The following is an 86,144-nucleotide window of genomic DNA, read 5'->3' on the forward strand; positions in this document are numbered from 1 at the left end:
CGAGCAGGCTCGCGGGATGGAGGCCAACGTCGCGGCGAACGCGCAGGCCGAAGGGCTCGGCTACCGTGTCGAGGGGCGCGACCACGGCAGCACCTTCGACATCCACCGGCTGCTGCACCTCGCCAAGGCCAGGGGGCGCCAGGACGAGCTGCTGACCCGCGTCTACCGGGCGAACTTCGCCGAGGAGCGCTCGGTCTTCGACGACGCGGTACTGGCCGACCTGGCCGTCGAGGCGGGACTCGACGGTGACGAGGCGCGTGCGGTGCTGGCCGACCCGGAGGCGTACGCCGACGACGTACGCGCCGACGAGCGCGAGGCCGCCGAGTTCGGCGCCAACGCCGTGCCGTTCTTCGTGCTCGACCGGCGGTACGGGATCTCCGGCGGCCAGCCCGCGGAGGTCTTCGCCCAGGCGCTGGAGCAGGCATGGAAGGACCGCGAGGTGCCCGGTCTCACCCAGGTCGGCGGGGACGCCGCGGCCTGCGATGCGGACGGAGCCTGCGAGGTGCCGCAGCAGAAGGCGTCTGACCAGCGCGTATAAGGCTGCCTAGGGCGTGCCGCTCATATCTGCGCGATTGACGTGAGGTTGGGCGGCCGTCAGGCTGTGGCGCATGGAGACTTCTGCGATCGACCAGGTGAGGGCCGCCGAATTCGCACCTGAGACCACCTATCTCAACACCTCCACCTGCGGGTTGCTGCCCCGCCGCACCGTCGAGGCCGTCACGGCACTGGCCGGCGAGAACGCCGCGGGCACCCGGGCCGGCGCGGGCAGCTTCGAGCGGGTGGACGCCGCCCGGGCGGGCTTCGCCCGGATCGCCGGGGTCGGCGCCGACCGGGTGGCCATCGGCGGCTCCGTCGCCGCCCATGTGGGGCTCGTGGCCGCCTCCCTCCCCGCCGGGGCCGAAGTCGTCGCTCCCGAGGGTGAGTTCAGCTCCGTCGTCAGCCCTTTCGCCGTGCGTGGCGACCTGAAGATGCGTTACGTCCCGCTGGCCGGGCTGGCGGACGCCGTGCGGCCCGGGACCTCGCTCGTCGCCTTCTCGGCCGTCCAGTCCGCCGACGGCCGGGTCGCCGACCTGGAGGCGATCCGCGCGGCCGCCGCCGAGCACGGGGCCCGCACCCTGCTCGACGCCAGCCAGTCGGCCGGCTGGCTTCCGCTGGACGCGGGGGCCTACGACTACACCGTCACCGGCGGCTTCAAGTTCCTGCTGTGCCCGCGGGGCACCTCGTTCCTCACGGTGACCGAGGAGGCGCAGGCGACCCTGCCCGTCCTGTACGCCGGCTGGGTCTCGGCGGAGGACCCCTGGAACAGTACGTACGGCCCGGTGGAGCAACTGGCCGTCACCGCCCGGCGGTTCGACGAGCCGGTCGCCTTCCTCGCCTATCACGGCGCCGAACGGTCGCTGGAGCTCCTGGCCGGGATCGGCCCCGACGCGCTGTACTCCCATGCCACCGGGCTCGCCGCCCGCCTCCGGGAAGGGCTGGCGTCGATCGGGCACGAGACGGTGCCCGGCACCTCCGCGATCGTCGCCCTGCCCGGACTCGGCGGCCTGGAGCCGGAGCTGGCGGCGGCCGGGGTGATGGTCTCGGCCCGGGCGGGGAACCTGAGGGCGGCCTTCCACCTGTACAACACCGAGGCGGACGCCGACCGTGTGCTGGACGTGCTGTCGGGCTGAGCCGGCTACCCCCGGGGCGGTCGCCCCCCCCGGCTACCGCCCGGGGCAGTCGCCGGTCTCCCGGCAGAGGTTCTCCTCCACCTTGGCGAGCAGCCTGATCAGCTCGGTGCGCTCGGCCGGTTCCAGTCCCGCGAGGGTGTGCTCCTCCAGGCTCGACCAGGCATCGCACACGTCGGTGCGCAGGGCGCAGCTCTCCACGGTCGCCTCGACCAGCACGGCCCGCCGGTCGTCAGGGTCGGGGCGGCGGCGTACGTGCCCGGTCTGTTCGAGGCGCTGGAGCATCTTGGTGACGGTGGAGGGGTCGAGATCCATGGCCTTGATCAGTTCGCCCTGGCGGACCGCTCCCGTGTCCCACAGGTGCATCAGCAGGAACTCCTGCCCGGGATAGAGGCCGAGCCCCCGGAGCAGCTTGCCCGCCGCGTTCCTGTGCAGCCTGGCGACCCGGGAGACGGCATGGCTGGCCGGGCCGCCCATGGCCGCGCTCGGCAGTCCGGCGGCACACGCGGGATCGGCGGAAGTGGTGCTGTCGATCTGCATCGTGACTCCTCCGGGCGGTGTCTCTGCCCGGTCCGCAGCCGGGTTCATGACGTCCTCGTGAACTTTACCTTGGTCGGCCAATTAATAGGTTACAGTGACCGGCAGCTGATTACTTGGCCGACCATGTAAATTCGACGGAGGCTTTCATGACCACCGTGTTCGACCCCATCGACCTCTCCGGCACCCAGCTCGCCAACCGCATCGCCCTCGCGCCCATGACCCGCAGCAGGGCCGGCGAAGGAGGCACGGCGACCGACCTCACCGTCGAGTACTACACCCAGCGGGCCTCGGCCGGTCTGATCGTCACCGAGGGCATCCAGCCGTCCGTGGTGGGCCAGGGCTATCCCTCCACCCCCGGCCTGCACAGTGCCGAGCAGGTCGCCTCCTGGCGCGAGGTCACCGACTCCGTACACGCGGCGGGCGGCCGGATCTTCGCCCAGATCATGCACGCCGGCCGGATCGGCCACCCCGTCCTGCTGCCGGACGGGCTGACGCCGGTCGGCCCCTCCCCGGTGACGGCGCCCGGCCAGGTCTACACCCATGTGGGGCCGAAGGACTTCGTGGAGCCCCATGAGCTCACCGACGCGGAGATACGCGCGACGATCGCCGACTTCGCCGGCGCCGCGCGCAACGCGGTCGAGGCGGGCTTCGACGGAGTCGAGCTGCACGGCGCCAACGGTTATCTGATCCACCAGTTCCTGGCCCCCAACACCAACCTGCGCACGGACGGATGGGGAGGCTCCGACCAGGCGCGCATCCGCTTCGCCGTCGAGGTGACCAAGGCGGTCGTCGCCGAGATCGGCGCCGCACGCACGGGACTGCGCATCTCGCCCGGAAACCCCTACAACGGCATCGAGGAGCCCGAGCCCGACGCCGTCTACCACGCGCTCGTCGCTGAGCTCGAACCGCTCGGGCTCGCCTACCTGCACGTGCTGGAGCAGGCCGACGGCCGTGAACTGACGCTCGCGCTGCGCAAGAAGTTCACCGGAACGCTCGTCCTCAACGTGTTCTCCGACGGGCCGACCGGCCCCGAGCACCACACGGTGATCGACGACGGCATCGCCGACGTCATCTCCTACGGTGCGCTCTTCCTCGCCAACCCGGACCTGCCCGCCCGCCTGAAGGCCGGCGGGCCCTTCAACACCCCGGACCCGGCGACCTTCTTCGGTGGAGGAGCGAAGGGCTACACCGACTATCCGGCGCTGACGGACTGACGCCGGGGCCCTGGCCACCGGGCCCGCAGGGCCTACGCCGAATCCCGGCGTACCAGTTCGGTGGGGAGTATGACCGCCGCCGGGTCCTCCCCGCCGATCTGCGCCAGCAGCACCCGGACCATCTCCGCGCTGATCCGGTCCCACGGCTGACGGACCGTCGTCAGCTCCGGGCGTGCCGCGAGCGCCGCGGGGGAGTCGTCGAAACCGCCCACAGCGATGTCCTGCGGCACCCGCCGGCCCGCCCGTTCCAGGGTGCTCAGCACCCCCTGTGCCATCAGGTCGGACGCCACGAACACCGCGTCCACGTCCGGCGCCCGCTCCAGCAGCAGCGCCGCCGCGGCCTCACCGCCCGCCCTGCTGTAGTCGCCCGGCACGATCAGCGACTCGTCCGCCGGCAGCCCGCACTCGGTGAGCGTCTCGCGGTAGCCCGCCAGCCGGTCCACACCGCCCGGAGTGTCCAGCGGGCCGGTGACCGTGGCGATCCGGCGGCGCCCGGACTCGTACAGGAAGCGCACCATGTCCCGGGCGCCGTTGCGGTCGTCCGCCGCCACGTAGCTGACCCGCGACCCCTGGCCGAGCGGCTTCCCGCACGCCACGAGCGGTACGCCGGCCTCGTACAGCTGGGCCGCCACGGGATCGCCGGAGTGATTGGAGACCAGCAGCACCCCGTCCACGTGCCCGGCGATGTAGCGCATGTTGCGGCGCCGCTCCGCCTCGGTCCCCGCGATCATCAGCAGGAGCGGGATGTCGTGCGCGGCGAGCGCGGTGGTGCAGCCGCGCAGCAGCACGTTGAAGTTCGGGTCCTCGAAGAAGCGTTCCTGGGGCTCGGTCAGCAGGAACGCCACCGAGTCGGAACGCCCGGTGATCAGCGACCGGGCATGCCGGTTGACGGTGTAGCCGGTCCGCCGGATGGCGGACCGAACCGCTTCGGACGCGGCCGGGCTGACGTTGTGACCACCGTTGAGCACCCGGGAGACCGTGCCCCGGGAGACCCCGGCCTCCCGGGCGACGTCATGGATCGTCGGCGGCCTGCGGCGTCCCGCGCCGTTCTGTTCTGTGCGGCTCATGGTGCTCGATCTTTCATGAAGGGGTGCCCTGTTGAGGAGCTGTCAGGACTTTACGGCGCCGGAGAGCAGGTCGAGACTCCAGAACCGCTGGATGACCAGGAACAGGGCGATCAGCGGGATGATCGCCAGCAGCGCTCCCGTGATGACCAGTGTGTAGAGCGCCGGGGTGTTCGAACCCTGCTGGAGCAGCGTGTAGAGCCCCAGGGTGACCGGGAACTTCTCGTCGTCGCCGAGCATGATGTACGGCAGCAGGAAGTTGTTCCAGACCGCCACGAACTGGAACAGGAACACCGTCACGAGCCCCGGCAGCATCATCGGCAGCGCGATCGTCCGGAAGATCCGCCACTCGCCGCCGCCGTCCATCCGTCCGGCCTCGATCACGTCGGCCGGCACGGCCGCCGCCGCGTAGATCCGGGCGAGGTAGACGCCGTACGGCGAGAGGATCAGCGGCAGCAGCACCGAGAGGTAGGAGTCGGTCATGTCCGCCTCGGCCAGCAGCAGGTACTGCGGCACGGCCAGGATCACCGGCGGCATCAGCACCCCGGCGAGCAGGATGTTGAAGACCGTCTCCTTGCCCCGGAAGCGGTACACGGCCAGCGCGTACCCGGAGACGGCGGACACCGCGGTGGAGAGCAGGGCGCCCGCCCCCGCGTAGAAGGCCGAGTTGGCCATCCACTTCCAGTACACCCCGTCGCGGTACTCCGTGAGGTCGGCGACGTTCTGCGTGAATCCGGAGCCCGGCAGGAAGGTGAAGGTGGAGAACAGCTCGCTGCCGGACTTCGTCGAGGCGACCAGGACCCAGGCGACGGGCAGCAGGCAGTACAGCGCGCCGAGCAGCAGCGCGGCGGTCGGCACGAGCGGGAGGCGACGGCGGCCGGGGGAGGGGAGTGGCTGGGTGCTCATCGGGAGTCTCCCTGCTTCGTACGGGAGTTGGCCGCCTTGAGGAAGCCGAACGACAGGGCGAGGGTGGCCAGGGCGATGATGACCGCCTGGGCGGCGGCCGCATGGATGTCGTTGTTGACGAAGGCGTCCTGGTAGACCTTCATCAGCGGACTCCAGGTGGTGGAGAGCGAGTTGGTCAGCGGCTTCAGCGTGGTGGGTTCGCTGAAGACCTGGAGCGTCGCGATGATCGAGAAGAAGAAGGTCAGGATCAGGGACGGCGCCACCATCGGGATCTTGATGCGCAGCGCGATCTGGAGCTGCGAGCAGCCGTCGAGCCGGGCGGCCTCGAAGATCTCGGCGGGGATCGCCCGCAGCGAGGTGTAGATCACGATCATGTTGAAGCCGGTGCCGCCCCAGACCGCGATGTTCGCCAGCGAGGCGTACAGCGGACCGCCGTCCAGCAGGTCGCGCTGTGGGAGCCCCACGGCGTCGAGCACGTAAAGGAAGGGGCTGACGTCGGGCAGGTACAGGAAGCCCCACATCAGTGCGGCGATGACGCCCGGGATCGCGTACGGCAGGAAGATCGCCAGCCTGCTGAAGCCCCGCATGCGGAGTCCGTCCGTGTCCAGCAGCAGGGCGAAGAGCAGGGCGAGACCGAGCATCACCGGGACGACGATCGCGCCGTAGCCCAGGATGCGCAGTGCGCCGTGCAGCAGCTCCGAGTCGGAGAGCGCGTCCGTGTAGTTGGCGAGGCCGGCCCAGATCTCCTCCCGTGCGCCTTTGCCGAGGCCCAGTCCCTTGACCTCGGTCCTGCGGAAGCTGAGGTACACGGCGTAGCCGATGGGCAGGGCGAAGAAGAGCAGGAACAGCAGGGTCGCGGGGATCAGGAAGACGTACGGGGCGCTCCTGACCCCGTACGCCTTCCCGCGGGGTGCGCGTGTCACTCCGAGACCCCGAAGCCCTGCTTCTTCAGGTCCGCGACGGTGGCGTCCTGCATGGCGGTCAGCGCGGAGCCGAAGTCCGACTTGTTCTTCGCGGCGGCGGCGAAGTTGTCCTTGAAGGCGCTGTACGCGACGTTGACGTTCGGGCCCCACGCGGCCGGGGCGGTGCCCTGGGCGATCTCGGCGGCCTCGGTGTAGAAGGCGGGCTGGTTGGAGAAGTAGTCCGGGGCCTTCGCCAGGGCCCCGCCGGTCTGGGCGGCCGTGGCGGCGGGGTAGATGCCGCTCTCCTTCACCAGTGCGGCGAGGGCCGCCGGGTCGGTGTTCAGCCACTTCGCGAAGGTGGCGGCGGCCTTCTTGTTCCTGGAGTCGTTGGTGACGGCGGTGGAGGAACCGCCCCAGCTTCCGGTGACGTTCTCACCGGCGGTCCACTGGGGGAGCGGGGCCATGGCCCACTTGCCCTTGGTGTCGGGCGCCGCGGTGGTCAGCGTTCCCGGTGCCCAGACCGCGCTGACCCAGGCGACCTGCTTGCCGGTGTTCAGCGCCTTGTTCCAGGCGGGGGTGTACATCGGCTGGTTGTCGATGGCGCCCTCCTTCACCAGGCCGCCCCAGAAGTCGGCGACCTTCTGCGTCGCGGGGTCGTCGATCGCGACCTTCCACTTGTCGCCGCCCGTGGTCCACCACTTCGCGCCCGCCTGCTGGGCGAGACCCGCGAAGAGACCCGAGTCGTTGGAGGAGAAGGTGGTGAGGTCCTTGTCCGGCGCCTTCTTCTTCAGCGCGCGGGCGGTCTCGGCGAACTCGTCCCAGGTGGTGGGCACGGTCAGGCCGTACTGCTCGAAGAGGTCCTGGCGGTAGTAGAACATCAGCGGACCGGAGTCCTGCGGCAGTGCGTACAGGGCGTCCGAGCCGAGCGTCGCCTGCTGCCAGATCCCGTCGGCGAACTCGCCCTTCGCGTCGCCCGCCTCCTCGGATATGTCCGCGAGGACGTCGTTGGAGACCAGGGTGGGGAGCGCCTGGTACTCGGCCTGGACCAGGTCAGGGGCCTTGTGGGCCTTGGCCGCCGTGATGATCTTGGTGACCAGGTCGTCACCCGAGGCCTGCTTCTTCACCGTGACGGTGATGCCGGCCTCCTTGCCGGGGCCCTTGTTCCAGATGTCGGCGACCTTGTCCAGGCCGGGGGCCCACGCCCAGTACGTCAGCGAGGCGGGCCCGGAAGCGGCCGGCTCGTCGCCGCCGTCGTCCGAGCCGCACCCCGAGAGCAGGGCGGTGGCGGCGAGAGCGGCGGCGGTGGACACCGCGACGGTGCGGTATTTCATGGTTTCTCCCCTGACGAGACGAACAGACGCTTCGGCGGACTGGCCGGAAAGGCGCTGTGAGCGTTCACAGTAGAGAAACCAAACCGACACTTGTCAATGGTTGTTGCTGTGCGGTTATGTTGGCCCTGCGCCGCCGAGAGTGTGTGTGCACGTTCCCAGAAGTTGTCCCGAAGAGCCAGGAGCTGTCCATGCCCCACTCAGAATCCGCTCCCTACCCGGCAGGCCTGCGCAAGCTGGCCTTCGGCGGCGACTACAACCCCGAACAGTGGCCCGAAGAGGTCTGGCACGAGGACGTACGCCTGATGCGGGAAGCGGGCGTGAGCATGGTCAGCGTCGGGATCTTCTCCTGGGCACTCCTGGAACCCGAGCCGGGTGTGTACGACTTCGGATGGCTCGACCGCCTCCTGGACCTGCTGCACGTCAACGGCATCCGCGCCGACCTCGGCACCCCCACCGTCGCCCCGCCCGCCTGGTTCTACCGCGCCCACCCCGAGGCCCTGCCCGTCAGCAGGGACGGCGTCCGCTACGCCTTCGGGTCGCGCGGCGCCATCTGTCACAGCTCGGCTCCCTACCGCGCCGCCGCGGCGAACATCACCGAACAGCTCGCCCGCCGCTACGCGAAGCACCCCGCCCTCGCGCTCTGGCACGTCCACAACGAGTACGGCGTCCCGGTCAGCGCCTGCTACTGCGACAGCTGCGCCGCGCACTTCCGCCGCTGGCTCGCCGCCCGGCACGGCACGGCCGAGGCGGTCAACGAGGCCTGGGGCACCGCGTTCTGGGGCCAGCGCTACCGCAGCCTCGACGACATCGACCCGCCCCGCACCACCCCCACGGTCGGCAACCCGGCGCAGCAGCTGGACTACGCCCGCTTCGCCGACGCCACCATGCGCGAGAACTTCACCGCCGAACGCGACATCCTGCACCGGCTCGCCCCCGGCATCCCGGTCACCACCAACTTCATGACCGCCCTCAGCCAGTGCGAGTCCGTCGACTACTGGGCCTGGGGCCGTGAGGTCGACCTCGTCACCAACGACCACTACCTGATCACCGACGGGCGCCGCACCCACGTCAACCTCGCCATGGCCGCCGACCTCACCCGCTCGGTCGCGGGCGGCGCCCCCTGGCTCCTGCTGGAGCACTCCACCAGCGGCGTCAACTGGCAGCCCCGCAACCCCGCCAAGCGCCCCGGCGAGATGGCCCGCAACAGCCTCGCCCACGTCGCCCGGGGCTCCGAGGGCGCGATGTTCTTCCAGTGGCGGCAGTCCCGGCGCGGCGCCGAGAAGTTCCACTCCGCGATGGTCCCGCACGCCGGCACCGACTCACGGGTGTGGCGCGAGGTGAGCGCGCTGGGCGCGGGTCTGGGCCGGCTGGAGGGTATCCGGGGCTCCCGCACCGTCGCCGATGTGGCGATGCTCTGGGACTGGGAGTCCTGGTGGGCGCAGCGCCTGGAATGGCGCCCCAGCGAGGAGCACGACGCCCGCGAGCGCGCCGACACCTTCTACGCCTCGCTCTACGACCGCCACCTCACCGTCGACTTCGCCCACCCGGACTCCGACCTCTCCAGCTACCCCCTGGTCGTCGTCCCGGCCCTCTACCTCGCCACCGAGGAGACCGGCCGCAATCTGCGCCGGTACGTCGAGCGGGGCGGCACCCTCGTCGTGTCGTACTTCTCCGGCATCGTCGACACCGACGACGCGGTCCACCCCGGGGCCTACCCGGGCGCGCTCCGGGACGTACTCGGCCTGACGGTCGAGGAGTTCTCCCCGCTCGGGGAGGGCGGTACCGTCCGGCTGATCACGCCCGAGGGTGCTCCGGAAGGCCCCGAGCTGACCGGCGACCTCTGGTCGGACGTGGTGATCCCGCGCGGTGCCGAGACCGCCTGGTCGTACGCCGACGGCATCCCGGCAGGCCGCCCCGCCGTCACCCGCAACCGGCTCGGCGAGGGCACCGCCTGGTACATCTCCACCCGGCTCTCCGGCCCGGACCTGGACGCCGTCCTGGACCGCGCGGCCACCGACGCCGGTCTCGAACCGCGCACCGGCCTCCCGTACGACGTCGAGGTCGTGCGCCGCACCGGTGACAGCGGCACCTTCCTCTTCGCGATCAACCACACCGACGCCGACGCGGGGGTACCGCTGGACGCCCCCGGCACCGAACTCCTCACCGGTGAGCCCGCCGTGGACAAGCTCGCCGTTCCGGCGGGCTCGGTCCGCGTCGTACGGCTCGACGGCTGAGGCGCCCGCACGTTCACCCGCACAACTGTCGAAGGGACATCGACGATGTACGGAACGACGCACATCCGCGCGAGAGCGGCCGGAGCGGTGGCCGCGCTCTCCGGCCTCCTGTTCGCCGCACTTCCCGCCCAGACCGCCCACGCGGCCACCACCCCCGTCAACACCGGCTTCGAATCCGGTGCGACGGGCTGGTCGACGTACTCGGCCGGGGGCCAGAACACCGCCTCGTTCACCGAGGCGGGCGGCCACGGCGGCAGCACCCGGCTCAGCCACTGGTCGGCCTCGGCGTACAAGGTCGAGACCTACCAGTACCTGAGCGGCCTCACCGACGGTACGTACACCCTCAGTGCCTGGGTCCGCTCCGGCGGCGGTCAGAACTCCGCCTACATCGCTCTGCGCAACTGCGGCAGCGCCGAGCAGCGCACCGACCTGCCGCCGACCGCGAACGGCGCCTGGATCAGGCTCGTCACCTCCGTCAAGGTGACCGGAGGATCCTGCACGATCAGCCTCAACTCCGACGCGCACGCGGGGGAGTGGGCCAACTTCGACGACATCACCTTCACCCCGGGCAGTACGGGGCTGAGCGTCAGGGGCGGTGACCTCTCCACTCTCCCGAAGAACGAGGCGTACGGAGCCACGTACCGCAACGCGAGCGGCGCGGCGGGGGACGCCATGAGCATCCTCAAGAGCTCAGGGATGAACTACGTACGCCTCAAGGTGTGGGTGAACCCGGCCGACGGCTACAACAACAAGGCCCGCGTCCTCGCCATGGCCAAGCGCGCCAAGGCCCTCGGCATGAAGACCCTCGTCGACTTCCACTACTCCGATGCCTGGGCCGACCCCGGCAAGCAGAACAAGCCCGCCGCCTGGGCGGGCCACAGCTACGCGCAGCTCCGTACGGACGTCCACAACCACACCTACGACGTGCTGAACGCCCTGAAGGCCCAGGGCACCACCGCCGACATGGTGCAGATAGGCAACGAGATCAACGGCGGGATGCTCTGGCCGGAGGGCTCGACCGACAACTGGTCCCAGCTGGCGGGCCTGATCACCTCCGGGGCGAACGCGGCCAAGGCGGTCTCCTCCGGCACGAAGGTGGCGCTGCACCTCGCCGAGGGCGGCGACAACGCGGGCACCCGCTGGTGGTTCGACAACGCCGTGGCACAGAAGGTGCCCTTCGACGTCATCGCCCTCTCCTACTACGGCTACTGGCACGGCTCGCTGTCCGAGCTCCAGACCAACCTCGATGACGCGGCCTCCCGCTACGGGAAGCCCGTCCTCGTCGCCGAGACCGCCTACGCCCACACGCTCGCGAACGACGACGGCCTGGAGAACAACGTCGCCACCGCCGGCCAGCTGGTCTCCGGATACCCGGCGACCCCGGCGGGCCAGGCGGCGAACCTCCGGGACGTCATGAACGTCGTCGAAGCCGTCCCCGGCGGGCGGGGACTCGGTGCCGTCTACTGGGAGCCGGCCTGGACCGCCGTCACCGGCAGCGGCTGGGACCCGGCCGACCCCTCCTCAGGCAACGCCTGGGAGAACCAAGCGGTGTTCGACTACAACGGCAGGCTGCTCCCGGCAGCCGCCTGGTTCTCGCACAGGTAGCCGCTACAGCGGCGCACCGTGCCACTTCCACGAGGTGACACGGTCGCGGCCCGGCAGATCGGCACGGCCGGTGGACCACAGCAGTACGGTCCACCGGTCGTCGTCGTCCGGCGCGTCGGGGAAGAGCCGGGCCAGCGCCCGGTCGCAGAGGTCCCGGGGCGGGGCCCAGTCGAGCGACAGCCCGGCGGCGACGTCGTGGGTGTGTACCAGGGTCTCGACGACGCCCATCGCGGCGAAGCCCTCCGGGTCGGAGAGTCCGAACACGTGGTGGGAGCGCACGTCCGCAGGCGTCGTCCGCACCATCGCGGCCAGCAGGGCTCCGCTCGCCTCCAGAGTCTGGAGCAGTCCGGCGGTCCCCGCCTCCGGGTTCGCGAAGATCGAGTTCGCGGGGCCTCCCTCGCGCTCGGACGCGTACCGGTACGGCACCTCACGCCCCTGCGGCGGCCTGCGCGGGCCGAGCTGGACCGCGTACGCGAAGAGGTCGTCGCTCAGATGTTCCACGGTCTCCCAGCAGTCCCACGTCAACGACCCCGCCGGGACGCGCCAGTCTTCCGCCGGGGACTGTGCGAGGGTGTCGACCGAGAGCCGCACCGCCAGCGTGACGTCGTCGGCGGTGACGGGCAGCCGTGCGCCGGTCAGCGCGGCGCGTTCCGCGGCGCCGCACTCGACGCAGAACTCGTTGCCCTCGGGATCGGCCAGGGTCGCCCAGCCCCGGCCGTTCGGCTTGCGGTGGTCGGCGACCAGCGTGGCGCCCAGGGCCAGCAGCCGTTCGACCTCCTCGTCGCGGGTCCGTTCCTGGGGACGCACGTCCAGATGGACGCGGTTCTTGCCGCTCTTGGCCTCGGGCACCGTGACGAAGAGCAGGGCCGCCCCCGGGGCCTCGACGAGTGCCTCGGGATCGCCGGGCGCGTCGTCGTCGGACAGAGGTGCGCCGAGCACCTCGGCCCAGAACAGGGCCAGTTCGTAGGCGTCGGCGCAGTCGATGGTGATGTGCTGTACGAGCGAAGTCATGGGCGCCACTGTCTCCGCTGACCGGTGCCGAGGTCCAGCGGATTGCGCGGCTCCAGGTCGTTGGGAATTCGAGGACAGAATGCGGGGCGATTTGACCGATTCGAGCGTCCGTATCTCACCACCGGGTTGCGCATGACCCAGACCAGGGCGACCTGGGCCGGGGACAGACCCCGCTTGCCCGCGATCTCGTGGACGCGGTCGGCCACTGCATGGTCCCCGTCGCGGTAGAGGATCTTGCCGCCCTCGTCGGTCTCGGCACGCGTCGTGGCGGTGTCGCGGACCCGCGTCAGCCTGCCCCGCGCCAGCGGGCTCCACGGGATCACGCGCTGGTCGGCGCAGAGCGGGAGCATCTCCCGCTCTGCTTCCCGGTGGATGAGGTTGTAGTGGTCCTGCATCGACACGAACCTGGTATCGGGGTGTCGTAGTCCCAGCGGTGGATCTGGTACAGGTCGATGTAGTCGGTCCCCAGTCGCTTCAGGGAGGCGTCGAGCTCGGCGAAGATCGCCTTGCGGGACAGGCCGGCGCCGTTCGGGCCGGGGCGCATCCGCATCCAGACCTTGGTGGAGAGAACGGCTCATGCAGCCGAGGGTGATGGCGGAGCAAGACGTGTCGGTCCGGACTCCGGAGACGTGAGGCGTGCGCGCCCTGCCCCGTCAGTCTTCAGGGCTCCTGTGCCCGCACCAGTGCGTCGCCGAGGACCGAGCGGTCGTAGAGCACGGACCGTCCCGCGCGGCGACGGCCGACCAGCCCGGCTTCCAGGAGCACCTTGAGGTGGCGGCCCACCGAACCGAGGCCCTGGCCCGTCACCGCCACCAGGTGGGTGGTGCTCATGGGGCTGTCCAGGAGTACCAGTACGCTCGCCCGCCCGGCACCGAGCAGCCTGGCCAGAGCCTCCGGAGCGGCCGCACGCTCAGGTTCCGCCAGTGTGCCGGAGCACGGGTACACCACCGCGTTGCGGTGCACTGCCCCGTGGGAGTCCGGGCGGTCGATGGAGATCCACCCCTTGCGCGGGGTGACCGGCACGAGCAGCAACTCTGATCCCGTCAGGTGCCGAGGCGGGAAATCGCGGTTGTTGATACGCAGCCGGTTGCCGCCCAGCCACCGCATCTCCGGATGTATGTCGTCCAGCGCCGCTGCCCAGCCCGTCCGGCTCAACCGGCCCGTACGAGCGATCACATCGGCCTCGATGACGCGTCGCCGCCGGGGCCAGTCGGGCGCCACGATCTCCCGCCACACCCACTCCAGCAGATCGGCGATGCGCTCCGGCAGACCGGGGCCCAGCAGCGGACCTGGAAGCGGTCCGCGGTGAGAGATTTCGAGGTCGGCGCGGGCGGTGCCGGCGGGTGTCTCGCGGATGCGTGCCAGTTCGCCGTGGAACTCCGCGCCGCCCGGTGCCTCGCCCTCGCGGGACGGCACCGGCGTGAGGAAGTCGGCGATCCATCGGTGTCGGCCCAGCGCGACGGGCACCAGCAGGGCGGTGACCGGATCGGCGGCCAGCCGCTCCCGGTAGGCGGGCCCGTGGCTGTCCAGCCAGCGGCGCTCGGCCGGATGCGCGGGCGCGTTCCTCTCCAGAACCATCAGGGTTGCCGTCGTCTCGCAGAGGGGCGATACGACGAACCGGCTGTTCGCGAGCGTGTCCGCGTTGACTTCCCACCAGCCCAATGGTTTCGCCTCCCCGCGAAACATTACCGTCGCCTGCGGCCACCTGCCGAAACTGCGGCCATGCGCACGTACCAGGAGCTTTTCAGGACCCCGGAGTTCACCCCGTTGTTCGCGGCCTTCGCCTCTCACGTGGCGGCCCAGACGGTGAGCAGAATGGCCGTGGGGACGCTTGTCTACGGCGCGACCGGATCGCCGCTCCTGGCCGCCCTCAGCATGTTCGGCCCGTTGGTGATGCAGATGATCGGCGCGAGCATTCTGCTGTCGGCGGTGGACCGCCTGCCGCCGCGCGCCGCGACGGTCGGCCTGGCGCTCTTCTTCGCCGGGGCCACCGCTGTTCTGGCTCTTCCCGGCCTGCCCGTCGGCGCGCTCTTCGTGATTCTGTCGGTGCAGGGCATGCTCGGCTCGGTCGGCGGCGGCGTGCGCTACGGACTGCTCACCCAGATCCTTCCGTCGGAGGGCTATCTGCTCGGCCGTTCGGTGCTCAACATGTGCGCGGGGAGCCTGCAGATCTGCGGTTACGCCGTCGGCGGCGTACTCGTCAACGTCCTGGCGCCGCGCGGGGCGCTGCTCTCCGGAGCCGTCCTCTTCCTGGTCTCCGCTGCCGTCGCCCGCATCGGGCTCGCGGGGCGGCCTCCCCGCGCACAGGGCCGCCCGTCCGTGCGCGAGACCTGGCGGACCAACGCGCGCCTGTGGGGTGCGAGACCACGGCGCCGTGTGTACCTCGCCCTGTGGGTGCCGAACGGACTCGTCGTCGGCTGCGAATCCCTCTTCGTCTCCTACGCACCCCACCACGCTGGGCTCCTGTTCGCGGCCGGGCAGTGGGGATGCTGGCAGGGGACACCCTGACCGGTCGCTTCCTGCCCCGGCAGTGGCGCGACAGACTCGGTGCGCCGCCCCTGCTCCTGTTGCTCGCCGCCCCCTATCTGATCTTCTTCCTGCACCCGGCGCTGCCCATGGCACTCGCCGCCGTGGCCGTCGCGTCAGTCGGCTTCTCCGCCAACCTGCTGCTCCAGGAACGCCTGATATCCCTGGCCCCGAGCGAGCTGAGGGGGCACGCGTTCGGCCTGCACCACTCGGGGATGTTCACCATGCAGGGCGTCGCCGCAGCTCTCGCCGGCGGCATCGCGCAGTTCACCTCACCCGCGACCGCCATGACCGTGATGGCCTCCGCCTCAGCCGTGGTCACCCTCGTCCTGACACCTGGTCTCCGACGCCTGGGGATTGTGCGGACCGGAGGCGGCTTCGAGCGCGAAACGCCCTCCAGGGCAAAGGGGTTGAGCGCCTGAGCAGATGGCACGCAGGGGGACCTCCTGGCATCTGGAGTGGCCCGGTGATCGCTACCACCAGCCCCGTAGAACTGCTCATCCTGGTGCCCTTGGTCCTCCTCATGCTCTGCGTGCCGCCGTTCATCGCCTATCGCAGGGGGGTGGAGCGCCTGACCGGCGGCCTGATGGCCAAGGTCAACATCAGCCTCGACGCCGAACTGGTGGTGGAAGTGATGGTCCTGGCAGGGGTCGGCTCACCCCAGGATGCCGTAGAGGCGGTCGTGCGCGACTACATCGCCCGGGGGCACCGCACCGAGGCACGCACCGAGCGCACGGACCAGAGCCTGCGCGAGGTCGAGGTCAAGCCACAGGAACCTCAGGCCTGACTGGTGAGCCCGTGCGCTGCCTGAGGCGGCACTAGCCGGTGGCGTCGCTCATGTCCAGCACCTCGGCTGCATCGGGCGGCTGGATGTCCAGCGGCTTGTCGAAGTCACCGAAGGACGTGGTGGTGACCTGCTTCCCGCTCTTGTACACGGCCTTCAGCAGATGCGGCTCGCCCTCGGTGGCGACATAGAAGGTGTACGTGCCTTCCTTGTCCGACGGATCGGTCACCTTCAGCCCGAGCGCCTCCCGGCCCTCGACGCGGGTGGCCTCCCCCTTGGTCGCCGTGCCGAACGACTCGAACGGCCTCGTGCACTGGGACAGCCCGCCGCCCGGCTTCGACTCGGCGACGGGCACCTTCGCCCAAACGCCCGGCTCGGCGTCGCCGAGGTCGTTGCCGCTCCACGTCTCCAGGTACGCCTTGTCCGGGCGGACGTAGTCCGTCTCGCCGATCCGGATCTGCTCCAGGGTGCCGCTCCTGGAGAAGGTGTTCCTCACCTGGCAACGGCTTTTGAGGTCCGTGGTCATCCGCCAGGTCACACGGTCGTCGCCGACCGTGTTGCTGATCTCTATGGTGAGGGAACTGAGCTTCTCCATACGGGCGTTGGCCTCGTCGAGCATCTCTGACGCCGACTTCTGCGCCGTCCCCCCGCCGTCGCCCCCGCACCCGGCGAGTGCGGCACCGGCCAGCAGAGACGTCAGCGTCACCGCCATCGTCCTGTGAACCGTTCGCATGGGTCGCCACCTCTCCGACGGGCGCACGATCACAACCATGATCGGCGGTGGCAGCCTAACAACGGCCGCCCGGCCGGCGGCCTGCCGGGGCAGCGGCCGGTACGGAAACAGCCGGCACGGAAAGCCCTTGCCTCAACGGACGGGGCGGGACGCGCGATGCGCCCCGCCCCGTCCGGTCGTCGTACGTGACTACTTCACCGGGGTGAAGTCGCGCGCCCCGATGAACTCGGGTCGGCGGACCGGAGCCGCGAACGGCTCTTGCGCCGTGTTCTCGACGCTGTTGAAGACGATGAACACGTTGCTGCGCGCGTACGGGGTGATGTTGTCCCCGGACCCGTGCATCGCGTTGCAGTCGAACCAGGTCGCCGAACCGGCCTTGCCCGTGAAGAGCTTGATGCCGTGGCGGTCGGCCATCTTCGTCAGCGCTTCGTCGGACGGGGTGCCGGCGTCCTGCATCTGCAGGGACTTCTTGTAGTTGTCCTTCGGCGTCTCACCCGCGCAGCCGAGGAACGACTTGTGCGAACCGGGCATGATCATCAGCCCGCCGTTGGTGTCGTAGTTCTCGGTCAGCGCGATCGAGACGGACACGGTCCGCATGTTCGGCAGGCCGTCCTCGGCGTGCCAGGTCTCGAAGTCCGAGTGCCAGTAGAAGCCCGAGGCGCCGAAGCCGGGCTTCACGTTGATCCGGGACTGGTGGACGTACACGTCCGAGCCCAGGATCTGGCGGGCCCGGCCCACCACACGCTCGTCACGGACCAGGTTCGCGAAGATCTCGCTGATCTTGTGGACCTCGAAGACGGACCGCACGCTCTGGGACTGCGGCTCGATGATCGAGCGCTCGTCGGCACGGATCCGCGGGTCGGCGATCAGCCGGTCCAGCTCCGCCCGGTAGACGGCCACCTCGTCCGGAGTGACGAGCTGGTCGACGGTGAGGAAGCCGTTCTCCTCGAACCCCTGGAGGTCCTTCGCGGTGACCGGCCCCGGCGCGCCCGGCGCGGACCAGATGACCGGGTCCTGGCGGGGAGTGGTCATCTCGGCGGCGCCGCGCGAGGGGTACAGGTCGGCGCGTACATCGGTGGTCATGGTTCAGCCCTCCTCTGTCAGCAGCGGGTAGACACCGTTCTCGTCGTGGTCCTCCCGTCCGGTGACGGGAGGATTGAAGACGCACACGCAGCGGAAGTCGGTCTTCGGCCGCAGGGTGTGGTGCTCGTGTCCGTTCAGCAGGTACATCGTCCCGGGGGAGATCCAGTGCTTCTCGCCGGTCTCGTCGTTGGTGAGCTCGGCCTCGCCCTCGGTGCACAGAACGGCCTCGATGTGGTTCGCGTACCACATCGACGTCTCCGTGCCCGCGTACAGCACGGTCTCGTGGAGCGAGAAGCCCACCTTCTCCTTGGCGAGCACGATGCGCTTGCTCTCCCAGGTGCCTGAAGCGGACCTGATGTGCCGGTCGGTGTTCTCGATGTCACTGAAAGATCGGACGATCACGTGGGATGGTGCCTTTCTCTTCTGTCCTGCTCTTGGTGCCTGTGCCGGGTCGCAGCCCCGGTCAGGCGGTCTCGCGGACGGACCGGGCCAGCGTGCGCAGGCCCTCGTCCAGCTCGTCGGGGGTGATGGTCAGCGGCGGGAGCAGCTTCACGACCTCGGACTGCGGGCCGGAGGTCTCCAGCAGCAGGCCCAGCTCGAAGGCGCGCGCGCAGATGGCGGAGGCGCGTGCCGGGTCGGTGAACTCCAGGCCCCAGACCAGACCGCGGCCACGGAAGTGCGCGGTCTCGTCCTCGCCGCAGATCGCCAGCAGCGTCTGCTCGACCTGCTCGCCGCGGGCGAGGGTCTGCTTCTCCATCTGGCCGTCGGCCCAGTAGGCGTCCAGTGCCGCGGCGGCGGTCACGAAGGCCGGGTTGTTGCCGCGGAAGGTGCCGTTGTGCTCGCCGGGCTCCCAGATGTCCAGCTCGCCCTTGAAGAGGCAGAGCGACATCGGCAGGCCGTAGCCGCTGATCGACTTGGACAGCGTCACGATGTCCGGGACGATGCCGGCCTCCTCGAAGGAGAAGAAGCCGCCGGTCCGGCCGCAGCCCATCTGGATGTCGTCGACGATCAGGAGCATGTCCTGGCGGTGGCAGAGGTCCTGGAGCGCGCGGAGCCACTCCGCACGGGCGACGTTGATGCCGCCCTCGCCCTGCACGGTCTCCACGATCACGGCCGCGGGCTTGTTGAGCCCGGAACCCTGGTCCTCCAGGAGCCGCTCGAACCAGAGGAAGTCAGGGACCTTGCCGTCGAAGTAGTTGTCGAACGGCATCGGGGTGCCGTGCACCAGCGGGATGCCGGCGCCGGCGCGCTTGAAGGCGTTGCCGGTCACGGCGAGCGAGCCGAGCGACATGCCGTGGAAGGCGTTGGTGAACGAGACGACGGACTCGCGCCCCTTGACCTTACGGGCGAGCTTCAGCGCCGACTCGACCGCGTTGGTGCCGGTCGGGCCGGGGAACATCACCTTGTAGGGGAGGTCACGGGGGCGCAGGATCACGTTCTCGAAGGTCTCGAGGAAGGCCCGTTTGGCCGTCGTGGCCATGTCGAGGCCGTGGGTGACGCCGTCGCGCTCGATGTAGTCGATCAGCGCGCGTTTCAGCACCGGGTTGTTGTGGCCGTAGTTGAGTGATCCGGCACCGGCGAAGAAGTCGAGGTACGAGTGGCCGTCCTCGTCGGTCATACGGGCGCCCTGCGCGCGGTCGAAGACTGCGGGCCAACCGCGGCAGTAGCTCCGTACTTCCGACTCAAGGCTCTCGAAGACGCTCAGGGCGGGCGGGGTGATGGTCACAGCGAATCTCCTGCTCGAGGGGGTGTGACGGGCGGCGGGTCGGACATGCCCCGGGGAGCCGCGCCCGGGCGGGGCGCGGAGGGGCGACGGGGCCCTAGAAGGGGCCGATGCGGTACAGCACCTCCGGCAGGTGCGTTCCCTCGGGGAACAGCGACCCGTCGAAGAGCACCTCGCGCTCCAGTGGCACGTCGTGCCGCTGCGCGTAGGAGGTGAACAGTCGGTCGGAGGCGGTGTTGTCCGGGGTGATGGTCGTCTCGACCGAGGCCAGCCCCTGGTCGGAGGCGACGCGAGCGGTCAGCGCGTCCAGCAGTGTCGCCGCCAGCCCCTTGCCACGGTGGGCCTGGTCGACGGCCACCTGCCAGACGACGAGCGTCTCGGGGCGGTCGGGGCGGATGTACCCGGTCACGAAGGCGATCGGGTCGCCGTTCTCGTCGCGGGCGACCACGGAGGTCGCCGCGAAGTCACGGCACCACAGCAGGTAGCTGTACGAGGAGTTGAGGTCCAGGACCTCGGAGTCGCGGGCTATGCGCCAGATCGCGGCTCCGTCCTCCACTCGAGGGGTGTCGATTCTGAGGAATTCACTTCGGGCACGGGCAAAATCTGCTGGTGCGGCGGTCATGCGAATTGAATTTACCCAGCAAAAATCAAAATTGCATCGCCGCAGGGGGTTGGGTGCGGAAGCCTGTTGTGTTATCACGCGGGCGCGGCCCCGCCTCACCTCGGGGGCGATTTCGCCGGTCTTGTGCCGGATTTTTCGACCATAACGGACGCGGTGTGGGGTCTGTCACATCGTTGTAACCCTCCCGGCATCCGTTTTGAGCGCTTAGGCCGATCGGGTGAAAACGGCAGCGTTTAGGCTCGAAGAACGGGGGAAGAAGAATGCGGGGAGCTACTCCCGATAAAGCAGCTCCCCTTTTGCGTCGATTGAATCGGCAACGGACCGCCGATAATTAATTCAGCTGTTCCGCCAGGTTTCCGCGACGGCTTCGCGGGCACCATTGACATCGGTCTCCCGGCCCGCATCGTCCAGTGCGGCCCCCAGGGCGGCCAGCGAGGACAGCACCGCCTCCCGCGTCGCGTCCGCGCCGTAGTGGTTGACCCGGATCATCTCCTTGGACAGGGCCCCACCGCCGGCGATCAGTGGCAGCGAGGAGTCGGCCGCGAGGGCCCGGCCGACGAGCTCCGTCGCGTCGAGACCCGCGGGCACGCGCAGTGTCGTGGCGACCGGAGCCGCGTCACGGGCGTCGTGGACGTACGGCTCCAGGCCGCCGCCGAGCGCCGTGGCACCCGCCCGGGTCGCCGCGGCGGCCGAGGCGTGCCGCGCCATGACGGTATCCAGGCCGTCCGCCTCGATCCGCTCCAGGCATGCCTCCAGGGCCAGCATCTCCAGCTGCGCTGGGGCGTGCGGCAGCGCCCTGCGGCCCCCGTCGATCCAGCGGGCCTTCCAGTCCAGCAGCGAGAGATAGGACTGGCGCGGCGCCTGCGGGTTGGCGGCCATCCGCTCCCAGGCCCGCGCGCTCACCGACACCGCGGACACCCCGGCCGGGCCGCCCATGGCCTTCTGCGCTCCGATGACACACAGGTCCACGCCCCAGGCGTCCACCAGCAGTGGCTCCGCGCCCACCGATGCGACCGCGTCCACCATGAACAGCGCGCCGTGCGCCCGTACGACCTCACCGATCTCCGCGACCGGGTTGGTGTTGCCGGTCGCCGCCTCGGCGTGCACGAGCGAGACGAAGTCGATCCCGGGGTGCTCCGCCAGCGCCCGCTCGACCTGCTCGGCGGTGACCGCCGCGTGGAACGGCACCGAGAGGTCGACGACCTCGGCGCCGCAGTCCCGCAGCCAGTTGCCGAAGGTCTGGCCGTACGGGCCGGTGACGACGTTCAGCGCGGTGGAACCCGGACGGGCGCCGCCCCGGATGCAGCCTTCGAGGGGCAGCAGCGCCTCGCCCTGCATGATGACGACGTCCTGCTCCGTCGCGAGGAGGCCGGCCACCCGCCCTTCGATCGCTGCGAAACGCGAGGCGGTGAGCGGGGCGAGGTCGAGGAACGGGTGTGTCACGGTGGTGCTCTCTTCGGGTCGGCAGGTGCGCGTCAGCGCCTGCGTCGAGGGTACCCAGCGCCCCCAGGAGCCCCGCTGGGCCCGCCTCGTACAGTGCTGTCCATGAGCGATCACGAGGTGGCGCCGGTGCTGCGCATCAAGGGGCGGGTGCTCGTCGGGCCCGACGAGGTGAGGGACGAACTCTGGGCCGTGGACGGGCGGATCACCTACGAGAGGCCGCCGGGTGCGGACGGTGCGACGACCCTCACCGGCTGGGCACTGCCCGGCCTCGTCGATGCCCACTGCCATGTCGGCCTCGGCCACGAGGGGCCCGTCGACGCGGCGACCAGCGAGAAGCAGGCCCTCACCGACCGGGAGGCCGGCACGCTCCTCATCCGGGACGCGGGGTCGCCCTCCGACACGCGGTGGACGGACGAGCGCGCGGACCTGCCGAAGATCATCAGGGCGGGCCGTCACATCGCCAGGACCCGCCGCTACATCCGCGGCTACGCCCATGAGATCGAACCGGGCGACCTGGTCGCCTACGTCGCCCGGGAGGCGAAGCGCGGCGACGGCTGGGTGAAGCTGGTCGGCGACTGGATCGACCGGGACGCCGGGGACCTGACCGCCTGCTGGCCAAGGGGTGAGGTCGAGGCCGCCATCGCCGAGGCGCACCGGCTCGGCGCCCGCGTCACCGCGCACTGCTTCGCCGAGGCGGCCCTGCGCGACCTGGTGGAGGCCGGGATCGACTGCATCGAACACGCCACGGGGCTCACCGAGGACACCATCCCCCTCTTCGCGGAGCGTGGCGTCGCGATCGTCCCGACCCTGGTCAACATCGCCACGTTCCCCAGCCTCGCGGATGCGGGCGAGGGCAGGTATCCCCGCTGGTCCGCCCACATGCGACGTCTGCACGCCGGCCGGTACGACACCGTGCGCGCGGCGTACGACGCGGGCATCCCGGTCTTCGCCGGCACGGACGCGGGCGGCTCCTTGGCCCATGGCCTCGTCGCCTCGGAGGTCGCCGAACTGGTGAAGGCCGGTATCCCGCCCCTCGACGCCCTCTCGGCGACGGCCTGGGGCGCGCGGAGCTGGCTGGGTCGCCCGGGCCTGGAGGAGGGCGCCCCGGCGGACCTGGTGCTGTACGACGAGGACCCGAGGGCGGATGTGCGGGTGCTGGGGTCCCTGCGCAGGGTGGTGCTCAACGGAAGGGTGACCGGCTGACACCTGTTGACCCGCCCGCGGGCGTCGTGTTGACCGGCGGTGACCTCGGGCCGTATCTCTCGTTGAAACAAATCGGCCCGCGCGGAGGCGAGGCGTGAGGTCCGTGCCGGACGACCGGTGAAGCAGGTGATTCCGGGCGATTCGGGGTGACTTGTGCGGAACTCCTGTGTCGGTGGATTCGAATGTGCACACGGAAGCCCCTCTTTGGAGTGAACTGGCGGAAGGTAGCGGCCAGTTCACTCTCCGTGCGTAAAGATTCACGGAGTCGAGGCCACCGGCGTCCGCGATGTCCCCCATTGGACGGCGCCGGCGGCTCCATGTCTCTTGTGGGGGTTCCACCATCTTGAACAGCAACACCTTCCGTCTGGCTGCCCTGGCGGTCGCCGCGGCTCCCGTCGCTCTGCTGGTCGCCGTCCCCGCGCACGCAGCTCCCGCGACGAACCCGGCCACGCCGGGCGGCGGCCACGGAAAGGCCGGCGCCGTCGTGCTCCGCGCCGGGCTCGACGTCTCGCTCGTGAACAAGTCCGTCCAGGTCCCGCTGGAGGCCACGCTCAACGAGGTGCACGCCCCGGCCACCGCGAAGAAGACCGCCCTCAGTGTCGAGCTCGACGGTGTCGAGCGGGGGCGGCCGATCCACATCCTGAAGGCCGACCTGGCGACGGCGAACGCCACCGTGGACGCGCACAAGGCCGAGGCCTACGCCAACCTCGCCAGGGCCCGGGTCCATGTGCCGGGGCTGCCGCTGCTCTCGCTGATCGAGGTCCAGAAGGTCACCTCCAAGGCGCTGTGCGAGGTGGGCCGCAAGCCGGTCGCCGAGTCGAACGTCCTGGGCCACGTGTCCGTGCTCGGCAAGAGGGTCCGGCTCACGTCCGGTGGTACGACGAAGATCGAGGTGCCGGGCGTCGGCGAGGTCACGCTCGACCTGTCCAGGACCGAGACCACCACGCGCACGGCAGCCGCGACGGCGCTGCGGCTGGCGGTCTCCGTGAACCCGCTGAAGCTCAATGTCGCCGAGGTGGAGGGTGAGGTGACGCTGGCCGAGGCGACCTGCCGGACGCCCGAGAGCGGTGGCGGTTCCGACGGCACGGACGGCTCCGGCGGAACCGGCGGCACGGACGGCTCCAGCGGAACCGGCGGCACGGACGAGGGCGTCGATGTGAAGCCGCAGACCGGATCCGACCCGGTTCAGGCGTCCGGCTCGGGCGATCTCGCCGAGACCGGCTCCAGCTCGTCGACGCCGTACGTCGCGGGCGGTGCGGCAGTCCTGCTGGCCGCCGGTGCGGGGGCCACGGTTCTCGCCCGCAGGCGCGCCCGGGGCTGAGGCCCGTCCCAGGAGAGCGGCGCCGCCCGTGCTGTGGAGCGGTGCTCTCGCGGCGGGGGTGGGGCGGTGGCCGTTTTGTGGAGCGGTGCTCTCGCGGCGTGGGTGGGGCGGTGGCCGTTTTGTGGAGCGGTGCTCTTCGGCGGGGATGGTGTTCTTGGGCCGGAGCGCCGCTCTCCCGGACCGAGACCGGTCCAGGGAGTGGGCGGTGTCGGTGCGTGCAGCGGAGCACTGCTCTCTGACGGGGGCTGCGTCCCTGTACCGGAGCGCCGCTCTCCCCTCGGGGGTGGGGAGGGCGGCGGGCACGCTTGGAAGCGGTGCTCTCCAGGCGGGCAGCGCTCACGCTGTGGAGCACTGCTCACTGCTCTGCGGCGGAAGCGGCGCCGCCGCACCGGAGCACTGCTCTGTACCGGGGGCGCCGCCGCCGCGCCGGAGCGCTGTTCGCAGGGGTTGCGGGGCGCGCTCCGGCGGGCGGTGCGCGCATAGCGGAGCGGTGCTCTCCAAACGGGCGGTGGCCGCGTCGCGGAGCACTGCTCTCCGCGAAGTGCGGTGCCGCCGTACGCGAGCACCGCTCTCGCCGAGTCACCCCCCGTCCCGCCGCGTCACCCGCCCCCGCGCACACCTGCCCCGCCCTCGCCCCCGACCCCGCACCCCGACCCTCAGGCGCCGGCTCTCCGGGGCAGTCCCTGCAGCGCCAGATCGAGCGCCTGCAGGAACCGGTTGGTCGTCACACGGTCGCGTACGGCGAGGCGCAGCCATTCGCTGCCCAGCCCCGGGAAGGTGTCCCCACGCCGCGCAGCGAACCCCCGGGCCCGCAGCAGTTCCCGCACCTCGTCCGCCCGCTCCAACCGCAGCAGCACGAACGGACCCGCGGCCGGTTCCACCACCCGCACCTCGCTGAACTCCGCAAGGCCGGCCAACAGATGGGCCCGGTCGACCGCGATCCGGTCCGCCGCGTCCGCCGCCTCGACCAGCGCACGCGGCTCCATGCAGGCCTCGGCCGCCGCCAGCGCGGGGGAGGACACCGGCCACAGCGGCTGCGCCTCCTGGAGCAGCGCGATCGTCGAAGGGTCGGCCAGGACGTAACCGATCCGCAGACCCGCCAGCCCCCAGGTCTTGGTAAGGCTGCGCAGCACGACGAGTCCGGGGACGTCCTGGCGTGAGCAGAGCGCCTCCCGCTCGCCCGGCACGGCGTCCATGAACGCCTCGTCGACCACCAGAGTCCGGCCAGGCCGCGCCAGTTGCTCCAGCACGCCCGCGGGGTGCAGGACGGAGGTCGGATTGGTCGGGTTGCCGACCACCACCAGATCCGCGTCCTCGGGCACCGTCGACGGGTCCAGCCGGAAGCCGTCCTCGGGACGCAGCAGCACCCGCCCGACCTCATGTCCCGCCGCGCGCATGGCCGCCTCCGGTTCCGTGAACTGGGGGTGCACGACCACCGGCCGCCGGGCCGGCAGGGCCCGCGCGATCAGCACGAACGCCTCCGCCGCGCCCGCCGTGAGCAGGACCCTCTCCTCGGGCAGCCCGTGCCGCCCGGCGACCGCCGCGCGGGCCGTTCTTCCGTCCGGGTAGGAGGCCAGGGAACCCAGCGAAGCGCTGATCCGCTCCCGAAGCCAGTCGGGGGGTGTGCCGGTCCGTACGTTCACGGCGAGGTCGATCAGATCCAGACCGCGTATCTCCGCGTCGCCGTGGTGCCGCAGATCGGGCCCGGCGCCATCAGTGGGCTTCGTGTGCTTCGTGGGGGGCAGCATGGCAGCCATGGTGGACGGCCGGGAGCCATTCGTCGATGCCGAGTTCTCGGCCATCGGACTCCGGCGGGCCACCGCGCAGGTCGCCGAGGCCGACTTCCGCTTGGGGACGAGCAGTTCACCGGCTTCCGCGAGTGCCGCCGCCTCCGCGACGGAACCGGTGGCGACAGCGGCGTACGGCGCTGCCGAAGGATTCGGTACGCGTACCTCCGCCAGCCTCTCGGCGGCGTACGCACGCACCGGCACCCCCAGCCGCGCCGCCGCCCCGGTGATCCCCGGCTCGTCCGCCCTGCTGTCGAGGGTCGCCAGTTCCACCACGTCACCGGCCGAGAGGCCGGCCGCCTCCAGCGTCCCGTGGATCAGCCCGAGCACCTCTTCGGCCGGGGTGCCCCGGCGGGCACCCACACCGACGACGAGGGCGGCACGGGTCATGGGAAGAGGTCCTTTCGAGGGGCGCGGGTAAGGAGGGCCTGAGGTGCGGGGAGCGGGGTCAATCCGCTAGCAAGGGCCCATGGCGGTATTCGTCGCGCTCGGCGCGTTCCTGATGACCCTGGCGGGCGGCTGGGTCGCGCAGCGCGTCAGCGACCGCCGGCATCTCGTGCTCGGCCTCGCCGGCGGACTGATGCTGGGGGTCGTCGGCCTCGATCTGCTGCCCGAGGCGCTGGAAGCCGCGGACGGAGCCGTCTTCGGCGTGCCCGCGGCCCTGCTGCTCTTCGTGGGAGGCTTCCTGACGGCCCATCTCGTCGAGCGCTCGCTCGCCGTACGGCAGGCGGCACACGGGGCGAGCGACGAACGTGTGCCGCAGGTCGGACTGACAGCGGCGGCGGCGATGGTGGGCCACAGCCTGATGGACGGCATCGCGCTCGGCGCCGCCTTCCAGATCGGCGGAGGCATGGGTGCCGCCGTCGCGCTGGCCGTCATCACCCACGACTTCGCCGACGGATTCAACACGTACACCATCACCAGCCTCTACGGGAACGCCCGTCGCAAGGCGCTGCTGATGCTGTACGCGGATGCCGTGGCCCCGATCGTGGGCGCGGCGACGACCCTGCTGTTCACCCTTCCGGAGGAACTGCTCGGCTGTTATCTCGGCTTCTTCGGCGGGGCGCTCCTCTACCTCGCCGCCGCCGAGATCCTGCCCGAGGCGCACCACCGTCACCCGGCCCGCTCCACGATGCTGTGCACCGTCGTGGGAGTGGGCTTCATCTGGCTGGTGGTCGGCATCGCGGAGTGACACCGCCCCCGGCACAGGGCGGCCCCACGCCACCCGCAGCGCCCCAGGTGCCGACGCTTCCGCCCGCAGTGCCCCGAGCACCGGAGCCCTCCAGGCAACCGCCGGCCCTCGCGCCCCACGCACCGGCGCCCCCCACACCAGGGCCACCTGCCGCACCCGCGACGGGACCGCGGCCCGGAGCGCCGGACTCACCCCCGGCCTCACCCCCGGCACTGCTCCACGAAGCGCCGGGCCACCTCGGGGGACGCGGCCCAGTGCGTGTGCAGATAGCTCGCGTGCACACCCCGCTGGACGAAGCCCTCCACCCGCCGCTCCGGCTGGTGCAGGCCCCAGGCGGGTGTCGGGCCGGCGCCCGGTTCCAGCACCGTCCGGTGGAACTCGTGCCCGCGCATCCGCGTCCCCGCCACGGCCAGCACGCTGTCGGCCACCGCCACCGCCTGCCGGTACCCCAGCGTCAGCCGCTCGGACATCCGGGCCGAGGCGTCCAGCACCCCGCACATCGGCCGCCCGTCCAGCTCGCGGGCCAGATACAGCAGCCCCGCACACTCCGCCGCCACCGGGGCCCCGGACAGGGCCAGTTCGGTCACCGCCCGGCGCAGCGGCTCGTTCGCGGACAGCTCGGGCGCGTACACCTCGGGGAAGCCGCCGCCGATCACCAGCCCCGCCGTGCCCGGGGGGAGCTTCTCGTCGTGCAGGGGATCGAAGACGGCCACCTCCGCGCCGGCCGCCGCCAGCAGCTCGGCGTGTTCCGCGTAGGCGAAGGTGAACGCCGCGCCGCCCGCCACGGCCACCACCGGCCGGGCCCCGCCGTCAGGGTGGCACTCCGGTTCCCACGCCTCGCCGGGCAGGGTGGGCGCCGTACGAGCCAGCGCCAGCAGGGCGTCCAGATCGCAGCCCTCCCGCACCCGCTCGCCCATCGCCCGTACGGCGTCGAGAGCCTCGGCCTGCCGCTCGGCCACCGGGACCAGCCCCAGATGGCGCGAGGGCGTCGCCACCTGCGGCGCGCGCCGCAGCACCCCGAGCACGGGCAGCCCCGACTCGTCCAGCGCCTCCCGCAGCAGGGCCTCGTGACGGTCGGACGCCACCTTGTTCAGGATCACCCCGCCGATCCTCACCTCCGGGTCCCAGGAGGCGAAGCCGTGCACGAGGGCCGCGACGGAACGCGACTGCGAGGACGCGTCGACCACCAGCACGACCGGCGCCCTGAGCAGTTTGGAGACCTGGGCGGTCGAGGCGAGCTCGCCCTGCCCCGAGGCCCCGTCGTACAGCCCCATCACGCCTTCGACGACCGCCAGATCGCAGCCGTCCGAACCGTGCGCGAACAGCGGGGCGATCAGATCGGTCCCGCACATGTACGCGTCGAGGTTGCGCCCCGGCCTGCCCGTGGCCAGCGCGTGGTACCCCGGATCGATGTAGTCGGGTCCCACCTTGTGCGGGGACACCGCGAGACCGCGTCCCGCGAAGGCCGCCATCAGGCCCGTGGCGACCGTGGTCTTGCCGCTGCCCGACGACGGCGCCGCGACGACCAGACGAGGAACACTCACCACTCGATGCCTCTCTGGCCCTTCTGCCCGGCGTCCATCGGGTGCTTGACCTTCGACATGTCGGTCACCAGGTCGGCGGCGTCGATCAGCTTCTGCGGGGCGTTGCGCCCCGTGATCACGACGTGCTGCGTCCCCGGCCGGTCACGCATGACCTCGACGACCTCGTCGGTGTCGATCCAGCCCCAGTGCATCGGATAGGCGAACTCGTCGAGCACGTACAGCTTGTACGTCTCGGCGGCCAGGTCACGCTTGACCTGCTCCCAGCCCTCCCGGGCCTTCTCCTCGTTGTCGGAGTTGTCACCGTGGATCCCGCGCTGGACCCACGACCACCCCTCGCCCATCTTGTGCCAGGCGACGCTGCCGCCCTCGCCGCTCGCCCCGAGCACCTTCAGGGCGTTCTCCTCGCCGACCTTCCACTTCGCCGACTTCACGAACTGGAACACCCCGATCGGCCAGCCCTGGTTCCAGGCCCGCAGCGCCAGCCCGAAGGCGGCCGTGGACTTGCCCTTGCCGATGCCCGTGTGCACGAACAGCAGCGGGCGGTTGCGCCGCTGTCGCGTCGTCAGTCCGTCGTCCGGTACCGATACCGGCTGTCCCTGTGGCATTACGCGGCCCTCCCGGCAGCAGTGAAGTCCTTGACCAGTCCGGCGATCGAGTCGGCGCGCAGCTCGTCGAGCGTGACCGCGCTGCCTCCCAGATCCCGGGCGAGCTGTGCGGCGAGACCGAGGCGTACGATCCCCGACTCGCAGTCCACGACGACCGACGCGGTGCCCTCGGAGGCGTGGAGCCGCCCGGCCCGCGCCGCCAGCGCCACCGGGTCGACGCCGCCCGTGGCCCGGCCGTCGGTGACCACCACGAGCAGCGCCCGGCGCGAGGGGTCGCGCAGCCGTTCCACCCGCAGTACGTCGTGCGCCTTCAGCAGCCCGGCCGCCAGCGGGGTCCGCCCGCCGGTCGGCAGCGACTCCAGCCGAGCCGCCGCCGCGTCGACCGAGGAGGTCGGCGGCAGCGCGAGCTCCGCGTCCCTGCCCCGGAAGGTGACCAGACCGACCTTGTCCCTGCGCTGGTAGGCGTCCAGCAGCAGCGACATCACGGCGCCCTTCACGGCGCTCATCCGCTGCCGGGCCGCCATCGACCCGGAAGCGTCCACGACGAACAGCACGAGGTTGCCCTCGCGCCCTTCCCGCGTCGCCTGACGCAGATCGTCCCGCCGTACGACGAGCCCCCGGCCCGAGCGCCCCCGGGCCCGCTGATGAGGCGCCGCAGCCTGCACGGTCGCCGCCAGATGCAGCTTCGTCAGCGCCCCTTCGGGCCGCCGTGAGCCCGTGGTCCGGCCGTGCTCCGTGCGCGCCCGGGACCGCCGCCCGGCCGCCCCCTCGCCCAGACCCGGCACGCTGAGCACCTTGGTGCGGAACGGCTCGCCGGAGCGCACCGCCTGCCGCTCGCCCGCTCCGGCGCCCGGCGACGGCGCGGGCGCGTCACCGCTCCCGGCCTCCGTCCTCTCCGGCGCACCCGGGCTCCGGTCCTGCGGGCCGCCCTCGGGGCCGCCTCCCTGGGGAGGCACATCGCCGCCCCCCTGCGGAGGTGCTCCGCCGCCGGGGCCCCCGGGTCCCGGGTCGTCGTCGCCCTCGCCCTCCGCGTCCTTCAGCGCGTCGTCCAGCTTGTCCTCGTCGAGCCCGGGCGCGTCGAACGGATTGCGGCGGCGCCGGTGGGGGAGTGCGAGCAGCGCGGCCTGCCGCACATCGTCGGCGACGACCTCGTCGCGCCCCGCCCACGCGGCCAGGGCGGTCGCGGTGCGCGCCATGACGATGTCGGCACGCATCCCGTCCACCTCGAACGCCGCGCACGTGGCGGCGATCTGCCGCAACACGCCGTCGCCGAGCACCACTCGGGGCAGCAGGGCGCGCGCGGCTGCGATCCGCTCACGCAACGCGGCCTCCTCGTCCGCCCACCGTGCGGCGAACGCCGCCGGGTCGTCGTCGTACGCCAGCCGCCGGCGCACGACCTCGACGCGCTGGTCCGTGTCACGCGAGGCGGCGACCTCCACGGTCAGCCCGAAGCGGTCCAGCAACTGCGGCCGGAGCTCGCCCTCCTCGGGGTTCATCGTCCCGACCAGCAGGAAGCGCGAAGCGTGCCGTACGGAGACCCCTTCGCGCTCGACGTACGAGGCACCCATGGCCGCCGCGTCGAGCAGCAGGTCCACCAGGTGGTCGTGGAGCAGATTGACCTCGTCCACGTACAGGATCCCGCGGTGCGCGTCGGCGAGGAGACCCGGCTCGAAGGCCTTGACGCCCTCCGACAGTGCCCGTTCGATGTCCAGTGCGCCGACGAGCCGGTCCTCCGACGCGCCGACGGGCAGCTCCACGGTCCTCGCCGGACGCGACACGCCCGGCGCCGCCTCGTGCGGCCCGTCGGGACACGCCGGGTCGGGCGCGGCGGGGTCGCACGAGAACCGGCAGCCCGCCACCACCGCGACCTCCGGCATGAGCGCGGCCAGCGCCCGCACGGCGGTGGACTTGGCGGTGCCCTTCTCACCCCGCACGAGGACCCCGCCGACGGCCGGGCTGACGGCGTTGAGCAGCAGCCCGAGCCGCAGATCGTCCTGGCCCACCAGGGCGGTGAAGGGATACGGGGTACTCACGGAGCCTCCTCTGTCGCAACGACACCTGCATGATCGGACCCGCCCGGCGCCCGGGCGGCGCGTGGCTCCGGCACGGGCGGCGCGCCCGGCGCGAGGAACGGCAGCCCCGCAGGCGCCCCCCGCTCGATGAGCCGCCACAGCGCGTCCGTGTCCGCGTGCTCCTCGATCAGGTCCCCCAGCCGGTCCAGCTGTTCCTCCCGCAACGCCCCGAAGCTCGTGTCCGGCGCCGCGGTGAACCGCCGGCCCGAGGCCCGCGCGACCTCGGCCAGGAACGCCCGCCGGAACGCGTCGCTCTCCAGGGAACCGTGCCAGTGCGTCCCCCACACCGAGCCCACCCGGCACCCGTCCAGGAACGGCTCACCGCCGTGGACATCGGCGACGCCGTGGTGGATCTCGTAACCTTCCACCGGCTCCCCGAGCGCCGAACCGGCAGGCCTCTCCAGGACCTTCTCCCGGCCGAAGCGGACGCGTACGGGCAGCAGCCCGAGCCCTTCCACCAGTCCGGCCCGGGACTCCACGTCGTCCTCGATCCGTTCGCCCAGCACCTGGAACCCGCCGCAGATGCCCAGCACCGGCCGTCCCTCCGCGGCCCGCCGCACCAGGGCGTCAGCCAGGCCCCGCTCCCGCAGCCAGGCCAGCGCCTTCACGGTGCCCCGCGTCCCCGGCACGATCACGAGATCGGCGTCCGCCAGTTCCTCGGCCCGGTCCACGAACCGCACCACCACACCGGGCTCGGCGGCCAGCGCGTCCACATCGGTGAAGTTCGACATCAGCGGCACGGCGCACACCGCGACCCGCAGCACGTCCTCGCCGTGCGGGGGCGCCACGACCGACTCGCGCACGGTCCCGCGCATCGAGACGCGCAGCCCGTCCTCCTCGTCGATGCCCAGCCCGTGGGCGTACGGGAGCACCCCGTACGTGCGCCGCCCCGTGAGCCCGAGCAGCATGTCGAGGCCCGGCTCCAGCAGCGAGACGTCCCCGCGGAACTTGTTGACGAGGTACCCGGCGATCAGCGACTGGTCCTCGGCGCTCAGCAGCGCCGTCGTACCGAAGAACGAGGCGAACACACCGCCCCGGTCGATGTCGCCGACCACCAGGACGGGAAAGCGCGCGGCCCGCGCGATGCCCATGTTCACGATGTCCGTACGCCGCAGATTGATCTCGGCAGGACTGCCCGCCCCCTCGCAGATCACGGCGTCATACGTGCCCCGCAGCTGCTCCAGGCAGTCCACGACCGTCCCGAGCAGCGCCTCCTGGCGTCCGCCGTGGTAGCCGCGCGCACTCATCTCGCCGACCGGCTTCCCCATCAGGACGACCTGGCTGGAGCGGTCACCGCCGGGCTTGAGCAGCACCGGGTTCATCAGCGCCGACGGCTCCACCCGGGCCGCCTGCGCCTGCATGGCCTGGGCCCGGCCGATCTCCGCGCCCTCGCGGGTGACGAAGGAGTTCAGCGACATGTTCTGCGCCTTGAACGGCGCGACCTTCACTCCCTGGCGCACCAGCCAACGGCAGATCCCGGCCGTGACGACGCTCTTGCCCGCGTCCGAAGTGGTGCCGGCCACCAGCAGCCCGCCGCTCATCTGCCCCTCCGCCCCATGGCCAGCCGCCCTGCCGCGCACACGGCGAGGGCCAGCACACTCACCCGGCGCGAGAGCCGCGCCGCGCGTTCGATGTCCGTGACCCGCACCTCGCGGCCGGCCTCCCCGTTGAGCACCGGCCGGTGCTCGACCCGCCCGCCGTACGCCAGGGTCCCGCCGAGACGCACGCCCAGCGCCCCCGCGAAGGCGGCCTCCACCGGGCCCGCGTTGGGGCTCGGGTGCCGGTCCGCGTCGGCCCGCCAGGCCCGGACGGCCTCGCGCGGGCGCCCCCCGCAGGCCACGGCGAGCGCCGCGGTCAGCCGGGCGCCGGGCCAGCCGGCGAGGTCGTCGAGCCGCGCGGAGGCCCAGCCGTAGCGCCGGTAGCGGGGCGACCTGTGCCCCACCATGGCGTCCAGGGTGTTGACGGCGCGGAAGGCGACCAGGCCCGGTACACCGCCGAGCGCCCCCCACACCAGCGCGCCCACGACGGCGTCCGAGGTGTTCTCGGCGACGGACTCCACCACCGCGCGGGCCATCTGCTGCGCGTCCAGGGCCTGCGGGTCGCGCCCGCACAGGTGCGGCAGCCGCTCCCGGGCCGCCTCGACGTCCCCTGCGGCGAGCGCCCCGCCGACCGCGCGCGCCTCGCGGCCCAGCGACGTGCCACCGACGACGGACCAGGTGGCGGCGGCGGTCAGCACCACGGCGGCGGCCGGGCGGTTCCGTACGGCGCGGGTGGCCAGTGCCGCGGCAGCCGTGGCGCCTCCGGCGCAGACAAGGGTGTGCAGCGCGCCCCAGCCGCGGTGATCGCGCCACAGCCGGCTCTCGACGCCCGCAGCGGCACGCCCGAAGGCGGCGACGGGGTGGCCCCGCCGGGGATCACCGAGCAGCAGGTCGCCGATCAGGCCGGCGGCGGCGCCGTACACGAAGATGCGGTCGGCTCGCACGGCTCAGCCGGCCGTCGCGCCTCGAAGGGCCTTCGTGGCGGGTGGCGGTGCGGTGACCGACGCAGGGCAGCCAGACATGGCGTATGTCCTCACTCAGGGTCCGCGCCCTGGTTCGACGTGACCGGCGACGAGAGTCTCCTGGCTCCCGGATCCGCAGTTCCTCCGGCCTTCCAGTCCGCGTCTGCGGACCGTGACTTCCGTGTGGAGGCTGCTCCCCGGTGACAGTGGCGGGACCGCGCCGGATTCGCACCGGCTTCCTCTCCTGTCGCCGTAAATGGCTCCGGCAGTCCACCACGCCCCACGAAGGCCCGTCAACCTGCCGTTGACCTGCGGGGCTTCAGTGTGCTGAGACGCACACCGGGCCGGACACACACGGGGTGTGTCCGGCCCGGCCGGGTCCGCCCAGGGGTCAGGCGACGATCAGGTAGATGCCGTACGCCACCGCCGCCGCGCACAGCGCGAAGCAGGCGTACGCGCCGGTGCGCGCCAGGACACCGGTACCGCCGGCCTGCGTCGTGGACGCCTGCTTCGCGAGTCCCGTGATGCCGAGGGTGAAGAGGCCGACCAGTGCGACGGTGACCACGAGGCTGACGCCGAAGACGGACGCGAGAGCTGCCCAGTCGATGTTCATGTGGATCTGTCCTTACACCGTGGCCGGCCGCTCGGCCGGGGTCTCGGCCGTCGGGGCGTGGATGGTGGTCTTGAGGTCCGGGACGCTCACGCCGGCGGGCGGCGGGCTCACGGCCGCGATGGCGGTCGTGACGACGCCCGCGGGCTCACCCTCGGTCGCGTTGACGTTGGTGTGGTCGACCGGCTTGCGGCGCGACAGGAGCCAGATGGCGCCGGACCCCACGACGAGCAGCACGGCGACCACCGCGACGCCCCAGGAGCCCTGCTTGGTCAGGAACTCGGCGCCCGCTCCGACCAGACCGGCGGCCGGGAGCGTCAGACCCCAGGCGATGAACATCCGGGAGGCGGTGGACCAGCGGACCACGCCCCCCTTGCGTCCGAGGCCCGCGCCCATGACGGCACCGGAGCAGGACTGGGTGGTCGAGAGGGAGAAGCCGAGGTGCGAGGAGGCCAGGATGACCGTGGCCGCGCTGGTCTGGGCCGCGAAGCCCTGCGGCGGACGCAGGTCGGTGAGGCCGCTGCCCATGGTGCGGATGATGCGCCATCCGCCGAGGTAGGTGCCCAGCGCGATGGCGATACCGGCGGAGGCGATGACCCAGACCGGCGGGTTCGAGCCGGGGGCGAGGACGCCGCCGGTCACCAGGGCCAGGGTGATGATGCCCATGGTCTTCTGCGCGTCGTTGGTGCCGTGGGCGAGCGAGACGAGACCGGCCGAGGCGATCTGACCGGCGCGGTACCCCTTGGCCGTCGACTTGAGCTGCGCCTCGTCGGTCATCTTCCGGTTGAGGCGGTACGTCAGCCTCGTGGCCAGGAGCGCGGCGATACCGGCCACGAGGGGCGCGGCGATCGCGGGCAGCAGGATCTTCGTGACGACGGTGCCGCCGTTGATCGAGGACCAGCCGGCGGACATGACCGCGGCGCCGATGAGGCCGCCGAAGAGTGCGTGGGAGGAGCTGGAGGGCAGGCCGACCAGCCAGGTCAGCAGGTTCCACAGGATCGCGCCGACGAGCGCGGCGAAGATGACCTCGGTTCTGAGGTTGCCCTCGTCGACGATTCCGCCGGAGATCGTCTTGGCCACCTCCACCGAGAGGAAGGCGCCGACGAGGTTGAGGACGGCGGACATGGCCACCGCGGTCTTCGGCTTGAGGGCGCCGGTCGAGATGGTTGTCGCCATCGCGTTGGCGGTGTCGTGGAAACCGTTCGTGAAATCGAACACGAGAGCTGTCACGACCACAATCGCGAGCAGCAGCGTGATGTGTTCCATTTACCCAGGCAATCTTTCGACGTCATTGGCTCGTGGAACGTAAGCAACCAGGATGAACGGAAGGTGAACTGGGCGGGGCTGCACGGTGACCCCAACCGCGTATGCGGGTTCCGCTTGTGTGTTTCCTGAGCGGCGGGGCGGCCCGGCACCGTTGCGGCGCCCGGCCCGTGGGGGTGGCCGCGACGCCACGGCCTGCGCGGTCCCGCCCTCCGGGGAGACCTCGGTCACCTGATCGTCCGCGTCCTAGGATCTCCGCATGAGCGACGGACTTCAGGACGCGATCGCACGGGCGTGGGAAGGGGTCGTCGCGACGGCCCGCCGGACGCGGGAGGAGGGCCTGGTCGTCGGCACCTCGGGCAATGTGTCCGCCCGGGTCGGTGACCTCGTCCTGGTGACCCCCAGCGGGGTGCCCTACGACAAGCTCGGCCCCGGCGACGCGGTCGGCGTCGACCTGGAAGGCCGCCGTGTCCTGGGCGACCTCGTCCCCACCAGCGAGCTCCCGCTCCACCTGGCCGTCTACCGGGGCAGCCGGGCCCGGGCCGTCGTCCACACCCACGCCGTCCACGCCACGGCCGTCTCCACCCTCGTCCCTGAGGTCCCGCTCGTCCACTACGCCGCCGCCCTGCTCGGCGGCCCCGTCCGCACCGCCCCCTACGCGCGCTACGGGACGCAGGAGCTCGCCGACAACATGCTCACCGCCCTGCGCGACCGCACCGGATGCCTGCTCCGGAACCACGGCACCGTCACCTACGGGGACACCCTCGACGAGGCCTACGACCGCACCGCCCAGCTCGAATGGATGTGCAGGGTCTGGCTCACCGCGAGCTCCGTGCCCGGGCACAGCCCGTCCCTCCTCACCCCGGACCAGCTGACTGAGGTGCGGGAGGCGCTGGAGGGGTACGGCCAGCCCGGCTGAGCCCGCCGCCGTACCGTACGGCCGCCGCCCACTGGCCGTCGGCGCCCCCGCCCGTGACACTGGAGCCGTGCGCCCGGCAACAGCGGCGGCAGTGGCCGCCACATCGATCCTCGGCGTCGGCGCGGCTACGGTCGCCGCCGGACGCTACGCCAGCGACGCCGCCCTCGGGGCGCACTCGCCACGCCCCTTCCCGGCCGACCGCCGCCTCACCGTGCACGCCACCGCGGCCGGGCACATCACCCTGACCCGCTCCTTCCCGGCGCTGCGCCCCGGCACGTACGGACTCGTGGGCCGCGGCGTCCACGCGGTCGTCGGCCCCGTGGTCGAACAGCTGCCCGGTGCCGCCACGGCCTCCGCCGACACGGTCGTGCGCCGGCTGGAGCGCGTCACCCTCGGCAGCCTGAAACGGGGCTCCAAGGTCCGTCTCACCCCCGAGGTGCACCGGGGCGACCCGCTGGCCGCCCTCGGCCTCGCCCACAAGGAGGTCGAGATCCCGGGGGAGCTCGGCGCGCTGCCCGCCTGGTTCGTGCCCGGTGCCCGCGACACCTGGGTGATCACCGTGCACGGCCTCGGCACCACCAGGGAACACCCGCTGAACGTGCTCGGCTTCCTCCACGGCCAGCAGCTCCCCGTGCTCGACCTGGCCTACCGCGGTGACCCGGGCGCCCCGCGCTCCCCGGACGGCCTCGCCCACCTCGGCGAGTCCGAATGGCGCGACCTCGACGCCGCGATCCGCTACGCCGTGCGGTACGGCGCCGAGAACGTGATCATCCACGGCTGGTCCTCGGGCGCGTCCATGGCCCTGCACGCGGCCGTCAACTCCGCGCTCCGTGACCGCATCCGGGGTCTCGTCCTGGACTCCCCGGTCCTGGACTGGCGGACCACCCTGCGCGCCCTCGCCTCGGCCAGGGGAGTCCCCTCCGCCCTGCTGCCCCTCGCGGTCCGCGCGGCCCAGGGCCAGACCGGCCTGCACGGGGCCCGGCTCCTGGACACCGCGGTGCCGACGGCCCTGCACGCCCCCACCCTCGTCTTCCACGGCCCCGACGACACCCTGGCCCCCTGGGAGCCGTCCCGGGAACTCGCCGCACGCCGGCCCGACCTGGTGACCCTGCACTCCGTGCCCCGGGCTCCGCATGCGGCGATGTGGAACGCCGATCCCGCCGGCTACGAAGAGGTCCTCCGGCGTTTCCTCACGCCCCTGATGTGAGCTGATGGGCCGGAACCGCCCGGTTGGTGACCCTGCCCCGAGGCCGTGCCAAGCCCGGTGACACAGCTTCCGTTTGGGCTTTCGGCCCGTCAGAGGCAAGACTGCTCCTCGTGACGTCCCGTACCCCGCGCGACTCCAGACTGCGACTTGTCCGCCCACGACCCCAGGCGACCGCCCGTAAGGCCGTGTCGACCCGGCGCACCAGGCCGGCCCCCCGCCCACCGGAGGGCACCCCGCCCCCGGCGGAACTGGCACGCCAGGCCAGGGCCGTACTGGCCGACGCGGTGCGGATCGCGCACTGGGCGGCGGACGGCACGAGCCCCGGATCCGCCCCGCTCGCCGCGCAGGCCCTGCGACGGGCCGCCTCCGCGCTGGACCTCTCCCCGGCCCAGGTGCTGGCCGGCTGGGACCGGGCCAGGCTGGCCGGGCTCATCGAGATCCACGGCGACACCGCCCGCCCCGGCTGGCGGCTCCGGGCCTGGGACCGGGACGACTCCGCCGTGCTCCGCGGCTGGGTGGCGCTCTTCGACGCATGGTCCCTCGTCCACGCCTCACCCGAGGGCATCGAGGCCACCGCGGTGGCCGAAGCCGTCGAGGCGGTTCCCCAGGTCCTCTCGCTCCTCCAGCTCTCGGCGGGCCCCGTGACCGTGCCCGCGCTCCTGGACCTGCTGGCCCAGCGGGTCGCGGAACTCCACGAGGAGCGGTGCGAGGTGCCGTACGGGCCGCAGGAGCAGTCCGCCCCGGCAGACGCCGACGGGCAACCCGCCGACCTCAACGCGCTGCTGCTCGACTGGGCGCTCGAAGGCCTCGCCTCCGTCGGCGCCCTCACGCTCGGCGCCGGGCACGCCACCCTGACGCCGCTGGGCAACTGGGCGGTCTGGGTCAAGCTGGAGCAGATCTGCGTCGCGGCCCAGAGTCCGGCCGGCAACATCGAGCAGTCCGCGGCCGACATGCTGCTCGGCTGCGCACGGCTCACCCCCGGCCCGGCCCGCGCGGAGTACCGGGCCTGGCTCGCCGCCCGTCCCGTCGGCAGCGCGGTCGCCGAACTGCTCGCCGTCGCACGGGGCGAGGACGCCCTGCTGCGCGGCCTCGCCTTCGAGGCGCTGCGCGTCGTCGGAGCCCCCGCCGAGCCCGTCGTCCGCTCCGTCGTCACCGAAGCGCCCCTGCGGCCGTACGCGCTGCTCTGGCTCGCCGAGTACGAGGGCACTGACCCGGACGACGCCCAGGACGTGCTGAGCCGCGAGGAGGCCACCTGGCTCTGGGTCGACACCGCCGCCGCCGTCGCCGACCACGGCGAGACCGGTCTGCTGGTCAGGCATCTCGACTCCGCCGTCCAGGGCACGGTGCCCGCGCTCCTGGACGAGGTGCGGGCCGTGGGCCACCCGCGCACGGTCCAGGTGCTCGTCGCCCTGGCCGCCGCCCATCCGGACCCCGCCCTCGCCAAGGCCGTACGCCGCGCAGCCTTCCAGGTGCACACCGGCGGGGCGTGACGGGCGGGCGCGCCCGGCGCGGCCCCGGGGAACTCAGCCCGAGGACCCCGGGGCGTAGGTCCCGAAGCTCCACACGTTGCCCTCCGCGTCCCGCGCCATGTAGTCCCGCGAGCCGTAGTCCTGATCGGTGGGCGGCATCAGGATCTCCACGCCGTGCTCCACGGCCCGGGCGTGGTGCTCGTCCACCTCGTCCACGACGACGTAGACCGCCGCGGGCCCGGCGCCCGCCATCGCCTTGGCGAAGACGCCCTCGCCCCCCTTGGACCCGAGCATCACCCTGCCGTTCCCGCAGGACAGCTCGGCGTGCATCACGCTGCCGTCGTCCCCCTCGTGGACCGCTTCCTCCGTGAAACCCAGGGCCTCGGTCAGCAGCCGGATCGCGGCCTTCGCGTCGTCGTACAGAAGCGCCGGACACACCGTGGGTACACCGTCCGTGCGTGCCATCGCGCTCACTCTCCTCAGGCCGATGCGATGTGATCTGCGTCTCAGTCTTCCACCCGCTGTCGGAGCCGTCAGCCGAAGGTGCCGCGACGGGCGGGAACGCCTGTGCGGAGGCGCTATCAGCTGGTTCGGTACGGGATGCCTGATCAGGGACGTGTCACGACGGCTGCGGGGAGCACGCGGAAAAGCAGGTGGACACCGCCAGTAGACTGAGTGCCATGGCAATTCTCCTTGTGCATTAGACGGCGTCGAGTCGTGAGCCCGCTGTCCCTCCGCCGTCCATACCGCCCTGGAGTATTTCCGTGATCACCGCCTCCGGCATCGAGCTGCGTGCCGGCGCCCGCATCCTCATCGAGTCCGCCTCCTTCCGTATCGCCAAGGGCGACCGCATCGGCCTGGTCGGCCGCAACGGCGCGGGCAAGACCACCCTCACCAAGTGCCTGGCGGGCGAGGGGAACCCGGCCGGCGGCACCATCACGAGCAGCGGCGAGGTCGGCTATCTCCCGCAGGACCCGCGCACCGGTGACCTCGAAGTGCTCGCGCGCGACCGCATCCTCTCGGCCCGCGGGCTCGACGAGATCCTGCGCAAGATGCGGGAGAACGAGGAGCGGATGGCGAACGGCAAGGGCGCCACCCGCGAGAAGGCGATGAAGAAGTACGAGCGCCTGGAGACCGAGTTCCTCACCAAGGGCGGGTACGCCGCCGAGGCCGAGGCCGCCACCATCGCCGCCGCGCTCAGCCTGCCCGACCGGGTGCTCGGCCAGCCGCTGCACACGCTCTCCGGTGGTCAGCGCCGTCGTGTCGAGCTGGCCCGCATCCTCTTCTCGGACGCCGACACCCTGCTCCTCGACGAGCCGACCAACCACCTCGACGCGGACTCGATCGTCTGGCTGCGCGACTACCTCAAGTCCTACCGCGGCGGCTTCATCGTGATCTCCCACGACGTCGAACTCGTGGAGACCGTGGTCAACAAGGTGTTCTACCTCGACGCCAACCGCGCGCAGATCGACATCTACAACATGGGCTGGAAGCTCTACCAGCAGCAGCGCGAGGCCGACGAGAAGCGCCGCAAGCGCGAGCGCCAGAACGCCGAGAAGAAGGCCGCGGCCCTCAACTCCCAGGCCGACAAGATGCGCGCCAAGGCGACCAAGACCGTCGCCGCCCAGAACATGGCCAAGCGCGCCGAGCGCCTCCTCTCCGGTCTGGAGGCCGTCCGGGTCTCCGACAAGGTGGCCAAGCTGCGCTTCCCGGAACCCTCTCCCTGCGGCAAGACCCCGCTGATGGCCGAGGGGCTCTCCAAGTCCTACGGCTCGCTCGAGATCTTCACCGACGTGGACCTGGCCATCGACAAGGGCTCCCGCGTCGTCATCCTCGGCCTCAACGGCGCCGGCAAGACGACGCTTCTGCGGCTTCTGGGCGGCGCCGAGAAGCCCGACACCGGCCAGGTCATCGAGGGGCACGGGCTCAAGCTCGGTTATTACGCGCAGGAGCACGAGACCCTCGACCCGGAGCGCACCGTCCTGGAGAACATGCGCACCGCGGCGCCCGACCTCGATCTCGTCGAGGTCCGCAAGACGCTGGGTTCGTTCCTCTTCTCGGGTGACGACGTCGACAAGCCCGCCGGGGTGCTCTCCGGTGGGGAGAAGACCCGGCTCGCCCTGGCCACCCTGGTCGTCTCGTCCGCCAACGTGCTGCTGCTCGACGAGCCGACGAACAACCTCGACCCGGCCAGCCGCGAGGAGATCCTCGGGGCCCTGCGCACCTACAAGGGCGCGGTCGTCCTCGTCACCCACGACGAGGGTGCGGTCGAGGCGCTCCAGCCGGAGCGGATCATCCTGCTGCCCGACGGGGTCGAGGACCTCTGGGGTGCGGACTACCGGGACCTGGTCGCCCTCGCCTGAGCCCTGGGGGGACCTCCCGGGCGGGTGTGGCGCCCGGTGATCCAACGCATATGGATCATTCGGCCCATCGGTGATCCATCATCTGGGTGAGGGGGTCTCGTACCCCGGCGCGGCGCCCGGCAGATAGCTGCCGGGCGCACCCATTTCGGGCGACCTCACCCCTTACGGCCCTGACCTGGCCGTTCTTCTCGCTGCCCGTTCCGGAAGGCCTCCGGGACCCTCGGGAGCCCTGGATTCCGCTTGTGTCGGACCGTCTCGGGGTGCGGAATCCTCTCGTACGGACCTTGCCGAATGGGTGGCCAGGAAGCCCAGGAGGGGTGATCATGAGAGTCCAGAGCGCACTTCCTTGAGGAGGCACGGGTGGCCGAGACTCTGAAGAAGGGCAGCCGGGTTACCGGCGCCGCGCGTGACAAGCTCGCGGCAGACCTGAAGAAGAAGTACGACTCCGGTGCGAGCATCCGGGCGCTGGCCGAGGAAACCGGCCGCTCCTACGGATTCGTCCACCGGATGCTCAGCGAGTCCGGAGTCACGCTGCGGGGACGCGGTGGAGCGACTCGCGGCAAGAAGGCCGCTTCGGCCTGACGGCGGGCAGCGGTCGGGGACGGGCGCAGGCCCGGCCCCTGGAGGCTCACCGGAACACCGGGTGGCCACCCGGCCGATCGGCAGATCGTCCGGGTGGTTACTGTTCAGTTACTTGCCAGTAAGTGCTGACTGCACCCGATCCGGAGGCGCTCCATGACCTCGCTCGACTCTGTGCTCGACAAGGACGGCGTACGGCTCACCGTCGAAGACGCGGTTGCCACGGTGACGCTCACCAACCCGGCCAAGCGCAACGCTCAGTCTCCCGCTCTGTGGCGGGCGTTGGCAGAGGCCGGAAGGGCACTCCCGGGGAGCGTGCGGGTCGTCGTGCTGCGCGGTGAGGGCAAATCCTTCTCCGCCGGCCTCGACCGGCAGGCGTTCACCCCCGAGGGCTTCGACGGCGAGCCGTCCTTCCTCGACATGGCGCGCGGCCCGGAGGCCGAACTCGACGCGACCATCGCCGAATACCAGGAGGCGTTCACCTGGTGGCGCCGCAACGACATCGTGTCCGTCGCGGTCGTCCAGGGACACGCGATCGGGGCCGGCTTCCAGCTCGCCCTCGCCTGCGATCTGCGGATCGTCGCCGAGGACGTGCAGTTCGCCATGCGTGAGACCAGCCTCGGTCTCGTCCCCGACCTCACGGGCACCCACCCCCTGGTGAACCTCGTGGGATACGCCCGCGCACTCGAGATCTGCGCCACCGGCCGCTCCGTGCACGCCGAGGAGGCCGAGCGCACCGGCCTGGCGAACCTGGTGGTGCCCGCCGACCAGCTCGACGCCGCCGCGCGCGACCTCGCCGGGGCCCTGCTCGCCGCGCCCCGTGACGCGGTCGTCGAGACCAAGGCACTGCTGAGCGGCGCCGTCTCGCGTACGTACGAGGAGCAGCGCACGGCCGAGCGTGCCGCCCAGGGCCGCCGTCTGCGCGACCTCGCGGGCATCGCGGACTGAACGAACCGAACGGCAGGGCGTGCCGGGCCCAGGCCGCGCGGCGGGGAGCCGGCTCGGCCGCGCGGCCCGTCCGTCCGGCCGTTCAGCCGTTCGGTCACCCCGCCGCTGTCATTCCCTGTCCACGACGGCCGTGACCAGTACGGCGACGCCCGGACGGCCTTCCACCGCCTCGGTCACCGCCCCGCGCACGGCCTGGGCCACGTCGAGCGCCCGGTGGTCCCCGGCGGTCGCGAGCTCCACCCGGACGTGGCCCTCCGTGTGCTGGACCGCGCCACCCAGCACCCGGGTCAGCGCGACCACGCCCGGGACGCCGGCCGCCGCCGCCCCTGCGGCCCCGTCCGGCTCCGCCGCACGGACCTCCGACGGCGGCTCCCCGGACGCGACGGGTTCCTCCTCCAGCAGCTCCGTCACCCGCAGGTCCACCTCGTCGACGACCAGGCCGAGCCGCTGTGCCGCCGCCGCCAGCAGAGCTGCCCGCAACGCGTCCGCGGTTACGGTCAGTGGCCGCCGGGCCGTGGCGGCGAAGCCGGCCTCGATCCGCAGAGGGCCGGGCGGGAGCGCGCTGGGAGGCCCGGGCACCACCGGCTCCGGCCCCTCGTAGGCATCGTCGACGGGGCCGATCCTCAGCGTCCCCAGCACCGCGCCGGAACCGGAGGCGGCGCCGCGCAACACCGCTTCCGCCGCCCTTTCCGCGATCCAGGAACCGTCCCCGGGACCACCCAGAGGCAGCAGTCTGCCCAGTCCGAGCCGCTGGCGTACCGCGGCGGTCCATCCATCGGCCCGGTACGGGCCGTCAGCCGTTGTCATTGCTCCACCCTGCCCCATCCGTGGCGCGGGACCGGGCAAGCGCACTTACTGTGGGCAACGGAAGTTCCACCCGCCCCGAAGGGAAGAGCGGCGATGACCGAGACCCCACAGCGGAACCGGCCCGAGAACCCCGGCAGTGCGTCCGGCGGGGACGAGGGCAGGCAGAGCCAGTTCAGCAAGCGCGGAGGCGGCGCTCCCGGGACCCGGGGCCGCACCACCATCGCCGACGGCGTGGTCGAGAAGATCGCCGGAATGGCCGCACGTGACGTGGCCGGTGTCCATGTGATGGGCAGTGGCCTCTCCAGGACCTTCGGAGCGATGCGCGACCGTGTCCCCGGCGGCGGCAGGTCCGTGTCGCGCGGTGTCAAGGCGGAGGTCGGTGAATCGCAGACCGCCCTCGACCTGGAGATCGTCGTCGTCTACGGGGTGTCGATCAGGGAGGTGGCCGGCGACGTACGCGAGAACGTCATCGCGGCGGTCGAGCGGATGACCGGTCTGGAAGTCGTCGAGGTCAACATCGCCGTGAGCGACGTGAAGCTGCCCGACGAGGAGGACGACGACGAGGACGAATCCGAGTCACGCGTCCAGTAGCCCCACACGCGCGGCAGTTGAGGAGCACAAGATGAGCATGGCTGTGGTCGGCCTGGTGGCCGGCATGGCGCTCGGTTTCGCCGGTTACTTCGGCGGCTTCGGGGCCTTTCTGCTGGTGGCCGCACTGGGCGCGGTCGGCTTCATCGCCGGCCGCCTCCTGGACGGCGACCTCGAACCCGGTGACTTCTTCAGGCGCCGCGATCGCGGCGACCGGCGACGGTGACGGCGGTGACAGGCCGGGTCGACGCCGCCGAGCGCGGGCAGACCCGGATCGCCGACCGGGTCGTAGCGAAGATCGCCGCGCAGGCGGCGAAGGAGGCCGTGGACGAGCGGCCCAAGGGCGCCGCCTCCCCGCGCGCCACCGTCACCGTGCACCGCGACACGGCGCGCGTGCGGGTCAGCCTCGACCTGGCCTACCCCTGTGACATCGGCCGTCAGTGCGGTGCGGTGCGTCGTCGCGTCGCCGAGCGGGTGAGAGCCCTGGCCGGCATGGAGGTGCCCGAAGTGGCGGTGCAGGTCGAACGGCTGCACGCACAGGGATCGGGCGCGACACCGGAGGGGAGCATCCGATGAGCGAGCCCCAGGACCCGGAGAACAGCACGCGGCGCCTGCCCACGGTGGAGCCGGCACCCTCCGGTGGCGTAATCGAGATGGACCGGTCCGCGTCGGGCTCGACCTACGAGGCCGCTGACGCGGCGCAGCGGAAGGGCGGCCGTGCGGGCCGCTTCTGGTCCGCGCGCAGAGTCCCTGCCGTGCTGGTCGCCCTGATCGTCCTCGGTGGCAGCGGACTCCTGCTCTACGACATCGCGGCGGTCCGCGCCGACCACCCGGCCATGCAGTGGCGGCGCTCGGTCGCCGACGACCTGGCGAGCCGTCACCTCGACGACGTGTGGGTGCTCGCGGGATCCGCCCTCGCGGCTGCTCTCGGGCTCTGGCTGCTCGTCCTGGCCCTCACCCCAGGACTGCGCAAGCTGCTGCCCATGCGCCGCGAACACCCGGAGGTCCGGGCCGGTCTCGACCGGAACGCCGCGGCACTCGTGCTGCGTGACCGGGCGGTGGAGGTGGCCGGGGTACAGGCCGTACGGGTCAGGATGAAGCGCCGCAAGGCGAGCGTGCGGGCCGTCTCGCACTTCCGTGAACTCGACGACGTCAGGGCCGACCTGGAAACCGTCGTGTCCACGGCGATCAGTGATCTGGGCCTGGCGCGGCCGCCAGGCCTCTCCGTGCACGTCCACCGGCCGGCGAAGAAGGGATGACCCCGTGATCGGAACCGTCAACCGGGTCCTGCTCGGCCTGGCCGGGCTGGTCCTGCTCGTCGTCGGCGGCGCCGTCCTCGTGACGGGCCTCGGCCTGTCCCTGCCCTCCTGGTGGCCCTGGGACGGCACGGACGACGTGCTGCTCAGCAGGTCCGACCGGACCAGGTGGCGGGACGAGGGCTGGTGGTGGCCCACCGTCATCGCCGTCCTGGCCGTCCTGGTGGTCCTGGCGCTGTGGTGGTTCCTGGCCCAGCTGCGCCGCAGGCGCCTCGCCGAGGTGCTGGTGGACAGCGGCGACGGGGAGGGAGCACTGCTGCGCGGCAGGGCGCTGGAGGGCGTACTCGGCGTCGAGGCGGCCCGGCTGGACGGGGTCGCCGACGCGAAGGCCACGCTCACCGGGCGGCGTACCGCCCCGCGGGCCAGGGTCCGCATGCTGATGGAGCCGCACGCGTCTCCCGGGCTGGCGCTGCGAGGCCTCTCCGAGGGGGCGCTGACCCACGCGCGGACCTCGGCCGGGCTGGACGAGCTGCCCGCCGAGGTCCGTCTGAAGGCGGTCAAGCACCACGCGGAGCGGGTGACCTGACGCCGGACCGCCCGCGAGGCGGTCTCAGGAACCGTGCCGCGCGCCACCGCCGAGGGGCGCGCGAGGCGGTCTCGGAAAGCGCGCTGCCGGCGGCCCGCGAGACGGTCTCAGAAACCGTGCCGCGCGCCACCGTCGACGGGCACCATGATGCCCGTCAGGTAGGAGGCGGCCGGGGAGAGCAGGAAGGCCGAGGTCTTCCCGAACTCCTCCGGGGTGCCGTAGCGGCGCAGCGGGATGCGCGCCTCGTTGGCCGTGCGGGACGCCTCCGCGTCGCCGGACAGGGCGTCGAGCTCGCGCACCCGGTCCGTGTCGATCCGCGACGGCAGCACTCCCACGACCCGGATGCCGCGCGGGCCCAGCTCGTCGGCGAGCGACTTGGCGAAGCCGGCGAGGCCGGGGCGCAGACCGTTGGAGATGGTCAGCCCGGCGATCGGTTCGTGCACCGATCCGGACAGGACGAAGCCGATGACTCCGCCCTCGCCGAGCGCCTCGGCAGCCGTACGGGCCAGCCGGACGGCGCCGAGGAAGACCGACTCGAACGCCGACTGCCACTGATCGTCCGTGTTGTCGGCCAGGAAGCCCGGCGCGGGCCCGCCGACGCTGATGAGGATGCCGTCCAGCCTGCCGAAGCGTTCCTTCGCCGCGTCCACGAGACGCCGGGCGGCCAGGGGGTCGGCGTTGTCCGCGCCGATGCCGATCGCGTCGGCCCCCAGCTCGGCGGCGGCCTCGACGGCGCCCTTCTCGTCACGGCCGGAGATGATCACCTTCGCCCCGTCGGCGGCCAGGGCACGCGCGGTGGCGTTGCCGAGCCCGCGGGTCGCCCCGGTGACGATGTACACACGGTCCTTCAGTCCAAGATCCATGGGCCTATCCTGCCAAGTCCTCACCGGCGAGGTCGACCGCGCTGTTCACCAGGCCGATGTGACTGAAAGCCTGCGGGTAGTTGCCGAGCTGGCGCGCGGCCACCGGGTCGTACTCCTCTGCCAGCAGCCCCACGTCGTTGCGCAGCTCCAGCAGCCGGGTGAACAGCTCCTCGGCCTCCTCCCTGCGGCCCGTCCGCAGCAGGGCGTCGACCAGCCAGAACGAGCACGCGATGAAGGCACCCTCGTCGCCGGGCAGACCGTCCACCGACGCGCCCTCGGTGCTGTAGCGGCGGATCAGACCGTCGTGGGCGAGCTCGTCCCGCACCGCGTCGACCGTTCCGATCACCCGGGGGTCGTCGGGCGGCAGGAAGCCGGTGCGCACGATCAGCAGCGTCGAGGCGTCCAGGTCCTGGGAGCCGTAGTACTGGGTGAAGGTGTTGCGCACGGGGTCGTAGCCCTTGTCGCAGACCTCCGCGTGCACGGCGTCCCGCATCGCCCGCCAGCGGTCGGCGTCGCCCGGGAGCTCGGGGTTCTCCTCCAGAGTGCGTACCGCGCGGTCGGCCGCGACCCAGGCCATGACCTTGGAGTGCACGAAATGGCGGCGCTGACCGCGGACCTCCCACAGGCCCTCGTCCGGCTCGCGCCAGGTGGACTCCAGGAAGCCGAGCAGGCTGAGTTGCAGGTTCCAGGCGTGCGGCTTGTCGTCGAGCCCGGCGGTGCGGGCCACCCTGAGCGAGTCGATGACCTCGCCGTAGACGTCGAGCTGCCGTTGCCGCACCGCCGCGTTGCCCGTCCGGACCGGCAGGGAGTTCTCGTACCCCCTGAGCCAGGGCAGCTCCGTCTCCGGAAGCCTGCGCTCGCCCGCGAGCCCGTACATGATCTGGAGGTCCGCGGGGTCACCGGCCACGGCACGCAGGAGCCAGTCCCGCCATGCCGCCGCCTCCTCCAGATATCCGGCCGAGATCATGGCTCCCAGGGTGAGCGTGGAGTCCCGCAGCCAGCAGTAGCGGTAGTCCCAGTTCCGTACGCCTCCGATCTCCTCCGGGAGCGAGGTCGTGAGCGCGGCGACGATTCCGCCGGTGGGGGCGTAGGTGAGCGCCTTCAGGGTGATCAGGGAGCGCAGCACCGCCTCTCTGTGCGGGCCGTGATAGGTGCACCGCGCCGACCACTTCGCCCAGTCGGTGAGAGTGTGCTTCAGCGCCTTGTGCGGATCGATCAGCTTGGGCCGGGGGGAGTGCGAGGGGTGCCAGGTCAGGACGAAGGCCACGGACTCGCCCTCGGCGACCGTGAAGGAGGAGCAGGTGCTGAACTGCTGGCCCCAGGTCTTGACCGGCGGTTCGCTGCGCAGCCAGACGGAGTCGGGGCCGGCCACCGCCACCCGGTGTCCGTGCGAACGGCGCATCCACGGGACCACGGAGCCGAAGTCGAAACGGAGCCGCAGGACGGAGCTCATGTCGACGCTCCCGCTGATGCCCTGCACGATCCGCATGACGTCGGGGGCCTTGTCGCGCTGCGGCATGAAGTCCACGACCTTGACCGTCCCGGTCCTGGTCTCCCAGTAGGTCTCCAGGACCAGGGAGTCGTCCACGTAACCGCGCCGGGTGCAGTTCTCCGTGCTGTCCGTGCCCTGGGGGGCGATGCGCCAGTGGCCGTTGTCCTCGTCACCGAGCAGGGCCGCGAAGCAGGCGCCCGAGTCGAAGCGGGGCAGGCACAACCAGTCGACAGAACCGTTCCTGCCGACCAGGGCGGCCGTCTGGAGATCGCCGATGAGGGCGTAGTCCTCGATGCGTGGGGTCACGCTCTGGCGTCTTCCCGAACCTGGGCGCCGCTAAGCAGCGAAACGGGTGCGAACAGGCGTCGCGACGCCGTCTAGGCGGTGGCCGGTTCCCGCTCCTGCGCCGTCTCGCCGTCGGCGGTGGCCTGGGCGCGGTCGTGCTTCTCGCGGCGTACGAGAATGACCCAGCCGACGGGGACACCCGCGGCGAAGAGCCACCACTGGACGGCGTACGCCATGTGCGGGCCGATGGAGCCGTCGTCGGGGGCGGCGATCGTCTCGGGACTTCCGCCGGCCGGTTCGGGGCTCGTCAGCTCCATGTAGCCGCCCAGGACCGGACGGCCGAGCAGGTGGGACTGCTGGGCGCTGTTGATCAGCATCACCTGACGGTCCGGCAGGCCCTGAAGGTCCTTGATACCGCTGGCGCTCGTCGTCTCGTCCGCCTTGAGCCGGCCCGCGACGGTGACCTCGCCGCCGGGCGGCGGAGGAACCTCTGGGTAGGCCTGCTGGTCCGCCGCGGCGGGAACCCAGCCGCGGTTGACCAGGACGGTGCCGCCGCCCTTGAGGTCCAGCGGGGTCAGCACCAGTACGCCGATGCGTTCGTCCCGCGAGGTACGGCGCCGTACGACGACCTCGTGCTCGGTGTCGAAGGTCCCGGTCGCCGTCACCGCCTTCCAGTAGTCGGAGCGCGGGACCGTGTGCCCGGGAGAGGTCACCCGGGCCACCGGGACGGGCTCCGCCTCGAGGTTCCGCGTGATGAGCGCGTTCTGCTCGACCCGGTGTTCATGCCGGTGGAGCTGCCAGAAACCCAGCTCGATCATCGTGGGAATCATGGCCAGGACGAGGAGGGTGAGAATCACCCACTGCCGGGTCATCAGGAAGCGGTACACCCCATGACCGTACAACCGGGGTCATGGGGTGCGGCACGGAGGGTGCCCCGTGCGGACGGAGCGGACCGTCACACTTTGTCCACGATGCCCGCCCTCCCCTCGGCGCGGGCGCAGTGGCCGCCGCAGTACCAGTGGCCGTCGACCTCGACGCCCTGGCCGATGACCTGTACCCGGCAGTGCTCACAGATGGGCGCCATGCGGTGGATGGCGCAGGAGAAGCAGTCGAAGACGTGCACCGCGCCCTGCGCGTGCACCTCGAAGGACATCCCGTAGTCGTTTCCGCAAACCTCACATCGTGCCATGCGCCACAGGGTGGGACGCATGAGGGCGGCGGGCGAGCGGATGCAGGGCGAGTCGCCCCCGGTTCACTCCGATGACGGTGACGGCCTCGGCACGACGACCGTCTTCGCGGGGGCCACATCCCTCAGCAGATGGGTGAAGGCGCTCTCCTCCAGGATCGGCGTGCCGAAGGACTTCGCCTTCACCGTCTTGGAGGTCACCGAGTCCGGATCGTTGGTCACCAGCAGGCTCGTCAGTCGCGACACGCTGGTCGCCACATGCAGGCCGGCCTCCACGGCCCGGTCCTCCAGGAGCTCCCGGTCGACGGAGGTGTCGCCGGAGAACGCCACCCGCATGCCCTGCATGAGAGGTTTGTCCGACTCGTAGCGTCCCGGGTTCGGATACGGGCACGCCGGACGCTTGCGCGAGGGACGCCAGCTCTGCGTCGGCGAGGGCCGGTATCCGGCGCGAGGGGTGACCGGGGAGTCGTACCACTCCGTCAGGGGACGGCACTCCAGCAGCGGCAGGCGCACACCACCCCGGGCCGCCGCGTGCAGGCTCGGACGGAACGCCTCGGCCAGCACCCTGGCGTCGTCGAGCGCGTGGTGCGCGCGCTGCTGCACCACACCGAAGTGCGCGGCCAGCGACTCCAGCTTGTGGTTGGGCAGGGGGAGCCGGAGCTCCTTGGACAGCGCGATGGTGCACAGCCGCTGCTCGACGGGCGCGGTGACCGCCGCGCGTGCGTACTCCCGGGCGATCATCGACCAGTCGAACGCGGCGTTGTGGGCGACCAGCACCCGGCCGGCCAGCCGCTGCGACAACTCCGCCGCGACCTCGGGGAAGAGCGGCGCGCCCTCCAGGACGTCACTGGTCAGCCCATGGATCCAGACGGGGCCGGGGTCGCGCTCCGGATTCACCAGCGTGTACCAGTGGTCCTCGACGTCACCCTGGGCGTCCAGCCGGTAGACGGCGGCGGACACTATCCGGTCGTCGCGGGCGAGTCCGGTGGTCTCCACGTCGACGACCGCGTACCCCTGGGGATACGCGGCCGGCCACGGCGCTGCGGTCTGACGGTCGTCGAGCATGGTCACAGAGAATACGGGCCGGGACCGACAGTGACCTATCCGGGCGGTTGTGTCCCTGAACCCGGTGGCCCGGGCGAGCAGTTGGCCGTGACCGTGAAAACGCGGGTCGTGGATCCCGCCGGGGAGTGGGCGGTGAGACGCTCCCGGCATGACGGAGAGACAGGCGCGGACACACGACGAACCCCACGGGGCCGGGCTCGGCACCCGGCTCAACTGGCTGCGTGCGGCGGTGCTCGGGGCGAACGACGGAGTGGTCTCCACGGCAGGCCTGGTCGTCGGCGTCGCCGGGGCCACCGGTGCGCGTTCCACCCTGCTGACGGCGGGCCTGGCCGGGCTGCTCGCGGGCTCCATGTCGATGGCGGCGGGCGAGTACGTCTCGGTTTCCACCCAGCGCGACTCCGAGAAGGCCGCCCTGGCGACCGAGACCCGGGAGCTGGAGGAGGCCCCGGAGGCCGAGCTCGCCGAACTGACCGGGCTGCTGGAGCAGAAGGGGCTCAGCAGAGGGCTCGCCCGGGAGGCCGCCGTCCAGCTGACGCAGCGCGACGCGCTGCGGGCCCATGCGGAGGTCGAGCTGGGCATCGACCCGGACGAGCTCACCAACCCGTGGCACGCGGCGGGAGCGAGCTTCCTGGCCTTCACGGTGGGCGCGCTGCTGCCCCTCCTGGCGATCGTGCTGCCGCCCACGTCGGTCCGCCTCCCCGTCACGGTGGTCTCGGTCCTCGCGGCCCTCGCCCTCACCGGCTGGTGGAGTGCCCGGCTCGGTGAGGCGCCGGCCGGGCGCGCGGTGCTGCGGAACATGGCCGGGGGAGCCGTCGCCATGGCGGTGACCTACGGGGCGGGGGTGCTGCTGGGGGCGGCGGGGGTGTGAGAACTCCGGCCCGCGGGGGCCCCTTGCTTTGACGTCACTCGTGCCGGGCCGGCCGATGCGTCCGTTGGTGGAAACTGCCAAACACTCATGACGGCGTGTCTCACATACTTGTCGGTAACAACATCTATGCCCGGCACCTCCGGCGGCTCTACGGTGCACGCATGGAGCCGAACCTGCCCGATGTCGTGCTGTGGTCGATCCCGGCCTTCGTCCTGCTCACCGTCGTCGAAATGGTGGTCCACCGGCTTCACCCGGACGAGGAGGCCGCCGGGTACGACGCCAAGGACGCCGCCACCAGCGTCACCATGGGCCTCGGCAGCCTGGCCTTCGACCTGCTGTGGAAGATCCCCGTCGTGGCGATCTACGCGGCGGTCTACGAACTGACCCCGCTGCGCGTCCCCGTCCTGTGGTGGACGATCCTGCTCATGCTCCTGGCCCAGGACTTCTTCTACTACTGGTCCCACCGGGGCCACCACGTCATCCGGATCCTCTGGGCCTGCCACGTCGTCCACCACTCCAGCCGGAAGTTCAACCTCACCACCGCGCTGCGCCAGCCCTGGACCTCGCTCACCTCCTGGCCCTTCTACCTGCCGCTCATCGCGCTGGGCGTGCACCCGGCCGCGCTCGCCTTCTGTTCGTCGGCGAACCTCGTCTACCAGTTCTGGGTGCACACCGAGCGGATCGACAAACTGCCCAGACCCTTCGAGTACGTCCTCAACACGCCCTCCCACCACCGGGTGCACCACGCCTCCCAGGGCGGCTACCTGGACCGGAACTTCGGCGGGATCCTCATCGTCTGGGACCGGCTCTTCGGCTCGTTCGCGGCCGAGACCGAGCGGCCCGTCTTCGGCCTCACCAAGAACATCAGCACCTACAACCCCCTCCGCGTCGCCACCCACGAGTACGTGGCCATCGCCCGCGACGTGCGGGCGGCGGCCACCTGGAGCGAGCGGGCGGGCCGCGTCTTCCGGGGGCCGGGCTGGCAGCCCTCGCCCACCACGGCGACAGCACCGGCCGACGTGCGGTCGCACGCCGACGCGACGGCACCGACCGCCGCCGCGCAGTCGCACGCCGCCGGGACCAGCGGATGACGCCGCGCTCCGGTGCGCCCCGGCTCGTGCGCCCGCTGCTCGTCGCCTTCCTGGCCGTCTCCGCCGTCCATCTGGCGGGGCTCCTCGCGGGGCAGGACGCCGTGCACGTGGCCACCAAGCCGCTGCTGATGCTCCTGCTCGCCGGCTACGCCGCGGCGCGCGGCGGATCCCGGATCCTGATCGCCGCCTTGCTGTGCGGCTGGGCGGGGGACGTGCTGCTGATGCCCGACGCGGAGCCCGCGTTCCTCGCCGGTATGGGCTTCTTCGCCGCCGGGCACGTCTGCTACCTCCTGCTCTTCGGCCGCGCCCCCGTGCGCCCTGGCACCGGCCTCGTGTACGCCGCCGTCCTCGTGAGCTTCGTCGTGCTCCTGTGGCCGGGGCTGCCGGGCGGGCTGCGCGTCCCCCTCACCGCGTACAGCCTGCTGCTCACGGCGATGGCGTGGCGGGCGGGCGTCCTCGGCCGGAGAGCCGCCGCCGGCGGCGCCCTCTTCCTGTTCTCCGACGCCCTCATCGCCACCGGCATCGCGGAATGGCCCCAGCCGCCCGCGCACAACTTCTGGATCATGCTGACCTACATCGCCGCGCAGTACCTGCTCACGCGGGGGGCGCTCGACACATGCGCGGATTCCACCGGCGCCGCCCCCGGGGCGTACCGTGAGAGGCGTATCAGAATCTGAGACCAGCGAGGATCCCCACGCATGCGCGCCACAGTCATCCACGCCCCCCACGACATCCGCGTCGAGGAGGTGCCCGACCCCACGGTCCAGCAGCCGACCGACGTGGTCCTGCGGGTTCTGCGGGCCTGCATCTGCGGCAGTGACCTGTGGGCCTACCGGGGCGAGTCCGCCCGGCAGCCCGGGCAGCGCATCGGCCACGAGTTCCTCGGCGTCGTCGAGGAGGCCGGGGCCGGGGTCAACGGCTTCGCCGTCGGCGACCTCGTGGTGGCCCCGTTCGTCTGGTCCGACGGCACCTGCACCTACTGCGCGGACGGGCTGACCACCTCCTGCCCCCAGGGAGGCTTCTGGGGATCGGTCGGCTCCGACGGCGGTCAGGGTGAGGCCGTGCGCGTCCCGTTCGCCGACGGCACCCTGGTCAAGCTCCCGGCCGCAGCCGCCTCCGACGACCGGCTGCTCACCGCCCTCCTGGCGCTCTCCGACGTCCTGGGCACAGGTCACCACGCGGCGCTCGGCGCGGGCGTGCGGCCCGGCAGCACCGTCGCCGTCGTCGGTGACGGCGCGGTAGGCCTGTGCGGCGTCATGGCGGCCAAGCGGCTCGGTGCCGAACGGATCATCGCGCTGGGCCGCCACCAGGCCCGTACCGACATCGCCCGCGCGTTCGGTGCCACAGACGTCGTCGCCGAGCGCGGCGACGCCGCCCTCGCCGCCGTACGCGAGCTGACCCGCGGCGAAGGCACCCACGGGGTGATCGAGGCGGTCGGCACCGAGCAGTCGATGCGCACGGCCCTCGCGATCGTCCGCGACGGCGGCTCCGTCGGTTACGTCGGCGTCCCGCACGGCAGCGGTACCGGAGTGGACCTCGGCGTCATGTTCGACCGCAACATCGCCCTGCGCGGCGGCGTCGCGCCCGTGCGGACGTACATCCCCGACCTGCTCCCCGACGTGCTGGACGGCACGATCGACCCGTCGCCCGTCTTCGACCTGACGGTCGGGCTGGACGGCGTGCCCGGCGGATACAAGGCGATGGACGAGCGCACGGCGCTCAAGGTCCTCGTCAAGCCGTAGTCGGCGGGACGGAACACAGGAGGGGCCGGGGACAGCTGTCCCCGGCCCCTCCCTCATGCCCTACTTGCGGACCGCGTCCAGCGCGTCCACGACACCGGCTCCGTAGAAGCCGTTGTACTGCGTGCCGCCCTCGCAGACCGCGTCGACGGTGCCGTCACCGTCGATGTCGTACGGCGCGCCGCACGCGGTGGCGTCGGCCTCGTGGGTCAGCAGCGCCTTCACCACCGCCGGCGAGGCGTGCGGGTGGGTCGACTTGATCAGGGCCGCGACGCCCGCGACGTGCGGGGACGCCATCGACGTACCGGCCTTGTAGCCGAAACCGCCGCCCGGCAGCGTCGACAGGATCAGACCGCTGACGGCCGGTGCCTCCGGCGTCTGGTAACGCGTCGAGTCACCGCCCGGGGCGGCCACGTCGATGACACCGAGACCGTAGTTGGAGTAGGAGGACTTCAGGCCCTTCGCACCGGTCGCGGCGACCGTCACGACACCCGGCAGCATGGTCGGGATGTCCGGGCAGGCGCTCGGGTCGACCGTGCGCGTGACCGGAGTCGTGTCGTTCGGGCTCGTCGAGTCCTCGATGGCGTCGAGGGCCAGATCGTGGTCGGAGTTGCCTGCCGCGGCGACGTTGACGACGCCCTTGCCCTCCGCGTAACGGGTGGCGCGGGTGACCGCCTCCACGAGAGCGCCCTGGTCGGGGTCGTTCTTGCAGTTGAACAGCCAGGGGTCCGTGTAATAGCTGTTGTTGGTCACGTCGACGCCGTGCTCGGCGGCCCAGACGAAGCCGCACACCACGGCCTCGGCGTAGAAGAAGCCGGCCGGGGTGGACACCTTGATGCCGGAGACCTTCACACCTGGCGCGACGCCCGTGACGCCGGTGCCGTTCTTCGCGGCGGCTATGGTGCCCGCCACGTGCGTGCCGTGGTCGCTCTCGCCGGCCGCGGGACGCCAGGCGCCGTCCGTGGTGTCCGGGGCGCCGGACACGCAGTTCACCGAGGCCTCACGGTCGAAGTTCGGGGCCAGGTCCGGGTGGGTGTCGTCCACGCCCGTGTCGATGACCGCGACGGTGACCTTGCTGCTGCCGAGCGACTTCTCGTGCGCCTTGTCCGCCTTGATGGCGGGCAGGTCCCACTGGAGGGGTTCGAGCGCGTCCTGGCCGGCCTCGGCCTCGGCCGCCGCCGCCCGCGCCTGACCGGCGGTGAGGGGCTGCCCGGCGCCGATGTCCTTCGTCGCCTGCGGGACGATCGGGTTGGTGCGCGTGGCGCCCGCCGACTGGACGCCCTTGGCCTTGCGGATCGTCGCGCCGAAGTCCGGGTTCTTCGAGTGGACGACGACGACGCCTATCTTGTCGTACGAGGTCACGACGGTTCCGCCGGCCGCGGCTATCGCCTTGCGGACCTGCTTGACCGTGCCGTGACCGGCCCTCGTGTTCACGACGTACGACAGCTGGGGGCCGTCTGCCGTCACCGCCGCCGGCTCCTCCGCGGGTGCGGCGGCCGCGGTCCCCGTCGGGAGGAAACCGAGCGAAGCCGTGAGCGCGAGCCCGACGGGCAGCGTGAGTACGCGTGTCCGTCTGGATGCCAGATGAGCCATGGGTTCTCCACATCATCCGTGCCAGTGGTCCGGACACAGGCGTGACCGGACCGGTACATGACCTGTGAAGTTATCGCTGATCTTCCCGGCACATCAATGAATACGGGCAAGTGAGTTCGAGGTGTGACCTATGGGAGGCGCGTCCACGGCCCACACCGGAGAAGACCGAACCTGCGGTGAACCGCTTCGCCGTGCTCTCCGTGCCGTTGCACAGGGAGCCGTGCACCAGCCCCGATCAGGCAGAGGACTCCCTGTGAAATCCACCGTGCCCACCACCGCACCCGCGTCGCGAGGAGAATCCGTGGCTACCGAAGCACCGCCGCCCCAGAAGCGTGAGGACGACAGCCCCGTCCAGCCCACGACCGAGGCGTTCCTCGAGGCGCAGAACAGCGCGGAGTTCACCGAACTGCGCCGCTCCCACCGCTCGTTCGCCTTCCCGCTGACCGTGGGCTTCATCGCCTGGTACCTGCTGTACGTGCTGCTGTCCAGCTATGCCGGCGACTTCATGGGCACCAAGGTCGTCGCCAACTTCAACGTGGCCTTCGTCTTCGGCCTCGCCCAGTTCGCCACCACCTTCCTCATCGCCTGGTTCTACTCGCGCCACGCCACGAACAAGCTCGACCCGCAGGCGGCGGCCATCAAGTCCCGTCTGGAGGCCGACGCATGAGCGCCGCGTACGAATCCCACGCCGTGATCCAGCTCGCCGCCTCCTCCACGACGGAGCACCGGCCGCTGATCATCACCCTCTTCGCGGTCTTCGTCGCCGCGACCCTGGGCATCACCGTCTGGGCGGGCAGGCAGACCAAGAGCGCGTCCGACTTCTACGCCGGCGGACGGCAGTTCACCGCCTTCCAGAACGGCCTCGCCGTCTCCGGCGACTACATGTCGGCGGCGTCCTTCCTCGGCATCGCCGGGGCCATCGCGCTCTTCGGCTACGACGGCTTCCTCTACTCCATCGGCTTCCTCGTCGCCTGGCTGGTGGCCCTGCTGCTCGTCGCCGAGCCGCTGCGGAACTCCGGCCGCTACACCATGGGCGACGTCCTCGCCTACCGGATGCGCCAGCGGCCGGTGCGTACCGCCGCCGGTGTCTCCACCATCGTCGTGTCGATCTTCTACCTGCTCGCCCAGATGGCCGGCGCGGGAGTACTCGTCGCCCTGCTGCTCGGGATCACCAGCGACGCCGGCAAGGTCCTCATCGTCGCGCTGGTCGGCGTACTCATGATCCTCTACGTCACCATCGGCGGCATGAAGGGCACCACCTGGGTCCAGATGGTCAAGGCCGTGCTGCTCATCGCGGGCGCGCTGCTGATGACCCTCATGGTGCTGTGGAAGTTCGACTTCAACGTCTCCGACCTGCTGGGCACCGCCGCGGAGAAGAGCGGTCACGGCGCGGCGTTCCTGGAGCCCGGCCTCAAGTACGGCGCCACCGACGTGTCGAAGCTGGACTTCATCTCGCTCGGCATCGCCCTGGTGCTCGGCACCGCGGGCCTGCCGCACATCCTCATCCGCTTCTACACCGTCCCGACCGCCAAGGCCGCCCGCAAGTCCGTGAACTGGGCCATCGGCATCATCGGCGCCTTCTACCTGATGACGATCGCCCTCGGCTTCGGTGCCGCGGCGCTCATCGGGCCCGAGGAGATCAAGGCGAAGAACCCGGCGGGCAACGCGGCGGCCCCCCAGCTCGCCGAGTACCTCGGCGGGGTCGGCACCACCGGCGGCGCCATCATGCTCGCCGTCATCTCCGCCGTCGCCTTCGCGACGATCCTCGCCGTGGTCGCGGGCCTCACCCTCGCCTCCTCGTCCTCCTTCGCCCACGACATCTACGCCAACGTCATCCGCAAGGGGAAGGCGACCGAGAAGGAGGAGATGAGCGCCGCCCGCTGGGCCACCGTCGCGATCGGTGTCGTCTCCATCGGCCTCGGCGCGATGGCCCGCGACCTGAACGTGGCCGGACTCGTCGCCCTGGCCTTCGCCGTCGCCGCCTCCGCCAACCTGCCGACCATCCTGTACAGCCTGTTCTGGAAGCGCTTCACCACGCAGGGCGCCCTCTGGTCGATCTACGGCGGCCTCGCCTCGTCCGTCCTGCTGGTGCTCTTCTCCCCGGTCGTCTCCGGCAAGGCCACCTCCATGTTCCCGGACGTGGACTTCGCCTTCTTCCCCCTGGAGAACCCGGGCCTCATCTCCATCCCGCTGGGCTTCCTGCTCGGCTGGCTCGGCTCGATCCTCTCCAAGGAAGTGCCGGACAAGGGCAAGTACGCCGAGCTCGAGGTCAAGTCCCTCACCGGCACCGGAGCCCACTGACCCGCACGCCTGACCGCCCGCGGAGCCCCGTCGTCAGACCTACGGCGGGGCTCCGTCGTAGGTCCCTACGACGGAGCCCCGTCACACCTCGTGGCAACCGCGCACCCTGGATGTCACCGCTCTCGCGTAGTCTCGGAGGAGTCAGACCGCAACCGCGGACATCACCGGGGGAGGGGGCCCACAGTGCTCATCGACACCTACGGGCGGGTCGCCACCGACCTGCGTGTCTCACTGACCGACAAGTGCAATCTCCGCTGCACCTACTGCATGCCCGAAGAGGGCCTCCAGTGGCTCGGCAAGACCGAGCTCCTCAGCGACGACGAGATCGTCAGGCTCATCCGCATCGCCGTCACCGACCTCGGCATCAGGGAAATCCGCTTCACCGGCGGCGAGCCCCTGCTGCGCCCCGGGCTGGTGTCGATCGTCGAGCGCTGCGCCGCGCTGGAGCCCCGCCCGAAGATGTCTCTCACCACCAACGGCATCGGACTCAAGCGCACCGCGACCGCCCTGAAGGCCGCGGGTCTGGACCGGGTCAACGTCTCCCTGGACACCCTGCGCCCCGACGTCTTCAAGACCCTCACCCGCCGCGACCGCCATCAGGACGTACTCGACGGACTCCAGGCCGCCCGGGAAGCCGGACTCACCCCGGTCAAGGTCAACTCCGTCCTGATGCCCGGCCTCAACGAGGACGAGGCCCCCGACCTGCTCGCCTGGGCCGTCGAGCACGACTACGAGCTCCGCTTCATCGAGCAGATGCCGCTCGACGCCCAGCACGGCTGGAAGCGTGACGGAATGATCACGGCGGGTGACATCCTCGACTCGCTGCGCACCCGGTTCACTCTCACCGAGGAAGGTGACGAGAAGCGCGGATCGGCCCCCGCCGAGCGCTGGACGGTGGACGGCGGCCCGCACCGCGTCGGCGTCATCGCCTCCGTGACCAGGCCCTTCTGCCGCGCCTGCGACCGCACCCGGCTCACCGCCGACGGCCAGGTCCGCACCTGCCTCTTCGCCCGCGAGGAGACGGACCTGCGAGGCGCCCTGCGCTCCGAGGCGCCGGACGAGGAGATCGCCAGGATCTGGAAGCTCGCCATGTGGGGCAAGAAGGCGGGCTCCGGTCTCGACGACCCGTCCTTCCTCCAGCCCGACCGCCCGATGTCAGCGATCGGTGGCTGAGGACTCCCATTCCCCGAGGGGCACGACGTCCTTCAGGAACCCCCGCACCCCGAGGAACGAGGAGAGGTGCTCCCGGTGCTCCTCGCAGGCCAGCCAGGTCTTGCGCCGCTCGGGGGTGTGGAGCTTCGGGTTGTTCCAGGCCAGCACCCACACGGCATCGGCGCGGCAGCCCTTGGCGGAGCAGACCGGTGCGCCCGAGGCGCTCTCGGCTGAAGTATCGGGGAAGTTCACGGCCTCAACCCTAAGGGTTCGCAGCCGGGGCGCCGCGGGCATCCCCGCCGGAGAAAGGCGACGCCGAGCAGCCACGGGGGGAGCTGCCCGGCGTCGGTCCGTCGCTCCGACGGGGGATGCGGAGCGCTCACGAAGTATGCCACGCGGACCCGGGTGAGGTGCACCGGAACGTCATGATTGATCTGAGCTTTTCTTGAGCTTCGGGCCCCGGCGCCCGGTCAGTCCGTGCCGCGGGGATCACCGGTGCCGCCCGGCCGGTGAGGCTCCGCCACGGGCTCCTGGGCCGGTTCCCCGGGGCCCGCCGCGGCGGGAGCCCCGAGCGCGGGGCGCATCGGGGCGGGCACGAACGTGGACGGCAGTGAAGGGGCGTTCTCGCGACCGGCGTTGGCGATGACCACCGCGACATAGGGGAGCAGAACGCCCAATGCGAGCGCCACCACGGCCACATGCCTCTCGATGTTCCACAGCGTCGCGGCCAACACCACGGACACGGTGCGCACGGACATCGAGATGATGTAGCGCCTTTGTCTGCCGCGCACGTCGTCGGCAAGTCCCTGCCGGGCGCCCGTGATACGGAAAACCTCCGGGCCGCTCTGCTTCCGCATCGTGATTCCACCACCAGATCTCTGTGCCGGACTTCCCCGGACGGCGCGGGTCCTACGGTACGCCCGGTGTCCGCAGGCTTCGAGACCGGGGCATGTCCCGTTCGTACCGGTCCGTGGCGCCCTGCCCCGTACGGCCCTGTCCAGCATGCGGCGTACGACCGGGGGGACGAGACTGGGCGAACGTGCGCACACCGCGCCGCACGAGGAGGCGATATGAGCTGGTTGTGGGCAATCATCGTAGGACTGGTGCTGGGTGTGATCGCGCGCGCGATCCTTCCCGGCAAGCAGGACATCCCCCTCTGGCTGACGGCGGTGTTCGGCATCCTCGGCAGCATCCTGGGTAACGCAGTCGCGTCCTGGATCGGCGTCGAGGACACCAAGGGGATCGACTGGATCCGTCATGTGCTCCAGCTGATCGGAGCCGTGGCCGTCGTCGGTGTCGGCGACATGCTCTGGCAGTCGATCAGGCGAAACAAGGGCAAGAGGCAGAGAACCTGAGCCCGGTAAGGACAGCACCGCGGCCGGCCACGCGTCATGCGTGACCGGCCGCGATGCTGTGCGTACCGGAACCTCAGCCCGCGACGACCTCGACGGCGGCCAGGTTCTTCTTGCCCCGGCGCAGGACCAGCCAGCGGCCGTGCAGCAGCTCCTCGGCGGCGGGGGCGCTCTCGCCGTCCGTGACCTTCACGTTGTTCACGTACGCCCCGCCCTCCTTGACCGTGCGGCGGGCGGCCGACTTGCTGGCGGACAGCCCCACCTCGACCAGGAGGTCCACCACAGGGCCCAGCTCGGCGACCCGGGCGTGCGGCACCTCGGACAGGGCGGCGCCGAGCGTCGCCTCGTCCAGCTCACCGAGATCGCCCTGCCCGAACAGCGCCTTCGAGGCCGCGATGACTGCCGCGCACTGCGCACCGCCGTGCACCAGCGTCGTCAGCTCCTCGGCCAGCGAACGCTGCGCCGAACGCGCCTGCGGACGCTCCTCGGTGAGCTTCTCCAGCTCCTCGAGCTCCTCACGGCTCTTGAAGCTGAGGATGCGCATGTACGTCGAGATGTCCCGGTCGTCCACGTTCAGCCAGAACTGGTAGAACGCGTACGGCGTCGTCATCTCCGGGTCCAGCCAGACGGCACCGCTCTCGGACTTGCCGAACTTGGTGCCGTCGGCCTTCACCATCAGCGGGGTCGCCAGCGCGTGCACCTGGGCGCCCGGCTCCAGGCGGTGGATCAGGTCGATGCCCGCGGTGAGATTGCCCCACTGGTCGCTGCCGCCCTGCTGGAGCGTGCAGCCGTGGCGCCGGTACAGCTCCAGGTAGTCCATGCCCTGCAGGAGCTGGTAGCTGAACTCCGTGTAGCTGATGCCCTCCTGCGACTCCAGCCGACGGGCCACCGAGTCCTTGGTCAGCATCTTGTTGACCCGGAAGTGCTTGCCGATGTCCCGGAGGAACTCGATCGCGGACAGACCCGCGGTCCAGTCCAGGTTGTTCACCATCGTGGCGGCGTTCGGGCCCTCGAAGGTGAGGAAGGGCTCGATCTGCCCCCGCAGCCGCTGGACCCACGCGGCGATGGTCTCCGGGTCGTTCAGCGTGCGCTCCGCGGTGGGCCGCGGGTCACCGATCTGGCCGGTGGCCCCGCCCACCAGCGCGAGCGGCTTCAGCCCGGCGAGCTGGAGCCGCCGCATGGTGAGGACCTGCACCAGGTGGCCGACGTGCAGACTCGCCGCAGTCGGGTCGAACCCGCAATAGAAGGTGACCGGGCCGTCCGCGAGAGCCTTGCGCAGTGCGTCCTCGTCGGTGGACTGGGCGAACAGCCCACGCCACTTCAGCTCGTCGACGATGTCGGTCACGGTCGATTCTCTCCTCGGGGGGTTCGGGGTGTGCCGGTCCAGTCTAGGACGGTCAGACGCCCCGGCTGACCGAGCTCATGTGGAAGTCCGGGATGCGCAGCGCGGGCATCGCGGCGCGGGTGAAGTAGTCGCCCCACTCGCGCGGCAGCGTCTTCTCCGTGCGGCCCGCCTCCGACGCCCGCGACAGCAGCCCGACCGGCGACTCGTTGAAGCGGAAGTTGTTCACCTCGCCGAGCACCTCGCCGTCCTCCACCAGATAGACCCCGTCCCGGGTCAGCCCGGTCAGCAGCAGCGTGGCCGGATCCACCTCCCGGATGTACCAGAGGCAGGTCAGCAGCAGGGCACGGCCGGTCGTCGCCGCCACCATCTCCTCCAGGGACCGCTCACCGCCGCCGTCCAGCACGAGGTTGTCCATGGCCGGCGCCACCGGCAGCCCCGTCAGCCCGGCGGAGTGCCGCGTCGTGGTCAGCCGCTCCAGCACGCCGTCCTTGATCCAGTCGGTCGGAGCCAGCGGCAGCCCGTTGTCGAACACCGAGGAACCGTCCCCCGACGCGTGCGCGATCACGAACGGCGCGGACTCCAGGCCCGGCGCGTGCGGATCGCTGCGCAGCGTCAGCGGCAGCTCGGAGAGCGTCTCGCCGATCCGCGTGCCACCACCGGGCCGGGAGAAGACCGTCCGGCCCTCCGCCGCGTCCCGGGCACCCGCCGACCAGTACTGATAGATCAGCAGATCGGCCACAGCGGTCGGCGGGAGCAGCGTCTCGTATCGCCCCGCCGGCAGCTCGATCCTGCGCTCCGCCCACCCCAGACGCTGCGCCAGCTCGGCATCCAGGGCCGCGGGGTCGACGTCCTTGAAGTCGCGCGTCGCTCGGCCCGCCCAGGCGGACCTGGTCCGGTCGGGGGACTTGGCGTTCAGCTCGAGCGTCCCGTTCGGCTGGTCGTGGCGCAGCCGCAGGCCCGTCGACGTACCCACGTACGTCGAGGTCAGCTGGTGGTGGGCGAAGCCGTACAGCTCGCGGCCGCCCGAGCGGGCCCGGGCGAAGGCGTCGCCGAGCGCAGGCGCGAAGTCCGCGAAGACGTCGGAGCCGGTCTCCGCCGGCGCGTCCGTGAAGTCGGCGGACGCCGGGACGCCGGAGACCAGCGGCTGTGCGTCCTCGGCGGGCCCGGCGCCGCGCGCGGCTGCCTCGGCGGCCCGTACGAGGGGTTCCAGGTCGTCGGCCGTGACGGCCGAGCGGGACACCACTCCCGATGCCGTCCCCTCCGCGCCGTCCACGGTCGCGATCACGGTCAGAGTCCGCCCCCGCGTCACCCCGTTCGTGGTGAGCGCGTTGCCGGCCCAGCGCAGATTGGCGGAGGAGTCCTCGTCCGCGACGACCACACAGCCGTCGGCGGTGGACAGCTCCAGTGCGCGCTCGACGATCTCGTACGGCTTGCTGACGCGGCTCATCGCCCGGCCTCCTGCGTCGTGTTGAGGATGTTCACGCCTCGGAAGAGGGCGGAGGGACAGCCGTGCGAGACCGCGGCGACCTGACCCGGCTGGGCCTTGCCGCAGTTGAACGCGCCGCCCAGCACGTAGGTCTGCGGACCGCCCACCTTCTCCATCGAGCCCCAGAAGTCGGTGGTCGTCGCCTGGTACGCCACGTCCCGGAGCTGGCCCGCCAGCCTGCCGTTCTCGATGCGGAAGAAGCGCTGACCGGTGAACTGGAAGTTGTACCTCTGCATGTCGATGGACCACGACCGGTCGCCGACGACGTAGATCCCGCGCTCGACCCCGCCGATCAGGTCCTCCGTGGAGAGCCCGCCGGGGTCCGGCTTCAGCGAGACGTTCGCCATGCGCTGCACGGGGACGTGCTCCGGCGAGTCCGCGTACGCGCACCCGTTGGAGCGGCCCAGACCCGTCAGCTTCGCGATCCGCCGGTCCGTCTGGTAGCCCACCAGGGTCCCGTCCTTGACCAGGTCCCAGGACTGCGCCTCGACGCCCTCGTCGTCGTAACCGACCGTCGCGAGCCCGTGCTCGGCGGTGCGGTCACCGGTCACGTTCATCACGGGGGACCCGTACGCCAGCTTCCCCAGCTGGTCGAAGGTGGCGAACGACGTTCCCGCGTACGCCGCCTCGTAGCCCAGTGCGCGGTCCAGTTCGGTCGCGTGGCCGATCGACTCGTGGATGGTCAGCCAGAGGTTCGACGGGTCGACGACCAGGTCGTACGTCCCCGCCTCGACGCTCGGCGCCCGCATCTTCTCGGCCAGCAGCCCGGGGATGCGCTCCAGCTCCGAGTCCCAGTCCCAGCCCGTGCCCGTGAGGTACTCCCAGCCCCGGCCCACCGGCGGCGCGATCGTCCGCATGGAGTCGAACTCACCGGTCGTGCCGTCCACCGCGACCGCGGTCAGCTGCGGATGCACCCGCACCCGCTGCTGGGTGGTGACCGTACCTGCGGTGTCCGCGTAGAACTTGTTCTCGTGGACGGTCATCAGGGACGCGTCCACGTGCGCCACACCGTCGGCCGCCAGCAGCCGCGAGCTCCACTCGGCGAGCAGCCCGGCCTTCTCGGCGTCCGGTACGGAGAAGGGATCGACGTCGTACGACGACACCCAGGTCCGCTCGCCGTGCACCGGCTCGTCCGCCAGCTCGACGCGCTCGTCGGAGCCGGCCGCGGCGATCACCTTCGCCGACAGCTTCGCCATGGCCACGGCCTGCGAGGCGACCTTGGCCGCCGCGTCCATGGTCAGGTCCACCCCGGACGCGAACCCCCAGGCACCGCCGTGCACCACCCGGACGGCGAAACCGAGATCGGTGGTGTCCGACGTCCCGGCCGGCCGGGCGTCCCGCAGGCGCCAGGAGGCACCGCGCACCCGCTCCAGCCGGAAGTCCGCGTGTACGGCACCGAGTGCCCGGGCGCGGGCCAGCGCCGCGTCGGCGAGGGCACGCAGCGGCAGGGCCAGAAACGACTGATCTACCTCGTGGGCCACGCGGGCCTCCCCTTCTCCACCTCTGAAAAACGTCTCCGCAGTGAATCATGAAGGGTTCCGGCATCCCCGTGCGCTCCTTTTACCGTGCCGAGGACATGCCCGGAGCATTCTGTAGGGATCCAACAGTCGCGGCCCGGCGGCGCTGTCAGGGCCCGATTCCCTGGATGCGGGGTGGTACCGATAGGTTTTCGAGGTACCAGACCGCCAAGGAAAGGGTGATCCGTTGAGCCGCTCGGTTCTCGTCACCGGAGGAAACCGGGGCATCGGCCTCGCCATCGCCCGCGCCTTCGCCGACAACGGCGACAAGGTCGCCGTCACCTACCGCTCGGGAGAGCCGCCTCAGGAACTCACCGACGCGGGGGTCCTGGGCGTTCGGTGCGACATCACCGACACCGAGCAGGTGGAGCAGGCCTACAAGGAGATCGAGGAGAAGCACGGTCCCGTGGAGGTGCTGGTCGCCAACGCCGGTATCACCAAGGACCAGTTGCTGATGCGGATGTCCGAGGAGGATTTCACCTCGGTCCTCGACACCAACCTCACCGGCACCTTCCGCGTCGTCAAGCGGGCCAACCGCGCGATGCTGCGCGCGAAGAAGGGCCGGGTCGTCCTGATCTCCTCCGTCGTCGGCCTCCTCGGCTCGGCCGGACAGGCCAACTACGCGGCGTCCAAGGCGGGCCTGGTCGGTTTCGCCCGGTCGCTGGCCCGTGAGCTCGGCTCGCGCAACATCACCTTCAACGTCGTCGCGCCCGGGTTCGTCGACACCGACATGACGCAGGTGCTCACCGACGAGCAGCGCAAGGACATCGTGTCGCAGGTGCCGCTCGGCCGCTACGCGCAGCCCGCGGAGATCGCCGCCGCGGTGCGCTTCCTCGCGTCCGACGACGCGTCTTACATCACTGGAGCCGTCATCCCCGTTGACGGCGGATTGGGCATGGGTCACTGATCACCATGAGCGGAATTCTCGACGGCAAGCGCATCCTCATCACGGGTGTGCTGATGGAGTCGTCCATCGCTTTCCACACCGCGAAGGTGGCCCAGGAGCAGGGCGCCGAGGTCATCCTCACCGCCTTCCCGCGGCCGACGCTGACCGAGCGCATCGCCAAGAAGCTTCCCAAGCCCGCCAAGGTCATCGAGCTCGACGTCACCAGCGACGAGCACCTGGAGCGGCTCGCCGGCCTGGTCAAGGAGGAGCTCGGCTCGCTGGACGGCGTCGTGCACTCCATCGGCTTCGCGCCGCAGGACGCGCTCGGCGGCAACTTCCTGAACACCCCGTTCGAGTCGGTCGCCACCGCGATGCACGTCTCGGCGTTCTCGCTGAAGTCGCTCGCCATGGCGTGCAAGCCGCTCATGGCGGAGGGTGGCTCGATCGTCGGCCTCACCTTCGACGCGCAGTTCGCCTGGCCCCAGTACGACTGGATGGGCCCGGCCAAGGCCGCGCTGGAGGCCACCTCCCGCTACCTCGCCCGCGACCTGGGCAAGGACAGCATCCGCTGCAACCTGATCTCGGCCGGGCCGATCGGCTCCATGGCCGCCAAGTCCATCCCGGGCTTCGGTGAGCTCGCGGACGTCTGGAACCACCGCTCCCCGCTGGAGTGGAACATGGCCGACCCGGAGCCGGCCGGCCGTGGGGTCGTGGCGCTGCTCTCCGACTTCTTCCCGAAGACGACGGGCGAGATCATCCACGTCGACGGCGGCGTGCACATGATGGGCGCCTGACCGCCCAGGACCACCGACAGCCGCGCACTCCCGCGAGGGGTGCGCGGCTGTCGCGCGTCCGGGCCTCGCCGGGGTGCGCCGCTGTCCGTACGCCCTGGCCCCACCCCGCCCCTCTCCGCTCAAGTCGAAAAGATCGCCGCCCCACCGCAGAATGTGGGGGAACCGGACTTTTGGTCAGGCTGTGGGGAGGAGATCGCTGTGCGCTCCACACGTCGCCGAACCTGGGCCCTGCTCGCAGCGGCGGCCGTCATCGCGGGAATCGCGGCTCCGGTCGCCGTGAGCGCGGCCAACCGGGCGGGTAGCGGAGCGTCGGCGCCCCTCGCGCCGGAACCCGGACCCTCGGGCTCCGAATGCCGTACGTCGGTCGAGGGCTCCCGGGTGACCGCCTACTGCCACAACCCGTATCCCAGCACGGATGTCGTACGCCTCCACACCGAGTGCGCGCGCTGGTGGGACGTCGACGCCGACAGCAGCGCGGTCGCCGTGCAGCCGGGCCGGACGGTCAAGCTGGAGGACCGCTGCTGGAAAGAGGTCGGCTCGGTCTGGGTCAGCCATTCGGTGACCTCCTGAGAGGTCCCGGATCTGCTTCCCCTCAGGCCTGGGCCCGCTCGCGCAGGCAGTCCATCGCGTGGGCCGCGGCCTCGGCGGCTGCCGTCTCCGCGTCACCCGCACGGATCGCCTCGACGAGCCGGGTGTGGTCCATGAGTTCCTCCGGCCGCAGTTCCGGTCCCACGTCGTCGCGCAGGTAGTCGCGGAGCAGGTCGTTCAGATCGGCGTAGAGCTCCGTCAGCACGTCGTTGTGGGACGCGGCGACCACGGCGAGGTGCAAGGTCGCGTCCGCGGCCACGAAGGCCTCCAGGTCCCCGGAGGCCCAGGTCTCCTCGCGGCGCGCCATCAGCGCGTCCAGCTGCCGCAGGTCCCGGTCCGTGCGCCGCAGTGCCGCCAGCCGGGCCGCCGAGGACTCCAGCGTGGAGCGCAGCTCGGCCACGTGCCGGGGGTCGGCGTCCGCGAACCTGCGGTGCATCACCCCGGCCAGCTCGCTGGTCGCCACCACGTACGTACCGGAGCCCTGGCGGATGTCCAGCAGCCCGTTGTGCGCCAGGGCGCGCACCGCCTCGCGCACGGTGTTGCGGGCGACCCCCAGCTGTTCGACCAGCTCGGGTTCGGTGGGGATCCGCGAGCCAACAGGCCACTCGCCGGCGGTGATCTGGTTCCTCAGCTGGGCAATCACCTGATCGGCGAGAGCCGAACGCCGCGGGGACGTCAGCGCCATGCTGCTCCTTGCTCGTGTTCCGGAAGGGGGCGTCCGGGAGGTGCGGGCCCGTCGGATCGTCTCCCCCGATTGTCTCAGGGGCCGACGCGAGGTGGACAGTCAATCATCCCATGATTCTATGATGGGTCCCATGCGTTCCGACGAGTCCCCGACCCTGAGCCCCGCCGCCACCCCCGCACGCGCGCGGTCCGCCCCCGCGCCGTCGCCCTGGGTGCTGCGGACCGTCATCCTCGGCCTCGTTCTCGCCGCGCTCAACCTCCGGCCCGCGATCACCAGCCTCGGCCCCCTCCTCGAAGAGGTCCGGGACGGGCTGCACATGAGCGGCAGCGTGGCCGGTGTCCTCACCTCCGTACCACCGCTCTGCTTCGCGCTCTTCGGCTTCACGGCCCCACGGCTGGCCCGCCGCTTCGGAGCCGGCGCCGTCGTCTGCGCGGGCATGGTCGCCATCGCCGTGGGCCTGCTGCTGCGCCCCTTCGTGGGCGGCACCGCCGGGTTCCTCGCCGCCAGCGCCCTCGCGCTGATGGGGATCGCGGTCAGCAACGTCCTGATGCCCGTCATCGTCAAGCGCTGGTTCCCCGACCGGGTCGGCACCATGACCGGTCTCTACTCGATGGCCCTGGCCCTCGGCACCGCCCTCGCCGCCGCCCTCACCGTGCCTCTGACCGACGCGCTGGGCGGTAACTGGCGGACCGGGCTGGTGGTGTGGGCCGCCCTTGCCGCGGTCGCCGTCCTGCCGTGGCTCCCGCTCGTACGGGACCGCGGCCGCGGCCCCGGCTCCGGGCAGCCGGCGGAACAGGCCCCGCAGCACGCTCCCGCGCCGAGGATCACCCGTAGCCGTACCTCGTGGGCGCTGGCCTGCTTCTTCGGCCTCCAGGCCACGGCGGCCTACATCACCATGCAGTGGATGCCGCAGATCTTCCGCGACGCCGGCGTCTCGGCGGGCACCGCGGGCGTCCTGCTCGCCGTGACCATGGCCATGGGCGTACCGCTCGCCTTCGTCATCCCGCGCGTCGCCGCCCGGCTGAAGAACCAGGGGCCGATCGCCCTGGTGCTGGGTGGGTGCGGCCTCATCGGCTACGCGGGTCTGTACATGGCCCCGGCCGGCGGCGCCTGGCTCTGGGCGCTGCTGCTCGGCATCGCCAACTGCGCCTTCCCGCTCGCCCTCACCATGATCGGGATGCGGGCCCGCACCGGCGCGGGCGTGGTCAGGCTCTCCGCCTTCGCCCAGTCCACGGGCTATCTGATCGCCGCCCCGGGGCCGCTGCTCGTCGGGGTCCTCTACCAGCACAGCGGCGGCTGGGGACTTCCGATCGCCCTGATGGCGGGGCTCCTGGTGCCGCAGATGGTGGCCGGGGTGCTCGCGGGACGGGACCGGACGATCGAGGACGAATGCTGAGATGCGACACTGTGCGCATGCCAGTGCTCGATCCGAATCCCCAGAACGGCCAGAAGAAGCTCCTCCTCGTGTTCGGGACGATGCTTCTCATCTCAGTCGTCATCGGTGTGATCGCCACCATCGCCTCCCCCTGACCGGCCTCGACCGTCCTCGATGGTGGGGCTGCCCCCACCATCCCCTAGGGGGCCAGGTTCAGGGTGGAGTGGGTGGGTCACCGGATGGGACCGCCGCCGGCCGGCCCGTAGGTTCTGGGTAACACAGCCGAGGACCACGGAGGCGGACATGCCGGCCCGTACACACACCCGGACCCACCGCCCGGCCGAGGGCACCTTCGAGGTCCGGCTGCCGTGGTGGGCGATCGCGCTGCCCGCCCTCGCCTTCGCCGGACTGCTCCTGCTGATCGTGGAACCGGGCCAGGCCCACGCGGCGGCCGGCGACCCCGCGATCGGCCGGCTGCTGGGCCGCCTCATGGCGCTGCTGCCCGCCTGACCGGCGCCCCGAGGCCTGCCGGTGCCGTCGTTTCACCCGTGACGGGCGAGCACGCCAACACCCTGCGCCCGGAAGCGCAATTCGTGCGAAGCTGAGGTGTATGAGCGCCGATACACCTCGCAGGATCGTCCTTCTCAGGCACGCAAAGGCGGAATGGTCGCAGGAGTCCGACCATGAGCGGCCACTGGCCGAACGGGGCAGGAAGGACGCCCCCGTCGCCGGCCGCAAGCTGGCCGATTCAGGAACCGCCTTCGATCTGGCGCTGTGCTCGACCGCCACCAGGACCCGCGAGACCTGGAAGCTCGCGGTCCACGAGTTCGCGCAGCGCCCCAGGACCGTGTACGAGGAGAGGTTGTACGAGGCCTCCCTCGGCGAGCTGATCGCCCTGTTCGACGAGACCCCCGACGACGTGCGCAATCTGCTGGTCATCGGCCACAACCCCGGTATGCACGGCGCGGCGGACGCGCTCAGCGGATCGGCCGAGGGTGACGCCCTCTCCCGCATGACCAGGGACGGGTTCCCGACCGCGGCCTATGCGGTCGTCGAGTTCACCGGCCCCTGGAAGACGCTGGAACACGGCGTGGGCAAGCTCGTCGAGTACTGGACGCCGAACGACTGACCGCGGACACGGAAAGGGGGGCCGGCACAGTCACTGTGCCGGCCCCCTTCACGCTCGGTCTTTTGCGCCGGTACCGGTCTCCCGGTCCTGGAAGTGCGCCGGTACCGGGTGCGTCAGTCCACGAGGCCGTCGGCGGCCTCGACCTCCTCGCGGGTGATCCCGAGCAGATACAGCACGGTGTCCAGGAACGGGACGTTCACCGCGGTGTGGGCGGCCTGGCGGACGACCGGCTTGGCGTTGAACGCGACACCGAGGCCGGCGGTGTTCAGCATGTCCAGATCATTCGCGCCGTCGCCGATCGCGACCGTCTGCGCCAGCGGTACCCCCGCCTGCTCCGCGAAGCTGCGCAGCAGCCGGGCCTTGCCCGCCCGGTCCACGATGTCGCCCACCACCCGTCCGGTGAGCTTGCCGTCGACGACCTCCAGCGTGTTGGCGGAGGCGAAGTCGAGCCCGAGCCGCTCCTTGAGGTCGTCCGTGACCTGCGTGAAGCCACCCGAGACCACGCCTACCTGGTAGCCGAGCCGCTTCAGCGTGCGGATCAGGGTGCGGGCGCCGGGGGTCAGCCGGACCTCGGTCCGCACCTTGTCCACCACGGACACATCGAGCCCCGCCAGCAACGCCACGCGTGCGTGCAGCGACTGCTCGAAGTCGAGCTCGCCCCGCATGGCCTGCTCCGTCACCGAGGCGACCTCGGCCTCGCAGCCCGCATGGGCGGCGAAGAGCTCGATGACCTCGTCCTGGATGAGCGTCGAGTCCACGTCCATCACGACCAGGCGCTGCGCGCGGCGGCTCAGTCCGGCCGACACGACCGCGATGTCGACGCCGATGCCGGCGGCCTCCGTCGCCAGGGCGGTGCGCAGCTCCTCGGTCCCCGTACCCGACACCGCGAATTCGACAGCGGTGACGGGATATTTCGCCAGACGGAAGATGCGGTCGATGTTGCCGCCCGTCGAGGTGATCCTGGCCGCTATGGCCGCCGTGGACTCCGCGGTCAGCGGGTGTCCCAGCACGGTCACATGGGAACGGCCGTAGCCGCGGGGCCGGTTGTCACCCGTGCCCGAGATGATCTCCGCCTGGAGCTTCAGGGACTCCGCCCAGCTGTGCACGGTGGCCCGGAGGTCGCCCTCGGTCGTGCCGTCCGGGGCGGGGGAGGTCACCAGGGCGCACAGCACGATGCGGCCACGGGTGACCACCTGCTCGATGTCCACAACATCGACGGCGTAGGCGGCCAGGGTGTCGAAGAGTCCGGCGGTGATGCCCGGACGGTCCTTCCCGAAGATCTTGACGAGAAGGGTGGGTGCGTCCGCGTACCGAGGGGGCTCGGGGAGCTCAGGAGACCGGGGAGACCGAGGTGGCTGAGATGCGCTCATGGTGGTCCCACCGTATAGGGCGGCCGGGGGAGCTCCGAAGCCGTCCCGAGTGGCGGACAGCCCGGGACACTGCCCGGGAGGGGGCGGCGGCCCGGCGAAGGGGTGCCTCGGATGCGGTGCTCCCTACCGCTTTCTCCCGAGTCCGCGGGCGGGATGCGGAGCCTCCGCGCCCTCTTCACGCCGCCCGGCTTTCCGTCGGGGGACCGCTCCTGGAATAGTTCCCCACGATGTTCAGCATCCCTAGGCTCCCCGCGGCGGGAGCGACACGGGGGACAACTAGTGGGGCGCGGAGTGCCGGAACTCGTACTGGAATTGAATGGAAGGACCTGGACGCTCGATCCGTCCAGGTCGTACACCCTCGGACGTGATCCGCAGGGCGACCTGGTGATCGACGACGCCAGAGTGTCGTGGCGGCATGCCACGATCAGCTGGAACGGGCGCGGCTGGTCCATCGAGGACCACGGCAGCACCAACGGCACGTATGTGCAGGGCCGGCGGATCCAGCAGCAGGAGATCGGCCCCGGGACGGCCGTGCACCTGGGCAACGCCACCGACGGACCCCGGCTGAGCCTCACGGCCGCCGCGGGTGCCGGAGTCCAGGGCGGGCACGCGGTGGGAGCCCAGCAGGCCCCCGTACAGCAGCCCCACCAGGCTCCGGTGCAGCAGCAGCCCCACCAAGCCGCGGTGCGTCAGCCGCATCAGGCTCCCGTGCAGCCGCCCCAGCAGCAGGGTGCGGGCGGATGGCCCGGCGGGCCCGCGCAGCAGCAGGGCTGGCAGCAGGCTCCGGTCCCGCACCAGCAGGGCCACGGGGGCGGGGCGGGTGCCCTCGGGGGCGGGGCGGGTGCGCCGCCGGTCTACGGGGACCGCAGCCCGACCACCTTCCACCAGCTGGACCTCGGCCGCGTCATGCGGATCGGCCGTGCGCTGGAGAACGAGCTGGTCGTCTCCGACCTGCAGGTGTCACGCCTGCACGCGGAATTCAGGGCGACTCCCGACGGCCGCTTCGAGATCCGTGACCTCGGGTCCCACAACGGCACGTACGTCAACGGCCAGCCGCTCAGCAAGTCCGGTTCGGCGCTCATCGGCCCGAACGACATCGTCGGTGTCGGCCACTCGACCTTCCGGCTGGTCGGGGACCGGCTGGAAGAATTCGTCGACACCGGTGAGGTCTCCTTCTCGGCCCGCCACCTCACGGTCACCGTCGACGGCGGCAAGGACATCCTCAAGGACGTCTCCTTCGGCGTCCCCGAGAAGTCGCTGATCGCCGTCATCGGCCCGTCGGGCTCCGGCAAGTCCACCCTGCTCAAGGCGCTGACCGGCTACCGGCCCGCCAACCAGGGCGACGTCCTCTACGACAACCGGAACCTGTACAAGCAGTTCGCCGAGCTGCGGCAGCGCATCGGCCTGGTGCCGCAGGACGACATCCTGCACAAGGAACTCACGGTCACCAGGGCACTGCGGTACGCGGCCAAGCTGCGTTTCCCCGCGGACACGACCGAGGCCGAACGCACCGCCCGGATCCACGAGGTCCTCGCCGAGCTCAAGCTCGACATCCACAAGGACAAGAAGATCACCTCGCTCTCCGGCGGCCAGCGCAAGCGCGTCTCGGTCGCCCTGGAGCTGCTCACCAAGCCGTCGCTGATCTTCCTGGACGAGCCGACCTCGGGTCTCGACCCGGGCATGGACCGCGACGTCATGCAGCTGCTGCGCGGCCTGGCCGACGACGGCCGTACGGTCCTCGTGGTCACGCACTCCGTGGCCGAGCTCGCCATCTGCGACAAGCTCCTGGTGATGGCGCCCGGCGGCTCCGTCGCCTACTTCGGCCCGCCCGAGGAGGCGCTGAACTTCTTCGGCTACACCAGCTGGGCCGACGTCTTCTCCGCGTTCGAGAACTACCGCGACTACGACTGGGCGGGACGCTGGCGTGGCTCGCAGCACTACCAGATGTACGCCGCGGACATCGACGCCGTCGCCGCGCAGTCCGTACACATGCCCCCGCCGCAGCAGATGCGCCCGCCGAAGCCTTCGGGATGGGCGGCCCAGCTGTGGACGCTGATGCGCCGCTACGTCTCGGTGATCGCCTCCGACAAGGGCTTCCTGCTCCTGATGGTGCTCCTGCCGGCGGTGCTCGGAGTCGTCAGCGTCGTCATCCCCGCCGAGTTCGGCCTCGCGGAGCCCGAGCCGCCCTCGCGGTTCAACGGCAAGGCCGGGACCATCATGCTGATCCTCGCGGTCGGCATGTGCTTCGCCGCCGCGGCCAACTCCGTACGAGAACTGATCAAGGAACGGGTGATCTACGAGCGGGAACGGGCCACCGGGCTCTCCCGTTCCGCCTACCTGCTGTCCAAGGTGATCGTCCTCGGCGTGATCACGGCCTTCCAGGGCGTGATCATCTGCGGCATCGGCTTCTCCACCCGCAAGCTGCCGGAGGAGGGCCTGTTCATGCCTCCCGCCGTGGAGATCTGCGTGTCGATCATCGTGCTCGGCTTCACCTCGATGATGGTGGGCCTGCTGATCTCCGCGCTCGTGAAGACCGCCGAGAAGACCATGCCGCTGCTGGTCATGTTCGCCATCGTCCAGGTCGTCTTCACCGGCGTGCTCTTCCAGGTCTACGGGTCGCCGGGCCTGGAGCAGTTCGCCTGGCTGATGCCGTCGCGCTGGGCGGTGGCCGCCGCGGGCACCACGCTGGACCTCGCCCACCTCATGCCGCCGTGGGACCCGGAGAACCCGACGGACCTGGACCCGCTCTGGGAGCACGCGGCCGGGCAGTGGGGGATCGACATCGCGGTCATGCTCGTCATGAGCGGGGTTCTCTTCTTCGCCGTCTCGCGGATGCTGCGCCGCCACGAGCCCGAAGTGATGCGCAAGTAGCGCCGCCGGGCCGCACCGGCCGGTCCCGGAAACGCCCGAGGGCGGCACCCCACGGGGTGCCGCCCTTCGGCATGTGCCTGCCGGTCACGCGACGCTGCGTGCCGGCGGGTCAGCTCTGCCAGGCCCTGCTCGGTGCGTGACTCAGTACGCGCTGTCGACGTTGTCGATCGAGCCGTACTTGTCCGCGGCGTAGTTGGCGGCAGCGGTGATGTTGGCGACCGGGTCGTACTGGTCGTGCTTGGTGCCCTTGACGTGGTAGAAGTCGAAGGTCGGCTTGATGACCTGCAGCAGGCCCTTCGACGGGACGCCGTTGATCGCGTTGATGTCCCAGTTGTTGATGGCGCGCGGGTTACCGCTGGACTCACGCATGATGTTGCGGTGCAGGCCCTCGTACGTGCCGGGGATGTCCTTCTTGTCCATGATGGCGAGCGCCTCACGGATCCAGCCGTCGAGGTTGTTCGCGTAGACCGGCTTGCGGTCGGCGGCGCGGCTGGCCTTCTCGGCGGAGCGCTTCTTCGCGGCGGCCTTGGCCTTCGCCTCGGCCTTCTTCTTCGCGGCGGCCTTGCTCTTGGCCTCGGCGACGGCCTTGGCCTTCGCCTCTGCCTTGTCGGCCGCCTTCTTCTTCGCGGCCGTCTCCTCGGCCTTGGCCGCGTCGACGGTCTTCACGAGCTGGTCGGTCGTGTTCTGCCCCAGGCCGGTGGCCTTGAGGGTCTGCGTCTGCGAGCCGGTGTACGCGACCGGCGCGGCGGCCGAAGCGGCCTGCGGCTCGGTCGTGGCCGACGCGTCCTGCGGGACGAGCGAGAAGGCGAGAGCGGCGGCGGCCAGGGTCGAGACCCCCGCGACGGAGAGCTTCTGCGCCTTGTTCAGACGACGGCTACGGCTGGAGATGCGGGACACGGACATACAGTCGTACCTCTTCGAATAGCAGGGGTCCTCGGCGAGGACGCGGACGGAAGCGCCGGGGCGCATCTCCGTCGGGGACAGATGCAATTCTTAGCGCCAGCAAAATGGCCTGGCAAAGGTGTGACGTACGAAGCTGAGTAGTGGAAAGGGGTCTCGTTCGTTCCCGCTTGTCCGGTTTGAACCCCGAAAAATTGCCCGCTTTGCGTCAACTATCCGTCTTCGTAAGTGACGTGGGTCCTATGCCTGGGCTCACATGGAGAGCCCTTCACGCTCACGAATAGTTGCTTGTGTGATGCGGAGCGTAAGGGGCATCTCGGGCATGCCGAAGGCGGGAGTCCGGGCGCCGCCGGGCGTCTGCCGGAGAGCGGGGCCGGGCTGCCGGCACCCGCGGCGGGGCCCGGCCTGCGGCCGTGAGGCCCTAGGCCCAGGGTCCCGTCCCGGGCCCGTCCACAGGCCGATACGGCGGCGCCGGGCCCGCCGGTACGGTGAGCACATGAGTCACCGCCCACCGTCGGGCCTCGCCGCGGTCAGCGCCGCGCTGCTCGCCATGAGCCGGCACCTCGAGGTGCGGGACGTCCTCAAGACCATCGTCGCGTCCGCGCGTGAACTGCTGGACGCCGAGTACGCGGCGCTCGGGGTGCCGGACGACCACGGCGGCTTCGCCCAGTTCGTCGTCGACGGTGTGAGCGACGAGCAGTGGAAGGCCATCGGGCCGCTGCCCCGGCAGCACGGCATCCTCGCGGCGATGCTCCACGAGCCGAAGCCCCAGCGGCTCGCCGACGTGACCCAGGACCCCCGCTTCGAGGGCTGGCCCGACGCACACCCCGACATGTCCGACTTCCTCGGACTGCCCATCCAGGACGGCGACGAGACCATCGGCGCGCTCTTCCTCGCCAACAAGCGCTGCGCCCGCCCGGCGGGCGGCTGCGGCTTCACCGAGGAGGACGAGGAACTCCTCGGGATCCTCGCGCAGCACGCCGCCATCGCCCTCAACAACGCACGTCTCTACGAGCGCAGCCGCGAACTCACGATCGCGGAGGAGCGCTCACGGCTCGCCCACGAGCTGCACGACGCCGTCAGCCAGAAGCTCTTCTCGCTCCGGCTCACCGCGCAGGCCGCCGCCGCTCTGGTCGACCGCGACCCGGTCCGCGCCAAGGGCGAGCTCCACCAGGTCGCCGCCCTGGCGGGTGAGGCCGTGGACGAGCTGCGGGCCGCCGTCGTCGAACTGCGCCCCGCGGCCCTGGACGAGGACGGCCTCGTCGCGACGCTCCGTACACAGGTCCAGGTCCTGGACCGCGCCCACACCGCACGGGTCACCTTCGAGAGCGCCGGGGTGCGCGCCCTGCCCGCCGGCCAGGAGGAGGCGATGCTCCGGGTCGCGCAGGAGGCCCTGCACAACGCCCTGCGTCACTCCGGCGCCGGGCGGGTCGCCGTCACCCTCACCCGCGACACGTCCGCCGTCATGCTGCGGATCACCGACGACGGCCGCGGCTTCGACACCGACGCGGTGCGCCACGCGGGCCGGCATCTGGGGCTCGTGTCGATGCGGCACCGGGCGGGCAGTGTCGGAGGCCGCCTCACCGTCGAGTCGGGGCCCGGTGAGGGCACGACCGTCCAGATGGAGGTTCCCTGTGGCTGACAAGATCATCAAGGTGCTGCTGGTCGACGACCACCAGGTGGTCCGCCGGGGACTGCGCACCTTCCTGGAGGTCCAGGACGACATAGAGGTCGTCGGGGAGGCGGCGGACGGGGCGGAGGGTGTCGCCAGGGCCGAGGAGCTGCGGCCGGACGTGGTCCTGATGGACATCAAGATGCCGGGTACGGACGGCATCGAGGCGCTGCGCAGACTGAGGGAGCTGGAGAACCCCGCCAAGGTCCTGATCGTCACCAGCTTCACCGAGCAGCGCACGGTGGTACCCGCGCTGAGGGCGGGGGCCTCGGGATACGTGTACAAGGACGTGGACCCGGACGCCCTCGCCGGTGCCATCCGCTCGGTGCACGCGGGTCATGTGCTGCTCCAGCCGGAGGTGGCAGGCGCGCTGCTGGCCCAGGAGGACACGGGTGGCGGCACCGGCAGGGGGAGCACGCTGACCGAGCGGGAGCGTGAGGTGCTCGGTCTGATCGCCGACGGGCGCTCCAACCGGGAGATCGCGCGAGCGCTCGTCCTGTCGGAGAAGACCGTGAAGACCCATGTGTCGAACATTCTGATGAAGCTCGACCTGGCGGACAGGACCCAGGCGGCGCTGTGGGCGGTCCGGCACGGAGCCGCGGGGTGACAGAGGTGCGGGTCGCCGTGGGGGCTGGTGGCTTCGGTGGTGCCGGTCGCTGTCCGGGGCCGAGGAGGATCCCGAACCCGGCCTTCGGCAACCTCGGCCCGAACGGCTGACCGCCGCCTCACCCCCACCGGCCGCCGGGCGGGCTCGACCGAGCCCCCGGCGGCCGGTGCCGTGCCGTCCGGTCCGAGGCGCTTCGGCCGGCGCCCGCGACACGCGCCTACCGGTCCGAGGTGCGAGGCCGGGGACGCGGCGCCTACCGCCCCCGCTCCTCCACATACGCGTTGTACGCCGCGACCTGCGCCCGCCGGGCCACCCGCTCCACCGGCCGCAGCGCCTCGCCCCGGGCCGCGATCTCCGAAGCGCTCACCGCGCCGCCGTGCCCGTTCTCATGGGCCACCGACACCAGCAGCCCCACCCGCTGCGCCAGCTCCAGCACGCGGACCGCCCGCGGCGGATAACCCGGCGCCAGGACCTCGCGCCCCCGCTCCGCCCGCGCCCGGTACGCGTCCACAGCGGCCTCCGCGACCGGGCCGGAGCCGGCGACGTCCAGACGCGACAGCACCGCTGTCGCGTCCCGCAGGGCCTCGGCGAGCTCCCGCTCCGCCTCGCCCAGCGACGGCACATCGGCAGGCGGCGCCTCCCGTACGGGCAGGCACTGCCACACCACCTCGACATGAAGATCCCCGGCGGGCCCCACCTCGCTCACCTCGGGCACGAGGCCGTACGGCGCGCCGGAGGTGACGACGGCCTCCTGCGCGTCGAGCGCCCGCGCGTTGAAGTCGGGCGGACCGCTGAGCCCCAGCGGGTGGCCGGGCACCGGCAGCGCGACCCGGAAACCGGTCGCGCCCAGCCCCCTCAGCCGGCCGAGCGCCAGGGTGAGACCGACCGGACCGGACTCGTCCGGCAGCCCCTCCACACGATGGACCGCGTCCTCGCCGACGATCGCGAGCGCCGCGTCGTCGGGTGACACAAGTCCGGCCAAAAGCGCGTTTCCCCATGCGGCGAGCCGCCCTGAGCGTGGTTCCGAAAGCATGGGGACAGCCTAGGGAACGGCCCCAAGGCCTGAGCACTCTCCGGGTGGCGTAGGTTTTCCCTGGGAGCTGTGCCCACAGGCACGCGACGATCTCGACACTGTATGGGGAGACAACGCGCCATGAGCGATGTACTGGAGCTGGTGGACGTATCCGTGGTCCGCGACGGACGCGCTCTGGTGGACGACGTCTCCTGGTCGGTCAAGGAGGGGGAGCGCTGGGTCATCCTGGGCCCGAACGGCGCCGGCAAGACCACCCTCCTCAACCTCGCCTCCAGCTACCTCTTCCCCAGCGCCGGTACGGCCAAGATCCTCGGTGAGCGGCTCGGCGGGGTCGGGACCGACGTCTTCGAGCTCCGGCCCCGCATCGGGATGGCCGGTGTGGCGATGGCCGAAAAGCTCCCCAGGCGCCAGACCGTGCTGCAGACGGTGCTGACAGCCGCGTACGGCATGACCGCCACCTGGCACGAGGACTATGAAGCCGTCGACGAGGAGCGCGCCCGCGCCTTCCTCGACCGCCTCGGCATGACCGAGTACCTCGACCGCAAGTTCGGCACGCTCTCCGAGGGCGAGCGCAAGCGCACCCTCATCGCCCGCGCCATGATGACCGACCCCGAGCTGCTCCTCCTCGACGAGCCCGCCGCGGGGCTCGACCTCGGCGGGCGCGAGGACCTGGTACGCCGCCTCGGCCGGCTGGCCCGGGACCCGTACGCCCCCTCCATGATCATGGTCACCCACCACGTCGAGGAGATCGCCCCCGGCTTCACCCATGTCCTGATGATCCGTCAGGGCAAGGTGCTGGCCGCCGGCCCCATGGAGACCGAGCTCAGCTCCCGGAATCTCTCCCTCTGCTTCGGCCTGCCGCTCATCGTCGAGCACCACGGCGACCGCTACACCGCCCACGGGCTGCCCCTCGGCCGGTAGTCGCACCACGGCCAACCTCTCCTGCGCCCTGTCGGGGAGCGCACCCGCGGTCCTACGATGACCCTGTGGACATCGACGCGTGGGTGTGGTGGCTGATCGGAGCGGTGGGACTGGGCATCCCCCTCGTCCTGACCGCGATGCCCGAATTCGGGATGTTCGCCGTCGGGGCGGTGGCCGCTGCCGTCGTCGCGGCCCTCGGCGGCGGCATCGTGGCCCAGGTCCTGGTCTTCGTCGTGGTCTCGGTGGCCCTGATCGCCGTCGTACGCCCCATCGCGGCCAGACACCGTGCGGGCCGGCCCGGGGAAGCCACCGGCATCGACGCCCTGAAAGGCCGTCAAGCCGTGGTGCTGGAACGGGTGGACGCCAACGGCGGGCGCATCAAGCTCGCCGGTGAAGTCTGGTCCGCCCGCGCACTCGACGCCGACCAGAGCTTCGAACCCGGCTTTCAGGTCGACGTCGTGGACATCGACGGTGCAACGGCCGTCGTCATGTGAGCGAACCGGTCACACGGCAGCCCGCAGTCTGCCAAACTCGAAGTCGATCATCATGGCAATGCAACTGTCGTGAACACCATGACAGTTCGACCTCGATCACCGCGATCCGTCGGCAACCGAAGGGCACGAGGCACACGATGCAACCGATCATCATCGTCCTGATCATTCTGGTGGTGCTCGTCTTCATCGCCCTGATCAAGACGATCCAGGTCATCCCGCAGGCCAGTGCCGCCATCGTGGAGCGCTTCGGCCGCTACACCCGCACCCTCAACGCCGGGCTGAACATCGTCGTCCCGTTCATCGACTCGATCCGCAACCGGATCGACCTCCGCGAACAGGTCGTCCCCTTCCCGCCGCAGCCGGTGATCACCCAGGACAACCTGGTCGTCAACATCGACACCGTCATCTACTACCAGGTGACCGACGCCCGCGCCGCCACGTACGAAGTGGCCAGCTACATCCAGGCGATCGAGCAGCTCACCGTCACCACACTGCGCAACATCATCGGTGGCATGGACCTCGAGCGGACCCTGACCTCCCGCGAGGAGATCAACGCGGCGCTGCGTGGAGTCCTCGACGAGGCCACCGGCAAGTGGGGCATCCGCGTCAACCGCGTCGAGCTCAAGGCCATCGAGCCGCCCACCTCCATCCAGGACTCGATGGAGAAGCAGATGCGTGCCGACCGCGACAAGCGGGCCGCCATCCTCACCGCCGAGGGCATCAGGCAGTCCGCGATCCTCACCGCCGAAGGCGAGAAGCAGTCCGCGATCCTGCGCGCCGAGGGTGAGGCCAAGGCATCCGCGCTCCGCGCCGAAGGTGAGGCGCAGGCCATCCGTACGGTCTTCGAGTCCATCCACGCGGGGGACCCGGACCAGAAGCTCCTCTCGTACCAGTACCTCCAGATGCTCCCCAAGATCGCCGAGGGCGATGCCAACAAGCTCTGGATCGTGCCCAGCGAGATCGGTGACGCGCTCAAGGGTCTCAGCGGAGCCTTCGGCAACCTCGGCAGCGGTGCGCCCGGCTTCAACACCGGTTCGGAGCGCAGGGAGCAGCCCCCGGTCGAATGACCGGGAAACACCTTCGTGCATGATCAGTGAGGCCCCTCGACCTTCATGGCGGGGAGGCATCACTGACCATCGAAGGAGATGGCCTTGTCCATCTGGGAAATGCTCGCCGTCCTCGCGGCCGGGATCGGCGCCGGCACGATCAACACCATCGTCGGCTCCGGCACGCTGATCACCTTCCCGGTGCTGCTCGCCACCGGCCTGCCACCGGTCACCGCGACCGTGTCCAACGCACTCGGCCTGATCCCGGGCTCCATCAGCGGGGCGATCGGTTACCGCGAGGAACTCACCGGCCAGCGCCGCCGGATACTGAAGCTGAGCGTCGGCGCGCTGATCGGCGGTCTCACCGGGGCCACCCTCCTGCTCGCGCTGCCCTCCACGGCGTTCGAGACGATCGTCCCCGTCCTGGTGGCCCTCGCTCTCGTCCTCGTCATCCTGCAACCGCGCATCAGCAAGGCGGTCCAGCGCAGGCGCGAGCACAACGGCACCTCCGCCCGCGCCGACGGCGGGCCGCTGCTCTTCGTCGGCCTGATGCTCGCCAGCGTCTACGGCGGCTACTTCACGGCGGCGCAGGGCATCATCTACCTCTCCCTGATGGGCATGCTGCTCGACGACACGATGCAGCGCCTCAACGCCGTCAAGAACGTCCTCGCCGCCGTCGTCAACAGCGTCGCCGCGCTCTTCTTCCTCTTCGTCGCGGACTTCGACTGGACGGCCGTCGTGCTCATCGCCGTGGGCTCAGCGATCGGCGGCCAGATAGGCGCCAAGGTCGGCCGCAGGCTCAGCCCGGGCTTCCTGCGCATCCTGATCGTCGTCGTCGGCACCGCCGCCATCGTCCAGCTGCTGCTCCGCTGACGCACGGGAGCCCGCCCCTCCGGCACGAAGGGGCGGGCTCCACAGCCGTCCGGGCGCGCGGTTCACGCGGCCGAGCGCGCCAGCCACTCCGGCAGCGCCGACCGGTCACCGGCTCCCAGCGCCAGCAGCATCGCGTCCGCAGGCGACGGCACGAAAGGCTGCCGGAGCAGTGGCATGCCCGCCTGCTCGGGCGTCCGGGCCGCCTTGCGGTGGTTGTCCTCGGCACACGAGGCGACCGTGTTCAGCCAGGTGTCCTGACCACCCTGGGCGCGCGGCACCACGTGGTCCACAGTGCTCGCGCGCCGGCCGCAGTACGCACACCGGTGCTGGTCCCGTATGAGTACACCCCTCCTGGACCACGGCGCGTGTCTTCGGAACGGCACCCGTACGTACCGGCAGAGCCTGATCACCCGGGGCACCGGGATGTCCACGGCGGCACCTCGCATGCGGAGCCCGGGATGCGACTGCTCGACGACGGCCTTGTCCTGCAGGATCAGGACCACCGCGCGGTTGAGCGTCACCGTCGACAGCGGCTCGAAGCTCGCATTGAGTACAAGTGTGTCCCGCATCCTGCCCACCTCCCGTGTGCCGCCCGTCTGTCGGCGGGCCCGGAACAACTCTGTCCGGGCGAACCGTGATGGACAACGCAATAAAAAGTGCCCTGCCCTGATCTCTCCAAGACCAGGGCAGGGCAAACAGGAGGCGAACCTTCAGCTTGTGGGAGCGGTGTACTCCCCGACGAGCTGTGCGCGGCCCAGAGTGTGGAACCGCAGGTTGAATCCGACCACCGCGGGCGAGGCGTCACTGTCGGGCCCGAGCTTCTCGGTGTCCACCGCGTAGACGGTGAACACGTAACGGTGGTTCTCACCCGCCGGCGGAGCGGCACCGCCGAACTCCTTCGACCCGTAGTCGTTCCGGGCCTGGACCGCCCCCGGGGGCAGTCCTTCGAACGCCCCGCTCCCCGCACCGGCCGGGAGCTCCGTGACCGACGCCGGGATGTCGAAGAGCACCCAGTGCCAGAACCCGCTGCCCGTGGGGGCGTCCGGGTCGAAGCACGTCACGGCGAAGCTCTTCGTCTCCGCGGGGAAGCCCTCCCACCGCAACTGCGGCGAGGTGTTGCCCGCCGCGTACACCTGGGCGTCCGCCAGCACGGCGCCCGGCGCCAGATCCTCGCTCACCACGGTGAACGAAGGGACCTCGGGGTGGAAGTCGTGCGGCAGCGGCGCCCTCTTCGGCTCGGTCACGTCAGCACCTCTCCTGATCGGCTGTGGGGTGTCCTTCCCCTCGACCTTAGGGGGTGTCAGAGCCAGTTGCGCTGGCCGCCGACCTGCGCGAGCCACTGGTTGAGGTAAGCGGCCCAGTCGGTGCCCTGGAAGTCGTTCAGCCCCACCTTGAACGCGCGGTACGAGTCGCTGCCCTCGCTGAAGAGGCCCGGCTTCTTGTCCATCTCGAGCACGACGTCCATCTCGCGGTCGTCGGCGATGAACGTCAGCTCCACCTGGTGCAGGCCACGGTACTGCTGCGGCGGGAAGAACTCGATCTCCTGGTAGAAGGGCAGCCGCTGGCGCGTCCCGCGGATGTGGCCACGCTCCATGTCGGCGGAGCGGAAGCCGAAGCCCAGCTGCCCGAAGGCGTCCAGGATGGCCTGCTGCGCGGGCAGCGGGTGCACGTTGACGGGGTCGAGGTCGCCGGAGTCCACCGCACGGGCGATCTCCAGCTCCGTCGTCACCCCGATGTTCATGCCGCGCAGATGCTGGCCGCCGAACATGGTGATCGGCGTCTCCCAGGGGACCTCGAGCCCGAAGGGCACGACGTGCACCGCGCCGGCCTTCACCTCGAAGGCACCGCCGAGGCGCTGCTTGGTGAACTCGATGTCCTGCTTGGTCTCCTGGTCTCCGCCCTCGACCTCGACCCGCGCCTGCATTCCGACCGAGAGGCCCTCGATCTGCTGGTCCACGGATCCGCCCTGGATGCGGACCTCGCCCTGGACGACGCCACCGGGGACGACGTTGAGTTCGGTCAGTTCGGTCTCGACCGAAGCACCGCCGGCACCCATGCTCGCGAGCAGCCGCTTGAAGCCCATGTTTTCCTCCTTGGTCCTGACCCCTACATACGCGCCACGACGGTAGCCGGTTCCCGAAGCGCCGAGCCCAGTACCCTCGGACGCCATGAACGAGGGCATGGACCGCACGCCGCTGACGCGGGACTTCTTCGACCGCCCCGTCCAGGAGGTGGCCCCCGATCTGCTGGGCCGCATCCTGGTCAGGAACACCGACCAGGGCCCCATCGAGCTACGGCTGACCGAGGTCGAGGCGTACGCGGGAGAGGTCGATCCGGGCTCCCACGCCTTTCGCGGCCGCACGGCCCGCAACAGCGTGATGTTCGGACCGCCCGGCCACTCGTACGTCTACTTCACGTACGGGATGTGGCACTGCCTCAATCTGGTGTGCGGTCCCGAGGGGCGCGCGAGCGGTGTGCTGCTGCGGGCGGGGGAGATCGGCGTCGGTGCGGAGATGGCCCGCAAACGTCGGTTCTCGGCCCGGCACGACAGAGAACTGGCCAAAGGGCCGGCACGTCTGGCCACCGCCCTCGATGTGGACCGCGCGCTGAACGGAGTCGACGCCGTGGGCTGTCCGCCGGGTCCGCTCTCCGTCCTCCAGGGGGCACCGCCCTCCCGCGACCAGGTGCGGAGCGGTCCCCGTACCGGAGTGGGCGGTGACGGCGCCCACCAGCCGTGGCGCTTCTGGATCGACGGGGACCCCACGGTCAGCCCGTACCGGGCCCATGTGCCGCGCCGCCGCCCAACTTGACTCGTCCCAGCCGCTTCCCTAATGTAGTCCGAGCCGCTTGAACGGATGCAGTTGTCGGCGCGGTCCATCGGACCGGGTCGAGGCATCGTGAGAGGGCCAACCACTACCTACGATTCACCCCTGGCGGGTGCAATTTCGGCATGCCGGAATTTCGCCCATCGGCTCGATTATGAGTCGCAGCGGAAATCAGTTAACGTAGTGACCACGCCGAAAGGGAAACGCGAAAGCGAAGAACTGGAAAGCGAAACAAGCAGTAACCCGCTTCGACCGGGAATCGGACACGAAAGAGTCTGATAGAGTCGGAAACGCAAGAACGAAGGGAAGCGCCCGGAGGGCCCCGGTGAAACGGGACCGAAGGAAGCGTCCGTTCCTTGAGAACTCAACAGCGTGCCAAAAGTCAACGCCAGATATGTTGATACCCCGGCCTGCATCGCAGGTTGGTGGTTCCTTTGAAAAAGTCCTGCACGATCTTCGGGTCGGGTAGGCAACAACAGCGAGGACGCTGTGAACGACCGGTCTTATTCCGACCTGGTCGTTCCGCTCTCGTG

Annotated in this window: 84 protein-coding genes, 2 pseudogenes and 1 riboswitch (1 of these 87 only partly in view); of the genes and pseudogenes, 44 read left to right on the plus strand and 42 right to left on the minus strand. The window is 71.1% G+C overall.

Annotated features, from left to right (window positions below; all coding sequences use genetic code 11):
- Both ABZY45_RS05530 and ABZY45_RS05535 read left to right on the plus strand, forming a co-directional pair.
- Positions 1–538, plus strand: the 3' portion of a protein-coding gene (locus ABZY45_RS05530) for a DsbA family oxidoreductase (RefSeq protein ID WP_356736353.1). Its footprint begins 200 nt before the window's first position; 538 of the gene's 738 nt are visible here — the last part of the coding sequence; its start codon lies beyond the left edge, outside the window; it ends in the stop codon at positions 536–538.
- Between the two features lie 70 nt (positions 539–608).
- Positions 609–1,670: an aminotransferase class V-fold PLP-dependent enzyme gene (locus tag ABZY45_RS05535; RefSeq protein ID WP_356736355.1), complete on the plus strand. Its 1,062-nt coding sequence runs from the start codon at positions 609–611 to the stop codon at positions 1,668–1,670.
- Between the two features lie 33 nt (positions 1,671–1,703).
- On the opposite strand, the gene ABZY45_RS05540 is transcribed toward ABZY45_RS05535, so the two are convergent.
- Positions 1,704–2,207, minus strand: coding sequence for a MarR family winged helix-turn-helix transcriptional regulator (locus tag ABZY45_RS05540; protein WP_356736357.1), 504 nt, complete (start codon positions 2,205–2,207; stop codon positions 1,704–1,706).
- Between the two features lie 146 nt (positions 2,208–2,353).
- Between ABZY45_RS05540 and ABZY45_RS05545 the strand changes: the two genes are divergently transcribed.
- Positions 2,354–3,421: an alkene reductase gene (locus ABZY45_RS05545; protein ID WP_356736359.1), complete on the plus strand. Its 1,068-nt coding sequence runs from the start codon at positions 2,354–2,356 to the stop codon at positions 3,419–3,421.
- A gap of 32 nt (positions 3,422–3,453) precedes the next feature.
- On the opposite strand, the gene ABZY45_RS05550 is transcribed toward ABZY45_RS05545, so the two are convergent.
- From ABZY45_RS05550 to ABZY45_RS05565, 4 genes are read right to left on the minus strand one after another with little or no spacing between them, the layout of a single operon-like run.
- Positions 3,454–4,488, minus strand: a complete 1,035-nt coding sequence (locus ABZY45_RS05550) for a LacI family DNA-binding transcriptional regulator (RefSeq protein WP_356736361.1) — start codon at positions 4,486–4,488, stop codon at positions 3,454–3,456.
- 42 nt (positions 4,489–4,530) lie between these two features.
- Positions 4,531–5,391, minus strand: a complete 861-nt coding sequence (locus ABZY45_RS05555; RefSeq protein WP_356736363.1) for a carbohydrate ABC transporter permease — start codon at positions 5,389–5,391, stop codon at positions 4,531–4,533.
- Entirely contained in the window at positions 5,388–6,314 is a 927-nt protein-coding gene (locus ABZY45_RS05560; protein ID WP_356736365.1) for a sugar ABC transporter permease, read from the minus strand. Before ABZY45_RS05560 ends, ABZY45_RS05555 begins: the two co-directional genes overlap by 4 nt.
- Positions 6,311–7,624 carry an extracellular solute-binding protein gene (locus tag ABZY45_RS05565; protein WP_356736367.1) on the minus strand — a complete coding sequence of 438 codons (1,314 nt, stop codon included), beginning with the start codon at positions 7,622–7,624 and terminating at the stop codon, positions 6,311–6,313. Before ABZY45_RS05565 ends, ABZY45_RS05560 begins: the two co-directional genes overlap by 4 nt.
- Before the next feature lie 188 nt (positions 7,625–7,812).
- On the opposite strand from ABZY45_RS05565, the gene ABZY45_RS05570 reads away from it, so the two are divergent.
- On the plus strand, positions 7,813–9,858 hold the full coding sequence (locus tag ABZY45_RS05570) for a beta-galactosidase (protein ID WP_356736369.1): 2,046 nt from the start codon (positions 7,813–7,815) through the stop codon (positions 9,856–9,858).
- A gap of 45 nt (positions 9,859–9,903) precedes the next feature.
- Complete coding sequence (locus tag ABZY45_RS05575; protein WP_356736371.1) at positions 9,904–11,463, plus strand: arabinogalactan endo-1,4-beta-galactosidase; 1,560 nt, start codon at positions 9,904–9,906, stop codon at positions 11,461–11,463.
- A 3-nt stretch (positions 11,464–11,466) separates the two neighbouring features.
- Here ABZY45_RS05575 and ABZY45_RS05580 read toward each other — a convergent pair whose 3' ends face one another.
- The 3 genes and pseudogenes from ABZY45_RS05580 to ABZY45_RS05590 all read right to left on the minus strand — a co-directional run bounded on the left by ABZY45_RS05580 (position 11,467) and on the right by ABZY45_RS05590 (position 14,136).
- The gene (locus ABZY45_RS05580) at positions 11,467–12,474 is read right to left on the minus strand and encodes a VOC family protein (RefSeq protein ID WP_356736373.1); all 1,008 of its coding nucleotides are present in this window, start codon (positions 12,472–12,474) and stop codon (positions 11,467–11,469) included.
- A gap of 131 nt (positions 12,475–12,605) precedes the next feature.
- A pseudogene (locus ABZY45_RS05585) lies at positions 12,606–13,045 on the minus strand (aldo/keto reductase); the annotation flags it as partial.
- A gap of 89 nt (positions 13,046–13,134) precedes the next feature.
- Positions 13,135–14,136, minus strand: a complete 1,002-nt coding sequence (locus ABZY45_RS05590; protein WP_356736375.1) for a helix-turn-helix domain-containing protein — start codon at positions 14,134–14,136, stop codon at positions 13,135–13,137.
- Positions 14,137–14,196: 60 nt separating this feature from the next.
- On the opposite strand from ABZY45_RS05590, the pseudogene ABZY45_RS05595 reads away from it, so the two are divergent.
- Positions 14,197–15,422, plus strand: a pseudogene (locus tag ABZY45_RS05595) (MFS transporter).
- A 164-nt stretch (positions 15,423–15,586) separates the two neighbouring features.
- Positions 15,587–15,787: a type II toxin-antitoxin system VapB family antitoxin gene (locus ABZY45_RS05600; RefSeq protein ID WP_356736612.1), complete on the plus strand. Its 201-nt coding sequence runs from the start codon at positions 15,587–15,589 to the stop codon at positions 15,785–15,787.
- Between the two features lie 31 nt (positions 15,788–15,818).
- Here ABZY45_RS05600 and ABZY45_RS05605 read toward each other — a convergent pair whose 3' ends face one another.
- The 6 genes from ABZY45_RS05605 to ABZY45_RS05630 form a co-directional block, all read right to left on the minus strand.
- Positions 15,819–16,517, minus strand: a complete 699-nt coding sequence (locus ABZY45_RS05605; protein ID WP_356736377.1) for a hypothetical protein — start codon at positions 16,515–16,517, stop codon at positions 15,819–15,821.
- A gap of 189 nt (positions 16,518–16,706) precedes the next feature.
- Complete coding sequence (gene thpD / locus ABZY45_RS05610) at positions 16,707–17,600, minus strand: ectoine hydroxylase (RefSeq protein WP_356736379.1); 894 nt, start codon at positions 17,598–17,600, stop codon at positions 16,707–16,709.
- 3 nt (positions 17,601–17,603) lie between these two features.
- Positions 17,604–18,002 carry an ectoine synthase gene (locus ABZY45_RS05615; RefSeq protein ID WP_073747901.1) on the minus strand — a complete coding sequence of 133 codons (399 nt, stop codon included), beginning with the start codon at positions 18,000–18,002 and terminating at the stop codon, positions 17,604–17,606.
- Between the two features lie 61 nt (positions 18,003–18,063).
- Entirely contained in the window at positions 18,064–19,326 is a 1,263-nt protein-coding gene (gene ectB, locus ABZY45_RS05620) for a diaminobutyrate--2-oxoglutarate transaminase (protein ID WP_356736382.1), read from the minus strand.
- 94 nt (positions 19,327–19,420) lie between these two features.
- Positions 19,421–19,945, minus strand: coding sequence for a diaminobutyrate acetyltransferase (ectA, locus tag ABZY45_RS05625; RefSeq protein WP_356736384.1), 525 nt, complete (start codon positions 19,943–19,945; stop codon positions 19,421–19,423).
- Between the two features lie 336 nt (positions 19,946–20,281).
- On the minus strand, positions 20,282–21,388 hold the full coding sequence (locus ABZY45_RS05630; RefSeq protein WP_356736386.1) for an aminotransferase class V-fold PLP-dependent enzyme: 1,107 nt from the start codon (positions 21,386–21,388) through the stop codon (positions 20,282–20,284).
- A 102-nt stretch (positions 21,389–21,490) separates the two neighbouring features.
- On the opposite strand from ABZY45_RS05630, the gene ABZY45_RS05635 reads away from it, so the two are divergent.
- Together ABZY45_RS05635 and ABZY45_RS05640 are read left to right on the plus strand one after the other, a co-directional pair.
- Complete coding sequence (locus ABZY45_RS05635) at positions 21,491–22,591, plus strand: amidohydrolase family protein (protein WP_356736388.1); 1,101 nt, start codon at positions 21,491–21,493, stop codon at positions 22,589–22,591.
- Between the two features lie 343 nt (positions 22,592–22,934).
- Positions 22,935–23,912, plus strand: coding sequence for an SCO1860 family LAETG-anchored protein (locus ABZY45_RS05640; RefSeq protein ID WP_356736390.1), 978 nt, complete (start codon positions 22,935–22,937; stop codon positions 23,910–23,912).
- Between the two features lie 656 nt (positions 23,913–24,568).
- Here ABZY45_RS05640 and cobC read toward each other — a convergent pair.
- A complete protein-coding gene (gene cobC, locus ABZY45_RS05645) occupies positions 24,569–26,089 on the minus strand; it encodes an Rv2231c family pyridoxal phosphate-dependent protein CobC (protein WP_356736392.1) in 1,521 nt (506 codons plus the stop codon).
- Between the two features lie 79 nt (positions 26,090–26,168).
- On the opposite strand from cobC, the gene ABZY45_RS05650 reads away from it, so the two are divergent.
- Positions 26,169–26,891 carry a ZIP family metal transporter gene (locus ABZY45_RS05650; RefSeq protein ID WP_356736394.1) on the plus strand — a complete coding sequence of 241 codons (723 nt, stop codon included), beginning with the start codon at positions 26,169–26,171 and terminating at the stop codon, positions 26,889–26,891.
- Positions 26,892–27,091: 200 nt separating this feature from the next.
- On the opposite strand, the gene ABZY45_RS05655 is transcribed toward ABZY45_RS05650, so the two are convergent.
- The 7 genes from ABZY45_RS05655 to ABZY45_RS05685 form a co-directional block, all read right to left on the minus strand.
- Positions 27,092–28,438 (minus strand): cobyrinate a,c-diamide synthase, encoded by a 1,347-nt coding sequence (locus ABZY45_RS05655; protein WP_356736396.1) that lies wholly within the window; start codon positions 28,436–28,438, stop codon positions 27,092–27,094.
- On the minus strand, positions 28,432–29,040 hold the full coding sequence (gene cobO / locus ABZY45_RS05660) for a cob(I)yrinic acid a,c-diamide adenosyltransferase (RefSeq protein WP_356736398.1): 609 nt from the start codon (positions 29,038–29,040) through the stop codon (positions 28,432–28,434). Before cobO ends, ABZY45_RS05655 begins: the two co-directional genes overlap by 7 nt.
- The gene (locus ABZY45_RS05665; protein ID WP_356736400.1) at positions 29,040–31,073 is read right to left on the minus strand and encodes a putative cobaltochelatase; all 2,034 of its coding nucleotides are present in this window, start codon (positions 31,071–31,073) and stop codon (positions 29,040–29,042) included. Before ABZY45_RS05665 ends, cobO begins: the two co-directional genes overlap by 1 nt.
- Positions 31,070–32,653: a cobyric acid synthase gene (locus tag ABZY45_RS05670; RefSeq protein WP_356736402.1), complete on the minus strand. Its 1,584-nt coding sequence runs from the start codon at positions 32,651–32,653 to the stop codon at positions 31,070–31,072. Before ABZY45_RS05670 ends, ABZY45_RS05665 begins: the two co-directional genes overlap by 4 nt.
- Positions 32,650–33,594, minus strand: a complete 945-nt coding sequence (locus ABZY45_RS05675) for a cobalamin biosynthesis protein (protein WP_356736404.1) — start codon at positions 33,592–33,594, stop codon at positions 32,650–32,652. The genes ABZY45_RS05670 and ABZY45_RS05675 overlap by 4 nt, the downstream gene beginning before the upstream one ends.
- Positions 33,595–33,725: 131 nt before the next feature.
- Positions 33,726–33,855: riboswitch (cobalamin riboswitch) on the minus strand.
- Between the two features lie 148 nt (positions 33,856–34,003).
- Complete coding sequence (locus ABZY45_RS05680; RefSeq protein WP_356736406.1) at positions 34,004–34,225, minus strand: hypothetical protein; 222 nt, start codon at positions 34,223–34,225, stop codon at positions 34,004–34,006.
- A gap of 12 nt (positions 34,226–34,237) precedes the next feature.
- Positions 34,238–35,488 (minus strand): inorganic phosphate transporter, encoded by a 1,251-nt coding sequence (locus ABZY45_RS05685; protein ID WP_356736408.1) that lies wholly within the window; start codon positions 35,486–35,488, stop codon positions 34,238–34,240.
- Between the two features lie 256 nt (positions 35,489–35,744).
- Here ABZY45_RS05685 and ABZY45_RS05690 point away from each other — a divergent pair, with 256 nt between their 5' ends.
- From ABZY45_RS05690 to ABZY45_RS05700, 3 genes are all read left to right on the plus strand, one after another.
- Complete coding sequence (locus ABZY45_RS05690; protein WP_356736410.1) at positions 35,745–36,404, plus strand: class II aldolase/adducin family protein; 660 nt, start codon at positions 35,745–35,747, stop codon at positions 36,402–36,404.
- A 67-nt stretch (positions 36,405–36,471) separates the two neighbouring features.
- Positions 36,472–37,611: a hypothetical protein gene (locus ABZY45_RS05695; protein WP_356736412.1), complete on the plus strand. Its 1,140-nt coding sequence runs from the start codon at positions 36,472–36,474 to the stop codon at positions 37,609–37,611.
- A gap of 185 nt (positions 37,612–37,796) precedes the next feature.
- Positions 37,797–39,101 (plus strand): hypothetical protein, encoded by a 1,305-nt coding sequence (locus tag ABZY45_RS05700; RefSeq protein ID WP_356736614.1) that lies wholly within the window; start codon positions 37,797–37,799, stop codon positions 39,099–39,101.
- A 33-nt stretch (positions 39,102–39,134) separates the two neighbouring features.
- On the opposite strand, the gene ABZY45_RS05705 is transcribed toward ABZY45_RS05700, so the two are convergent.
- Complete coding sequence (locus ABZY45_RS05705; RefSeq protein ID WP_356736414.1) at positions 39,135–39,545, minus strand: VOC family protein; 411 nt, start codon at positions 39,543–39,545, stop codon at positions 39,135–39,137.
- A gap of 299 nt (positions 39,546–39,844) precedes the next feature.
- On the opposite strand from ABZY45_RS05705, the gene ABZY45_RS05710 reads away from it, so the two are divergent.
- From ABZY45_RS05710 to ABZY45_RS05720, 3 genes are all read left to right on the plus strand, one after another.
- Positions 39,845–41,443 carry an ABC-F family ATP-binding cassette domain-containing protein gene (locus ABZY45_RS05710; RefSeq protein WP_356736416.1) on the plus strand — a complete coding sequence of 533 codons (1,599 nt, stop codon included), beginning with the start codon at positions 39,845–39,847 and terminating at the stop codon, positions 41,441–41,443.
- A gap of 360 nt (positions 41,444–41,803) precedes the next feature.
- Positions 41,804–42,025: a helix-turn-helix domain-containing protein gene (locus ABZY45_RS05715; protein WP_006123601.1), complete on the plus strand. Its 222-nt coding sequence runs from the start codon at positions 41,804–41,806 to the stop codon at positions 42,023–42,025.
- 153 nt (positions 42,026–42,178) lie between these two features.
- Positions 42,179–42,970, plus strand: a complete 792-nt coding sequence (locus tag ABZY45_RS05720) for an enoyl-CoA hydratase/isomerase family protein (protein WP_356736418.1) — start codon at positions 42,179–42,181, stop codon at positions 42,968–42,970.
- Positions 42,971–43,078: 108 nt separating this feature from the next.
- On the opposite strand, the gene ABZY45_RS05725 is transcribed toward ABZY45_RS05720, so the two are convergent.
- Positions 43,079–43,777: a hypothetical protein gene (locus ABZY45_RS05725; RefSeq protein WP_356736420.1), complete on the minus strand. Its 699-nt coding sequence runs from the start codon at positions 43,775–43,777 to the stop codon at positions 43,079–43,081.
- 93 nt (positions 43,778–43,870) lie between these two features.
- Between ABZY45_RS05725 and ABZY45_RS05730 the strand changes: the two genes are divergently transcribed.
- Genes ABZY45_RS05730 through amaP form a run of 5 tightly spaced genes read left to right on the plus strand, consistent with a single transcriptional unit; the run spans position 43,871 to position 46,207 of the window.
- Positions 43,871–44,368: an Asp23/Gls24 family envelope stress response protein gene (locus ABZY45_RS05730; RefSeq protein WP_356736422.1), complete on the plus strand. Its 498-nt coding sequence runs from the start codon at positions 43,871–43,873 to the stop codon at positions 44,366–44,368.
- 31 nt (positions 44,369–44,399) lie between these two features.
- On the plus strand, positions 44,400–44,591 hold the full coding sequence (locus tag ABZY45_RS05735; protein ID WP_145802599.1) for a hypothetical protein: 192 nt from the start codon (positions 44,400–44,402) through the stop codon (positions 44,589–44,591).
- Positions 44,588–44,941, plus strand: a complete 354-nt coding sequence (locus ABZY45_RS05740) for a hypothetical protein (protein ID WP_356736424.1) — start codon at positions 44,588–44,590, stop codon at positions 44,939–44,941. The genes ABZY45_RS05735 and ABZY45_RS05740 overlap by 4 nt, the downstream gene beginning before the upstream one ends.
- Positions 44,938–45,624: a DUF6286 domain-containing protein gene (locus ABZY45_RS05745; protein WP_356736426.1), complete on the plus strand. Its 687-nt coding sequence runs from the start codon at positions 44,938–44,940 to the stop codon at positions 45,622–45,624. The genes ABZY45_RS05740 and ABZY45_RS05745 overlap by 4 nt, the downstream gene beginning before the upstream one ends.
- A 4-nt stretch (positions 45,625–45,628) precedes the next feature.
- On the plus strand, positions 45,629–46,207 hold the full coding sequence (gene amaP / locus ABZY45_RS05750; RefSeq protein ID WP_356736428.1) for an alkaline shock response membrane anchor protein AmaP: 579 nt from the start codon (positions 45,629–45,631) through the stop codon (positions 46,205–46,207).
- 107 nt (positions 46,208–46,314) lie between these two features.
- Here the strand turns inward: amaP and ABZY45_RS05755 are convergent, their stop codons facing one another.
- The 5 genes from ABZY45_RS05755 to ABZY45_RS05775 all read right to left on the minus strand — a co-directional run bounded on the left by ABZY45_RS05755 (position 46,315) and on the right by ABZY45_RS05775 (position 51,104).
- Positions 46,315–47,070, minus strand: a complete 756-nt coding sequence (locus ABZY45_RS05755) for an SDR family oxidoreductase (protein ID WP_356736431.1) — start codon at positions 47,068–47,070, stop codon at positions 46,315–46,317.
- Positions 47,071–47,074: 4 nt separating this feature from the next.
- Positions 47,075–48,868: a glycoside hydrolase family 15 protein gene (locus ABZY45_RS05760; protein ID WP_356736433.1), complete on the minus strand. Its 1,794-nt coding sequence runs from the start codon at positions 48,866–48,868 to the stop codon at positions 47,075–47,077.
- A gap of 71 nt (positions 48,869–48,939) precedes the next feature.
- Entirely contained in the window at positions 48,940–49,734 is a 795-nt protein-coding gene (locus ABZY45_RS05765; RefSeq protein ID WP_356736435.1) for an SURF1 family protein, read from the minus strand.
- 68 nt (positions 49,735–49,802) lie between these two features.
- Positions 49,803–50,036: a hypothetical protein gene (locus tag ABZY45_RS05770; protein ID WP_073747930.1), complete on the minus strand. Its 234-nt coding sequence runs from the start codon at positions 50,034–50,036 to the stop codon at positions 49,803–49,805.
- Between the two features lie 63 nt (positions 50,037–50,099).
- Entirely contained in the window at positions 50,100–51,104 is a 1,005-nt protein-coding gene (locus ABZY45_RS05775) for a DEDDh family exonuclease (RefSeq protein ID WP_356736437.1), read from the minus strand.
- 142 nt (positions 51,105–51,246) lie between these two features.
- On the opposite strand from ABZY45_RS05775, the gene ABZY45_RS05780 reads away from it, so the two are divergent.
- From ABZY45_RS05780 to ABZY45_RS05795, 4 genes are all read left to right on the plus strand, one after another.
- Positions 51,247–51,966 (plus strand): VIT family protein, encoded by a 720-nt coding sequence (locus tag ABZY45_RS05780; RefSeq protein WP_356736439.1) that lies wholly within the window; start codon positions 51,247–51,249, stop codon positions 51,964–51,966.
- 161 nt (positions 51,967–52,127) lie between these two features.
- Positions 52,128–53,057 carry a sterol desaturase family protein gene (locus ABZY45_RS05785; protein WP_356736441.1) on the plus strand — a complete coding sequence of 310 codons (930 nt, stop codon included), beginning with the start codon at positions 52,128–52,130 and terminating at the stop codon, positions 53,055–53,057.
- The gene (locus ABZY45_RS05790) at positions 53,054–53,734 is read left to right on the plus strand and encodes a lysoplasmalogenase (protein ID WP_356736443.1); all 681 of its coding nucleotides are present in this window, start codon (positions 53,054–53,056) and stop codon (positions 53,732–53,734) included. The genes ABZY45_RS05785 and ABZY45_RS05790 overlap by 4 nt, the downstream gene beginning before the upstream one ends.
- A 21-nt stretch (positions 53,735–53,755) precedes the next feature.
- Complete coding sequence (locus tag ABZY45_RS05795) at positions 53,756–54,799, plus strand: zinc-dependent alcohol dehydrogenase family protein (RefSeq protein ID WP_356736445.1); 1,044 nt, start codon at positions 53,756–53,758, stop codon at positions 54,797–54,799.
- A gap of 60 nt (positions 54,800–54,859) precedes the next feature.
- Here the strand turns inward: ABZY45_RS05795 and ABZY45_RS05800 are convergent, their stop codons facing one another.
- Entirely contained in the window at positions 54,860–56,389 is a 1,530-nt protein-coding gene (locus ABZY45_RS05800) for a S8 family serine peptidase (RefSeq protein WP_356736447.1), read from the minus strand.
- Between the two features lie 301 nt (positions 56,390–56,690).
- Between ABZY45_RS05800 and ABZY45_RS05805 the strand changes: the two genes are divergently transcribed.
- The 3 genes from ABZY45_RS05805 to moaA all read left to right on the plus strand — a co-directional run bounded on the left by ABZY45_RS05805 (position 56,691) and on the right by moaA (position 59,863).
- On the plus strand, positions 56,691–57,056 hold the full coding sequence (locus tag ABZY45_RS05805; RefSeq protein WP_356736449.1) for a DUF485 domain-containing protein: 366 nt from the start codon (positions 56,691–56,693) through the stop codon (positions 57,054–57,056).
- Positions 57,053–58,690 (plus strand): cation acetate symporter, encoded by a 1,638-nt coding sequence (locus ABZY45_RS05810; protein ID WP_356736451.1) that lies wholly within the window; start codon positions 57,053–57,055, stop codon positions 58,688–58,690. The genes ABZY45_RS05805 and ABZY45_RS05810 overlap by 4 nt, the downstream gene beginning before the upstream one ends.
- A gap of 183 nt (positions 58,691–58,873) precedes the next feature.
- Positions 58,874–59,863 (plus strand): GTP 3',8-cyclase MoaA, encoded by a 990-nt coding sequence (gene moaA, locus ABZY45_RS05815; RefSeq protein WP_356736453.1) that lies wholly within the window; start codon positions 58,874–58,876, stop codon positions 59,861–59,863.
- Here moaA and ABZY45_RS05820 read toward each other — a convergent pair.
- Both ABZY45_RS05820 and ABZY45_RS05825 read right to left on the minus strand, forming a co-directional pair.
- Positions 59,846–60,094: a hypothetical protein gene (locus ABZY45_RS05820; protein WP_356736455.1), complete on the minus strand. Its 249-nt coding sequence runs from the start codon at positions 60,092–60,094 to the stop codon at positions 59,846–59,848. The genes moaA and ABZY45_RS05820 overlap by 18 nt on opposite strands.
- Positions 60,095–60,312: 218 nt before the next feature.
- Positions 60,313–60,699: a DUF3099 domain-containing protein gene (locus ABZY45_RS05825; protein ID WP_356736457.1), complete on the minus strand. Its 387-nt coding sequence runs from the start codon at positions 60,697–60,699 to the stop codon at positions 60,313–60,315.
- A 213-nt stretch (positions 60,700–60,912) separates the two neighbouring features.
- Between ABZY45_RS05825 and ABZY45_RS05830 the strand changes: the two genes are divergently transcribed.
- Positions 60,913–61,197 (plus strand): GlsB/YeaQ/YmgE family stress response membrane protein, encoded by a 285-nt coding sequence (locus ABZY45_RS05830; RefSeq protein ID WP_356736459.1) that lies wholly within the window; start codon positions 60,913–60,915, stop codon positions 61,195–61,197.
- 73 nt (positions 61,198–61,270) lie between these two features.
- On the opposite strand, the gene tyrS is transcribed toward ABZY45_RS05830, so the two are convergent.
- Genes tyrS through ABZY45_RS05845 form a run of 3 tightly spaced genes read right to left on the minus strand, consistent with a single transcriptional unit; the run spans position 61,271 to position 65,506 of the window.
- Entirely contained in the window at positions 61,271–62,539 is a 1,269-nt protein-coding gene (tyrS, locus tag ABZY45_RS05835) for a tyrosine--tRNA ligase (protein ID WP_356736461.1), read from the minus strand.
- 52 nt (positions 62,540–62,591) lie between these two features.
- Positions 62,592–63,986, minus strand: a complete 1,395-nt coding sequence (locus ABZY45_RS05840) for a metallopeptidase TldD-related protein (protein WP_356736463.1) — start codon at positions 63,984–63,986, stop codon at positions 62,592–62,594.
- Entirely contained in the window at positions 63,983–65,506 is a 1,524-nt protein-coding gene (locus ABZY45_RS05845; protein ID WP_356736465.1) for a TldD/PmbA family protein, read from the minus strand. The genes ABZY45_RS05840 and ABZY45_RS05845 overlap by 4 nt, the downstream gene beginning before the upstream one ends.
- A gap of 223 nt (positions 65,507–65,729) precedes the next feature.
- Here ABZY45_RS05845 and fabG point away from each other — a divergent pair, with 223 nt between their 5' ends.
- The 3 genes from fabG (at position 65,730) to ABZY45_RS05860 (ending at position 67,792) form a co-directional block, all read left to right on the plus strand.
- Positions 65,730–66,449, plus strand: a complete 720-nt coding sequence (fabG, locus tag ABZY45_RS05850) for a 3-oxoacyl-[acyl-carrier-protein] reductase (RefSeq protein ID WP_356736467.1) — start codon at positions 65,730–65,732, stop codon at positions 66,447–66,449.
- A 5-nt stretch (positions 66,450–66,454) separates the two neighbouring features.
- Positions 66,455–67,222 (plus strand): enoyl-ACP reductase FabI, encoded by a 768-nt coding sequence (gene fabI, locus ABZY45_RS05855; RefSeq protein ID WP_356736469.1) that lies wholly within the window; start codon positions 66,455–66,457, stop codon positions 67,220–67,222.
- A 198-nt stretch (positions 67,223–67,420) separates the two neighbouring features.
- Positions 67,421–67,792 carry a hypothetical protein gene (locus ABZY45_RS05860; RefSeq protein ID WP_356736471.1) on the plus strand — a complete coding sequence of 124 codons (372 nt, stop codon included), beginning with the start codon at positions 67,421–67,423 and terminating at the stop codon, positions 67,790–67,792.
- Between the two features lie 22 nt (positions 67,793–67,814).
- Here the strand turns inward: ABZY45_RS05860 and ABZY45_RS05865 are convergent, their stop codons facing one another.
- Complete coding sequence (locus ABZY45_RS05865) at positions 67,815–68,495, minus strand: FadR/GntR family transcriptional regulator (protein ID WP_356736473.1); 681 nt, start codon at positions 68,493–68,495, stop codon at positions 67,815–67,817.
- Positions 68,496–68,625: 130 nt separating this feature from the next.
- On the opposite strand from ABZY45_RS05865, the gene ABZY45_RS05870 reads away from it, so the two are divergent.
- The 4 genes from ABZY45_RS05870 (at position 68,626) to ABZY45_RS05885 (ending at position 70,999) form a co-directional block, all read left to right on the plus strand.
- Positions 68,626–69,891, plus strand: coding sequence for an MFS transporter (locus ABZY45_RS05870; protein WP_356736475.1), 1,266 nt, complete (start codon positions 68,626–68,628; stop codon positions 69,889–69,891).
- A 17-nt stretch (positions 69,892–69,908) separates the two neighbouring features.
- Positions 69,909–70,025: an SGM_5486 family transporter-associated protein gene (locus ABZY45_RS05875; RefSeq protein WP_086010434.1), complete on the plus strand. Its 117-nt coding sequence runs from the start codon at positions 69,909–69,911 to the stop codon at positions 70,023–70,025.
- 148 nt (positions 70,026–70,173) lie between these two features.
- Positions 70,174–70,380, plus strand: coding sequence for a hypothetical protein (locus tag ABZY45_RS05880; protein WP_356736477.1), 207 nt, complete (start codon positions 70,174–70,176; stop codon positions 70,378–70,380).
- Between the two features lie 100 nt (positions 70,381–70,480).
- Positions 70,481–70,999, plus strand: a complete 519-nt coding sequence (locus ABZY45_RS05885) for a histidine phosphatase family protein (protein WP_356736479.1) — start codon at positions 70,481–70,483, stop codon at positions 70,997–70,999.
- Between the two features lie 113 nt (positions 71,000–71,112).
- Here ABZY45_RS05885 and serB read toward each other — a convergent pair whose 3' ends face one another.
- Positions 71,113–72,369 carry a phosphoserine phosphatase SerB gene (gene serB / locus ABZY45_RS05890; protein WP_356736481.1) on the minus strand — a complete coding sequence of 419 codons (1,257 nt, stop codon included), beginning with the start codon at positions 72,367–72,369 and terminating at the stop codon, positions 71,113–71,115.
- 279 nt (positions 72,370–72,648) lie between these two features.
- Here serB and ABZY45_RS05895 point away from each other — a divergent pair, with 279 nt between their 5' ends.
- Entirely contained in the window at positions 72,649–75,240 is a 2,592-nt protein-coding gene (locus ABZY45_RS05895) for an FHA domain-containing protein (RefSeq protein ID WP_356736483.1), read from the plus strand.
- A gap of 141 nt (positions 75,241–75,381) precedes the next feature.
- Here ABZY45_RS05895 and ABZY45_RS05900 read toward each other — a convergent pair whose 3' ends face one another.
- On the minus strand, positions 75,382–76,143 hold the full coding sequence (locus ABZY45_RS05900; RefSeq protein ID WP_356736485.1) for a transglycosylase SLT domain-containing protein: 762 nt from the start codon (positions 76,141–76,143) through the stop codon (positions 75,382–75,384).
- Between the two features lie 493 nt (positions 76,144–76,636).
- Between ABZY45_RS05900 and ABZY45_RS05905 the strand changes: the two genes are divergently transcribed.
- Together ABZY45_RS05905 and ABZY45_RS05910 are read left to right on the plus strand one after the other, a co-directional pair.
- Entirely contained in the window at positions 76,637–77,782 is a 1,146-nt protein-coding gene (locus ABZY45_RS05905) for a GAF domain-containing sensor histidine kinase (protein WP_356736487.1), read from the plus strand.
- Positions 77,775–78,419, plus strand: a complete 645-nt coding sequence (locus ABZY45_RS05910) for a response regulator transcription factor (RefSeq protein WP_356736489.1) — start codon at positions 77,775–77,777, stop codon at positions 78,417–78,419. Before ABZY45_RS05905 ends, ABZY45_RS05910 begins: the two co-directional genes overlap by 8 nt.
- A gap of 253 nt (positions 78,420–78,672) precedes the next feature.
- Here ABZY45_RS05910 and ABZY45_RS05915 read toward each other — a convergent pair whose 3' ends face one another.
- Positions 78,673–79,452 carry a hypothetical protein gene (locus ABZY45_RS05915; protein ID WP_356736491.1) on the minus strand — a complete coding sequence of 260 codons (780 nt, stop codon included), beginning with the start codon at positions 79,450–79,452 and terminating at the stop codon, positions 78,673–78,675.
- Positions 79,453–79,572: 120 nt separating this feature from the next.
- Here ABZY45_RS05915 and ABZY45_RS05920 point away from each other — a divergent pair, with 120 nt between their 5' ends.
- From ABZY45_RS05920 to ABZY45_RS05935, 4 genes are all read left to right on the plus strand, one after another.
- Positions 79,573–80,373: an ABC transporter ATP-binding protein gene (locus ABZY45_RS05920; protein WP_356736493.1), complete on the plus strand. Its 801-nt coding sequence runs from the start codon at positions 79,573–79,575 to the stop codon at positions 80,371–80,373.
- A gap of 65 nt (positions 80,374–80,438) precedes the next feature.
- Entirely contained in the window at positions 80,439–80,867 is a 429-nt protein-coding gene (locus tag ABZY45_RS05925) for an NfeD family protein (protein WP_356736495.1), read from the plus strand.
- A 137-nt stretch (positions 80,868–81,004) separates the two neighbouring features.
- The gene (locus tag ABZY45_RS05930; protein ID WP_356736497.1) at positions 81,005–81,934 is read left to right on the plus strand and encodes an SPFH domain-containing protein; all 930 of its coding nucleotides are present in this window, start codon (positions 81,005–81,007) and stop codon (positions 81,932–81,934) included.
- A gap of 84 nt (positions 81,935–82,018) precedes the next feature.
- On the plus strand, positions 82,019–82,786 hold the full coding sequence (locus tag ABZY45_RS05935) for a sulfite exporter TauE/SafE family protein (RefSeq protein ID WP_356736499.1): 768 nt from the start codon (positions 82,019–82,021) through the stop codon (positions 82,784–82,786).
- Between the two features lie 62 nt (positions 82,787–82,848).
- Here ABZY45_RS05935 and ABZY45_RS05940 read toward each other — a convergent pair whose 3' ends face one another.
- The 3 genes from ABZY45_RS05940 to ABZY45_RS05950 form a co-directional block, all read right to left on the minus strand.
- Positions 82,849–83,355, minus strand: coding sequence for an HNH endonuclease (locus ABZY45_RS05940; protein WP_031099942.1), 507 nt, complete (start codon positions 83,353–83,355; stop codon positions 82,849–82,851).
- A gap of 141 nt (positions 83,356–83,496) precedes the next feature.
- On the minus strand, positions 83,497–84,030 hold the full coding sequence (locus ABZY45_RS05945; RefSeq protein ID WP_356736501.1) for a YbhB/YbcL family Raf kinase inhibitor-like protein: 534 nt from the start codon (positions 84,028–84,030) through the stop codon (positions 83,497–83,499).
- 56 nt (positions 84,031–84,086) lie between these two features.
- Positions 84,087–84,869: a sporulation protein gene (locus tag ABZY45_RS05950; RefSeq protein WP_356736503.1), complete on the minus strand. Its 783-nt coding sequence runs from the start codon at positions 84,867–84,869 to the stop codon at positions 84,087–84,089.
- Between the two features lie 85 nt (positions 84,870–84,954).
- Here ABZY45_RS05950 and ABZY45_RS05955 point away from each other — a divergent pair, with 85 nt between their 5' ends.
- Complete coding sequence (locus tag ABZY45_RS05955; RefSeq protein ID WP_356736505.1) at positions 84,955–85,596, plus strand: DNA-3-methyladenine glycosylase; 642 nt, start codon at positions 84,955–84,957, stop codon at positions 85,594–85,596.
- Positions 85,597–86,144: the final 548 nt, after the last annotated feature.

The organism is Streptomyces sp. NPDC006516 (assembly GCF_040611875.1).
Lineage (GTDB): Bacteria > Actinomycetota > Actinomycetes > Streptomycetales > Streptomycetaceae > Streptomyces.

What these genes read in the sequence shown, in the direction of transcription:
- ABZY45_RS05880 (WP_356736477.1), top strand. Translation starts at nt 70,174, where the DNA reads ATGCCGGCCCGTACACACACCCGGACCCACCGCCCGGCCGAGGGCACC.
- ABZY45_RS05915 (WP_356736491.1), bottom strand. Translation starts at nt 79,452, where the DNA reads ATGCTTTCGGAACCACGCTCAGGGCGGCTCGCCGCATGGGGAAACGCG.
- ABZY45_RS05635 (WP_356736388.1), top strand. Translation starts at nt 21,491, where the DNA reads ATGAGCGATCACGAGGTGGCGCCGGTGCTGCGCATCAAGGGGCGGGTG.
- ABZY45_RS05825 (WP_356736457.1), bottom strand. Translation starts at nt 60,699, where the DNA reads ATGCGGAAGCAGAGCGGCCCGGAGGTTTTCCGTATCACGGGCGCCCGG.
- ABZY45_RS05705 (WP_356736414.1), bottom strand. Translation starts at nt 39,545, where the DNA reads ATGGCACGCACGGACGGTGTACCCACGGTGTGTCCGGCGCTTCTGTAC.
- ABZY45_RS05605 (WP_356736377.1), bottom strand. Translation starts at nt 16,517, where the DNA reads ATGCGAACGGTTCACAGGACGATGGCGGTGACGCTGACGTCTCTGCTG.
- ABZY45_RS05540 (WP_356736357.1), bottom strand. Translation starts at nt 2,207, where the DNA reads ATGCAGATCGACAGCACCACTTCCGCCGATCCCGCGTGTGCCGCCGGA.
- ABZY45_RS05685 (WP_356736408.1), bottom strand. Translation starts at nt 35,488, where the DNA reads ATGGAACACATCACGCTGCTGCTCGCGATTGTGGTCGTGACAGCTCTC.
- cobC (WP_356736392.1), bottom strand. Translation starts at nt 26,089, where the DNA reads ATGACCCGTGCCGCCCTCGTCGTCGGTGTGGGTGCCCGCCGGGGCACC.
- ABZY45_RS05555 (WP_356736363.1), bottom strand. Translation starts at nt 5,391, where the DNA reads ATGAGCACCCAGCCACTCCCCTCCCCCGGCCGCCGTCGCCTCCCGCTC.
- ABZY45_RS05920 (WP_356736493.1), top strand. Translation starts at nt 79,573, where the DNA reads ATGAGCGATGTACTGGAGCTGGTGGACGTATCCGTGGTCCGCGACGGA.
- ABZY45_RS05755 (WP_356736431.1), bottom strand. Translation starts at nt 47,070, where the DNA reads ATGGATCTTGGACTGAAGGACCGTGTGTACATCGTCACCGGGGCGACC.
- ABZY45_RS05720 (WP_356736418.1), top strand. Translation starts at nt 42,179, where the DNA reads ATGACCTCGCTCGACTCTGTGCTCGACAAGGACGGCGTACGGCTCACC.
- ABZY45_RS05780 (WP_356736439.1), top strand. Translation starts at nt 51,247, where the DNA reads ATGACGGAGAGACAGGCGCGGACACACGACGAACCCCACGGGGCCGGG.
- ectA (WP_356736384.1), bottom strand. Translation starts at nt 19,945, where the DNA reads ATGACCGCCGCACCAGCAGATTTTGCCCGTGCCCGAAGTGAATTCCTC.
- ABZY45_RS05940 (WP_031099942.1), bottom strand. Translation starts at nt 83,355, where the DNA reads ATGCGGGACACACTTGTACTCAATGCGAGCTTCGAGCCGCTGTCGACG.
- ABZY45_RS05830 (WP_356736459.1), top strand. Translation starts at nt 60,913, where the DNA reads ATGAGCTGGTTGTGGGCAATCATCGTAGGACTGGTGCTGGGTGTGATC.
- ABZY45_RS05725 (WP_356736420.1), bottom strand. Translation starts at nt 43,777, where the DNA reads ATGACAACGGCTGACGGCCCGTACCGGGCCGATGGATGGACCGCCGCG.
- ABZY45_RS05575 (WP_356736371.1), top strand. Translation starts at nt 9,904, where the DNA reads ATGTACGGAACGACGCACATCCGCGCGAGAGCGGCCGGAGCGGTGGCC.
- ABZY45_RS05795 (WP_356736445.1), top strand. Translation starts at nt 53,756, where the DNA reads ATGCGCGCCACAGTCATCCACGCCCCCCACGACATCCGCGTCGAGGAG.
- ABZY45_RS05735 (WP_145802599.1), top strand. Translation starts at nt 44,400, where the DNA reads ATGAGCATGGCTGTGGTCGGCCTGGTGGCCGGCATGGCGCTCGGTTTC.
- ABZY45_RS05800 (WP_356736447.1), bottom strand. Translation starts at nt 56,389, where the DNA reads ATGGCTCATCTGGCATCCAGACGGACACGCGTACTCACGCTGCCCGTC.
- ABZY45_RS05565 (WP_356736367.1), bottom strand. Translation starts at nt 7,624, where the DNA reads ATGAAATACCGCACCGTCGCGGTGTCCACCGCCGCCGCTCTCGCCGCC.
- ABZY45_RS05950 (WP_356736503.1), bottom strand. Translation starts at nt 84,869, where the DNA reads ATGGGCTTCAAGCGGCTGCTCGCGAGCATGGGTGCCGGCGGTGCTTCG.
- ABZY45_RS05680 (WP_356736406.1), bottom strand. Translation starts at nt 34,225, where the DNA reads ATGAACATCGACTGGGCAGCTCTCGCGTCCGTCTTCGGCGTCAGCCTC.
- ABZY45_RS05535 (WP_356736355.1), top strand. Translation starts at nt 609, where the DNA reads ATGGAGACTTCTGCGATCGACCAGGTGAGGGCCGCCGAATTCGCACCT.
- ABZY45_RS05545 (WP_356736359.1), top strand. Translation starts at nt 2,354, where the DNA reads ATGACCACCGTGTTCGACCCCATCGACCTCTCCGGCACCCAGCTCGCC.
- ABZY45_RS05580 (WP_356736373.1), bottom strand. Translation starts at nt 12,474, where the DNA reads ATGACTTCGCTCGTACAGCACATCACCATCGACTGCGCCGACGCCTAC.
- ABZY45_RS05600 (WP_356736612.1), top strand. Translation starts at nt 15,587, where the DNA reads ATGGCCAAGGTCAACATCAGCCTCGACGCCGAACTGGTGGTGGAAGTG.
- ABZY45_RS05650 (WP_356736394.1), top strand. Translation starts at nt 26,169, where the DNA reads ATGGCGGTATTCGTCGCGCTCGGCGCGTTCCTGATGACCCTGGCGGGC.
- ABZY45_RS05900 (WP_356736485.1), bottom strand. Translation starts at nt 76,143, where the DNA reads ATGTCCGTGTCCCGCATCTCCAGCCGTAGCCGTCGTCTGAACAAGGCG.
- ABZY45_RS05885 (WP_356736479.1), top strand. Translation starts at nt 70,481, where the DNA reads ATGAGCGCCGATACACCTCGCAGGATCGTCCTTCTCAGGCACGCAAAG.
- ABZY45_RS05870 (WP_356736475.1), top strand. Translation starts at nt 68,626, where the DNA reads ATGCGTTCCGACGAGTCCCCGACCCTGAGCCCCGCCGCCACCCCCGCA.
- ABZY45_RS05550 (WP_356736361.1), bottom strand. Translation starts at nt 4,488, where the DNA reads ATGAGCCGCACAGAACAGAACGGCGCGGGACGCCGCAGGCCGCCGACG.
- ABZY45_RS05905 (WP_356736487.1), top strand. Translation starts at nt 76,637, where the DNA reads ATGAGTCACCGCCCACCGTCGGGCCTCGCCGCGGTCAGCGCCGCGCTG.
- thpD (WP_356736379.1), bottom strand. Translation starts at nt 17,600, where the DNA reads ATGACCACCGATGTACGCGCCGACCTGTACCCCTCGCGCGGCGCCGCC.
- ABZY45_RS05875 (WP_086010434.1), top strand. Translation starts at nt 69,909, where the DNA reads ATGCCAGTGCTCGATCCGAATCCCCAGAACGGCCAGAAGAAGCTCCTC.
- ABZY45_RS05810 (WP_356736451.1), top strand. Translation starts at nt 57,053, where the DNA reads ATGAGCGCCGCGTACGAATCCCACGCCGTGATCCAGCTCGCCGCCTCC.
- fabI (WP_356736469.1), top strand. Translation starts at nt 66,455, where the DNA reads ATGAGCGGAATTCTCGACGGCAAGCGCATCCTCATCACGGGTGTGCTG.
- ABZY45_RS05790 (WP_356736443.1), top strand. Translation starts at nt 53,054, where the DNA reads ATGACGCCGCGCTCCGGTGCGCCCCGGCTCGTGCGCCCGCTGCTCGTC.
- ABZY45_RS05955 (WP_356736505.1), top strand. Translation starts at nt 84,955, where the DNA reads ATGAACGAGGGCATGGACCGCACGCCGCTGACGCGGGACTTCTTCGAC.
- ABZY45_RS05930 (WP_356736497.1), top strand. Translation starts at nt 81,005, where the DNA reads ATGCAACCGATCATCATCGTCCTGATCATTCTGGTGGTGCTCGTCTTC.
- ABZY45_RS05770 (WP_073747930.1), bottom strand. Translation starts at nt 50,036, where the DNA reads ATGGCACGATGTGAGGTTTGCGGAAACGACTACGGGATGTCCTTCGAG.
- ABZY45_RS05745 (WP_356736426.1), top strand. Translation starts at nt 44,938, where the DNA reads ATGAGCGAGCCCCAGGACCCGGAGAACAGCACGCGGCGCCTGCCCACG.
- ABZY45_RS05570 (WP_356736369.1), top strand. Translation starts at nt 7,813, where the DNA reads ATGCCCCACTCAGAATCCGCTCCCTACCCGGCAGGCCTGCGCAAGCTG.
- ABZY45_RS05840 (WP_356736463.1), bottom strand. Translation starts at nt 63,986, where the DNA reads ATGAGCCGCGTCAGCAAGCCGTACGAGATCGTCGAGCGCGCACTGGAG.
- ABZY45_RS05730 (WP_356736422.1), top strand. Translation starts at nt 43,871, where the DNA reads ATGACCGAGACCCCACAGCGGAACCGGCCCGAGAACCCCGGCAGTGCG.
- serB (WP_356736481.1), bottom strand. Translation starts at nt 72,369, where the DNA reads ATGAGCGCATCTCAGCCACCTCGGTCTCCCCGGTCTCCTGAGCTCCCC.
- ABZY45_RS05785 (WP_356736441.1), top strand. Translation starts at nt 52,128, where the DNA reads ATGGAGCCGAACCTGCCCGATGTCGTGCTGTGGTCGATCCCGGCCTTC.
- ABZY45_RS05670 (WP_356736402.1), bottom strand. Translation starts at nt 32,653, where the DNA reads ATGAGCGGCGGGCTGCTGGTGGCCGGCACCACTTCGGACGCGGGCAAG.
- cobO (WP_356736398.1), bottom strand. Translation starts at nt 29,040, where the DNA reads ATGCCACAGGGACAGCCGGTATCGGTACCGGACGACGGACTGACGACG.
- ABZY45_RS05865 (WP_356736473.1), bottom strand. Translation starts at nt 68,495, where the DNA reads ATGGCGCTGACGTCCCCGCGGCGTTCGGCTCTCGCCGATCAGGTGATT.
- ABZY45_RS05690 (WP_356736410.1), top strand. Translation starts at nt 35,745, where the DNA reads ATGAGCGACGGACTTCAGGACGCGATCGCACGGGCGTGGGAAGGGGTC.